Here is a 115,343-nt window from a genome sequence, read left to right as displayed (position 1 = left end):
GCTCGTTCTACTTCTATTTCATTCATATTATATCTATCTGCAAAAGATTGTTGTATTGGTGGGCCGATAAATGAATCTAACTCACTTATATTTACTTCTTCAATCCCCATTTTTTCTAACACGTATAGAACAGCATTGATTATCCCTTCTTTCGGATCAGTTAATGTTCCATCTAAATCAAATAGAAATGTTGTATACATATTTAATTCCCCCACTGATTTTATATGTACCCCATTAAGGCCATTCTCCTACTTACCCCTTTACTATACTATCACCATCTAACTTTTCAGAAAATTACTTTTTCTAACCCTTATACTTTCAGTTACAAAATCACAAAAGATATGATAAAGTGAAAAAGTTATACTTAATTTAATAGAAACTGGTGAATCACATGTCAATTACGTTAATTTTTATAATGGCTTTCACAATTGTCATCCACGCAGTCGAAACTAGTTCTTATAGTATTCGATTAGCTGGTGTTCGTTTAAAAAAGATTGTCGTTGCCTTATCTGTCGTAGGAATGGTATTACTTATTTCAAGAACGTCAAATTTACTACAAGCCTTTTTAATTGGCGGGATTGTCGATGACGCAAAACGAGATGCTTCTATTAATTTAGAGCATACTATACGACTTGTACTATTATCTGCTTCCATCGGTACATTACTTGCGATTATTCTTTATCCAACTTTGACAAAACTATTTGGATATGTCATTCAAAACTTTGAAACAGATGGTTCTTTCATTCGAATGATGAAAACAAATAACATTCAAAAATTAAAGTACACAAAAAAATATGTGCGCTTTCCAAGATTTGAAATGATTCATAGATTGCGTATCGGTGGTATCCCAAAGCGTATTATGCTTATTAACATGTTTGCTACTGCAATTTATACAGCAGGTGTTCTTTCTGCCCTTTATGCTTCTTTTCTAAATCCAGATTACGCAACAAATGCAAGTACAGCTTCTGGCCTTGTGAATGGTTTTGCTACAATTTTATTAACAGTGTTACTCGATCCACGTATAGCACTTTTGACAGAACGTGCTTTACAATCAGAAAATGGCGCTGAATCTATGAGTAAAATGTATGGTTGGCTAATGATTTCTAGACTTCTCGGCACCTTATTAGCACAACTTTTATTTGTACCAGGTGCTCACTGGATTTTATGGATTATTGAGCTGATGCATTAATCTACTAGGAAGGTGTATTTATCGATGAATATAAAAACAGAGCAAGATTTAATTCACTTAATAGAAAACGACGAATGGATGATGAATGTATTACAATTGGCAAAATCACTAGAGCTACCTGATTGGTGGATTTGCGCTGGGTTTGTCCGTTCTAAAATTTGGGATACTTTACATAACTACGAAGTAAGAACGGCTACGCCAGATGTCGATGTCATTTATTATGATCCATTACATAAAGATGAGGTGTACGAACAATCATTAGAACAGAAACTAATGAATATGGATGCTACTATCCCTTGGTCAGTAAAAAATCAAACTCGCATGCATGTAGTGAATGGAATGCCGCCATACTCTTCTTCTGTTGATGCTATTTCTAAATTTCCTGAAACAGCAACCGCTCTTGGTGTTTCTTTGGACGAACAAAACAAAGTCATATTAACATCCCCATGCGGAATAGAAGATGTACTTTCATTACAAGTGAAACCTACACCTCATTTTCTTGAAACGAAAGAACGAATACATATGTACAACAAAAGAGTTAATCAAAAGAAATGGCAAAGCAAATGGCCTAATATTACAATTACTTATCCAGAAATTTAAAATAGAGCGCTTCGCATTATACGAAGCGCTCTTTCTTTTTTAGTTCAAAAAATGAATGACTGTTTCAGCAAATCGATCAGCTTCCTCATAATGTGGTGTATGGCCACTTTCTTCGAATATGATATACTTTCCATTTAGAGCATCTCGATTGAATATTTCAATTTGCTTTTCACACGTTACTACATCATGTTTTCCTACAATTAATAACATTGGATTTTGTATATCTTTTATTTTAGATAATAATGACGTATGACATGCTCCCTCTGATTTTAATCTATCAAAATGGATTTTGGAACGATTTGAAAATACTTCCCACACTTCATCACTATATAAACTATCGTCTGTCTCATCTTCCTTATAATTGTAAATCTCCATTCTTTTTTCTTCTAATTCAGCGCTTACTCTTATATAAGCTTCTAACAACTCTTCTGAACTAGCATTATTAGATAAATAAGCAAAGCAGTCTTCTGCCACTAATTCTTTTCCATACTTTTTTAATAAAGTTCCTGTCTTTTGTAGTAAGACCCTACTTGTTAATGCAAAATCGAAAGTCGGACCTTCAAATATTATTTTCTCTATTGAATTTGGATACATCGACGCATATAACAACGCTAAATATCCACCGAAAGAATGTCCAATTACAGACCATTTCTCAATTTGTAATACTTTTCTTAGTTCTTCACAGTCTTCAATTAAATCACATAGTCCAAAAGTTTCTTCTTCGGTAATTACTTCTGACCGACAAACCCCTCTTTGATCTATCATAATTACATATAAGGAATCTTTTAATCGTTCCGCTTGATGAAATGAAAAATCATAACAGCTTTCACCTGGACCACCGTGTAAAAATAATACTGGTTTATTTTTAGGACTTCCATGTGTTTCAACGTATAGCTTTTTCCCTCTAATGTTCATATATTTCCCAACTTCAATCAAATTTGTTTTTATTATCATCACCTTCTTTTTTTACTGAATATTATAACATTTAAACTTAAATAATCCCTATTACATTTAAAAATACGATAACTATCGCAAGTGGTGCTACAAATCGAAGTAAAAATGCCCAGATAGTAAATACTATCTTTCCGTAATTTCCACCTACAAAAAATTCAGCTTCTAACACTTTCTTTTCCATCTTGAATGATACGAAAATACTAATAAATAATGCTCCCAGCGGCATTAATATATTACTAGATAAGAAGTCTACTGCATCAAAAATATTCTTCCCCAAAATCGTAATATCACTCCATACTCCAAATGATAAGGCAGATGGTATACCTGCTAGGAAAATGCAGAACCCGATGATCCATGATAGTTTAGCTCTTCTTTCTTGTTCACCATTTGCTAATGCTGAAACTACCGTCTCTAGTAGAGAAAATGCCGATGTTAATGTCGCAAATGTAAATAGCGCAAGAAATACCGTTAAGAACAATCCTCCTAATGGAATTTGACTAAATACAGATGGTAATACGATAAATAGTAAGCCTGGCCCTTCTGTCGGCTCCATGCCTAACGAAAATACTGCTGGAAAAATGGCAAGACCTGCAAATAAAGAGACGAATAAATTCAATCCAACAATTGTTATTGCTGATTTTGGTAAACTTTCTTTTTTATTTAAATACGAGCTATACGTAACCATAATCGAAATCCCTATACTAATCGCAAAGAATGATTGGCCCATTGCGAATAAAATACTTTCTGAAGTAATCTTCGAGAAATCTGGTTGTAAGAAAAACTTCACGCCTTGCATCGCATTATCCAGTGTTAATGAACGAATAATAAGAGCGACAAATAAAACGAACAATGCTGGTAGCATATATTTACTTGCTTTTTCAATTCCGTTTTGTACACCTTTTGATACAACCCATATCGTAATGAACATAAAAGCGAAATGTCCAGTGATAGCCCAAACCGGATTTCCAATTGTTTCAGTAAATAACGAACCGTAATTTTGTCCCGGAGTAATAAGTTGTCCAGTTACTCCTCTGAATAAATAAATTAGTACCCATCCACCTACAACGCTATAAAACGAAAGTAATATAAAGCAAGTTCCAACACCAAGGCGTCCAATCCAGTGCCATCCTGTATTTGGTGCGATACTTTTAAATGCCCCAACTGCTTGTTTTTGTGTACTACGTCCAATCATAAATTCAGCTATAAGTAGCGGTAATCCAATTAATACAGTAAATAATATAAAGATTAAAAAGAATGCTCCTCCCCCGCTCTTTCCAGCAATATAAGGAAATTTCCATATTGCGCCAAGTCCAATTGCTGATCCTGCTGCTGCCATTATAAAACCTAATTTCGAAGTCCATTGCTCCGTCTGTCTCATCTTATTTTCCTCCTAATTAAATCCTTTTATATAAATAAAAAAATTTTATTTACCTATCCGAATAAACCCTCCATTTCTTTTTCTATAAAATAAAAAATGGCCCAACGTCTCTATATAAAGAGACGCTAAGCCATTCACTTAACGCGGTACCACCCTTATTGATTCCATTATGAATCCACCTTAGTAGTAATCGTTTGATTACAAACCTAATATCGAAGGTTAACCGTTAAGATTTACTAAGAATGTAATTCCGTTCCACCTTACTGCTCCTAGGCGAGTTCAGGATGTCATTTGACTATGTCGCACCAACCCATAGCTCTCTGTACAAATACATGACCTTACTACTCCTATTCAACACATTTTAATATTTAGAATATATTTTCTTTTGAAATTAATATGAAGTATATCGGTTATATTTATAACTGTCAAGGGATATATTAAAATTTGATGAGAAACCTTTTTATTATCCTTCGTCAGACAAAGCATCATCGTAATCCTGTAATTCTTCCATAATTTCTTTTAACCGGTCAATATTATTTATAAATTCGCCGTAAGAAATTTCTTGGTAATCGAAAATTCCCTCACCGTATTCATCGCTATCAAACATTTTCACTTCCGCACCTAACTTCAACAAGTTATCAACTAATTCCTTTAAATTTTCCATATCATCAATATCATTTGCATCTGTTTCGGCAAAAAAATCTTTGTTTTCAATTTTATTTTTTATCTCTGTAATTCCTAAACCGGTGTACTTTCTTAATGGTACTACACATTTACTAAATAAACCATTAGAGCTTATTTTAATTGCCATTTTACTCATCTATTATTCTCCTTTCCATTAAAATTCTTCTAAATAGTTTGGATTAACAGGTTTACCAGGTGCATTTTTACTATACCTTCCGCCATGCCACCAATTTTCAAATGATTTCCACCAGATACTTGATCAGGATTATGAAGAGCTGCTTGTGTCTTCATCCATTTTTTAGCATTTATTTCAGCTTCTTCTCTAGATAGCCCTTCTCTTCTAAGTTCTTTTGTTTTTTGCTTAATTGTTTTCCCTTTCAGCTTGTTGAGATGCATTTCCTTCTATTGCTCTACCTTTATCAATAAAATGCTCTCGATTTTTCTGGTACTCATATACAGTTAATTCATTCATACCTTTTTCTTAATCCTTTAACTGTCTTGCAAATTTCTCTGAATCGAATTTAGTTTTATAATTAAAGTTCATTTCAATTTCATCAATTCGCGCAACGTTATCTAGCTTCCTCACTTCACCCGTACGCTTATAGTTGTTATCTCACGCTAATTTTTAATTAGGGATTTTTTCAATACACTCAACAAAAGAGATCTCAAATATGAGGTCTCTTTTGTTGAGTCTTCTTCATCTATAACTTCCTCTTTACTTATTCAACATCAGACAATCTTCCTTATTGAAATATAATAAAATCCTAATAAAAACGCGTTCTTCAAAAAGTTATTTTTCTTCCCTTCAAATCTAGTAAAACGGCTATAAGATATTACAAATTTAAGCTACGCTTAACTTGTACTAATAAATCCATTAATCCATTTCTTTCTGGATTTTTTTCCACTTCTTTTTTCACATGTTCTTCCAAATAATTATAAAAATTTTCAAAGTCCAAATACACTTGTTGTTCAGACTCCACAGCTGGAGAATCTAATTCAACTAACACATGCTTATCATCTAAAGGTGTAGGTAGCTGTGACATATCAAATTCATCTAAATCAGACTGAAAATGAACAAATACTATTTCTTGTCCAAACCCCTCTTTTTTTACAAAAAAACTCAAAGCTCTTTCCAAGTACTTACCGTTTATAAAGTTAAAATATATTGACATCAATTCATCGTTTTTCTCTTTATCTTCAATAAATTCAAAATTACTATTCATTTTATCCTCCTATAAATATTGTATCTTATAATATCAGTCTAGAATTGGGAAAAGTTAGTTATCTCCCCAGTATCATTTAAATAACCTCTGAACTTCAATCCATTTGAAGCAGTACCTTCAACAAGCCTACCATTTATTGTTCCCTTTTGCATTGCTTCTTTTCCCCACTGATATATCTTATCATCACTAATCATTGCTGGATCGTATATCGTTTTAGGCTCCTTAATATTTTTATACGAAACAGGTTCTGCAATATTTCCAGCCATATCTTTTCTAGGTATTTTGATTCTATCTCATAAATCCATTTAATTTAATAGTATCAGTTTCATCATCATATTCCCAATACGTAGCTGTTCTTAAAAATATCTTACTGTCACTCATAACTTCAAAATCATAATTTAAATACTTACGAATCAAGTCATCATAAAATCCCACCGAAACCCATTCATTTGTAACATTTACAATATACTTAAGGTTTTCATCTTCAGTTAATACCGCCGTATATGGTTCATGTTTTTGATGGTATGTGTATGCATCACGGTCATCTAGAATATTCCAAGGCTTCTTTTTAATGTCCGACCATTCGTCACAATAATAAATTTTCATAGTCAATTATACACCTTCCCTTTAATATCCCTAATAATAATCCTATTTTTTGTTGCTTCATCAAGAATCGTTTGCGGAATTGGTTTATTTTGAACTGGTACTTCTAATATTAACTCACCTTTAAGTCGCCCCCCTTTGAGAGCGTTAGGATTAAAAGGACCATTTGATATTTTAGAACCTGAAGGATATTTTTTTGTAATTTCATTTAAATAAGTCTTAACTGTTTTTTCTTGCACTTCAATAAGTTGAGTGAATTTTCTCGATACTATTTCCTTATTGTGTGCATATGAGTCAACTACGTATTTTTTACCCCCTACTTCTTTTGCTTCCAACGTAAGCTTAACATCATTCCTTTTAAACATTGGGAATCCTAAAATATCAAGCGGACAAACTATAATATCAATGGTATTACCGATGATATTAATATTATTGAGGAATTGCGAACGAATGTCGGTTTTTGTTGAGAAAATAGGGATGGAAAAGGCGAGATTTTTTATTTAGATTGATTGATTCGAGTACATGTTGGAAACGAGAATGAATGCTTTAGAGCATTTACAGAACTTCTTTACAAGCAACAAATCGAACGAGACATGAGAAAAGCTATCCTTGAAATTCGTAAAAACAAATTAAATAATCTACGAATTGTTGGTAAAAACAATAAAACCATTAACTTAAACAAAGATGATAAATAACTCTTGTCATGAAATAACACTATAAAAAAAGTCAACAGACCACTACGTTCTCCTAACGTCGCTGTTGACTTTTCTTATTTGAAGTGTATTTTTGTCAGTGCCCAAGGAACTCACAAAATAGCATCAATTTCCTTTTACAATTTGACCAATATCTTTCTCATCTTCACTTATTAAATCATAAAATCCTACATGAACCCCTTCTTTATACAACCAACATAGGTCTGTTCCATAGGGAGCATCAAAAATTTCTAACATAACTGGAGCTATTTCTAATATAGAGCTTGCTCCTAATACTTGAAAATTACTAGAATCATTTACATATTCATCATCATCTTCCGAAGAATAAATAGTCCACCCATTTAATTGAGGAATTTCTGATTTTTCCCTAAATGTATAACGTATTGATTTTCCAGCTACAACATTTTTAGAAACAATAAAGCCCCCGTAATCAGAATTATTTACTTTCATATTAACACTCCTCAATAATAGTTAATAAATCATTTCTCCAAGAATACTCTTTAGCATAATCTACACATGATTTTCCAGATTGATCTTTCAAATTATAGTTTGAGCCATTTTTAATAAGTAATTTATACATGTCTTTATTGTCTTCTGTAGACAATTTATTTATCGTAATAGCATACTTCAAGGGGATAGCATTATATTTATCTAAAGCATTGATATTAATCTCATTATCAATAAGTAACCTTGTTATCTCTAATTCATATTCTATTGTTGGACGTAAAACACAAAAATAAAACATATGCAATGCATTCCTTTTATTTTTAGCTGTAGTGTAATTAATATCAATATCCTCTTCTAGCAAAAATTTTATAATCTTAAGTTTTTCACTAGAATTTTTATCATTAATCATTGCCATACACAATAAATTGATATCTAAATCACTATCAATTTGATTAATATCACCATCATAAAATCGTTTAAAATCTTCATAAGTTCCTTCTCTAACCGCATCAAAAATATTTAATATTTTCATTACATCATCTTCCTAACTACTCATATTTATGACTCCTATTTGCAGAAGGCGTTTCTAATCTGAAATTATCTGGGTTAAACTGAAATTCCTTTAATTCTTCAAGAGTAATCTCACCATGTTTATACTTCTCAAACATTTTCTTATAAGAATTTCCTTCTGTATGACCAAAATCTACTTTACCTTTTCGTGGTCGTCCAAGTTTCCAGTCAATTGTCTCACTAGTGTTAGGGTCTCGTAAAATTCCATCTGGGTCTATCTGTTTATTGAGAACATCTTTTTCAAATCCAAGTTTCTTTTCCCCAGATAATTGTGGTCTACCCCTAGGTTTTCCGTTTTTAATATATGGACCATTTTCTAAAGGTCCTGAAAAATCATCTAATTTCTTTACATTAGCTCCACTGGCTATATCACCAACATCACCCGTACCCTATGTTGTAATCTTAAACCCTCACAATAAAAAAACAAACCATGTAAACCTTATTAAACTACTTCTTTTTCTTCCACTACCGGCAATTCATAAGCTGTTTTATATTTCATCATGCCATATACAATGTTTACAAGTCTTCTCATAATACATACCAATGCTTGTCCTTTGGTTTTGCCCTCTTTAAGCTTCTTTTGATAGTATGCATGAAACACTGGGTTTCTAGGTAACTTACTTACTTACTTCCTTTCGCTACTTGCACTTGCTGTACAGCTAAATTATAAAATAAAGCGTGTAACGCCCTGTTTCCTTGTTTGCTTTTATGTGTCTTATCTTTCCCACCAGAACCAAAGTAAACAGGCGCAATCCCCGCAAATCGTGCTAATTTATTGGCATTTAGAAATCGTCTTATATCTCCTATCTCAGCTATTAATGCTGATGCCGTCACAAGTTCTATTCCCGGCATCGTCTCTAATTGATAATCTAGTAGATTTACTAGCTGTTTTAATTCTTTTTCGATGTATTTCATTTCTTTCTTTTTAAACTCAATCTCCCGTACAATACTTCTTACTAAAAAGTCTCGTGTGTCTTGATATTCCTTCATTGTATGTCCATCTTCTTTTACAAGTTTTAATATGTCGCTTGCTTTCTTTACTGAACATGTATTGTTGCTAACATCTAATAAAAAAGCTGTTAATTGCTTTATATTCGCCCCCTCTAAACAAGAGGGTGACGGATATTGCTGCCAAAACGCTAATGCTGTTTTCCCATCTAATTCTGAGAAAAACTTTTTATAACTTGGATAATGATGGTTTAATTGAATATGTAATTGGTTCTTTAATGCACTTTGTGCTTTTACTAATGCATTCCTTCTTGAAACCAGTTGTTGTATTGACCATAATAAATCGTTTGGCTTTGCATCTGGTAATTGATTAAATTTGTTTATCAATATGCGTGCCACACATTCCGCATCCCAACTATCATTTTTGTGTATCATCACTTGGCTTTTTCGTTCTAAAAATGATAAAGCTGGATTTACTTCTTTTACTACCTGTTCGTGATCTACTAAATATTTCGCTAATGCTCTTCCATAACCGCCAACATCTTCTAAACCAAATACAACTGATAAACCATCACTCACATATGTCTCTACTTCTAATAAAAACTTCGAAAATGCAGATGGTTTATTATCAAATTGTATTTCTCCTAATTTTTCTTGCCAACAATTAATCATAACAGCCGTATGATGCTCCTTATGTAAATCTACTCCTACATACAAATAGTTCTGTCTATTATGCATAACTCATCCCTCTATTCAATGATTTAGTCATATATAAAAATGTCGGCAACCTTAGTTCGAGCGTTCATCTTCCGATGCGCATAGGTACGCAAGCCTATCCATTTTTCATCTCTTTAGTAGTATGTATAGTAAAATGAGCTAATTTTTTAAGTGAGTTTATAAAATAATTGCTGCATGTTGTCCTTTTGTTTGTATTTTCCCGTATTTATACATGCCACGATAAAAATTCTCTCTATCTAACATGCGTTTCACTTGTACTTTCGTAAACAACTTTCCTCTCTCAGTACAATACCCTTCCCTATTTAGTCGTTCTGCCAATTGAGTTAGCGACCAATGTTTAAAAAAGTGTCTTAATTCAAATAGTCTACGTACAACTATCGCTTTCTCCGCATCTACCTCTAACACTTTTTGTCCTTTCTTTACTCTATAACCAAACATCACACCGCCCCCCGCATATCCACCTTGTTCTGCTTTCTTCTTTCTACCTCGACTTAGCTTTAATGCAATCTCAAGACGTTGATATTGATCTAATAGCTCTAACATACCATTTACTAAAAAGTCATTTGGGTCATGCGTGTATATACTATAATTTGGTTGTTCAATTGCTTTCACATCTACCTTGTGTTTCTTTAACTCTCGTTGTATTAACACCTTTGCCATATCAGAGCGCCATAACCGAGATGTATTTAGTACAATAACTTTGCGCACTTGATGATATGCCATATCCGACAATAGCTCTTGTGGACCTTCACGTTCAACTGTTAATCCATCTTCATCTACTGTCGCTCCGCTGATTCCTTTATCTTCGTATATGTGAAGCAGTTGTAGTTTATTTTCGATGCAGTACCGTTCAATTTCTTCTACTTGATACGTTAGGCTATACCCTTCACGCACTTGTCCTTCCGTTGAAACTCGTATGTAACCAACTACTCTCTCCCATATTGAGCCCCTTCCCGTTACAGCAATTAAAGTCCCTGTAACGTTTACCCGTTTTTTGCGGATAACGTATGCATAACGTCCATCCGTTAAAACGTACTTTACGATGACTTCAAAAAATAACACAACCCTTTATTTTTCCCTCTACTATCGTCGTACACTGTACATAGCCATTACAATCTATAAAACAACAATAAAAATTTAACACTTAATGCACTTATAAAATTATAATGCTCTTTTAAATTTCTACGCTAAAACGCAAAAAAGCACTTATTGCCTTTAATTGACAATCAAGTGCTTTAAATTCATATGTTTTTAAGTAGCATAAATTTGTAAGTTTTGTAGTACAAGTATGACACCTTTTACATGTCGCAACAAGTGTTACGTTAAAACTTACGAGTTTGTACGAGTTCATTAGTTTAATATACATTCCATATGTCTATATTCATCGCCATGTAAAATGTCATCTCGCCTAAGCTCATACTTCCTTTTCTATTCTATCATTGCACATAGTACTCCATGATGGTACAACCATCATGGAGTACGTATTCTCAAACACCCTATTATTTTTTCTATCCACTTCACATGTACTTTATTTTCCATTCGTATATGTGCTAATGTATATTTAAACTTTAACACCACGAGCTTTTTCATTTTCTTATTTAAAGTATATATCGAGTAGTAAGTGTAGTTGCAATACTTATAAAGTCATTGTAACCAATCCCATGCACTTTTCTTTTTACTATAAGCTTTTAATTTTAACATAAAATTATAAAAACCTTGAGAGGCATATAGCCCATCAAGGTTTCAAATTAATATAAGATTAACGCTCTTCACTATTCAGCAGTTTATTCAAATTTCAATCAAAAAATTACTATTGTAAGTAACTAGTAGAAGTAATATAATCAAAATCCTCAAAAGAGTTAACTAGGTTCTCGTACTCAAAATTGTAAATTAAAATAACAGCGTTATATAACTTATTTACGTTAACATATCCTCTAATTTTAGGTAGTATAATTTCCTCATATGAACACCCCTCTAATAAAGCAGAGATATTATCACTCTTTTCTTCTAATACCGCTTTTTCAATAAAATCCTCATCTGTTTCATCCATATCAATATTGAAATCTACAAAAAATTTAGAAGGTACAGACTCTCCGTCTTCATCGTATGTTAAATTGACGTATTTCTCTAACTGGTTTTGTGTTTTAATATTACCTAACCATATTGAAACCATTCCTTGCTTTTCCATAAATAACACACCCCTATTTTAATCTTAATCCTTCTGGCAATGATGAAATTCCACCCTCTAATCTATAGTAAGCCCAATTATTAAGTCTTCTAATAAATGTGTTATAGTCATTTGATGTATCAATAATTGCCAATAATTCATTATGTGCTTTTGTAGAACCTAATCCTCCATGAACGCCTTTAGGATTTACAAATTTAACATCAGATATTGCTGTTCTTAAATCTTTAATTTTTTCAGCACTTATATCCCAAAACTTGAATTGTGGAGCCCTCGATACTAAATGCCATTCATGTAAACCACCAGGTTCTCTAAGCTGACGTTCAATTTTCTTTCTAATCTTTTTATCTTTCCATAATCCATCCAATTCTGCACTAGAAAGAGAATTAAAGAAATCATTAAATTTGCCACTTTTTGCAGTCGGGATATCTTCTGTAGTTAATTTAGATATATTCTCTATCTTACTACCTTCACCCGTACCCTTAACACCCTTCTCTCCAACACTTTTCATATACTGATAAGCATCTTTCAGAGAATGCTGTCCCATCTCTCGGACCATTCCTACTCCAGGCATGACGTAGGCTTTTCCTAAACCTGGGATCCATTTGTACTCCAGTAATGTTTTTACTGCGTACTGAATCTTTTCATTCCCCTGCAAGAAAGTTGTTTTTACGGTTGTGGCACCTTTGTTCCATAAGCTTCCGATTTTGTCGGCAAAGCCTTTTGCTGTGGAGGCTACGAAGTTTACACCCTCTTTTACTTTGTGGGTGGCTGTTTTTATGCCATCGGCAGCTGCTTTTCCAGCTTTTCCAGCCACCATTGTTATGCCTTCGCCTAGTCCTTTTCCTGCTTTTACAATTGTCTTCCCGAAGCTAGAGGCGACATACTTTATTCCTTTTCCAGCAAGACTCGCGACTTTTCCAACAGGAACAAAGTTTAGGAGTGTCCATCCTGCAGCGATGAGTCTTTCTTTTGTTGATAATTCTTTTCCTGTAATTGGGTCTTTACCGGTAACTGCACGAATTGCATCATTCACTCCGATGAATTCAGCTGCTCCTTCTATTCCTTTTTCTCACCACGATTTTTCATGTTTCTTTTCTTTTTTATGGGTTTCTTTCAATTTTTCAGTTTGTTTCTTTTGATATTCTTCATCTGCTTGACGAAACTTTTGAGCGATACGCCGTAATTCTTTTTCTGTAACCTGTAAGTTACTTATGTAAGATTCCATGAGTCTCATTGATCTCATATATTCCCCATAAAAATGCTGACTCGTCGCTCCTTGCCATTGCATTTGAATACTAAACATGGATTGATTGAGATTTTGTTGTATATTCTGGCTGTGTGTTTGCATCTCTGATATATTTTTGGCAATTTGTTCGAGTTGTTCAGGTTTGACCTTAATTTCCAAACCTTCTCCCACCTTCCTCTATTTTATACCAAAAATGAATAGAACTGCATCAAATTTTACTTATCCCCTTTAGAAAAAACATCAAAAATACTATTATCACAAATCGCTTCAATTTCTTCCTTTACAAATAATTTTTGAAATTTTGTTCCTGGATTTAATATTACATTTGCCTCTAAATCTATCGTCTTTAATAATTCAACTGCATTCATAGAGACGTATGGACATTCTTCTGGAATAACCATTTCTAAATGTTTCAAATCAGAATACAGTGGTAACATTAATCCTTCTTCCATTTCAAAATAATGAATTTGCAATTGTGTATTTTCAGTTGAAATCAAATTCCCTTCTTCATCTACAGTTGTATCTCCCTCTACAGAAGCAACAACGTACAAATTTGATTTCTGTAATATCTCATAAAAACGAACTCTTTTTTCTTCATTCTGTAAAGCTTCCACTAACGCCTCATCTAATGGGCAAATTTCTAGTAAACTCATTAACTTTCACTCCTTATTTGGAATAAATTTCGCCATCTTACCCTAGGTAAGATGGCGAAATTTATTCCTTTATTTTTTAGTAGCATTTTTTATCGCTTGTAGTCCATCATTTGCTTGGCTACGAACATCCTGCGGAACATGTTTATAATCTGCACGGCTTACAAATTCAAAATACTGATATGCAGTATTTAAATCATTTCCCTTTAATTTATTTTGCCCCACTTTAACCATTTCCTCTGCAATTTGTCTTATTTTCGCTTTACTTTGTTCATTTGCATATCCATTTTCAATAGCTGTATTTGCATAAGCTAATGCTGTTGCAATATCTTTCACATTTAAGCTATTACCATATTTCGCGAACGATTGACTTGCTACATTGAAATCATTCAAGTAATCAATAGAATTTCTAATTACGTCTTGGAAGCCAAGTCCTTGCGCACCAGGCGTTGTATACATTAATCGGTATAAATTCATAGCTCTTGCAGGATCAGACACTTCAAATCCACGTGCTTTATTTAATAACTTATTAAAAATGTTACTCATATCTCCTGCGTCAGCTATACCACGTTCATAAGCTTGTCCATAATAATATAATGCATTCAATTGACTAGCTTCATCACTCTTACTATTTTCATAACTTGCTAAATTCAACAACTGAATACCTTCTAATTTCTTCGTTGCTTCCTTTATTTTCTCATTGAATCTTGTATCATCCACTATAGCTGGTGAAATATCTTTTAAATATACAATTAATTCAAGGGATGGTTGAACAGATTTTTTAACTTCACTTTGCCATCCAGAATTACCCTTTAAATTATTCCATTGCTCCATAGTTTGATTCCAAAGGAAGTTTGTATTTGTTTGTAATTTTTCAAATGCATGAGCATGTTTATTTTTATTACGAATAGAGTTCGCCATATATAATACAGCGTTATAATAATCTTTCTCTGCTAATGCCTGATCTGCCTTTACTTCTAACATTACAGGTAAAGATAACGATTTTGCCTCTTCTCTCTGCTCAGCAACTACATTTTTAACATTTAAGATAAAGTGATAATTTTGTAATGCCATTTCTGCAGATGTCTCTTCTGCTTTTGATTGTGTTAATAAGTTCTCAACTGCATTTTTCAATTGATCCTTCAATGTGTTTTGTTCTTCACCTTTTGTCTGATCAATGTATTGATCTGCTAGTACAATTGCTTCTTTCCACTTCACTTCGTTCATATACGCTGTTACCTGTTCAATCGCCCATTGTCCAGGTGTTTTTACTTTATCTTGCTTTTTACCATCTTTATTATCTTTTTGTTCCTCATTCTTTTTATCTTCTTTATTATTTTGTACTTCTTCTTGTTTTGCATTTTCTTTATTCGTTTGGATTTCTTCTTGTTTTACATCTTCTTTATTTGTTTTTGATTCTTCTGGCTTCGAATTTTCTTTATTCTCTTGTTTTTCTTCACCTTTTGAATTTTTAACTTCATTTTCAGTCGTTGGTTTTCCTGCTACATTTTTATCTTTTTCTTTTCCTTGATTTAAAACTGGCACAGTTGGAACTTCAACTTTTCCTTGTACCATTTGTTCCAATTCATTTTCAAGCATTTGATTAAAAATAGCTTGCACTCGATCGTAAGCCTGCTTTTGCAAGTCTTCATCTACGCCTTGTAATACGGAAGTTAATAAATAATATTTACTTAAAGCTGCATTTACATCTCGTTTTTCTTCATTAAGTGCAACTTTAAAAATATCTTTAGACAGCTTTTCTATAACATCTTGCTTATTTTTTTTAAAGTATTCAAATTCTTGGTCATTAAAAGCAGGCTCTTGATATAAAGTTAATTGATTTCGAATATAAAATAGTTGCTCATATTTTGAACTAGCTACTTTTTCAAATTGAGCGGAATCTTGTGCTGCTAACAATAATGCTGCTTTATTTGCTTCTGTTGGTGAAGAACTAACTTGAGAAATAAGCTGTAAATCATTACGATTCTCTATATTTTTCATACCATCAATTAGTTTCAAATGATTTTGTGCCTTATAAAACTCCCCAAAAAATACTGCACTAGATTTCTCTCCATTTGCTGTATACCATTCTACAAGAATATCACCCGTTTTTGGTGATACTGTAATTGTTGGGTATGTTGGTTCTGGATCTGGTTTTGGTTTTTCTGTTCCAGTTCCTTCTGTTCCGGTTCCTCCTGTTCCAGTTCCTCCTGTTCCAGTTCCTTCTGTTCCGGTTCCTCCTGTTCCAGTTCCTCCTGTTCCAGTTCCTCCTGTTCCAGTTCCTCCTGTTCCAGTTCCTTCTGTTCCAGTTCCTCCTGTTCCAGTTCCTTCTGTTCCAGTTCCTCCTGTTCCAGTTCCTCCTGTTCCAGTCCCTTCTGTTCCAGTTCCTTCTGTTCCAGTCCCTTCTGTTCCAGTTTTAGTTTTTGGCGGTTCTACAGTAGGTGTAGGTAATTGAACATTATCATTATTTTTAACTGGCTCCACCACAGGCCCCCCCATATTCGTTGGCAACTCTGGCTTTTGTGGCATTGGTGCGTCTGACAATTTAATCTGCGGATCTTTCTTTTCCACCAACACATCATCTGGCTTATACGTCATTGGTGTAATTGGTGATTTATTATTTCCGATTAGGTCTGCTAAATTAACAGTTGGTTTTTCGCCAGGTTTTTCATCTTTTTTTGCAGGATCACCAACTAAATTTGGGAACATAGACTGTAAGTTGCTTCCTGTAATACGATCATCTTTTTTCTCTTCTGTATTACTTGCTAGTTTTACAGTTTCTCTTCCCGCTGTGCTAAAGCCTTTGTCATACACAAGATATCCTGACGTTCCAAATAAAGCTACCGACATTACTGATATAGCAACTTTTTTACCTAAATTATTATTGTTCTCTTCCATGCGTGTTCCCCTTTTCCCATCTTTATTGAATCCAGCCGTTTGTTTTCATTTCTGCTAGTTTTTCTTGTGCTGCTCTTACTTCAGCTTCATTTTCATTTGCTTGTACTGTTTTTCTTAAGAAGCGGCTCGCTTCTTCATATTTTTTCTGTTTAATTTTGAACATTCCAAATGCAAAGTTCACATGTGGATCTTCATCATTTTGTGAGTATGCTTCTGTAAAAAATTTCTCTGCTTCATTTCCTTGTCCCACTTTATCGTATAAAATCCCTATATTTACAAGCGTATTTATGTCGCGAGTCCCACTGTTGACAACTCTATTGTAAGCATCCAATGCTTGTTGATACGCAGCATTACTCTTTGCACCATCTCGCGTTTCGTAAAATTGACCAGCTTCATAATACACAATTCCAAGTTGATTTAATAATTCTATATTGTTCATATCTTTTTGAATCGCAGCCTGTAATACTTGAGATGCCTGTTGATAATTCATTTCTTTTTTCGCACTATCAATTAGGTTTGTTTTATTCCAAAGCACATATAAATTTGAAAGTTCAATTGTATATATGGCATTCTTTGAATCTTGTATAATAGCTTCTTTAAAGAAAGACTCCGCTTTGTCTAACTGCACAGTTGCTGTTGATAGTTGCCCTTTTAAATACGAAACAATTGCCTTATCCTCATTGGTTTTCGTACTCATTTTGACAATAACATCTTCTGCTTTTTCAAATTCTTTCATCTTCATATGACTTACAGCTAAATCTCGCATAGCATCTTTTTTATACGGTTCGATTCCTTTTGCATTATTCGCTAATGCTTGTTCAAAATTCAACACTGCTTCTTGATATTTTCCGATGCGGAAATTTGCTGAAGCTAATAAATAGGCAGCTTCATTATTTTCTTTATCAATTTCTCTATCCTTTATTAATTTGGTAATATAATCGATTGCAATTTTATTCTTTCCTTCAGCAACGTAAATTGTTGCTAATTGAAGATGCGCTTCGTCTCTTCCTTTCACTGTAATTGCATGACCAACAGCCTCTTCTGCTTTTGTATATTTTTTATCATGATAAGCTTGTCGTGCTTGTTCCATATATTTTTGATATTTAGCGTTTGTTGTATAGAAATAAAATAACGTTGAACCACCTATAACAACTACTACTATTGAGCCAATAATCAAAATCCGTTTTTTATTCTTTTTCCACCATTTAGAAAAAGCAGACGGTTCACTTTGTTCATGCGCTACTGTAAGTGGTTGATTCGATGCTTTTGCATTTAAAATTTCATCATCTATATCATATTCAACTTGTTTTTTTGTTTGTTTCCGACTCTGTAGAATGCTATTAGGAACTGTAATTGTGGCTGCTATTTCTTGCTGCGGCTGTGTTCCTTGTTCTTCTTTTATCTCTTCAATAATGCTTTCAATTTCCTTTTTTAACGCATGATCAATGTTTGGAAATTGTACGATTCGTGAATAGACGAAACAAGCAAATTCTGCATTGTTTTCTCGTTCCAATTCAGTAGCTAGTTCCAAATAACTTTGTAGTACCTTTTTTGATTTATTTCAGGCTCTTGACTCTCCATAGTTTGAATGATATATGCGAGTTCTTGTTTTAGAGCTGTTGATGGATTAAGTGAATTGAAAATTATTTTATATTCATATAATGCCGCTTGTTTAAGTCCTCTCTCTTCAAATAATCTTGCAATTTCCAAACATTTCGATACAAAAAGAGAATGTTCTTGCGCTGACTGCCTTTCCGCATCAATTTTTATTATTTCTCTTGCGCTATTAAATGCATCGTACCATTGTTCAAAGCTTGGACATTCTGCAAAAGTTTTACTATTCCATGCCTGCTTAAATAACTGTGCAATTTCCCCATTCCATTGATTCTGCAATACTTGCTGAAGTAACGTATATCTTTCGCATTCGGTCTGCATTTCTTCCGTTTTAAAGTAACTTGCATCCGTCCATTTTGTATTTCGTACTTCTTCACTACACCAGCTTAATATTTCTCCTAATAAAATAGCACCAGCAAATCGATCGGCTTCTTTTTGCCATACCCCGCTTTTTAAATACATTGGCGCATAACCCGCTGAACCTGCTGGCAATAACGAAGGTCTTTTACTTTTTGGCCCATACATTTGCTCAACATCAACAAGCTCAATACGGTGTTGACCTTCAATAGGATTTTCACTTAAAAAAGGTATTAGTATGTTACTAGATGACAAGTCATTATGAGCAATCTCATTTTCTTCCATTGTTTTAAGTGTTGTTAGAAATGCTTCTGCAATAAAAAAACATTGCTGTTTTGATAGCATTCGTTGCTCTTGTAAAATATCAGCCCAAGTTGGCCCTTCAATCCAAGGCATCACAATACTATTCGCAAGATCTTCTGACTTTTCAATTACAGATGTATGTTCTTCTTTTGTAACAATGTAACGTGAACATACTTTAAGACCCGCTATAGAAGAAAGTGGTTTTAAAAATACTAATTGATGTTTTTCATCACGATAGCGTTCCTTAAAAACTTTTAATGCGATTCGCTCTACACTATTTTCATGTTGTAGCTGATATACCGTTCCTTGTCTACCTTCTTGCCCATATGGCATATCAATCCCAATAACTGCTGGATGCTTTGCAAAATGATAAGCATCTTTATTAAAAACAATTTTTTCTCCCACTTCTGGTCTGAATCCCATTTTATCCCCTTACTCTCATATGACAATTTTTAAAGAAAAGGCCAGGAACAATAGCTCCTGGCCTTTTGCAATTGCTCTGCTATTAATATGAGTTATCTGCGTTACGGAAGTTAGTAGCAATGTTTTTCAAATCGGCAGAAATGTGTTCTAGAATCGGAATGTATTTTAGCATTTCTTGTCTAGCATCACTAAAGTTCGCTCTGAACTTATCTTGTGTTGCCCCAGACCATTGCCCATTTAAACTTTCAATGTCATTTCCAAGGTTATTGATTTGTTGTTGAGCTTCAGCTGCTGCGTTTGTAAAGCGTCCAGCAATTTGATCAAGTTGTTCAGGTGTAATTTTAATTTGTGTCATCCTGTATTTCCCCTTTCAATCTACTAATATTATAACAATTAGATTATAAACTATATTCATACTATTTTTAAAGGGGTAATTTACAAAAAAATAGTATTTTTTTGTAAATTACCTAATTTTATACTCTTTTTTTAGATTCTAACCATTTCCTAGCAACCTTTTTTGTTAAATCATGTAGTAAATGTAGCGGTGTAAAAGCACATTTTACTTTCATAGGTTGTCTGCGTATAAAATATCCTTCCCCGCTTTGGAATTCTTGATCCATTTCTGTATGCTTAAGCTTTATATTAAAGAAATACACATCATTATTTTGTGTGGTGCCTAATAAATAACTAAAGCTTCGTTTTCTGATTTCCGCAAACCATTTTTCATGTGAATAATTAGTTACACTTGAAGTTGTAGCAGCTGCAACAAAATGGATCCCTTTATTTCTTCCATTTTGAACAATTTGCTCTATTTTATTTTTCGCATCAAAATCAGTAGATAATAACGCCAGCATTTGATCAATATCATCAATAACAATAATAATCCTCGAATATGGAAACTTCATTTTTTCATTTGGATTTAAAGACGGCATGACTACTTCTCTGTTATTTATTACTTCTAGCAACTCATCTAACATTTCTTTTAATTGTATTCCATCTGTAATTCGCTTTTTAACATGAGGTAATTCTCCAAGAGCTAAAATACCCGTTGTTTTTTCGCTTAAATCAATCATGAGTAATTCAATTTCTTCAGGTGCATGTTGATAGGTAAGAGAAAAAATCAGTGTTTGTAATAAAGATGTCTTACCACCTTCAATTCTTCCGCCAATGAAAATATTTGTCATTTCTTCCAATGAAAAGTTTTGCAAGCGAATATCTTCTGTTTCGATACCTACACAAATTTGCGATGATTCTGATTGTTCTAGCATATCTTCAGCAAACAACTGTTTTGGAACCATTGGAATTGATTTCGCTTTCTCTCCAGTCCATGCCCCATTCATTTTTTGAATAATTGTTTTTAATTGCTGAGAATATTCCAATTCATTTTCTCCAATAAAAGGCAATGCTGCTTGAAATAGTTCTGGGGGCTGCCCTTTCGCTAAACCACGTCCAGATGGTACATCAATTAATGGGAAGTTTGGTCTTCCAAGTAAACTATAGTATTCTGTTCTATCTTGCAATTCAAACGAAATCGCCATCGGAATATTGTTACGAACACGGTCAAACATATCATTTGTTTGGTTGAGTGAAAAATGAAAATGAATACCGTACGTACTTGACTCACGTAATAATAGCTCTAAAATTTCATTTTCCTTCTCATACTCACTTCGGAACCTAATATAACCATCTATCATTACAACAATAACTGGAATCTTTCTTTCTACCATTCGGTTATACATCGCGAAAGATTTTGCTCCCACATCAGAAAAACATTCTTTCCGATATGTGACTTCCTTTTTCAAAGAGCTAAACAATCGTTTCATTTTTTCAATTTCGTCTTCTTGTACAATTCCACCCATATGTGGTAAATCTCTAAAGTCTAAAAACATGCGACCAAAATCAACCACATAGAAGTTTACTTCCTCTGGCGTATGAGACAGTGCCAGGGACATAATAATTGTTTGTAAGAAAGTCGTTTTCCCTGTACCTGGCATACCGTAAATATTTAAATGCCCCTCTTGTACATCTAATTTCAAAGGATACTGCGCTTGATTTGCCACATCGTCGATTAATCCTACCGTTAACTGCAATTCATCTTCTCTTTGCTTCCATACATCCGCATTCCAATTCTCTATTTCATAGAATTGATTTAATAATAGTTTCTCTGGTAAAGGTGCTAACCAAGGTCCTGGTAATGCTTTAATATTCTCTTTTTCTGATACGCTCTGTACATATTGAATAAAAGCTTGTAATTGCTTTGGACTATTTGTCATTGGTTTTGGACGCTTCTTCACTTTTATCCTTTCACCCGAAAGCTTAACTTCTGTAAAGTCAACAACATCAAGAACTTTCTCTTCATCTGGATTATAAGGTGCTCCGCTCCATGCAGATTGGAATAATTCCAATACTTCATTGCTACCAACTTGGAGATACCCTCGTCCTGGTACATTGATTTTAGATGCATCTGGAATCTTTAGCATTTCACGACTATCCGCATCATCTTGCACACGTAAACAAATTCGAAAACGTGAGTTACTCCAAATCTTGTCATTTACAACCCCAGAAGGTTTTTGAGTTGCTAATAATAAGTGAACTCCTAATGTCCTTCCTATTGCAGCGACACTAATTAGCTCGTCCATAAATTCAGGTTGTTCCTTTTTCATTTGAGCAAACTCATCAATGACAATAAATAAATGTGGTAAAGGTTCTTTTTCACGCCAACGTGTTTCATAATATTCATCTAGATGTTGGACATTTCCAGCCTGAATGAATAATTTTTGTCTCCGCTCTAATTCTGCCTTTAATGAAATTCTAGCACGCTCAATTAAGTTTGGATCTTCTAAGTTCGTAATAGATGCAATAATATGCGGTAATCCCGCAAATGTGTTTGACATTCCACCACCTTTATAATCAATAAGCATAAATGCCATCTCATGAGGATGATAGGTTGCTGCTAACGCTGCTATTATAGACTGAATAACTTCACTTTTTCCTGATCCTGTTGTACCAGCCATTAGACCATGTGGACCATGCCCTTTTTTCTCTATTTTATCGTGAATATTTAGAAAAACAGGCTTACTTCCTTCTCTTACACCAATTGGAACCGGTAATGAAGTCGGATATCGATTTTCTTTCCATCTCTCTAGCACTTGTAACTCTTCCATTTTCTTAGCTTGAAACAAGTCTAAAAATGTTAATACTTTCGGAATGTTGGCTGCTGTAGAACTTTTCATCCGAATCGGAGCAATGCTTCGCGCTCCTAATTCACATCGTTCGAATGAAAGTCGATCTACTTTAAAACTAACACGTGTTGTCCCACTATTTTCAGCTGAACTTGAAAACGTTTCTACTAACTCACCATTTTCTCCATTTAAGCTTATAACAAGATCACATTCCATCGGCAATCTTTCTCTTTGTTCTGCAAATATAAACGTAGATGCTCCGACACTTTCCCCTTCTCTAAGTAACATTGGGATTAGAGGATCATCTTCTAAAAATTCTCGCGCGGATAAGAAAAAGACATACATTGGGATTAAAGGTATTTTCGCATCTGCCTGTGCAGAGGAATTATAAATTCTACGCATATTAAGTGGTGTGAACAACGCTTCAGCTAATTTCTGAGCGTCTTGTTGATTTGCAGATAGAAAACGCATACTTCTCTGCTCATCCCATACGTGAGGAAGCCATCTCATCCAATCCCACTGTTTTTTCTCCTTCTCATGATAAAAAGCTGCTATTTTCACTTCATTTGGCGCATGATGTGTCATAATTTGCGTCGTTACAATTCGAATAAAGTTCAACCTATCTTCTTTATTTCCAACTACACCAATCACATCATTTTTTTTCAAAGAAATTGAAATATGCCCATTAGGAATTGTAGTAAAATCTCTTTTCACATTTTGTGCTTCTGTAACTAATGGATTTTCTTCGTAACCTTTCTGCTCAGGCACTTTCAACTCTACAAGGAATGGCCTTTCCCCCGTTCCAATACGAATATCTAAAAAATCCGGACTTTCGGGTGTTCGCTCCCATAAGTTACTTTCTTGATTTTCAATTCTTTGCACACTTTTTAAAGGACTTGGATTTTGTGTAATTAAATACTTTGCTTGTTCAACCTTTAACGTATCTAATTCCACTCGGTGCTTTTGAATTTGCTCTAAGTATCTTGTTTGCAATTGTTCAACCAATTGACGGTGTTCTTTCTTTCTACGTAAATGCCCCATCGATGTAAATATATATGACCCTAACATAGGAATACTAGAAACCATCATTAGCGGCATATAGCTTGAATTCATTTTCATAACCTTCATCATCACAAAGTATAATACTAGAGTCAAAATTGTCATCGCCGCTGGCAATATCATCGTTTCAATTGAAAATTTCGGCTCCTCCGGTATATTCGGCGGATCATGAATAATAACATCCCCTGTGGGTATATCTACTTTCACACGCGGAGAGCGTTGAAAATATGGTGATTTTTGCACAAAACATTTCTCCTTCCCCATTCAAAAACTATTACTCAATGATTTTCCATACATAATCTTCTTCACTAGAAGATATATCTGGTTTAACAGGTTCATTATAAACTTCTTCTGCCGATAACATTTCAAAAGAAGGAATAATAGCCCCCTTTTTATATAGCATTACATATTGTCCATCCCAAACATCATTATCTCGCAAAGTTTCATCATTCCGAATAGAATGCCACTCTTCTTTATCTTTTGCCACTTTAATTTCATAGATACTGCTTAATGCTTCATCTATTTTTTCATGATGTAAAATCGCTTCAATAATTTGCACTACTTTTATATCATTAGGAATCGCAATATCTATTTCTTCATTTGATTGTTTTATGTACGTCACAATAATCTCTTCCACGTTTTATTCACCTTTTTCCATCGTGTTGTTACCAAGAAATATCTAAAAATGAAATATCATCGCTTGTCGGCGAGCACTGCGCCCTCTCGATTTCTGCTAAGACTTCCTCAAAATTATACTGCATAAGCGACATAAGTCCGTCTGAATGAATAACCATCCGATTAGCTTCTTCTCTGGATAATGTCTTTGAAAAAACCTCCAATTCGCCACCAATAATGCCACGATGTGTAGACCATCTTTTCTCTATATTTCTCTCAAACTTCATTACATTCAAACAATTCTTCTGCTTTTGAAACAATTGTACAAATGAATCACCATGTACAACTATCGTTATTTGTACTTTGTCTTGATTTGGAATGAGCTCTATTTTCCCACCGATAAACATCGCTTCACTACCTTGTTTTCGCTTTTCTTCTAATACATCGCGAAGTAACCACGGTGTTTCTTCTGGCAATCGAAATGCACTCACTTCCTCTGAAGCTTCTTCTATCCAATTATTTAACTGTTCATCTAATAATGTAGGAATATCCTGTCCACTTTCTTGACACGTTTCAAACAAGTTTAATAACTTCATACCAAGAAACTCTGCAGCAATTTCACCGTGGAAAGACATCCCTACACCATCACATAAAACAAATATGAAACTAGTTCCATTATCTTGAAATACTAAGAAGTCCTGTCCACTCTCATTTAAATCCTGCGTTTCTTTTGCTCTGACATAGCTATATCGATAAGTAAAATGTTTGCTTTTCTTTTCTTGCAATACCGTTTCTTTCTCTTGCGATAGGATATATTTCACCATACTTCTCCCTCCTATCGAACCGGCGTTGCAGCAGACATTTGAAATCCAAGTGATACTAAATCCGCATTTGTACCAGGAAACATCATCACCGCACCATCTGCAATATGGAAACCATATTCAGTCATCATCTCACGATAGCTTTGAGGGATAGGCGATGAAAGTCTTTGCAACTTTGCTCCGTACTCATCCGTAATTTCTGTATTTGGCATAATACCTTGCCACTTCTTTATATTAGTAATTTGGTCTTGCATAATTTCATCTGAAATAAAAATATTTTCAATTAACACATTTCCATCAGGTACAGACATATCCATAATTCTTCGCACAATTAATTCTGGATCTTCACCAGTTGAAGCACCGTCTGTCATATGACAGACCACAGGAGCTGGCCCATCTTGTAAATTTGGTAATTCCATTTGCAATAACTTCTCCACTACAGAGAAAGCTTTTGCTGTATCAGTTAAGCGATGCGTTTGGATTTTTTCTAGTGGGCGCAGTCTTGCTACTTCGTCTATTGTTTTCACCCCACCCAATAGATCAAAAACATGATCGCTATAGGCTAAAATAGATAACTTATACCTTGGAAGCAGGCGACTACCTTTTGTTGAACGAAATACCATTTGGCGAATCGCTAAAGAAAGAGCATCCGTTACAATATCAATTCTTCTTTTTTCTTCTCCGCCTGCATCCATCATTTGATTCATTGATGCGCTTACATCCAGAAGATAGATTATATAAGCTGGTGTTTGTTGTGTTGCTTGAGTTTGATATAACATGTTTCATACCCTTCCATACATTATTATGTGAACTATTTTTATATTCATATTTTATTATAACTTATGAATTTTCTATTTCTCAATTCATTATCAAATTTTCTTGATATAATTTACATATTTTCACACGAAAAAACCATTATCATTCCCTTTAACATATGTTGAAATGCACAAAACCCTTCTATATTATAGAAGGGTTTTAATGTTATGGTATAAGACGTGTACAATCCCTCGGAAAAGCACTCGCTTCTCTTACATTCGATAATTCTAATAGCTTATACACAACTCGTTCTAATCCAATTCCAAAACCACCATGTGGCGGACAACCGTATCGGAATGTATTTAAATAAGATTGAAATTTATCTGGATGTAATCCTTTTTCTTTAAAAGATGCGAGCAACATTTCATGATTATGAATTCGCTGTGCGCCTGACGTTATTTCTAGTCCTTTATATAATAGGTCGAAAGAATCGGTAATCAATGGATTCTCTTTATTCGGCATTGTATACATCGGTCGCGCTTCTTTCGGATAATGTGTAATAAAGACAAATTCACTATTATATGTTTCCTTCACATATTTCCCTAATAACTTTTCACCTTCTGTATCTAAATCCCCAATCGGCGATTCTTTCCGGTATTTATTTTTCAAAATATCTTGTGCTTCTAACAATGTGATTTTAGGAATTTCAGTAATGACAGGTACTTCTATTTGTAATAGTTGTAGTTCTTTCTCGCATGTTTCTCCTACTTGTTGAAACATATATCGTAAAACATCCGTTTCTAATTGCATCACTTCATAAAAATCATTTATAAATCCAAGCTCTACATCTAACGATATATATTCATTTAAATGTCGTGAAGAGTTATGATGTTCCGCCCGGTACACAGGAGCAATTTCAAAAACACGTTCAAGTCCTCCCGCTACCATCATTTGTTTATAAAATTGTGGTGATTGAGCTAAATACGCTTCTTTTTGGAAATATGAAAGCTTAAAAACATTTGCTCCTCCTTCTGCCCCTTGCGAGACAATTTTCGGAGTAAATACACGTGTGAAATCGTTCTCTATTAGAAATTCACTAAAGCTTTGAACGAGTGTAGATTTCACTTTAAATATCGCCGCGATTCGCTCATGTCTTAATGATAATACCCGCTCATTCAATAGTTGATCTAAGCCAACTTGTAACTTCTTCTTATTTATTTCAAATGGAAGTTGTTCTGCACCATTTAATACTTTCACTTCATGAGCAAGTACTTCAACCCCTAATTCTGTTTTCGTTGTCGTTACTATTTCACCAATTACTTGGACGACACTTTCAACATCAACTTTATATCCAGCTAACTCCTTTTCTAATACACATTGAACAACTCCGGTACGATCCCTTAATAATAAAAAACTAACATTGCCTAGATGACGAATCTTTTTTACCCATCCTTGTAGTAATACAACCTTTCCGCTATGCTCCGTACATTCTCGTGTGAGTGAACGCTTCATTATTTGATCCATTATATTTCCCTCCATTAATTTTATTTTTATTTTTATTTACGTTATTGTTATTGTTGTTGTCGTCGTCATCATCCACGTTCACTCACCGCCTTTCAAAGAATACAAAAATCCGCCCCTATAAATAGGGACGGATTTTTCCGCGGTACCACCCAAATTGTCATAATGACCATCTTAGTCCTGATAACGGTAGGTACCGTTTGCTTTTACTAATAATCACGTTCAAAGCAACACTCACAGGTGTCTTTCCATCATGCGGTATCGCAATCTTCCCAGCAACCGATTGCTCTCTGTAGACCCTTACATCATGTACTTTTCCTAATCATCACTTTTTATATTTACAGAGTATTCTATCTCTTTGTTTTATAAAACGCAAGCCCTTTTAGAAAAATATTGCAATTTCTCACTAAAGAGACCCCTTCTAAAGATATGTAATATGAACATTGAACTCTATACAATTATCATTTGACAGCTTAGAAATATTTTATCTTTCTCAAATTCATCCAATTGCGTTTTTTTCATTTTATTACATAAAATCTGTATTTCCCACGCATATTATTATTAAAGTTTTATCGGAGGTGTACATATGAAAAAAACAATTAGTTTCTTTCTCCTATTATTATGCATAGTTGTAGTTAATGAAACATACGCCTATTCACCAAAATCTTTACCAATCTCTCAAAATTCTGATCAATGGCAAGTGAATATTGATGAACCGAAAAAAACAAGTGAAAATATGCTTCAAGCTAAAAAAGATAAATTTCAAACATATCAATTTTCAGTAAAGAATGTTGGAGAAAACGAAGTATATAACGTACAAGTTGAAGTCTTCCGCAATGAACCAAATATGAAAACAAAATACGAACTCTTTTCCCTAAAAGAAGGTCGTCTAGCAAGTGGAAAAACTGGATTTAGACATGCTAACTTCCCTGTTTCTACAAAATCAGATGAGGTTGACGTTATAATCACTTGGCAAGAACACCCTTTCCGCTCGATGCGAAACGGTCAAAAAGTCGAGTCTAGAAAATTTAAAGAGCATTTTGTTTTTAAAGACGCAAAAAAATAAATGGAATGCGTATAAATTCACACTATCATTGATATAGCTTAATTTACTAGTACCAGTTCTTAAGCAAATAAAAAAGTCGTGGCTTATAAATGCCACGACTTTTTATATTAATTCGTACTAATTCCTCTCGCTGTCCAAATTCGATCAATTTCAGCTGCGTGTTGTCCGCCGTATAAAAGAGCATCTGCTTGCTTAATCGCTTTCGCTCCATCACGGAATTTTGCATTTGGCGTTAATGACCAATGTGATTGTAAAATAATTTTTGTTGCTACATCACGTCCAAAAACTTGCGCCATTTCATATTGACCTTGAGCCCATATTTCCCCGTCATTATGCACTTCATTCGTTATATCTTTCGGATATACTTTATTCGTATCTAATCGGCGTAAGCACGTCGGATCTGAACTAGAATACGCAGTCGCATCCCACTCTCCAATACATGCTTTTCCGTAACCTGTTGTGGATACTGCATCTTCATAAGTAGCACCTAAGAAGTCTCCAAATCCTTCTCCCATCGCTCCACCTTCTGGTGAACTTCCGAAGCCTGGTACTTGATTATCTTGAATAGAATGTCCATATTCATGCGCGATAATGCCCGCATCTTCTGCATCATCTACTCCGCCAGTACCGAAAGTTAAAGCTTTCGTTGATGGTGAATAAAATGAGTTATCATCAGTTGTACCATTTACATTCACTTTAATAGAACGATTATTAATATTGTTAATGCCTAATCCTTGAATGTAACGCTGTAATGTATCAATATGATAATATGACATAACATCTTCAAAACTATCATTTGCACGTGTAAAATTAAATTGTAAGTTTGTAGATTTCGTCTTCGCTTTTGAAGAAATTGTTACATACTCACCAATTAAAAATCCTGTACCATCTAAACCTTTTAACGTAACAGTTTTCAATTGATTCGTTAATGCTGTTGAATCTGCGTCATTATTGTCTTTTAATCCTGTTTTACTACCACTAGATACGACAGGATTAGGTAAAAATACTTTCCCTGTTCCTTCTGCTTTTCGGTTTATATCAACCTTTTTAATTAACTTTCCATTTTCCGCGTCAATAAATGTTTCCCATGCTCCGAAAGGTTTATTCGAATGGACTAAAACTTTGTATACTGGGATAGCTACTCCATCCTCAATAATATATCCAAATTCTTTCTCTGTAGGAGCCCATAGATTTTGCTCACTTTCTCCTCCAACATACGCCATTGATTTTTGTTCAGCATCTTTTTCACTAATCTTATTTGCTATTTCTTTCACACTTTGAACTGCCTGGTAATCAGACACAGCAAGTATTCCTTGTCCCTGTCCATTAAGAGTAACTGTAATTTGTTTTGAAAATACAGGAGCACCATTAACTACTTGTTGGAACCTAACATATGAAGCTACTGATGTTTCTGTTGTAGAAATATATTGTAAGTCTGAAAGGTCCGCCTTCAATCCATATTCCGTAGCATGTCCTTTTAAATATTCAATTGCTTTTTTCTGTGGTGAATAAGCTTCTAGCTTTACTTGCTGTTGTTTTTCCAATGCTGAAACTGTGGAAATTGTCCCCATTACTAATGGTACAGTCATTGCCATTGCCACCATTTTTTTGTTTAACATAAAACCACTCCCCCTAATAAATTGAACCCTTTACCCCATTCCTATAAGGCTATTACTGTCCACAAGTAACGAAATAAAGTGAATCTACGAGTAATTCTATACAAACAATTCTATTACCTTTACATTTTGGGTAAGTGAAATTTTCTCAATATTTATGTGTAAAACGAGAAAAATACTGTAGAAATATATTTCTTTTGTAAATTTCTTTACCTTATGCTTTTTAAAGTAATGTGTAAAAAAATAAGTTATTTTTTACCTAACGGTAGGTTGAAAATAATATTAATGAATGATACGATTTATGTAACCTTTTTTATTAGGAGGACTTATCATGAGCAAAAGTGAAGAAACACTCTCTTCCATAGTCGAAGCAAGTTATCGACTATTTGCCGGTCACGGCATTGCCAAAACGACCTATACAATGATTGCTGAAGAAGTTGGTATTGCCAAGCCATCTATTTATTATTACTTTAAATCTAAAGATGCATTAATTGAAAGTATTTTTAATGAATTATGTGCAGCGATGCAGTTCTCCTCATTCTTTCATACAGAAGAATTTACGAAAGAGAATTTCATTGAGAAATGTGTTGAAATTGGCTTTAAAATGATAGACGAACAACAGAAAGATCCTTATTTTAATCGTGTATTACAAGAATATGTATTACTATCTTCAAGAAACGATATGTACAAAGATCGATTACTAACTGTACAAACAGAATATTTAAACGGATTTGAATCACTCCTAACAAAAGCAAATGAACTTCAACTCATTCAAAATAAAAATCTAGTTTCAAAAGCTCATATGTTAGCATTAGTTCTTGATAATATTGGGAATTTTATGATGTTACATTTAGATATGGATTATAAACAAATATGGATTGAAGCTGTAAATAGCATTTTTGAAAGCAGGGATTGAAGTGAATACAAAAAAGCGCATTATCGGCTTAGATTTTGCTAGAGCGTGGGCAATGTTTGGAATGTTACTAGTTAATTTCATGGTGATAACAGGGGCGGAAGGAAATGGACCTCCTCTGTTAAAAACCTTTATAACACTTTTTGAAGGTAGAGCTTCTGCCTTGTTTGTTATACTTGCTGGGATTGGCATAACTTTAATGACTAAATCATCTGTTGCTAGCCAAGAGAAAATAAAAATCAATACCAGCCGAATATTGATTTGGAAACGATCACTATTCTTATTTATTTTAGGATTATTATTGTATGTAATGGAATGGACGGGTGATATTTTACACTACTACGGCGTTTACCTTTTCATCGCTGCATTACTAATTACTGTACGAAGAACTATACTAATATGGCTTTCTATCATTATTTTACTTGCTGCACAATATTTCCAACTTACTTTCAACGCCTTCGAAGGATGGGGAGGCACAATCCCATTTATAAACTATATAGACTTTTGGACCTTAACAGGTTTTCTTCGCAACTTATTTTTTAATGGCTATCACCCTATTTTCCCATGGTTTTCTTTCTTCTTAATTGGTATGATAATTGGCAGGTTAGATCTTCATAATAGGAAAATTAGACATTGGTTGTTCTTACTGGGTTTAACAGTAACCGTAATTATAGAGCTATTATCAAAAGGGTTAACACACCTTTTTATCCCATACATTGGTGAAGCAGCCTCTACATTTTTGTTTAACACAGGACCCATTTTACCCAATATATTATACGTCGCATCCGCTACAGGATCTGCTATTGCTATATTAATAATTTGCCTCTACATTGCTGAAAAATATGAAAATAATTGGTTTGTTACTTCCATTATACAAACAGGACAATTAACATTAACGCATTATGTAAGTCATGTATTTATCGGTATTGGCGCATTGATTGTATTAAATCGTATGGAACATCAAACACTACTTTTCGTTTTATTATTTGCTACTGCATTTTTCATTTTCAGTATTTTATTTAGCGTATTATGGCGAAGGAACTTTTCTAGAGGACCTATCGAATGGATTATGCGGAAAATAACTGATTAATTTATCTTCATACAAAAAAGGAAGTTGGAATGATTCCAACTTCCTTTTTTCTTTAATTAGCCGCGTTTAATTTAATTCGGATCTTTGTCTCACCTAAAGAAAGTTCATCGTCCTCATTCGTTAAGTGACCAAATGTAAATTGCTTGACGAGTAAGTTTTCTTCCAATAAATCTTTATGATTCGTTAACGTTTGCTGTAGTTCTTCTTCTGTATCAAGAATTACATCCACTCGTAAATTAACCGGTAAATTCAACTGCTTACGATATTCTTGAACTGCACGAATAAATTCACGTGCTACTCCTTCTTGTAACAATTCCTTAGTTACATTCGTATCTAACATGACCGTATATTGACCGTTAGTCGTATTTGAGAATCCTGATTTCGCAACTTTCTCTACTAATACATCTTCAGCTGTTACAACTACTTCTTCTCCTGGTGCTACTTCGTAAACTGCTCTTTCTGTAGATACAAAGTGTTGTATTTCTTCTTTTGATAATTGTTTTAGCCAGCCATTTACTGCATTCACACTTTTACCAAACTTCGGCCCAGCCGTTTTAAAATTCAGCTTTAATTGATAGGACGTGTATTTCGTTTCATCGAGTTCAACATGGAACGCTTTTACATTTAGCTCATCCATGATGATATCACGATAAGATTCCCAATCCATATCATTTTCATTATGCGCTAGTAATACAAGTTCTGCTAACGGCTGTTTTACTTTTAATGAATGTTGATTACGATTACTTCTTCCAAGTTCAACAACTTGTAAAACAGCATCCATTTCTGCTTCTAACTCAGGCTGGATAAGTGATTCGTTTACAACCGGATAATCTGCTAAATGAACGCTTCTTCCTTCTAAATTCAGATGAATATCCTCAGCTACAAACGGTGTAAATGGTGCGATTAATTTACTAATTGTTACAAGCACTTCATGAAGCGTTTCATACGCAGCTGCTTTTTCAGGATTCATACCAGATTCCCAGAAACGATTACGTGATCGTCTTACGTACCAGTTACTGACTTCATCTACAAGCGCCGCGATTTCACGAGCTGCATTCGTAAATTGATAATCATCAAGTGCTGTTCTCACTTTTTTCGTTGTGCTATGCAATCTTGATAATACCCATTCATCTAATTTCGTACGTTTAACTTCATACTTTTCTTTCGGATTATACTCATCTAAATTTGCATATAAAACGTAGAAGCTATATACATTGACTAACGTATCTACAAATTTAGATTTTGCTTCCAGTACTGTTCTTTCAGAAAAACGCTTTGCATTCCACGGAGCACTGTCAACAAGTAGAGCCCATCTTAAAGCATCTGCACCAAACTGATTTACTAAATCAACTGGATCTAGTGCATTTCCTTTACTTTTAGACATTTTCTGTCCTTCCTCGTCTAGAACATGCCCTAGTGATAACACTCGTTTATATGGTACTTTCCCTGTATATAGCGCTGATACGGCTAATAAACTATAAAACCATCCGCGTGTTTGATCAATGCCTTCTGCAATAACATCTGCTGGAAACTGTTCTTCAAATAACTCTTTATTTTCAAATGGATAATGATATTGTGCAAACGGCATGGAACCACTATCAAACCAAACATCGATTACTTCTGGTGTGCGATTCATTGTACTTCCGCATTTTTCGCAGCAAACTTGCACTTCATCTACATACGGCTTATGCAATTCTAAATCTTCAGGTGTTTCTTTCGTACTATGCTTTCTTAATTCGGCAATGCTTTTCGGTGCGAATTGATGATCGCAGCTTTCACATTCCCATACGTTTAAAGGTGTTCCCCAATATCTATTCCGGCTAATATTCCAGTCCACCATGTTTTCTAAAAACTTACCAAACCGTCCATGCTTCATATGGTCTGGATACCACTTAACAGAATCATTATTTCGTAAAAATGTTTCTTTAATCTCAGTTGTTCGGATTAACCAGCTTTCTCCTGCATAATAAAGTAATGGTGAATCACAGCGCCAGCAATGCGGATAGCTATGTTCATATTTTTCTTTATGATATAGTAACCCTTCTTTCGCTAAATAACGAACGATATCAACGTCACAATCTTTTACAAACTTACCTTTAAGAAATGGTACTGCATCCGTATACTCACCTTTCTCATCTACAACATGTAAGAACGACAATCCTTCACTTTGAACGACTTTATAATCGTCCTCCCCATATGCTGGAGCGATATGAACGAGTCCTGTACCACTATCTGCAGTTACAAAATCTGCTGCAATTACGTGGTACCCATTTGTAACTTCCTTCATCGGAAACGGTGCTGTATAAGATGTGTTTACTAATTCTTCGCCTTTGTGAACGGATACTACTTCATAGTTTTCTTTTAATACTTCTTGTACACGCTCTTTCGCAACAATGTATACATACCCTTCTTGTTTCGCTTTAACGTATTCCATATTTGGATGTACGGCAAGTGCAACATTCGCTGGAAGTGTCCACGGCGTTGTCGTCCATCCAAGGAAATATTCATTTTCACTATCTTTTACTTTAAACTTAACCGTTGCGCTTAAATCTTTCACTGTTTTATATCCTTGTGCAACTTCATGTGAACTAAGCGATGTTTGACAGCTTGGACAGTATGGAGAAACTCTATGTCCTTTATATAACAAACCTTTTTCATGAATCGTCCCTAAAATATTCCACACACTTTCGATATATGGATTCTCTAGAGTAACGTATGGATCATCCATATCTACCCAATATCCAATGCTCTCCGTAAATTCACGCCACTGCTTCTCATACGTGAATACACTCTCTTTACACTTTTGAATAAATGGCTCAATGCCGTACTCTTCAATCTCATGCTTACCTGAAATACCAAGTTGTTTTTCAACGCCTAATTCTACAGGTAATCCATGTGTATCCCAGCCAGCTTTTCTTAACACTTTATATCCAGCCATCGTTTTATATCTTGCTACTAAATCTTTAATTGCCCGACCAAGTGCATGGCCGACGTGTGGTAAACCGTTCGCCGTTGGTGGTCCTTCATAAAACACAAACGATTGTGCGCCTTCTCTATTCTGAATTGATTGTTCAAAAATACCCTGTTCGTTCCACTGCTTACGAATACGTGTTTCTCTCCCTACAGCTAACTCTTTTACATCTACTTTCTTCATGTACAATCACTCCTTTGAATGTTTTAAAAGCACACAAAAAACCCGCCCCTATGAAGTAGGGACGGGTTTACCCGCGTTACCACCCTAATTCTATTAGCTTTTCACTAATAGCACTTAGCAACGTACTAATATACGCGTTCTTTGTAACGGTAGACATCCGTCCGAGCTTACTTTATTCAGCCACGGCTCCTCGGAGATGATTTTCAAATAACGTCTGCACACCGGCTTTCAGCAATACACCGGCTCTCTGGAGAACAGCTCACTATTTTACTCTTTCTCGTCTTCAGATTTGTATACTTTATTAAAAGTTATTTTATGCCATTAAACAATTAATTGTCAACTAATTCGAAATATATTTTTATTTATACCCTTTTTCTCTATTCTTATACAATTACTTTTCAAATTCTCGCAATCCTGCTAAATCTTCATCTTCCTCTGCAAGTTCAGCGAAAAATCCTGTTTCATCTTCACGAAGCACAATTTCAAGTTCATCTCTTGCCTCTTCATTTTTGTTTAATAATGTTAAATAACAAGCATGATCGTATCTTGCTAGTAAGTCAGTAGCATCAATTGCTAATATTTCACTTGTTATTTTTTCTGCCTTTGTCGTTTGCCCAGCTCTATGATACGAAGATGCTAAAGCAAGAAGAATTGCTGTTTCATTTGGATGATGTACAGAAGCGTCTTCTAATAACTGAATCGAGTCCTCAATTCTCTCTTGACTTTGATATATTTCTGCTAAAGCAAGGAATCCTCTACTTACAAATGGTGTTTTCTCAATTAATTGCAAGTAAATTTTTTCGGCTTTTCTTTCTTCGCCTAGCTTACATAATACATTCGCTTGTAAAAGAAGAGTATCATAATCATCCGGTAGCTCGCGAACCATTTGTTTCGTTAATTCAAAAGCATCTCGTAACATATCTTCTTCTTCACACTCAATGAAAAGATTTACAAGTTGCTTCGCTACATCATAATCCCACTTATTTTCTAACGATGTTTGTAAAACCTCTATAGCTTCTTTATTCATCGCCGCATTCTCATAAAATATTGCGAAACGCTGCGCTGCCATACTATTTTTCGGATTTAACTTTAAGGAGATTTCAAATAACTCGATAACAACTGTAATCATTGAAATTTCCTTCGCACGATTTTTCATGCGATAAAATGCTCTTGTAAATATAGATTTTTTCGGTTGCTCATTTTGCTGTCTTTCTACTAATCTTTCGGCAACCGCAGTAGCTGCATACATAAACGCTGTACTTCTTTCTGCTTTTTTCACCTTTAGCGTATGAAGTACGTCTCGTATTTGGGATAATTTTTTATGTTGTTCCATTGCTTTTACGTACACACCAAAAATACGTTCACTTTCCAAATCTTTATGCATTACTTTCAGCGCAACTTCGATTGCTTCTGCATTCTGCTTTTTAACTAGCAATTTCGCATAATGATATAGTACTTCCACATGCGCTTCATCTATTTTCATTGCGCATTCGATATATTCTTTTTCTTTATCTATGTCATTCATCGCGCCAAACACGTATGCAATCGCATCTAAACGCCATGTTTCAGGAACTTCTTCCTCCAATTTTTCTAGTTCAACTAGCAATTCTTCCTGAAGATTCATTTCTACTGAAAGCTGCGCTAAATATTCCATATTTATATGCATTGGTTCTTCTTTCATCGCCTGGACCATATGCTTTTGTTCTTTGGAACGATTCTCTTCTTTTTCGTATATTCCAGCAAGCTGCAAATGTACACCTAAGAAGTTCTTATCCATTTCTAAACATGTTTCATACGCATACTTCGCTTCTTGAAATTGCCCTAACGCCATGAATGTTTCACCGATACGGAAATACGGCAATGAATCTTGTTTTTTCTTAAGTGCATCATTATACCGTTTTATCGCCTGATCATACTGTCCAATAGATTCATATAAAACACCTGCGTAACAACCGTATTCAATTACATCCTCTTTTTCTTTTTCTAACGTTCTTAAAAATGCTATGCCTCGTTGCACAAAAGCTGTGTCTTTTATTCGATTTACATACTCATCCAACACGCTCGCTATATTAGCGTATACGCTTCGTATACCGTTCTCTAATTTAGAAAGTGCAAGTTTTAACTCTTTTTCATCCTCACCTAATGCCATTTCAGCATCCCATAACACCATACCAGCATTCATAAGGAAATCTTGATTGTCTTCAAATTGCTTATTAATACTGACAATATAGTTTTTTGCATCCTTATATTGTTCCTTTGCCATATAAACTTGAATTAAACCGAAATGAGAATATACATCTTCATTATTTTCTTCTAAAGAACGCTTATATATAGTTTCCGCTTCTTCAAGTTCATCATTTTGAAAATGAAAATCTCCTAAACGAACATATAAAGACGCCTGATCTTCACAATTTTGAATTCCTTGTAATAGAATTTCCTTCGTATTTTTCTCATCATCCAAATCCAATTCATAGATTTCCGAAAGCTTCGTATATAAATAGGCTGCTGTTTTATCTAATTGAATCGCCACTTTAAGTCCTTTTACCGCCAAATACACTTTCCCTAAATACTGAGCACATCTCGCACGTTCATACCATATGTGCGCTTCATATTTATATTCTTTTAATAAATCATTAAAGAATCCATATGCTTCTTCATATCGTTCTAAATCTATTAAAATTAAACCGTGATTTACAAGTGTAAACCTTTCTGGACTACGTTCTATAGCTGTTAGAGAATACTCTAGCCCCTTTTCGGATTGATCCATATACATGTATGATAATGCTAAGAAACTCCACGCAACTGGTTGATCTGCATCCAATTGTAATGATGAACGAAAACTAGCAATCGATTCTGCATAATTATCTTGCTCAAAAGAATAACGTCCATTTATAAAATGATACAACGCTTGATTGCTTTTCTTCTCCACACTTTGAAGCATCTGTCCTGCTTTTTCCATATCCTGCAGACGAATAAAACACTGTGCACTATGCAATTTCACAAAGTCAGAGCTCGGAAACTTTTTCATTAATTTTTCTATACAAAACTGAATAAAATCTTTATCTACTTCAGCATCTAAATGTTTAATCGTATATAACCAAGTGTTTGGATTTTCACTTGTTTCTTTTAAAAATAGTACTAACTTTTCAATTCCCTCTTTATCTTGCTCACCTAAATGATCTGTAAGAGAAAAGATTGTTTTATAATAAGTGTGTTCTTCCTCATTTAAAAATGAAAGTTGTTCCATTCTATCTTTCGGTATAAACGTAATAGCTAAACAATCTGTATAACGATATTTTTCTTGCAACTTATCATATTCCACAAGAATCGGTTCCAAGAAATTCGGATCTTGAATATAAAAAGCTTGCAGTACATCGTCATAACCAGAAAGCACTTGTACATGGGAAGCGTGCTCAATATCTATACTTAATAAAACGGGAATACCTTGATTGAGTAATCTCTTATAATTTTCCTCATTCCCTTGAAAATAACGATATTCGTAACCTTGCTCTTCTATATATGTAACTGTATCTGAAAACTTAGAACCTGTTACATCAAAAATATGTTGTGCAATTTCATCTTGCGTACGTTTTTCTCCCCATACCCCTAACATCATTTCCAAACTTGTCGGAACGCAATAGTTATCCTTTTGTACAACCGGAACTATCGGTAAACGAACCTTTTTTCCATCAGGATTTTTTTCTATATGATGATATAGAGAATTTTTCAAACTCTTTTCACTTTTCAATAGTGCTTGCAAATCGTGAATATTATTCATTTTATAAAATGCTTCTGCACGTAAATGTATAAAATAAGTTGTATATGCATGATGCGGAAGCATATGATTGATTTTATCTATTACCGCTAACATTTCTTCATAGCGCTCTAAATCTAATAAATATTTTACTTTTTCAAAATAGAAATATGGTACTTGAGGGAACTTTGCAATCGCATCATTAATGAGTTGTAACGCTCGCTGCTGTTCACCTTTATATGCATATAATTGCGCCAATAAGTACGTAGCTAACTCTTCACAATCTTTATGCTGCTGACCGGATAAAAGTTGTTCCTCTGCCTTCTCCCACTCACCAGTCTGTATATATAAGTAACCCCATTTATCAAAAACTGCACGCGTACTATGCTTTTCCGCCTTTTGCATATAGGCATAGGCCTCTTCATTTCGCTTCATATCTAGCAAACATCTAACTAACGTAAAGTATGCTTTCGTTAAAACATCCGCATCAGTTTCCTCTTCATTTACCTTTTCCAAAGAATCTTTTAATAATTGTTCAGCATCAAGGATTTTACGCTCATCAATTAATTCATCACAATATAAAGAGAGCGTTCTCATATTTGGGAATTTTTTATAAGTATAACGAATTAAAAAGGAGCTATATTGATGCATCAAACCTTCATCAGCAAGACGAATTAATGTATCAAACTCCTTAGCTGACGAGACGTTAGAAAGCCATTTCTTCACGTATGATAACTTATTCGTTTCTTTTATATGCACAATTTCATTATTTATCTCATGTAATCCATCTAGGAATCTCTTTTCTTTCAAACAAATCTCTAATTGCTTAAAATCTAGCATGCATTCACCTCAAATTATTATTTATACTGCCATTTGCAAGCAGTATTCTAACCTACTTGCTTAGATTTTACACATCATATAGTATGCATTCAACTAAAACCTCATATAATGAACGATATTATTTAATATTATTCAAGTTTATAACTAAATATCTTAAAAACGATACTTTTTCTCGTTATTTTGTTTAATTTGATGAAATAACATATATTATTCGAAGATGGGTTTTATCTTCTTTTTTGAGGCTTCATTCAGTGGATGAAATTATATTAACGATTTGATAAGATATATCGATTTACCGAAAAATCTTGATAATAATGATAACCTTATTAGAAATGTAGCAATTCTCCTTCTCCCTTACTTTTCTAATATGATATTTACTTCTTTATTTCACCAAATGTAATTTTCATATTCGGAGCATATACTAAAGATGCATGTATATGAAACATTTCAAAAAATCGTAGTTCTGCTTCATATTGAGCGAGTGCATCAGCAAATGTTAAGCCCCGACTCATTAAACGGTCTATAAATTGTTGTTTTTCACCTGGATTACTAGCAATCCCCTCTTCTTTTAGAGAATTATATAATCCTTGCTTATCATTTTGATTTAAATTAGAATCTAAATAATTCACTTTATCACTTACTCTACATTCAATATTTTTAACACCTAATTCACTTAAATACATTGGTATTTTCATGCCAATATTGCCATCTCTACCACTTCTGTGTACATCTTCTTCAAATAACTTCTGCAAAACACCTAGCTGGATAATTTCCGATTGAATTAATCCGTCTAGCGTGTATGAGGACATATTAGAAATCCAATGTGGTTCAAAACAAATAACATGTCCGCCCTCCTTAATCGAATTTATCATTTTTTGCAACATTGCTTTGGGTGAATTCATATGTAATAAGAAGGCATGACAGATTGCTATATCATATTTATTTTCCAATTCAATTTCTGTAGCATCTCCTTCAATAAATTCTGATTCATATGGAAGCGAACGAAACAACTCTCTCGCTTCAGCTATTAATGCTTCCCCGCTATCAATACCTATATACTTTGATCCATTTGGAAGTAACGGCAACAAAATTAAACCTAAGTAGCCATACCCACAACCGTAATCAACAATATGTACTGGCTCAGAAATCTTCCAAACTGTATTTACTAAAAAACTTAAATAATCGTCATTGTAATATAAATCTCTCGTATTTTTTAAATATGTTAGTTTACTGTTCCAATCATACTCTTTCAGATCCAACACCTCCTTTTATATACAAAACTAAAGTTCTCCATTCAATAAACGTATTCCTATGTTTCGAATATTTTTAGAGATGTTTAGTTCTAATTATTGCGTTAAATCGTACATGTTATTTACTCTCCACCTATTTGACAAACTAATTTTTTTAAAAAAATAAAAAGGATTACATACCTGAAACGATATATAATCCTTTTCATAAAAAAGAAATACATAGAAGTTTAGATAGTACAATCACAATCTGAGCAATCGGTACAATCTATTACGTCACAATCTAAATTTCTATTTTTTTTGCTTCTTTTTAAATAAAAATATAGTAGCACCATAAATAATACGCAAATAACAAAAGCTATTGTTGCTTCTATATATTTTTCATGAATGATAAAACCAATTCCACTTCCACCTGCTATAAAAATTAGAATTATGTAAATCCAAAACATGTAAGTAGCTACCTCCGTTGATATGTGGTTTAAGATGTAATCCATATAATACTAGATGCAATAAATAGTCCCATACCATTACCGCTTAATAAGCCAGTAGTTACTCTTAGCAAATTTGTGCTGCTTCGCCATTTCCACTTTTGGGTGAATCCATCAATTAATAATGGAATTTGAGCAAAAAAGGATAGCATTAATGAGAGACTAAACGAAGGTGTTATTAAAAAGTAAATTGGAAACATACATAAACCAATAAACATACCTGTGCATCGCGCACATAAAGGCATGTATTTTTGTAGTTTAAGAAAACTCCTTTCCGGTAGTCTATGACAAGGAATATTTAAAATAAAACTTCGAATCAATACGAACCATCCTCTCTACAAATATTTTAATTGATTTCGTAACAAAATTATAGAATTCTTACACTTCGTAGCGTATAACACTTTATAAATAAGAATTTATTTAAGAAAATACAAAAAGACAAATCAGGTTAATGACCGTCTGATTTGCCTTTTTGTTACAAAATTTTTATTTTACATCTCCTCAGGTGCCCCTACCCCAAGTAAACGTAATCCCTCTTTTAATACAACCGTCACAGCGTCAGCTAATGCGAGTCTACTCTCTTTCTCTTCGTTCTCTTCTAATATACGAACATTTCCATAATATTTATTGAACGCTTGTGCTACATCTAATACGTATTTTGAAATAGTAGATGGCTCATTTTTGTTGAAGGCCGCTTCAATTACTTGCGGGAATTTATTAAGTAATTTTACGACACTCCAGCTATAATCATCTTTTAATGCAAACGTACAAGTTTCAAATTCTACACTTTCTTTTCTTAAAATTGAACAAGCACGCGCATGTGTGTACTGTACATATGGTCCTGTTTCTCCTTCAAATTTCAACATATTTTCTAATGAGAATTCGATATTATGCATACGCTCATTTTTTAAATCGTGGAAGATAACCGCTCCAACACCGACTTGTTTTGCCACGTCTTCTTTTTGTTTTAAATTCGGATTTTTCTCTTCAATATTTTGTTCCGCAAGCGCAACAGCTTCTTCTAACACTTCTTCTAATAAAATAATTCTGCCCTTACGTGTCGACATTTTCTTACCATCTTTTAATATGAACCCGAACGGTACATGTTCCATTCCATCAACCCAAGTATAGCCTAGCTTTTTTAATACAGTGAAAAATTGATTAAAATGTAAACTTTGTTCTGGTCCAACTACATAAAGTGCTTTATCAAATCCATATGTGTTTTGGCGATATAAAGCCGCCGTTAAATCACGTGTTGCGTAAATAGTTGCACCATCTGATTTTCTAATTAAGCATGGCGGCATACCTTCTTCTTCTAAATTAACGACTAATGCCCCTTCTGATTCTTCCAGTAAGTCGTACTCTTCTAAAATCCCAATAAAGTCTTCCATTTTATCGTTATAGAAAGCTTCTCCTTGAAAGTTTGTAAATTCCACACCGAGAAGTTCATAAATACGCGAAAATTCTTTTAAAGACTCATGACGGAACCAATTCCAAAGTTCGACTGCTTCTTCATTTCCTTCTTCTAGTTTTTTAAACCATGAGCGTCCTTCTTCTTCTAGTTCTTTGTTCTCTTTTGCTTCTTCATGAAACTGAACATATAACTTAAATAACTCACGAATTGGATCCTCTTTAACAACTTCTTCATCTCCCCATTTTTTATATGCAGTAATTAACTTTCCAAACTGCGTGCCCCAATCGCCAATATAATTGATTCCGACAACTTCATACCCACATTTTTCGGCGATATGTTTCAGCGAATTACCAATCATTGTAGAACGTAAATGCCCCATTGAAAAAGGTTTCGCGATATTAGGAGAGGAATAATCGATAACTACCGTTTTTTCACATCCAAAGTGATTTTGACCGTACTCTTCTTTCTCCGCTAAAATCGTTTTTAATACTTTATCACTTACTGTTTCACGATTAAAAAATACATTTACATAAGGACCAACAGCCTCTACTTTCGTAAAGAACGGATCATTTAATTTCTCCGCCAATTCCTTCGCTATAATAGCTGGTGATTTTTTATATTGCTTCGCTAGTGAAAAGCATGGGAACGCTGCATCTCCGAATTCATCTTGTTTTGGTGTTTCGATTAAATCTAAAATTTGATTTTTTGTTAATTCATTCGTAAAAATATTCGATAAACTTTTCGCAAACTGCGTTTTATAATTCATACTATAACCTCCTTATTTTTTAAAACACAAAAAACTCGTCTCTAAAAAAGAGACGAGTTTTAACCCGTGGTACCACCCTTGTTGTTCATTTCGAACCACTTTCCCGTTTATAACGAGGACAGGGGGCCTCGGCTTACTCTACTATTCGTTCAAGAAGCGTCTCCGAAGTGCGCTTCATCTTTTTCTTCTGCACTAGGCTCACACCATCCCTAGCTCGCTTTCCTTCTGAAAAAGATTACTCTCTTCATCACAGACAGTATATTTAATTATTGCTTATTATACATCTTTTCGAACAATTAGCAAGGGTCAATTACACCAAAGTGAAACTTAGCACTTTTTCTTTTGTATACGTGAAAATTATGTTTTTCAAATCTAGAACTACGAAAATGATCTTTCAGAACGACACGCTTTCTCGCCACACGCTTCGCTTCCGCAATTGTTTCGTCAGTAATATCATGATACAAAGCGAAGTGTTTTAATCCTTTAATTCCATCTGATTCTATGACAGTTTCTTCAAACATTGGATCAAGGTAAACAACGTCATAACTATTATCTTCACATTGTTTTAAAAATGCAAAATGCTCTGTTTGCTTTACATCGATTCTTTGCATTGCTTCATCGATTTCAGAAACGGATGAAGACCATGTTTGCAAGCCTTTTCCCATGATGTAAGACATATATTCGTTTCCTTCAAGCCCTGTTACTTTTCCACTTTCACCAACAACATAACTAGCTATAATACTATCTGATGCCATACCGAGCGTACAATCTAATACTGTCATTCCGCTCTCTAATTTAGCAGCTTGTATAAATGGATCATGTTCTCCGCGCATTAACCTTTTCACACGAAACATCGCTGAGTTTGGATGAAAGAAAAACGACTCTTCCGTACCTTTTGGATAAATGGCTAATCGATTTTTCCCTACGACAAGTACATCTTGTTCATACTGCTCATGCAGTTTATGTACTGGTATGTCATTACGTTTAACGAAAGAAAGATTTAATTCTGCTGCTACCTTGTTTGCATAATCTTTCATTTCTTTATTTGTTCTTCCTGCTGTTGTTACTATCATTTTTTCACCTCTATATAAAGAAAAGAGGGAGATTCACTCTCCCCCTACTTTAGCAATTCTTTTCGAAAGCTTGTTCTAAGTTTGTAATAATTTCGTCCATTGTTGCGCCTTCAATTTCATGACGGTGAATGAAGTGAACAACTTCTTTTCCTTTTAGTAATGCCATAGATGGTGAAGATGGAGGAATTTCTCCGAAGTATTCACGCATTTTTACAGTAGCATCTTTATCTTGACCTGCAAATACAGTTACAAGATGATCAGGTTGTTTTTCAGCACGTACAACCGCTTGACCTGCTGATGGGCGTGCTAAACCAGCTGCACAACCACAAACAGAGTTTACAACTACTAAAGTTGTACCTGATGCATTCTCCATAAATTCTGTTACAGCTTCTTCTGTAGTTAACTCTTCAAATCCAGAACGCACTAACTCTTGGCGCATTGGAATTACCATTTGACGCATGTATTCTTCATATGCATTTGACATCTTGTATCTCTCCTTCAACTTTCATTCCAAATTTATCATATCACGCTCTATTAATAGGTGCAAAAGAAAGATAACGATGATTTCATTTTTTTGTAGGGATTTCACAAACCCCTTCACGACAGTGTCCAACTGGGACAAGTTTTCTATTGTTGGCAATATAATCGTATACTTTACTTCCAAATCCAAGTACGATAGATAGTTTTATAAAAGGTACTGCAAACCAATAAGATGGAACGGCCTTTGCTAATACGTTAATGCTATGAATTCCGTCATACCACTTATTATTTTTTAAAATATACAATCTTTGTTCCATCTTACTTTGTAATTCTTGAGAAAGTTCATACTTCTCAACTACATCTTCATCTCGAAATGAAACAAATTTGATCTTACCCTTTTTATCTAATCTTTTCGTACGTTCTGCAACCGCCGTACACATCGGGCACCAACTATCATAGAAAACAATCATAAACTATTCCCCTTTACGAGACTCCGTCATTTGCTTCCATACTGATCCTTTTGCTTCTTCGCCGCCTTCAATACGTTCTAAAGCTAAACGTGCTTGCATCGCCACTTCAAACTCCGGATCATCTTCTGCTGCTTTTAGTGCCGGAATTGCACTTTCATCACCAAGTTCAAATAAGAACATTGCTGCACGCCAGCGTACTAATTTACTTGAATCTTTCAAAGATTTAATCATAACGAACATCGCTGCTGGATCACCTACGTCTGATAAGCAATCTCCTGCTGTACGACGAACGCTTACTGAACGATCTAATAACGCCTTATATAATAACGGCAATACTCCTTCACCTTTTACCATACCTAAATAAGCTGTTGCTAAACGGCGGATAGATACTTTCTCATCATCTAATGCCATTTTCAATACCATCATATCTTCTTCCGTTGGATCCATTTGTTCTAAAGCTGCAAAACGGTTTTTCCAGTCAGAATCTTTCATCATCTCTTCTGTTACTTTATATGGCTCACGCTTTTGAATCGTTACTTCAACAGCACCTGCTTGATCTAATAATTCTTTAACCGTTTCATTTACCCGTTCTTCTGAATAAGCAGCAATAATTTCTTCTACTACTTCTTTCCCGATTTCTTCAAAATTACCGTAACGTGTACTTTGCTCTACCCACTTACGCTCTTTCACAACGTTAGGTGCAGACATTTGCACTTTCATAATTGATTCTTTAAAACGATCAGGTAAACCAACACGCTCTTCTGAGGTTCCATCTGTTAACTTCACTTGCATCGGAATTGTAAAGAACATTTGAACAAACACTTTCACTTCTCCAAAATGAGAAAGTTGTTGTTCTTCGCTTTCTTCCACTATTTCTTCACCGAAAACAGCACGAACTTGTTGTAATAAAACTTTCCAGTCATACTTCGCATTTCGCTCCACTGCTAAAAAGTCTGCAACATGATACACACCTTTAATGCCTTCAATCTTCAAAATTTCTTGCACTTGCACTGGTGCTTGTTCTTTATTTTCATTTGTATAATTATTACGCGCTCCTGATGGTAATACTTCATTCAAAATAACTTTCATTGTATTTGGACTTGGCGTCGGTTCAATTGCTTTAATCTTCACGTAAAAAACTCTCCTTTATTGCGTGTTCTTAGCTGTATTGTAACATGTTACCCCTTTATACTCCTACTCGGATGCTTAATTTTATTGATTTCTTCCCATCATCATACTTTCTCTTTCCACCTAATTAATCCGAAACTATCATTAAAATTCTAATATTATTGCGATGCACTCTCCCGCCTTCTCTCTAAAAATGTAATATTCTCAATCAGAACTTCAGTTCTATATACTCTCTTTCCTTGTTCATCATCGTAATTACTCGTATGAATACGCCCTGTAATCCCAACAAGTGAGCCTTTCGTACAATATTCTGTTACATTTTCAGCCGACCTTCTCCATACAACACAATTAATAAAATCTACTTGTTGCTCACCTAAACTATTTCGAAAACCTCTATTCACCGCAACACATATTCGTGCATAAGCGACACCTTGTTTTGTGTAGTATAATTCTGGCTCCTTTGTCAATCTACCGATTAATACAACTCGATTCATCATAAGTTATACCACCTCACATATTTTTCTTCATTGTAAAGAAAAATGTTGGAAGGGTAAAAAGCGCAAAATGATATGTTTGTAAGCAAAAATTATTACTTTATATCTTACAAATCAAAAAAAGAAACCCTACATAGTATAAACATGTAAGGTTTCCAAAAATATTATACTTCACTGCAAGATATGTAATATCCTCCCCGGGCCATCTTTATTTCAGCGCGGTACATTACATTTTCTAAGTAGAAAGTAATCGGTTTAACTTTACTCTCAATTTTTAATTGTTCATTACATTTAGCCGCATAGCTTTCAATAGCTGAACGAATAACTTCTGCTGATGGATATGTTAAAGCGTCATCTAGTTCTATGAAAAAACTTTTAGAAAATAGTTTTTTCATAATCCCTTTTTTCTCTTTCATCATATTCCATCCCCCTTCAATTTAAGTCGCCAACATCCATATTTTCAATTTATCTTTAAAAATAAAAAAACCTGCACATTTCATGCAGGATTTTTTATTAGTCATTTTTCGTAAAGTAAGAAACGAAACGAAGAATTTCTAAGTATAACCATACTAGCGTCATCATTAGACCCATTGCACTGTACCACTCCATATATTTTGGAGCTTGGCTACGTGCACCATTTTCGATTAAATCGAAATCTAGTAATAAATTTAATGCAGCAACTACAATAATAACTGCACTAATGATCATACCAATTGTTCCACCTTGGTGAATATATGGAACAGAAACACCGAACATGTTTAATAAGAATACGATTAAATACATAACCATAATTCCCATTGTTGCTGCCATAACACCTGTGCGGAATTTATCAGTTACCTTCACTACGCGTGTTGCATATAAAACTAACATCGCAAATAGAATTGAGATTGTTAGTAATACAGCGTTTAAAACGATAGAATCCTGAAATTTCATTGCATAAACTGCTGAAATACTTCCTAACACTACCCCTTCTACTGCCGCATAAATCGGTGCACCAATTGGTGATATGCGCGGGAAGAAGATAGATGCAAATGCAACGATTGCCGCAATAACTAAAGCACCAATTAATACTGGCATTTTCATCGTACCTTGCGTCATCTGTATGTATGAATAGACAGACGTTGCAAGCAGCAAGATAAGCATGATAAACGTTTTGCCTACTGTTCCGCCAATAGTCATCGCAGAAGTATTTGCTCCCTCTTTACGGAATGCCTCTTTTTTCAACATTGGATTAGATGTTCTCATTTTTTCCCTCCTAAAATAGGTTCTACCAATAGTGTAAAGTTTTTCTCTTTACTTTTCAATATATGCAGCTTGTTTTTATTTTAATCCTTCAACGATGTCGGATAGTTCACTCCATCGTTCCATCGTTTTTTCTAGCTCTTCTTCTATCTTCTGCCCTGCTTCAGATAATTCTTGGGCCTTTGTGAAGTCAGATCCAACATTCGTAAGTTCTTCTCCAATTGATTCAAGTTTCTCTTCTAGTTGTGCAATTGTATCTTCAATTGTTTCCCATTCACGCTGCTCATTGTAAGAAAGTTTACGTTTACGTTGTTGTTTCGGAGCCTCTTCTACTACTTTTTTCTCCTTTTGAACTTCTGCTTTCTCAATGAGTTCTCTCGTTTTTTCCATTTCTAAATACTCTGTATAACTACCTAGGAATTCACGCACTTCGCCTTCGCCAGTAAAGATGAACAATTCATCTACTACTTTATCTAAGAAGTAACGGTCATGCGATACAGTTAAAACGACACCTGGGAAATCTTCTAAATAATCTTCTAGCACTGTTAATGTTTGTGTATCTAAATCATTCGTAGGCTCATCAAGTAATAGTACGTTTGGTTCTCCCATTAAAATACGCAATAAATATAACCGTCTTCTTTCGCCACCAGATAGTTTACCAAGCGTTGTTCCATGTGAATGCGGTAGGAATAAGAAACGTTCTAACATTTGAGATGCGCCAATTACTTTTCCGTCTGTCGTATGAATAACTTCCGCAATTTCTTTAATGTATTCAATCATACGCTGGTTTAAATTCATCTCTTCATTTTCTTGTGTATAATAGGCAACTTTTACAGTTTGTCCTACTTCAATTTCACCACTATCAGGAGAGAATTTTCCTGCAAGCATATTTAATAGTGATGATTTTCCGCTGCCATTTGCTCCGATGATTCCGATACGATCACCAGGCTTCACAATATGATTAAAGTTATGTAATACTGTTTTATCACCAAATTTTTTCGTTACATCTTTTAATTCAAGTACTTTCTTTCCTAAACGACTTCCACTTAGTGCAATATCAACTGATTGCTTCGCTGCCGGTCCTTCTTGTCCCTTAAGCTCATCAAAACGCTGAATACGCGCCTTTTGTTTCGTAGAACGGGCTTTTGCACCACGGCGAATCCAAGCAAGTTCACGACGATATAAATTTTGGCGTTTTGATTCTTGTGCCGATTCTTGCTCTTCACGAAGTGCTTTCGCTTCTAAAAATGTACTGTAGTTTCCTTCGTAGCTATACAGTTTACCGTTATCTAATTCAAAAATACGGTTTGTCACACGATCTAAGAAATAACGATCATGGGTTACAAGTAATACCGCACCTGTATATCTTGCTAAATATTCTTCTAACCATTCAACTGTCTCATGGTCAAGGTGGTTCGTAGGCTCATCCAAAATTAATAAATCAGGTGTTTCAATAAAACATTGCGCCATTGCAATACGCTTTTTTTGTCCACCAGATAGGTTTCCAACAGTTGCTGTAAAATCAGTAATTCCTAATTTCGTTAATAACGATTTTGCATTCGCATTTGCTTCCCATGCACTCATCGCATCCATACGTTGCTGCACTGCAAATAATTGTTCCTGTACTTTTTCATTACTTGGATCTTTTTCGATATTTAATAACGATTGTTCATAATCACGAAGAAGACGAATTAAAGGTGTATCACCATGGAACACTTGCTCTAATACTGTTAGTTTTTCATCAAACTCTGGTTGCTGTGATAAATAACTAATTGTATATCCGCGTGAATGCGTCATATCACCTGTATCAGGAGTTTCTAATCCTGCAATAATTTTTAATAACGTTGATTTACCAGTACCGTTTACACCGATAATTCCGACACGTTGTCCTTCTGTAATACTACATGATAATCCATCAAATAACGGTTTTTCTCCGTATGATTTCGATAAGTTCTCCACAGTTAACATTTTCATATTTGTGCATTCCACTCTTTCATAAATTGTTCAATAAACTGTTCCATATAACGATGACGAACTTCAGCCTCTTGTTTTGCTGCGTTCGTGTTCATTAAATCTTTTAGTTTTAAAAGTTTTTCATAAAAATGATTTAAAGATGGATCATTATTTTTTCTGTATTCATCTTTCGTCATCACTTCTCGAGGCGGAACATTGGGATCATACATTAATCTCCGATACGATAAACTTAACTAAATCTATACAATTCAATCAAATTTATACAAATTAGTGCTTCAAAGTGTTCTCGCAACCCCGAAGGGACGAGGGGTATAACACTCCACACGAGGCAGTATCGTTACCTCCTATTATCAAGCATTTATTTTACCCATCTTGATAAATTTATCGAAGCATTCAAATCTCTATCGTGATGGCTATTGCACCCAACACAGTTCCATTCACGAATCTTTAAACTCCACTGTCCTTCTGATTGAACTGAATGGTCGTATTTAACTCCGCAACTTGAGCAAATCTTGCTTGAAGCGAACCATTTATCAGCTTTTACATATGCAATGCCGTACTTCTCGCACTTGTATGACAAACATTGAAAGAAGAAGTTTAATTTTTGAAATGAAAATGCTTTCGATAGTTTTTTGTTTTTTAACAGGTTTGAGATATGTAAGTCTTCCACAACAATCCTCATTGGTTTGGTTTTCACCAATTTAGCTGTCGCTTGATGGATATGGTTATTTCGGATATTCGTAATTTTCCTAGACAACCGAAGGTGTTCGGTTTTTGCTTTTTCATATCCGGCAGATTGACATTTCACACCTTTTTTAAATCTCCTAGACATATCTCTTTGCGCTGACTTTTTCCTTTTCAAAAGTTTTTTAACCTTAGCATCTTTGTTTATATTTCGTTCTTTCGTACCATTAGAAGCTACAAACAACTCTTTTAAACCAACGTCCACACCAATCGACTCATTGGTTAGTTCTGGTGGTTCGAATTCTTCTTTGAACCCTACACTAATCCACCAGTGACGACCATCAAATGTAACTCTTGGATTTGATGGTTTTTTGTTTCTTGGTAGTTGTTGGCTTGTTTTCACTTCTCCAATAGACTGAATATCAACTACTTTCTTTCCTATAATCAGTCTTTCATAATTGGCATAAAATCCTTGGATTAAATCTTTTTTGGTTTTATAAGAAGTGTGATAGCCATTTTTGTAATTTTTGAACGAATTTTTTCGCGCCTTGTCAAAATCTTTTGAAGCCTGTTTTGGAACTTGTGCGTTGATGTCATTTAACAACTCATATCGCTTTCGCTTCTTGATCTTTGTAAATCGTTTCTGTAAAGCTAACTGTGAAACAGATTTTCCAAATAGCTTATAGTATCTATCACTCATTCTTTTACAATAGTTATAAGCGAATCTTGAAGCTCCAGCATGGTTTCTAAGCACTTTTATCTTGTTCAGGCGTTGGAATCAGTCTGACTTTCTTCGCCAATATCATCAGAAGTCAACTCCTTGATTATCTGTTTGGTCTTTTTAGAGCGCTTGCCTTGAAGTTTACAACTAAATACTGTAATGATCTGAACAAGGTCTTCTACGACCTCCTGTTCTTCTGTCTTAGTAGTATTGTCAATTACTTCAATCGCTGTTCCGTGTAGTTGACAGATCTTTTCAACCAACTCATAACTGAACCTCACAAGTCTATCTTTGTGCATGACAACAACTTTTTCAACCTCATTATTCTCAATGCGTTCAATTAACTTGTTAAAGCCTTTTTTCTTATAGTTGATTCCAGAACCAATATCTTCGATAATTTCAAATTGATAACCTCGCGCGATAAGATATTGCTTCATTCTATCGACTTGTCTTCCTAGGTCGTTTTTTTGACTCGAAGAACTGACTCTACAATAGCCAATTACTGTGCGATTATTTGGGCGCTCCCCTTTTAGATAATGAAAGATTTGTTCTTCTGAATAGTAGCGTGTCCCACCAGCAGTCACCTTTTCAGGTACTAATTCACCGCTTTTGTGCATTCTCCTAAGACTACTAGGATGCAAACCTGTTAATTCCGATACTTGACTAACTCGTAAAAATTTCATTATTATTCTCACCTCATTGAATCCACAATAGTACATACATTCGATAGATTCAATGAAGTTCGATAGATTTAATTAGATTTATCTTGTTCAACTAAGGGCGCAATTCCTTAGCCAGTTCTCTTATGAACTTCTCATGTTTTCACATGAGCGCAGACTATATGTTTATCTATTTAGAGATAGAGGATTTTTCCACCACCATAGGCTTGTGATGTACTCTCGTCAGTTATACGAGATAGTCGTTGAACGTTCATCTTATCAATTTTGACTTAGATGATTCGAGGCGGAAGACCCATTGTTCTAGTGTTTAGGATTTAACCTTGCACGATCTGATTGATTTTTTCTGCTTTCGCGACATTCGCGCTCGCTATTTCTAGCCACGCTGTAGTTCAATCAGCTTTAGGGATTGCCCGCAGTTAACCCTCACTACTAGCCAATCACTTGACTAGCAGGGCTTACTGATATATTTAAATTAACTTTAGTTATAATTGTTAAATAAATCGTAACAGTTAATTACCCTTTCGCTCCTCCGTATGCAAACGTTCGAGCTATTCCAATTGCGCCAAGAGCATCTAAACGATCCGCATCTTGAACAATTCTCCCTTCAAGTGACTCAACTATGCCACCATGACCGCCCTTATAAGACATATTGGCGATGATATGAAGAACATGCTTACTTTCATCTTCTTCAACACGTAACTCTTCTAACCAATCAGAAACTTTTTTCATTCCTGCTTCTTCACTCTCATTTAACTTCTCATCTGCTACATCGTGAAGTAATGCTGCCATTTCAATTATAAAACGATTTCCCCCTTCTTGCTCGGATAAAGAAATCGCCAATTTATGTACGCGTTCAATATGATACCAATCATGCCCACTCGCATCTTTTTCTAAAATATGCTTTACGAAAGTTATTGTTTTTTGTATTTTTTCTTGTTTTATCATTTTATCTTCACCCAGTTACTTATTGTAACACGCCCGCATTTTTTCATCACATATTTTCTTGTCCGCCCATACACTAGGTGGTAGGCATCATTATGAAGGAGGAATAAAAATGTTCTATAATAACCAACCACCTTACCCACAACAACCTCTTTATCCTCAACATCAGGAACAAAGATATGCTGAACAATATGAGGAGCAAGAGACACAACATCAAGAGCCACAATACGAACAAAATCCATACGCTACACCACAAAATCAAGAACAACAAAATCCATATGACACACGTCCAAATTATGAATATCCTCAAAATCCATATGCATCACCACAAAATCAAGAACAACAATATCAGCAAAATCCATATACAGCACCGCAAAATCAAGAACAACAATATCAACAAAATCCATATACAGCACCGCAAAATCAAGAACAACAATATCAGCGAAATCCATATACAGCACCGCAAAATCAAGAACAACAATATCCATATCCAACTCAGCCACAACAACCGCAATACCAACAACAAATGTATCAACCACACCATGACGCACGTGTTTCACCACCTGCACCACCAACAATTGATCCGACACAACCACAAATCTTACCTCCTGGACCAACACTCGATATTACACAGCCTCAAATTTTACCACCTGGACCTATTACAGAACCTACGCAACAACAAATCCAACAAGTTGTCGGCACACAGTTTTTACCTTTAAAGAAACCTGTACTTGATTTCGTAAAACCTTGGGTAGATTACGGTTTAAATGAAGCGAAACATACATCACACAAACATGCTTTAACAGAAGTTGCTGCGATTATGTTCTTAGTTGGTAAAGGATTTAATCCGACGATTGCACATTATATTGTGGAATCTTGGGAGAAGAATGAGCAGTTTTAATCTTATTCATTTTGTGTTAAATAAACCTATAAAAGTGTCACAAATGCCTGTTATACAAGCATTTGTGACACTTTTTCATTTGTTATATTATATTGGGAATTTCATACTTTTTCACGTGGTTTTATATTATTTGTGAGCAAAATGTGAGCAAATAATAGCCTTTTAATTAAACTGTATTAGATCGATTTTTATTTTAAAAACAATTCATTTAACATACATTTCTACAATAAATCTTGTATTACAATCACCTTGATAAATAGTTATTACCGTTCCCATTGTTGAACTTGTGTGCGGAAAATATACCTCCGTTTTATATAGTTTCATTCCGTTTCACACGTCATTTTAAATGTACGTTTATTTGATAACGTTGTTCTGTGATATCACTACTTGTTATTAATTCCTGGCTGTTTTTATTAAAGCTAAAATTCGAGTAAAACGTGTGATTTTGTCTAACCATATTTTAGACAAAATGGACGGTACAGGTTGACACCAACAAGGTAACAACAATGGAGATACATTTTTCATTCTCTTCTATTATATAAAAAGTATGACGAAAAATTTATTATCAATAAAAATAAAAAAGATTCCTATAACTAGGTCTCTTTTTTATTCTACAAAGAATTCTTTTACTTCATAATCCCTATGAGTAGATAACTTAACAGAAAAACCCTTATTTTTATCATTAGAGATGTATCCATCAACAAAAACCTTTAAACCTCCCATTTCACCTGAAAATTCAGCATTTGTTATAGTAACATCAACATTTTTTTCTTTCTTAAAATATTCAATTGTAGCCTTTTTAGCTTTATCTTTAATTTCTTGTTGTTCTTGAGACGACATCGCCCATACGGGATTCACTGCATCTATGAATTTTATAACTGTACAAGAGACCATACCAATAAGAATAATTCCAATAATTGTTATAAATTCCAGTTATTTTTATCATATTCCCTCTTCCTTTATTATTTACTTACATTAACAAATAAATAAAATTAAGGAAAGAAGACATGGATTTACTTCGTCATGAAATTTTCGAATCAAGATTTGAAGGTATTTTTAAAACAGATTACAAAACAGCACATAATGCAACCGTAAAATCAGATCGCCCTTGGGAAATACCTGAAATTGATAGAGAACAAAACAATAAAGGAGATAAATTATGGAAATTCATATTACGATGAATAAAGAATTTGAAGACGAGGAAATAGTTGTATATCAATTTTATCCCTCAGAATATCCAGATAAAGTTGGAAAAATGTATTTTCATAAAAAAGATCAAATGTTTCATGAAATAGATCAAGTTCCGGTAAAATCAACTGCAACAAGTGAACATTACTTTTATTGTGCATGTAGCAGAATAATGCAATGTATCAAGAGTGGTGGAGAATTTTTGGAAGAAATGACATACGGAGTATAGCAAAACAAACGAGTATATAAAAAAGCCAGCTCAAATAAAGAACCCGTTTCTTTTTCATACTGTTACTAGGTTAATAGACGTAAACATAAACTTCATTTACAGTAACATCTATACCCTGCCAAAAAGGGGTATAATTGAACGTTACAAATCAGCTGTAACAGTTTTAGAAACTAAAGAACTTTCTTCACTATCTAGATTAGAGTTCAAGATTTTTGGTGGAGTTAGAGCATATCTCGACTCTTGCAGTGATTATAATAATCCTATATTAGGTGAAATGTATAAGGTAGAACAATCTCTTCAGAATATATTAAACAATAATAAATAATATTAGAACGTCCTCGAAAAAGGTTCAAAATATGTAGGAGGACAAACTGATAGAACCTTAAAGGTGTGAAAAATTTTGAGTAATATGAATAAGAGCCGAATCGAAATTCTAAAAATAAAAGTAAAAAGAAACGCTAGTAGAAAAGAACTTTTAGACGAACTTTCTAATATTGTTACGATTTCTATGGACTCATTTATGGGTGCAGAATCTAATGATTTATTTTGTAAAGAATTATTTAATACGCTAGAACAAAATTCAAACATTAAAATTTTTGGTAGCACTGATTATGAAGAAAATGGAGGACTATCAATAGCACTGTTAAAAGAAACAGCTAAAACTATTAAATTTCCAGTTAATCAAGGGAGACTCTTTTTCTCTAAGGGTGGTAAATTTGAAGCAGTTAAGCTGAACATTGCTGAAGTATTTGATAATTTAGAGGAGTTATCAACCATATCAAGATTTCTAACTGGGTATGCGGATTTTGTATTAGTTGGTGATGATTTAGAATTTGGCGTATGTATTGAGAGAACGGAATATCATTATGAATTCAGTATGTGGGGATTAACGAAAATCTAAATTATGAAAACAATCAAAACCACCTTTTTGATAGGTGTTTTTGTCTACTATTTCACATATACATAGGCTACATTTATCTCTACATTAGAATTAGATATTTACATTTTTTTCTTTTTATCTCATAATTTTAATTGGGAAAAGGGAGGAAAGAAATGGTTCAAATCAAAGTGACACCTGAAATGCTAGAAGAAGTTGCTAATCGTGCAAGTAATACCAGAATCGCATTAGAATCTATACATAATAATTTATGTAATGAAATTGATCATTTGTGTTTTCAATGGATTGGTGCCTCTAATCAACAATTCATTCACATGTTCAATGATGCGAGACCAAAAGCTTTTACATCTATCAATTCACTTATACAAGTGGAAGAAGATTTGAAACGAATTGCCGAAAAATTCCGCAATACAGATAATCAAGATGTTACAATGGAAAAAGGTGCAATGTGTGGACCACTATCATCAGAAAAAGAGGGTTTTGATGGTAAAAAACTAGCTAGGGATATAGCGGGTGAAATAAGTGGTGAATATGATGTTCGTCGCGTTTTGGATGGTATTGATCCATCTACTGGCGAAAAACTTTCGGGGTGGGAACGTGCTGGGTCAGGTGTCATGGCTGTAGCCGGCCTTACACCCTTTGGAAAGATAGCTAAAGTAGGAAAAGGAGTTAAAATGACTGCTAAGGCTACTGAGGCTGCAAATACAGCTAAAAAAGTACCTGTTGGGAAAGCCAGCGGGACTAAGTCAATTATTTCATCCGAAATGGAAGAGAAAATTCTTTTGGGACAGAGAAAAAATCCTAATAAAAATGAAATTATTGGAGGACATTCATCAAATATTAAAAATAGTCATCCTAATTATGCTACAGAGACGATTAAGGTCAATCCAAATGGTACGAAAGATATCAAATATACGACTCAATTCCCTGATGGGAAATTGGCTAAAATAAAAAATAGTACAATATTTCCAAATAGTTGGAGTGATACAAAGATTTTAGATAGTATAACTGATATAGGTAACTCTTCCCCGTTAGGTATTAGAGGAAGAGATGGAGCAACTTTTCATAGGGAAATTATTGACGGCGTAGAAATTGATGTAATAAAAATAGGTGACAATGTGGTTAGTGGATATCCAACAGGTCAAATTAATGCACCATTACCAGGTGGATTTACCAAATAGAGGAGGAACATAAATGTATGAAAAAGTAGATGCAGTATTATCTGAAAATAGCTCAGATAACTACTTCTATGATGATGAATTTATGTATGTACAAGAGTTGATAAGTGAATTTACTGAAAATGATTGGGATAAATTGCTTCAAAATCTAAAGGACAGAGATGATAAATATAAAATTAGATTAGTATATTGTATAGATGAAGATACTGGGATGAATGGATTCAATTTATTACTAGATTTACTCAATGCGAATGATGAATTAGCTGAATATGTAATAGACTCTTTGCGTTCTTTTAACAATGAAGAATATAAAAAAATAATCGCTTCCAACAAGCAAATAATGGATAAAGCAGAGAGTCTACTGAAAAAATCGAGTCTGCCAGTTAAGAGAATTTTAGAAGCATTTTTACAACAAAATACACAGTCTTAGTATTTATATCTTTAGAAACAGAATTGTTTAAACTAAATAAAAACGAACTCTATTATTCGATTGGCGTCAAATAATAGAGGATTGACTAGTAAGTGTATCACCTGAGATTCCAGGAAGAGTATGGCGTGAAGCTGAAGCGTCTGAAATAGAGCCTTCACATGAATTGGTTTACTTCTTATGTAATAATGCTTTAGAAGTATTTAATTCTCGTTCTATAGAAAGTGCGAAGTGTGAATGTGGTGAATGTATGGATGCATATAAAATGGTTGATACAATGCCGTTTGATAAGTTTGAAGAGTTGGTTGAGGACAGTATTGTTGTTATTGAATTATATTTATGTCCTTCTTGTAAAAAGTGGAAGCTTAATTTTGTTGGTAGAAAAATTCTATATGGGTGAAATCATGTTAAAAAAGCTGAATTAGGAAATTACCTAGTTCAGTTTTTTATTTTAAGGACCATTACAAAAAAGCTGATGTTCCTCGAATTCGTATTCATGACTTACGGCATACACATGCAACTCTCATGCTTCAAGCCGGAGAGCACCCAAAAATCGTTCAGGATCGCTTAGGGCACTCTTCTATTCAAATGACTTTAGATAAATATAGCCATATCACACAAAACATGCAGCAACAAGCCGCAGAAAATTTTGAGAATGTAATAAAACCCTATGAAAATATCAAATAAAAACCAAAAAATTCGAATGTGAGCAAAATGTGAGCATTAATAAAAAACAGAGCCTATAAACCTTGATATGATAAGGTTTATAGGCCTACATCGTTGAATCTTGGGAGAAGAATGAGCAGTTTTAGAATTGTTTATTTATTAATATATTAAAACTAAGAAAGTGCCACAAACGCCTGTTTCACAAGCATTTTCGGCACTTTCATTTGTTATATTATATTCTATCTCAAAAGGAAATTTCATATTTTTTCACGTGTTTTTATATTATTTGTGAGCAAATAATATCCTTAAGTAAATTTTAAATACTATAATTTAAAAAGTCTGACTCAAAATGAACTACTCCCAAACTACTAAACTAGCCCTAACAATTAGAGAGTAGCTCAATAAAGAAGCGGCATTTTCAATTACTCCATAATATACATAGATAGGCTTCCCTTTTATAGTATGATGTACTTCATTTTTCTCTGCTTTATATATTTACATTTTTTTCTTCTTGCCTCATAATTTTAATCGGGAGATTGAGGAAGAAAATGGTTCAAATAAAAATTACGCCTGAAGAACTAGAACAAGTTGCAAAGCGGGCTAATGATACAAAGCATGCGCTAGAATCCATACATAATAATTTATGCAATCAAATTAACTACATGTGTTTCCAATGGACTGGTGCATCGAATCAAAATTTCGTTCAAATGTTTAACAATGCAAGACCATCTGCATTCACAGCTATTAATGCACTTTTGCATGTTGAAGAAGAATTAAAGAGAATTGCTGAGAAATTCCGCGTTACAGATAGTCAAGATGTAACGACTCAAAAAAGTACTACACATAGTAAAGCACCTGAAAAATCTATCCTTGAAAAAGTTTGGGATGGTATAGTAGATGGTGCGGGAGATGCTGTTGGAGATACAATTGACGGTATAAAAGCACTAGGAGACTGGGAAACTTGGAAAGGCATGGGCTATACTGTCACCCATTTAAATGAAGCTTTGCCTGCTATGTGGGATGCATTATCAGATTCTTTTAATAAAGATGTTATAAATGGTGATGCAGAAACCCGCGCAAGATGGGGATCATATGCTTTAACACAAATTGGATTAGGATTCATTGGAGATAAAGGTGTCAGCAAAGCCGCTAAACTAGCTCAAGGTGCTAAATTCTCTCAAGGTATATCAAAAGCTGGACAATTATTTAATAAAGGCGATAACTTGGCTTTTGCAGGTGGTAGTAATGGTATCAAATCTGGATTTGACAGTGCTTTATTTAGACAAGCTGAGGCGGAACTATCAAGCTATCAGTTTGCTAAAGGTGAAAATACTACTACTGTGAAACCTGGTGATAGCAGTTCACTTGCCCCTGGAGGAGGCTTAGCTACACATGAGGCTAGAGGTGGACATTTACTAGAAAGACATGTAGGAAAAACGGATGAAGAACTATTGCAAAGATTAGAAAGTGATACTAGAATAACAGGTGCATCCACCTTTACAGATAGAGCGACAGCCGAAAATATAGCTAACAATGTTTTAAATAACCCTAGAAACCAAGAACTTATTCAAAACTGGTTAAATAATTCACGTAATAATCGGCCCTTAGCCTTACCCTATAGTGGTAATGAAATAATTGGTAGAGGAATTCAAAGAGGTTCTACGACAATTGAGGAAATGACCAATGCTAAAATTATTTTAAAGAAAGATGCAAACGGAAAATTTATTTTAACTGGCTATCCAAATTAATAAATAGGAGAATAAATATGTTATTAAAACACAATCCAGAAGATGAAATTTATCAATTCCTAGCAGGAAACTTTCATCAAGATTCTTTCTATGAAGAGGTAATTCAAGAACTAATAGAAGAGGAAAACAAAGAATATATACAAGATGCTATTATTTTCTTAACTAAATTTATTCAAAGTGATTACAGTAACGAAGAAAAAAATAGATATATAAAAGAAGCTGCAGATGGAATATATTTTGAGGGATTAAAAGTAACACCTTTAGAATGGTTAGAACAAACCGTTGATTTATTAAAAAAAAGATAAAAAATGCAATGCTACCCAAAAGCCGTCTCTACTAAAGGAAACGGCTTTTATCTTACTTCACAAACATATAGACTTCATTTACTGTTACGTTGTATATTTTCCTTTCCATATGGGGCTACCGTATAACAAATATACATTCAATAGTTAGTAAGGTGATAATGACAAATTGTTCAAAGTTATTTGTTATTATCACCCATTAATTTTAAACTTTAATCCTTCATCTACTATGTTCTTCTAATACAGAAATAGAATCTAAAAAAGGAAATCGAAATAACTACCTTTTTTATTTTATAAGTTGTAAAGCTTTCATGTAAGGTAAAACCTGGTGATAGCAGTTCACTTACCCCTGGAGGAGGCCTAGCTGCACATGAGGCTAGAGGTGGACATTTACTAGAAAGACATGTAGGAAAAACGGATGAAGAACTATTGCAAAGATTAGAAAGTAATTCTACAATAACAGGTGCGTCCACCTTTTCCGATAGAGCTACGGCTGAAAAAATAGCAAATGAAGTTTTAAGCAACCCGCAAAATACGGAAAAAATAAACAGATGGTTAAATAACCCTAACAGCAGGCCAACCTTACCGTTAAGGTACCAAAGTACAGATATTACTGGTAGGCATGTTGCTAGAGGATCAGAAATTATCTCAGAAGTAACAAATGCAAAAATTGTTTTAAAAAAAGACAGAGATGGTAGTTTTATTATTACAGGATATCCAGAAAGATAGATGAGAGTTTACATGAAAGATAAATACACACAATATGAAGAATTAGGTGATTTTTTAGCAGGAACTTTCCATCAAGATATTGAATCACTCGAATTCGCCATAAACGAATTTATCACTGAAGTTACTAATATATGTTTAGAGAATACGATTGAAGACATTACATCATTCCTACAAAGTGGTTTAACTGTTCATGAAAAAGAAGAGTTCATTAAATATAATGCCGAAATTTATTTTCCTGCTTTAAACCTTACCCCTATAGAATGGCTAGAGCAAATAGTTGACCTCTTAAAAAGAGCATTAAAAAATAAATAGTAAGAACGATTTTCGACCGCCCTTTACAGGTGGTCTTTTACTTTTTTCTACTTCATATATACAAAAGCTTCATTTGTCGTAACATAGTATATTTCCCCCTTTTCTATTGTGTACTTTATATTGTAGCGGATCGTTTACATTTACTTTTTATCCCTTATGGCGATAATTTTAATGACCAATAAATAACCTAGCGACTACTTACAATATCCTCAAACAGGAAATGGATTTGTAATGTCCGAAAACGGACGGATTATTCCAGAATATGAATCTTAGAACCAAAAGACGGAGCGAAAATCTACACGATAATTAATGGTGAAGAAAAATTAGTAGGAGTATATCGCGAAAAATACCAGCATTTTATTCCAGCAATAACAAAATAATTTTGTTTTTAAATGTTTATTTTCTAATCGTAGCTGTTCCAATTCATTTAGCTATTTTGGCCCTTTTCCATAAGAATATTGTTTTCCTAAAGGTTGTTGAAAACGATAAGTTTGACCTGTACGATACCATTTCATCCATGTCTTAATTTGGGAAACATTTTTAATTTCGAGTATCTCCATAATGGTACGATTTGAATAACCATCCTTTTTCATCTCAATCACTTTCCACTTTATTTCTTCTGGATAATGAACTCTTGTCTTCAAACGAAAAACACCTCCATTGAATTTGCATACTTAGTATGCGAATTCAGGAGGTGTTTTTCTCATGTACCACTATTCGGGTTCACTTCAAAAGTGAAAGTGGTCTTTTTATTGCTTTATCTAGCGACCTTTTCAAATCCCCTTATATTAATGCTCGCTATTAAGACCTTCTCCTTCTAGGACCTACAATTAATTTGATTGCTGTTCTTTCTTGATTATCGATAGTAACCTCTTGAAATGCTGGAACAAGAACCAAGTCAATGCCACTTGGAGCTACAAAACCTCTTGCAATCGCAATTGCTTTAATCGCTTGATTTAAAGAACCAGCTCCAATCACTTGGATTTCTACTTTGCCACTTGCTCTTAGTACGCCCGCTATTGCACCTGCCACTGAATTCGGACTTGATTTTGAGGATACCTTTAATATATTTTCCATGTAAGTTGCTCCCTCTATTATTTAATCTCTCTTTTCTTACTGTTTGAAATATAACTAACGTATCTTTAACTACTATTCGAAATAAATACAAACAATTCTGTATAATTACATTCATTCGATATTTTTTGCCTTCTTCCTGCACAACTACATAAATAAAAAGCGACGACTAAGTTAAAAACTTAATCATCGCTTTATCCATTTCTCTGTTTCACTAAAATGCTGTCCTTTAAATACTTCTCTTCTTTACTTTGGCGATATACTATCTTAAAGTTTAAATACTTCAACATTTTAAAACCTTGGATAGAGTTATCTGCTAAATATTCATCCTTTTTCTTCTCCAAAATTCATTACATAGAATATTCTAACTCCATTTTTTTGAAAACTATATCTCCTCATTAGAGCACTTTATATTATGCCAGCTTTTTATCCCAAATCTATTACCTTATATATGGACAAGTATACACGCCAATTGCTTTTCGATTGCATAAACTACTATGTGTTATACATTTATTAATAATAGGAGGTAATATATTGGGTTCATACTATCATTCTTCAAGTTCATATAAAAGATCTTCATGCCACTCTTCTTCTAGTTCATATAAAAAATGTTCGTGCCATCAATCTTCCAGTTCGTATAAAAAATGTTCATGCGACCATTCACATAAATCATCTAAGCCTGCTTACGGCACTTTTTGGCAAACTGAGTTTATAACTGTTCCTTTTGGCGGTTCTTTTCCGTTTAATCACGTTGGCCCTTTGGCAGGGGGAGTTTCCTTATTAAATCCGACTACTATACAATTTAGTAAAGCTGGTGATTATAGAATTTCTTTCATTTCAAGTATTAACACTACGTTAAATCCTGTATTTCCCCATATTCCAGTCATAACTATATTTTTAAATAATAATCCACTTGCTAATAGTCAAGGTGATTTCGCTTTTCAAATGAATACTTCATCAAATAACGAATGCCTTCAACTAGTTGGCGAAACTATTGTTACGGTGCCTGCTAATTCAACTCTTCAACTTAGAAATAATAGTGGTTTTAATCATCAAAGTATTGTAACTTGTGATAATGGTATAAATTCAGTTGAATTAACAGTTACAAAACTAAGTTAATACTATTCCCTCACATTCAGATGCTATTTCAGCATCTTTTTTTATTGAATAATGCTCTTTTGATTCCTATAATCAAACATAAATTCCATTGTACGTTTCGGTTAATCTAATAAACATGAAAAAAGTACCGAACTCTTCTACTACAAAAGTTCGGTACTTTTTATATTAAAAACTTCTCATTCTTTCTTACTTCTCCACATAAACCGACTTAACAATTGTACGATTATACGGTTGTCCTTCTTTATTCGTCCCTTTTATATCCATCGTAACGTTATATACTCCTGGTTGCTTTATGTCCTTCAAAGCACCAGTAAACGTGTTGTTATTACCCTTTTGTAATTCATTGTATTCAGAGACTAGTTTCCCTTCTTTATTAACTACTCTTACTGTTATAGAAAGATCCCCTTTCATTTCAGGTGCCACAGGTGATTTTTTCAGTTTATACTCAGATTTATTCACTTTAATTTTTGTAGGCATTTGGAGAACAAATGGTGCACCACTCTTATAATCGCTTACAATCAAAAATGCATCTTTCGACTGCTTCGCCATCATTTTAACTTTCCATTCTCCTACATCCATTTTATCAAATTTAAATGTTCTAATTGTCGCACCATCAAAGAAAGATTCACCTTCACCAGTAGTAATAACGCTATCCTTATTTGTATACATTTTTCCATTTGGAGACATCATTTGTACTTCTACATCAGAAGACGCTGTTAAGATAGAAACTATTCCTTCAGCTTTTTTATCAACCGTAACAGTTTGCTCTATCCACTGATTTTGTGGCAAATCTCCTCCTAATATGTTTTGATTTGAAGTTGTATTTAATTGTTCTATATTTTCATTTGAACTAGTGCTGGATGCTACTAAAGCTGGTACGGCTACATTTGCTGTACGTAAATATGGTTCAATTCGAGAGAAAACAGCAGATCCTTTTCGTATATTATCATGATCAAATCTGGAATCTGTAAATAAATGCGTTCCATACGGTAACTTAGCACTCCACTCATTTACTAGTCCATCATTTGAACCGTATGATGACAAATAGAACCCGCCCATAGATAGCGCAGAAAATACTGGTCCCCAGCTAGTCCCAGTAGCCGTATAGTAACGGTTTAATTTAGCTGCTGGATTATTATCAATCGTTGAACGAAATTTTGCCATTTCGCCCATTTGTAATGAGTACGTACCATCATCTTTTTGACCTAATATAGAAGCCAGCCATCCTGCCCACCAACTATATGATAAATCCGCTAAGTTTGATCCATGGTGTGGCGTCGCAAGCGTTACAACATTTCCGACAAATCGATTTGCGCCATATCCTACTAATGCAGCCTGTGTATCGATACCGCCTTTACTATGTGCTACAATATTAACTTTTTTACCGAAGTGATTATATATTTCTTCTAATTTTTGTGCTAACAATTTTCCGTTGTCCCACTGACTAGCTGACCCTTTCCCAGCAGCATCATATAATTGGATAAATACTGTTTGATATCCTGCTTTTAAAGCATAGTCATACATATCATTGATATCGTGATACACTGTATTTCCATACCAACTATCAGCATTCCCGTTCCTTCCTTGTACAAAAAGAATTGGAGGCTTATTCTCATCGTAATTAGCAGGTTTTTGACCTAAAAACCATTCTCCAGGTGTAAATACTTCTTTATCTGGAAATCCCGTTTTAATTTCTTTTACTTCCTCCGCCTCTACCTTCGTACTAACAACCATCGGAGTCATAATAAAAAATGCGAGAAGTAATAACATACACCTTTTCAAAATCCTCATTAACATTCCCCCTTTTTTGAAAGGAAGCACTATTTTTACTCTAGTTATTTTTGCAGGTGAAATAAATAGTAACTGTCCTTTCTTATGAAACGTTATTCTCTCAACATGTATTCATTCCTTTTCCTACTAAGCTCATTAAAAATTTCTCAACATATTTCTAGCTAAAAAAGCTGCGTATAAAAGGTCTATTTCATAACCTTTTATACGCAGCTTCTTTCTTATAAATCAATGATATACTCATCATCATATTTATCGTATTGGAGCCCTGATCCTATTTTGGATTCCGTAACTTGATCTCTTAAAAACGGTGCAGCTTCCATTTTGCTAGTTGCAATTTCAATTCCATATTTTTTCGTTAAATGGGCTAATTCTATTAAAAACCACTCTCTTCGCAATGTAACTGGAATATCAAATGTTCTTCTTTTCATATATAATAGCACCTCTTTAATTTCATAACTTAATGAACATCATTACATGCACGTGTGAAAACTACCTTTCATCACTAACATCCAATGAAACATTATAGTATATGCATGTCCATTTTAAACGTGCTATTACAAAACAACATTTCAGTTTACATAATCATATTATGTAAGAGTAGAAGAGAAAGGAATATCCCTTCTCTTCTACTCTAGAAATTTAAATTAAGAACATCTTGGTACACCTAAAGCTAAGAATAAACCTGCTACTCCCGCAGTAATCGGTACTTTTAACGTAATAACATCGTCTACTTTCGTTACTAAAAAGAAAGCATTACCTTCTTGTAATATACAAGTTACCAATAATTGAAATTCCATTTAACCCCCCCTCCTTTCAATCGATATATTATACTTTATGAATTCTCTTTAAAAATGTAATAAGGAATATATCTATTTTTTCCTTATATATAAAATAAATGTTTATAAGTCTATTAAAAATACTAATTTTCTAAATTTATATAAATCGTGTAATATCCAATAAGTTCCTATATAATCAATAGTGAAAATCTTACAAATGGAGGTATGAAAATGGCGATTTTGAGTAATATTGGTGCAGCTTTATTTTTTATTGCTTTTATTCTTTTAATACTATGTATCATTTCATTCTTTAAGAAAAATGGAAAAGCAAAACAATATGGTCGTCCTACTGTTATTCTTTTTATGATTTCAATTCTCTTAATAGGAATGGGCACTACAAAATCTGAACACCCATTCATCGATTTTTTTGCTACTTTAAGTTTAATTTTATTTATTTTTTTCCTTGTTCTAGCAATCTTATCCGTAATTAAAAAGACAGGTGTAGCAAAAAAACAATTTATTATCACTGCTATTTTATTTGTCATTTTTGTTGCATTATCAAGTATTTCAGCTCCTTCTTCTGAAAAGACGACAGCAACAAATAAACAAGTCGCTTCTAATAATGCAGAGAAAAAAGATGATAAAAAGAAAGAAGCGGACGAGAAAACTCAAAAGCAAGAAGATGAGAAGCGTCTAGCCGATGAACAAGCTCGTAAGCAAGAGGATGAAAAACACCAAGCCGAAGAGCAAGCTCGTAAGCAAGAGGATGAAAAACGTCTAGCTGATGAACAAGCTCGCAAACAACAAGAAGAGCAAAAACGTCTAGCTGATGAACAAGCTCGTAAACAACAAGAAGAGCAAAAACGCCAAGCTGATGAACAAGCTCGTAAACAACAAGAAGAGCAAAAACGCCAAGCTGATGAACAAACTCGTAAGCAACAAGAAGAGCAAAAACGCCAAGCTGATGAACAAGCTCGTAAACAACAAGAGGAACAGAAAAAGGCACAGCAACCTCAAACACAACCTGCTTCCGGAAATACTAGTAATGCATATTACAAAAACTGTGATGCAGTTAGAGCTGCTGGGAAAGCTCCGTTATATAAAGATCAACCAGGGTATAGCCGTAAACTAGACAAAGATGGCGATGGAGTCGCATGTGAAAAATAGCAATGAAAAAGAAGCTTCTAGTAAGCTTCTTTTTACTATTACGTATAGAATCTTATTACTCTTCCATTCTTGTAAGCCCTATATCAATTCAAATTGGCATCTTATTTTTTTATACTTGTAACAATTAATCATTAACTGGGTCAATACTCCAATTAATGATTTTAATATGTTTCACCTCCACTTTCCCTTTGACAAGAACATGTGAAATTAGGTGAAACATCCCAAATCTTCTACCCTTTTCGTATTCATCTCTGTAATATTCTTTTGTGCAGGTATTTAATTGCTTTAATTCTCTATATTCATTAAAGTTGATGAGTTCTATTTCACATTCTTTTAATTCTCTATTTGGTCCATCCCAAAATTATGCTTTGAGTACTTGTATATTGCCATACACTGACCATTCAGTGCGCTAATAGGAATTTTATAAAACAGTTTATTTGTATTAATGTTTATTCCTATTTCCAACAATACTTTATAAATCTCATAAGGGTGCAGTGGTAAAAAATGCACAACATCATTCCATAAACATTCTAGTTTTGGTATTTTACGTGTTAATAAGTTCTCCCTTTGAGTATGATCTTTATATTTTTGTATATACTCACCATATAAAATTGGATATACCCTTTTCAATTCATTTAATGGGATTAAATATTCTCCTTTTAGTTCTTCTGGTACCATATGATAAACATATTCCATAAAAACCTCCTATAAAGTGAAACTTTAATCCGTGGGGGTTTTGTTCATCCTCCACGGATTATTAGTTGAACCAATCGGACGTTTACGGACAGTTGATCTCTCACCTAACTCCTTTGCTCCAACTGAATTTTGAGGTGGGAGTTTTACTGTCCGTTAACGCGGGATAAAAGATATACTTCCTACCCAAAAGCATCTTAGATTGATAGAAAATAAATTTGTAACTTATCTATACCTTAATAATGCCCTATGGATAATTTCCTGCTCAAAAAATTCTTCGTCATCAATTCTATTATTTCCTCTATTAAATATCACTCCTATTATTCTCAAATCAGACACATAATAAGTGATTTCAATCACCACATTGTTTTTCATTTATCGCTATTCTTAATTTAGATATTACATTTAAACTTTATGGAGGCATTCATATGAAACATACATTTACTGAAACTTCAATTGTTGGTGAGATTGTTACACAATTTCCGAAAGCTAGTGATCTTTTTAAATCGTATAGAATAGATTTTTGTTGTGGTGGTAATAAGCCACTTATTGATGCAATTCATGAAAGAAATTTATCAGCTTCTGAAGTAATTACAGAGTTAAATACGCTTTATCATAATACGAAACGATTAAATGAATCTGAAATTGATTGGAAAAATGCTTCTTATCGCGAATTGATTGATTATGTAATTAATAAGCATCATCGTTATTTAAATGAAGAGTTACCGCAGTTAAGTCCATATGTGACGAAAGTATTACGCGTTCATGGAGCAAATCAGCCTCATTTAGCTCAAATTCATAAGCTGTTTCATGAACTTAAAATGGAATTAGAACAGCATTTAATTAAAGAAGAAACAGAAGATTTTCCATTAATTTTAGAATTTGAACACAATCCAACTGATGAAAACTATGCTAAGTTACGTAAAGTAGTAGATGAACTAGAAAATGAGCACAATCATGCCGGAAATATTATAAAAGAACTTCGTAAAGTGACAAATGACTTTACTCCTCCAGAAGGAGCTTGCGGCACTTATCGACTTGTTTATCAACGTCTTGAAGCGCTAGAGTCTGATTTATTTGAGCATATTCATTTAGAAAATAATATTTTATTTCCACGTGCCATTACGAGAGCATAAATCAAGTGCAGGACATGAGTGTAAATACTTATGTCCTGCTTTTTCATTTTGCGAAAAATATCCACGCCCCCCTCACACAAATCCGAATTTTAACAATTTGTGAATCATTATATAAGTGTGATAAATATCACATCTCCCGCTTTTTTGATTTTCTATAATAGAAATATAATCCTTTGTTCAATATTTCACATAAAAAGGGGAAACGAAAATGAAAAAACGTTTAGTTATGATCGGAAATGGTATGGCTGGCATACGTTGTATGGAAGAAATATTAAAACATGATAGTAATTTATATGAGATTACTATTTTCGGAGATGAACCACATCCGAACTACAACCGTATTATGCTCTCTCATGTATTACAAGGAAAAACAAATATGCAAGATATCATTATGAATCAATACAGTTGGTATGAAGAAAATGAAATAACTTTGTATACAAATGAAAGAGTTCAAAGTATTAACCGAAAAGAAAAAATTATTATTACAGAAAAGAATCGTACTATTACATACGACAAACTCATTATCGCAACAGGTTCTAGTGCTTTTATTTTACCAGTTGAAGGTTCCACCCTTCCTGGTGTAACAGGATTTCGAACAATTGAAGATACACAATTTATGATGGATACCGCTAAAGAAAAGAAAAAGGCCGTTGTCATTGGTGGTGGATTACTCGGTTTAGAAGCCGCAAGAGGTCTTATTGACTTAGGAATGGACGTACATGTTGTTCATTTAATGCCTAGCTTAATGGAGCAACAACTAGATACGAAAGCATCTTCCCTATTGCGTGAAGATTTAGAAGCGCAAGGCATGAAGTTTCTAATGGAAAAGAAAACTGTAAAGATTCTTGGTACAGACCATGTTGAGGGCATTCAATTTGAAGATGGTGAAGTTGTAGATTGTAATTTAATCGTAATGGCTGTCGGAATACGCCCAAATACTCAAATAGCAAAAGATGCTAGTTTACTTGTAAATCGCGGCATTGTAGTCAATGACTATATGCTAACGAATGATGAATCCATTTATGCAGTTGGAGAATGTGCAGAACATGACGGTATCGCATATGGACTTGTTGCCCCTCTTTATGAACAAGGCGCAATATTAGCAAAACATATAACGAATTTACAAACTAATGGATATACGGGCAGCATCGTCGGTACACAGTTAAAAGTTGCAGGTTGTGATTTATTCTCTGCTGGTCAAATTTATGAAGATGATCAAACGAAAGCAATTTCAATCTTTGATGAATGTAAACGTTCCTATAAAAAAGTATTAATTCGTGACAATAAAGTCGTCGGTATCGTTTTATATGGTGATGCAACTGATGGTACACGCCTCTTTAGCATGTTAAAGAAAGAAGAAGATATACAAGAATATACAGCCGCTTCCCTTCTTCACAAAGCTGGTGAAGAAAGTGAACTTGACGTTGCTACAATGAGTGCGGATGACACAATTTGTGGATGTAATGGCGTTACGAAAGGTACAATCGTTCATGCCATTTTAGAACAAGAGTTAACTACTTTTGAAGAAGTTAAAGGATGCACGAAAGCCGCAGGGTCTTGTGGTAAATGTCGTCCGCTTGTGGAACAAGTTCTAGCTCATACACTCGGAGATGCTTTTGATGCTTCTGCGCAGTCTGCTGGTATGTGCGGATGTACAACTTTATCACGTGACGAAGTCGTAGCCGCCATTCACGAGAAAGGTTTAAAATCGCCAAAAGAAGTACGAAATGTACTCGGTTTTGCACATGAAGACGGCTGTTCGAAATGTCGTCCTGCTTTAAATTACTATTTACGTATGGCGATTCCGGAAGAATATGTAGATGATAAATCATCCCGTTACGTTAATGAAAGAATGAATGGTAACATCCAGCACGATGGTACATTCTCTGTTATTCCACGTATGTACGGAGGCGTTACAACCGCAGATGATTTAATGAAAATTGCTGAAGTCGCAAAAAAATATGACGTTCCTCTTGTGAAAATTACAGGTGCGAGCCGAATCGGCTTATATGGTGTTAAGAAACAAGATTTACCTAACGTATGGGCTGACTTAAATATGACTTCTGGATATGCGTACTCAAAATCGCTTCGTAGTGTAAAATCATGTGTTGGTTCTCGCTTCTGTCGTTTCGGTACGAAAGATTCATTAGGACTTGGTATGCTCCTTGAACAGTCATTAGAAATGGTAGATACACCTCATAAAATGAAAATGGGTGTAACAGGTTGTCCACGTAACTGTGCGGAAGTACTTACGAAAGATTTCGGCGTTGTGTGTGTTGAAAATGGATTCCAACTGTATATCGGTGGAAATGGTGGTACGGAAGTACGCGAGGCTGATTTTGTAATGATCGTCCCTACTGAAGACGATGTCCTTCGCATCGCTACAGCTTACATGCAATATTATCGTGAAACTGGTATTTACGGGGAGCGTACTGCCTATTGGACAGAACGATTAGGCTTCGATCACATAAAAGAAATACTACAAGATACAAGTATGGTCACGATGTTAAATGATCGTTTCCAAACAGCTCGTAGCACATATACAGAAGCTTGGGGACAAGCACTAGAAACGAAGTCTTTAAAAGCGATGTATGAAGTAGAAACTGTGAAATAAGGAGCTGTGATCTATATGATACAAACGAAAGAAAAAATAAAAGTTATGCGTGCAGAAGATCTTCCTATTCAAATCGGTAAAGAGGTACAAATGAAAGGTATGTCTATCGCCCTATTCCGCCTTTCAAATGGCGATATTCGAGCTGTAGAAAATCGTTGTCCTCATAAAAACGGACCATTAGCCGAAGGAATTGTATCTGGTGAATTCGTTTTTTGTCCACTACATGATTGGAAAATTTCATTACTAACAGGTGAAGTTCAAAAACCTGATGACGGCTGTATCCAAACGTACGAAGTAGAAGTTATTGATGGTGACATTTATATAAACATGTAATTTACGAAAGGAAGCCTCCTCTGGCTTCCTTTTAAATAAAAAATGATGAGGTGCGATTATGAACGGATATGTATATTTAGTTGGTGCAGGACCAGGGGATGAAGGGCTTATTACAAAAAAAGCGATAGATTGCTTAAAGCGTGCAGATATTGTCTTATATGACCGCTTATTGAACCCTAACTTTCTTAGCTATACAAAGCCAACTTGTGAACTTATTTATTGCGGTAAAATGCCAAAGAATCATACTATGCGTCAAGAAATGATTAACGCCCACCTCCTTCAATTTGCACAAGAAGGAAAAATCGTTGTCCGCTTAAAGGGCGGAGATCCATCTATTTTTGGCCGTGTTGGTGAAGAAGCAGAAACTTTAGCAGCAGCGGACATTCCATATGAAATTGTACCAGGTATTACATCTAGCATCGCCGCTAGTAGCTATGCAGGTATCCCCCTCACCCACCGTGACTATAGTAATAGCGTTACTTTACTAACTGGGCATGCAAAAGGTCCTTTAACCGATCATGGAAAATATAATTCATCCCACAATAGCGATACAATTGCCTACTACATGGGTATAAAAAACTTACCTACAATTTGTGAAAATTTACTACAAGCAGGAAAACAAGAAAATACACCCGTAGCAGTCATTGAGTGGGGTACAACTGGAAAGCAACGCGTTGTCACAGGAACACTTTCAACCATTGTTCCTATCGTCAAAAACGAAAATTTTTCTAACCCTTCTATGACAATTGTTGGTGATGTCGTTTCCTTACGGGATCAAATCGCTTGGAAAGAACGTAAACCATTGCATGGTAAAAAAGTTTTATTTGCATCCGCAACAAATAAAACCAGTTTCATGAAGCAAAAGTTACAAGAATGCGGTGCAGAAACATATCAAATTCCAACTTTCAAAAGGGAAGAATACACATTAACATCTGAACAAATCAATGAAATTTTTAACGTTGATCGCCTTGTATTTTGTTCAGATGAAAGTGTAGAAATCTTGATGCGATCATGTAGTAAACACCAGAAAGATATTCGTTCCTTACAGGCGAAACTGCAGTATATGAACGTTGCCACTCAAGAAAAACTTATGCAATATGGGCTACTAAGTAAACAAGCAGAGTTCTCTTCCGATACAACTGTTTATTTAGGCAGAAATATTAATCGAATTGGTTTTATTCAAGAAAAAATTGGTGCTGGGTCTTATATGATGACTCATGAGTATACAATTGATCATCGCTTCAATGAAATTCATTCTCGTATGCTTTCTGAATTCTCATGGGATAGCATTGTATTTGAAGGACGTGCTTCAATTGATACATTTTTATCAGAAATAAAACGACTTGGCTTTATCGATATTCTTACTCTTCCCTTCTCGTATACCGACATTCCAACGTTACACTATGCGAATAAAGTTGGTTTTCATAATGTAGATGAACAATTACAAGACATGATTATGAAGAAAGATTTGGTGGTACGATGAAAGGAATTGTATACGTTGGACACGGTAGTCGCCTGCGAGAAGGTAATGAACAATTCATTCACTTTATTCAATCTGTTATGAAAGAACGTAACGAAAGGAGTCAAAAAATAGCTTTTCTAGAACTAACGACACCTACCATTTCGGATGCAGTTACAGAAGCAATACTAGAGGGTGCAACTGAAATAATGATTGTACCTGTTTTATTATTTGCAGCAGCTCACTATAAACGTGATATTCCTTTTGAAATAGAGCAACTACAAAAGAAATATCCTCAAATAACATTTTCAGTTGTACCACCTTTTAGTACGCATCCACATATGGTTGAACTTGTAGTGAAAAGAATACGTGAAACTATGCCAAAGCAAGATAGTAGCGTTTTACTCGTAGGACGAGGCAGTAGTGATCCACAGCCGATACATGAGTTACAACAAATCGGAGCAGCGGTCGAACGAAAACTCGGTATGCCAGTATCGTCCTCCTTTTTAACGAAAGGAACGCCCTCTTTTACTGCTGAGCTCAAGGCTATAACATCGACTGCGTCCCATGTATATGTCATGCCGTACCTTCTCTTTACCGGATTGTTGCTTCAAAAAATTAAGTTGCATACAAAAAAATATGATCACGTTACGACTTGTAATTGTCTTCAATTTGATACATATATGAAGTCGGCATTATTAGAACGAATGGAGGAATGTGTGTATGTATAATATGTATCCTCTTATGTTTAATTTAGATAAAAAAATTGTTGTTATAGTTGGTGGTGGTAAAATCGCATATCGGAAAGCGTCTGGATTAAAAAATACAGGCGCTTTTGTCACCGTTATCAGCCCAGAGATTTGCGAGGAAATGAAGGAACTTCCTTATATTACTTGGAAGCAAAAAACTTTTAGTAATGATGATATTAAAGATGCTCATCTTATTTATGCATCTACAAATCAACATGATGTCAATATGATGGTCAAACAGGCCTCCCATGATTTCCAATGGGTTAACGTTGTAAGTGATGGCACAGAATCATCCTTTCACACACCTGGTGTCATCCGAAATGATGAATATATTGTAACTATTTCAACTTCCGGTAAGGATCCATCGTTTACAAAGCGTTTGAAGCAGGAACTAGCATCTATATTTCCTAAACTTATAAAAAAGCTTTCTCGTACTCACAAATAATAATCTATTTCTTAGCTAAAATAGTAATTACCTTTGGACAAACGTTTTTTAGAAGCGTTTGTTCTTTTTGTTTTGGTTCCTTTTTTGAATTAAGCCGCTTGATTATCAGACATGGTACAATTGTAAACGACACCCAATATATCAAAGACTGTTTTCTTCTCATATCGATGGGATTTCCGTCCATCATTTACCGCCTCAATTCTATCCGTTTTTGCACGTATATTCAAAACAAAATATATGACAAATAAATAACGACAGTTACTGTAATAATGCTGAAAAGTGTTGAAAATAAAACGATTTGTGCATGTAGTTCAGGCTCTATTTGATACTCCATAGCAATAGTTGCTGTATTTCTTGAAGTAGGAAAAGAACCTGCAATAAATAATGATTGTGCAACAATACCATCAATGTTTAGTAGGTATATCATGGCAAGTGCTAATAATGGTCCCATCAATAATCTTCCAATTAAAGCCCATGTTATGACTCGATGGAAAAAATTAAGCTTAATGTTGGATAATTGCGCTCCTAGCAATATGAGTGCTATTGCAACAAAACTATTCGCAAGCTGATTAAGAGGTAGAAAGATAGAATTAGGTATTTGAATTGTAAAAGATTGAAAGAGAACCCCTAATATGAGTGCATGAAATATAGGCAGTCTTAGAAATGATTGAATAATACTTCCGATTGTTTTTGTTGCTGATAGTAAGTTATATATCCCATATGAATAAGTTAAAAGATTCTGGAAAATCACAATAAAAATCTGAATGGAAACCCCCACTGGATTGTGACTGAAAATCAATTGACTTACTGGTAATCCATAATTACCGGAATTCATTAACGAAATGCTATTTTTTAGAGCTGCACTTTCTCCTTTTTCTAACTTTAATGTTTTTGAAATGAAATGACTTACTATCATCACACTCAGACTGTAAAGTATTAAATAGTATATTATCTGGAGCAACAAACCTGTTTCTATACTAATATCATATATATTCACAAATACAGCCGCTGGCATCAAGCAATAAGTAATAAGTGTAGATAGCTGCTTTAAGTTAAATTGGAACTTTCTTTGTAAGATTGCACCAATTAGAATCAATATTAATATTGGTAATATCACGTCTAATATAATAAAAACAAACATTTAATACCCCATTCTAAATACATTATAGTTGGATTAAACTCTTTACTAAATATGGATACAGTTAATTCAAATGTAGCCCCTGACGCTACCCAAAATACCATTTGAAAGCATTCGTATACAGGATTTTATCGGTAGCTTGTTCATCAAATAGCTGTTGAATCAATTTGATATCTCCATACTCAAAAGGTCTTTTTGCTCTTGTAGATGGTAAATCTGTTCCAAACATAAGTGCATCTGGGTTAACTTCATAAATCGACTTTAAGGCATTCTCAACATCTAATTCGACACGACCAAAACCAGTAGCTTTCACATGTACCCCTTTATCAACTAGTTTTAATAAATATGGTAAACCTTCTTCTGATAACCCTAAATGGTCAATTGATATAGCTGGTAATTTTTCTATAGTGGATGCAATTCCGGGCAACTCTTTTGCATCCATATAAAGCTCACTATGCCATCCTACTAAATCATGAACCCTTCTAGCAAAGTAATCCAGCTTCGATAAATCTTCTGAACCACCTCTTTTAATATTAAAGCGTAATGCTTTTACCCCATTTTCATTTAAATTTAGTATTTCTTCATCCGTCACTGTAAAAGGTAATTGTGTTACGCCACAAAATGTTGAACCCAACTGTTTTAGTGCCTTTAATAAATATTCTTGATCAAACCATTGGAAAGAACCAGATACGATCGCTCCACCAATTACATTCAAATTAGGAGTTTCATTCTGATAATCTTCTACAACAAAGTTGGGTGGAAAATACCCTTGGTTCTCAATAATCGGAAAATTAAAATCAATAATATGAAAATGTGCATCAAAAATTCTCATTTCATTTCCCTCCCCTCTCTTTTCTTTAACATATCAAATATGACTCATAAAGAAAATTATGGATTATTTATACAAATTCATAATTTTATCTTATCGACCTAAACTTTATTCTTTATTTTAGGTGTACTTTTTCACAATATCCATTAGCCTTACGAAAAAATCTGGCCCTAAAAAATATGAAGTTTTTTCTTGTCATAAATACCTTCATATATTTTTAAAATTTATAAATATTTATATATATTTATAAATAGTTTTTAGAAAATGACGACTATTTATCGATTCGTTAGCGATCAATAGTCATCGTTTAATTCAAAAGTTATTATTTTCGTTCTCGATATATTCCGAATGTTTTATGAGGATTTTTCGTTTGTTCATTTCAGTCTTATAACAATCGTACTGTTGCTTTTACTTTGGAAACTTTCAATAGACAAAAAACGGAGTTCTCGATTGTGGAATTAGATTTAAGTTCATACATTTATCTCTTAATATCTTTATCTGTAGGCAAAACAATTGCAGCTATTATATAAAGTAACACCGTAAATCCACTAGTAAAAACGGCTGATAATGCAGTGACTATGCGAAGGATACTTACATCAATTCCATACTTATCGCTTAAGCCACCTAATACACCTGATACTTGTTTATCTTGAGTGGACTTATATAATTTTTTCATCTAAACACCCCGATCCAATTAAGTATTTGTATGCTAAAAATTAGTTCTATCTTCGGAAGAGATTTAAACTTTCTTTAACTAACCCTTTAATTGAATAACATCTGATATCTATATTTTAACATAAAATTCCATAAAACTTCTGTTTTTCATTTTTAAACCACATTATTTTAGAATACAAGTGTTTGTTAAGTTAGCAATAAAAAACATATCGAAGCCTATTACTAAAAGAACCCTCCTAGATTACTTTAGGAGGGTTCTTTTTCTTTATTAATGATTCTTTAACATCACTAACAGCTTCTCTTGGCTATACATCCATACTGTAATGATTAAACAAGCAAGAGCGACTTCTGATAACGCCATAAATCCAATTGCATAATGACCTGTTAGTTGGAATAGTAACGTTAAAATTAATGGTGGGAAGAACCCTCCTAATCCACCTAAAGCTGACACAACCCCATTTACAATCCCTGCTTGCTCAGAGAAGTACATTGGAACAAGCTTAAAGATTGTACCATTTCCAATACCTGCACAGAATGCGACTAGTAAGCAACCAAACGTATACACGTTCATACTAGGCATGAATGATAAAACAATACCAGATAGTGTTAAGCCGATAAATACGAAGATTAATATTTTAAATGGATTAAATTTATCACCGAGCCAACCACCAATCGGGCGCATCATTGTTGCTAATACGATGAATCCAGCTGTCCGCATGCCTGCATCTACTTTCTCTAATCCGAAGTGAGACACTAAAAAGTTTGGTAAATATACTGTAAATGCAACAAATGATCCAAATGTTAAAAAGTAAAAGATACATAGAAACCAAAGTTTTTCATTTTTATATACACCTTTTATTTGTTCCATTAATGGTGTATTCACCTTTTTTTCCTTACGATCGCCTAATAAAAAGTTCATAAGTGCAAATGCTGCAAGTAAAACTAAATAACACTGTACTGTTGTTCTCCAGCCAACTGATGTCGCAATTACAGGTGCTAAAAATGAAGTAATTGCTGTTCCAGCGTTACCCACACCGTAAATACCATTTACAAAACCGTGACTCTCTTTCGGGAAGTATTTCGGTAGAGAAGTTACTCCTACAGAGAATACAGCACCACCAATCCCTACAAATAATCCACCAATAATTAAATCCATCATAGAATTGGCAATACTAATGTAAAAGACAGGGAATAATAAAAGTATAAAACTAATAAAGAACAATTTTCTTGCTCCGTAACGATTTGTCCAATAACCAATTGGAATGCGAAGAATAGAACCTAAAATAACCGGTACTGCTGTGACCATAGAAATTTGTCCCGCAGTTAATGGAATATCCGCTTTAATATATGGCATTAATGATGATAAGATAACCCATACCATAAAACCGATAACTAGATTAGAAGTTTGTAAACTTAATTGAAAATTAGGACTTTTCATCCTGTTCCCTCCTATGTATGCATAGTTATATTCATTCTCTCCAGCCTAATCACGTCCTAACATGATTAGGCTGAAAAGAATCAACCACCACTTACTGGCGGAATCATTGCTACTACATCGCCAGTTTGAATGATGTCACCTTCATTTGCATACTCTTCATTTATGGCGACCATAACCTCGTTTGAAATTGCTACGTTATATTCCTTAACCAGAAATTCCTTTAGTTCAGTAACCGTAATATTTTCACAATCTATGTGCAAGGCAGGTTTGCTTGCTTCTTCTTGCAAATGTGCAAATAATAGCACTTCAATCATGTTCTCATCTCCTTTTCAGGCTCGCCATTTACATATGCTACTTTCTCTGACTGATCACCTATCCATAACTCACCATCTTCCCAAAACTCTTTCTTCCAAATCGGAACAATTTGTTTTATACGCTCCATAATATATTCGTTCGCCTCATAGGCTGCTTTCCGGTGTGGTGTTGAAACGGCGACAACAACAGCAAAATCAGAAATTTCCAATGTACCAATGCGATGTGTAATTGCTACATATGTCCCAGGCCACTTCTCTTCTACTTCATTACCAATTTTCTCAAGCTGTTTTTCCGCCATTGTTTTATATGCTACATACTCTAAATATAGCGTACGACGTCCTTTCGTAAATTCTCTGACGGTACCAATGAAAGTAGTAACCGCACCACACTCACACCGAATTACTTTGTTTGTAACTTCTTCAATTGAAATAGGTGTATCAATTACTTCATAATACGTATGTGTCATTTTGCACCTCTTACCTTTGTATAAGTTAGCAATCTATTTTTCTATTACTTATATGATCGAAGTGGTTCTTTCCACGGCCACTCACTTCCTATGTTCGATTCCAATAATAATACCGAAACAATTATTCCTGCTTCAAATCCTCTCGTTCCTCCCGGCAGGACGATAAATGCATTCGCCTCTGCAAGTGAAGAAATTGCACTAGATTTATCTAAACCAACTGGTGTAGCTTGCAATTTTCCATCTACACTTTCCACTTTCCCTCGTACAAAACGAGTAAATGGGTTTGCTTTCGGAAAATCTTTCTGTAAAATAGCTTCTGCACGATATGCGTGCGGATCTTTCCTATGCAAATACGTTCCAATGACTGGCCGAACATATAATTCACATCCGACATAACAAGCTGAAGGATTACCAGATAGACCGAATAATAGTTTTCCTTCTAGCTCAGCTACAGTAGTCACGCTTCCTGGTCGCATCGCTATTTTATTGAAAAGTACATTAGCTTGTAATCTCTCATAAATAGCAGGTAAATAATCGTAGTCTCCTACTGAAACGCCACCAGTTGTAATTAAAATATCGACTTCTTTCATCGCTTTTTTTACAGTGTTATAACACGTCTCTAAATCATCAACGAACTGTCCATAATACCGTACAATTCCGCCCGCTCGCTCAATTTGAGCAGCAATCATATAGGAATTACTATTTCGAATCTTCCCCGGTTTAAGCTGTTCATGTACTTCTAAAAGTTCACTTCCTGTCGCTACAATTCCAATAACCGGCTGTTTTACAACATGTACGGAACTATAACCAAACGTAGCAAGAAGCGCCGCTACTCCAGGGTTAATAGAAGTCCCTTTTTTCACAAGTATGGCATTCTGTTTTACATCTTCTCCTTTAAAAGAAATGTTATCACCAGCAGCGAAAGAGCGTTTTAATTTCATATAAGTCTTTTCTTTTTCTTCAAATCCTTCCGTTAGCTCTAACATAACAACCGCATTACATCCTGCTGGAATTGCAGCTCCTGTCATAATACGTACAGCTTGAAATGCTTTCGCCTCTTCTCTAAAAACAGAACCTGCCCCGATCTCACCAATCACTTCAAACTGAATCGGGTTACTGCTATTTGCTTCTTTTGTATCTTCCGCGCGAATCGCAAACCCGTCGTACGGAGAGCGATCGAAATGCGGGACATCATGATCTACAATAACATCTTCTCCAAGCATTCTACCGTAGCTGTCTATAAGAGAAACCTTTTCTATTTCACCTTGATGAGCATACTCCATTATGCGTGCAACTGCTTCTGCTACTGGAATTGGTTTACGTTTTTCTAGCATTCTTTTTTCACCTCGTTTTGATAAGGATAAACTCTCTTTCTGTTCATCCTATATATTTTGCGTATAATCGTTTTGCCATTTTCACATCATTTGTCCCATGAATAAATGCCCTACCGTCTGTAAATAAAACAAAACGATATTCATCTACTAGAAACGATAGTAAATATGGAGTTTTTTTGACACTCACGCTTTTTTGTAAGCGATTTCGAACTTCTTCTAAATTAAGAACTCGCTTTATCCCTGGACGGATTTGAACTGTATTCCGCCCGCATAGCACTTCAGTTTTCATCTGTGATCCAAATGTTAAATTTGGGTAAGTGCGTACATTCCCACAAGATGGACATGTACTTTTCTTCTGCCTATTTACTTTTAATGAGAGATATTGATTGTTCCAAATATCAAATGATAACATCGTTCCCCTTAGCGCCTGAAAATCATTCACCAATATTTTCATCGCTTCTGTCACTTGGTGAGCAACGACCATTTGTACAGCCGGCTGAATGATTCCTGCTGTATCACATGTTGCACCGCCCATAGGATGATCCATTAGGCAGCGAAAGCATGGTGTTTCCCCCGGAAGAATTGTATACGTTACACCGTAACTTCCAATGCATCCACCGTATATCCAAGGTATATTTTCTTTTTGCGAAATGTCATTTATAAGTAGGCGCGTATCGAAATTGTCAGTCGCATCTAATATAAGATCCACTTCTTTTGTTAACTCTTCTATTTCTTGCATTGTGACATCCGTTACAATTGGTACAATTTCTACTTCAGAATTAATCTTTCTTAAATGTTCTGCCGCTGCAATTGCTTTTGGTTTACACTGCTGTGCATCTTCTTCTGTATATAACTGTTGCCGCTGTAAATTACTCCATTCGACGTAGTCACGGTCAGCAATTGTCAATTTCCCAATCCCCATCCTAACGAGCGCTTCCGCATTTGCAGCTCCTAGTGCACCCGCACCGATTAGGAGCACATGTTTTTTTCTTATTTTTCTTTGTCCCATTTCACCAATTCCAGAAAACAATACTTGCCTTGAATATCGCTCTTGCATAGGGAATCCTCCTTTCGCTATCCACCAATATAAGACATTTCAACTTTTGGACGTTTATTTGTACTTTCATCCGTTCTTTCATCCGAATACCGATCTGTTCTGCACTCCCATGTATGTTGGAGAATTTTTAATAATGAAGCATCAGAAATATTTTCTCGAAGAAGCGTTCGCAAATCAGTTCCTTTCGTTCCAAATAAGCACGTAAAAAACTTACCGTCTGCCGAAATACGAGCTCTCGTACAAGAGGAACAAAAAGATTCAGAAACAGAAGTAATAAATCCAACTTCTGCATCGCTCCCTACATATCGATACAATTTCGCAACTTCTCCAAAGTAACGAGGTTTAACAGGCTCAATCGGATATACACGATTAATTTTCTCTATTAATTGTTCCTTCGTAATAACTTGTTCAAAGTTCCATCCGTTCGTACTGCCCACATCCATAAATTCGATAAAACGAAGCTGAATTTCTTGTTCTTTAAAATAACGAGCCATTAGAAGAATTTGACTATCATTCATCCCTTTTTTTACGACCATATTTACTTTTACTTCTAATCCAGCTGCTTTTGCTGCTTCAATTCCTTTCAATACAGGTTTTGTACTTACATTTCGTCCATTAATTTTTCGGAAGACATGATCTTCTATCGCATCTAAACTAATGTTTACACGTTTTAATCCCGCTTCTTTTAATGACCTTGCCTGTTTTGCTAAATGAATACCGTTTGTTGTGAGTCCAATATCCTTTAAGCCTTCTAGCTTTGTAAGCCTTGCAATTAACTTCGGTAAATCTTTACGCAATAAAGGTTCACCGCCAGTAAGTCTAATTTTATTAACACCCATACTTATAAATAATCTCGCTAACCTTTCTATTTCATCGAACGTTAATAAAAACTCTTCCTGTAAAAAAGCATAATCAGGTCCGAACACTTCAGCTGGCATACAGTACGTGCACCTAAAATTACAACGGTCAATAACTGAAATACGTAAATCTTGAAGTGGCCGCTCTAAAGAATCTTTCATCTTCTCGTGCATCTATATCCCTTCTTTTCTACTGCAATCATTAGTAAGCTTTCAATTTTTTTTATTTGCCTTCATTATAAAAAAGAAGCTACATATTCAATGTGACTTTTCTCACATTACTTTCCCCATTCAAAAATTCTTCACAAATCCGTTCGAATTTTGTTCACATCTCTAGTCCCATTCTCTTTACATACTAAAATTTCTTAAACTAAAAAACTTATATTCGTATAATATAAACCCTTACTATAAGTAGCTTTTTAGACATTTAAGGTCGCTTTTCCTTACGGTCATTGAAATTTTACTTTATTTTCAAAAATATCTCTTGCAATTTCATCATGATTACATCCAAAATAAGAAATATACTGCTTATAAGAAGAAAGGTGATTGCTGTGGCAAACAGTACGGCATTATCCAAAGATTTAAAGGAGTTACTTTCATCTGTTGAATATAAAATGCAAATTAATAAGGGGAGTTTTATTTTTCAAGAAGGTATGGAAGCAACAGAAATTTATATCATTCACTCTGGAAAAGTGCAAATCAGTAAACTTAGTGCTGACGGACAAGAATTAACACTTCGCATTTGTTCACAAAATGATATTATTGGGGAATTAACATTGTTCACGGAAGATGCAAGGTATTTATTAAATTCAAAATGCCTTGAAGATGTTGAAGTAGGCGTTATAAAGCGTGAAGCCTTAGAAAAAGCATTACTCCAAAAACCCGCTCTTGTATTTGAATTTATGAAATGGATTAGTGAACATTTAAGAAGAATGCAAACGAAGTTCCGAGATCTAGTATTACACGGCAAAAAAGGTGCCCTATATTCTACTCTCATTCGAATGACAAATAGTTATGGTGTGTTAAAAGAAAATGGGATTCTCATCGATTTACCATTAACGAATCAAGAACTTGCAAACTTCTGTGCAACTTCGCGTGAAAGCGTAAATCGAATGTTAAATGATTTGAAAAAAAAAGGTACGATTTCTATTCATAAAGGAAAGATTACAATCCATGATTTACAATTTTTAAAATGTGAAATTGCTTGTGAAGATTGCTCTGCCTCTGTTTGTAGCATAGAGTAGCATCTTATTTAGATGCTACTCTTTTTCTCTTGCATACAGTTATTTCCTAAAAAAGACGAGGCCTTCCATTAGACCTCGTTTCATGTTAGTTGCTAACTTCTATTCGTTTACTGTGGCATTATTTTTTCAATTCATTAGGAATACGTCTTCTGTAAATCACATAACTACGGCTTAAGTATTTAATTGGGGCACTAAATACATGGACAAGTCTAGTAAATGGCCATACTGCGAATAGACCCATACCTGCAATTATATGAATTTTAAACCATACTGGTACTTCCATCATATATTCAACTTTCGGTTGGAAAATAAAGAGACTTCGGAACCACGGACCGATTGTTGTACGATAATCAAACCCTTTTGAGTCGATATTTAAAAAGGTTGAAGAAAGTCCCGCTAGCATTACGATTAGTAATAAAATAAGCGCAATATAATCTCCCCTTGTACTCGTTGCAATGATGCGTTTTACTGTTACACGGCGGTACGTTAATATAATTAAACCGATGATAGAAGCAACACCTGCCGGAAGCCCGAAACTAATTGCCATTATATGATACATATGCTCAGAAATACCTATTGAACGGTATACAGACTCTGGAATTAAAATCCCCATAACATGACCACCAATGACGAACATGATCCCAAAGTGGAATAATAGACTTCCGATTCGGAGCATTTTCTTTTCTAATAGTTCACTAGATTTTGACGTCCATCCAAATTGATCATAGTTGTATCTGAAAATATGTCCACCGATAAAGATTGCAAAAATGATATAGGGAAACAATACCCATAGAAATTGATCCATCATTTTGACAACTCTCCTTTCTAATTTGCCTGTATACCCCATGTATTGATAGCGAGTAGAACAGCGGCGAGAATTGGTTCATACATACAGTTTGCTTCTTTTAATTGCCCGTGCAACGCTTGTATATTTTCCGTGTATTTACTCATAATTGGCTCGCTATCTTTTTCATTCGCGTTTGCAAGAAACTCAAGTAGAAGCGGTAAATAATCCGGTAGTTCTTTATCTGTTACGTTAAAACCAGATTTTTGATAATGCTGTTTTAACTCTAATAATTCAATTCCACGCTCTCTTTGTTCACCTGTTTTCATGTAGGTAAGATACATATTTGTCTTCTTTCCAAAGTCGAATGTATAGACGTAAGAATCAATAAGTTGATTGTCTGTTTTATTTAGCGCTTCTTTTATAAATGTTGTAAGTGATGCTCTGATTTCTTCCTGTTCAATTTCTTGAATCTCTTCCTGTAATTCTAGTAAAGCTTCCCTCCAACCTAGTTCAGGATAGGAGAGAAGAAAAGAAGAACAAGAAAAAGCTGTTTGTAAACTTTGTTTCATAGTTTTCTGCCCCCTTTTTTTTAAGAAATTGTCGTACAAGAGCCTGGCCCACCTGCGAAAGATAAACCACAACTTCCTTGTTCGCTATATAAATCTGCAACTTGTTCGCGGTGAGAGGTCGGGATAACAAAGCGATCTTTATATTTCGCAATAGCAAGAAGACGATACATATCTTCTACATCCTGTTTCGTTAAACCTAGTTCTTTTAATACAGCTTCATTTGGTTCTTTATTAATTTGCAATGCTCTCATATGTGTTCGCATGACAGCCAATTTTTTCAATGTAAGACGAATATGGGATTCATCTCCTGCAGTGAGTAAATTCGCTAAATATTGAATTGGAATACGCATATTATCAATAGCAGGGAAAATCTCTTCTGCTTGCCAGTTACTACCTTTCCCCTCCACCATGTTCATAATTGGGCTAAGCGGCGGGATATACCAAACCATTGGCATTGTACGATACTCTGGATGAAGAGGTAGAGCGATTTTCCAATCGATAATCATTTTATAGATTGGCGACTGTTGTGCCGCTTTAATCCATTCTTCAGGAATCCCTTGTTTTTTCGCTTCAGCTGCTACTTCTGGATCATTTGGATCTAGGAAAACAGTAAGCTGAGATTCATATAAATCTTTTTCATTTTCAACAGAAGCCGCTTCTTTTACTTTGTCAGCGTCATATAGCATTACCCCAATATATCGAATACGTCCTACACATGTTTCAGAACAAATTGTTGGCATACCAGCTTCAATACGAGGGAAACACATTGTACATTTTTCAGCTTTATTTGTTTGCCAGTTAAAATATACTTTTTTATACGGACAAGACGATACACAAAATCTCCATGCACGACATGCATTTTGATCCACAAGAACAATCCCATCTTCTTCACGTTTATACATCGCACCCGATGGACAAGAAGAAACGCAAGATGGATTCATACAATGTTCGCAAATACGTGGTAAATACATCATAAAGACATTTTCAAAATCCGTTTTAATTCCTTCTTCCATTTTCTTGACGTTCGGATCTTGTAACCCTGTTATATGTCCGCCTGCTAAATCATCTTCCCAGTTTGGACCCCATTCAATTTTGTCGATAAATTCACCCGTAATTGCTGATTTCGGACGAGCAACTGGTTGATGCTTACGCTGCGGGCTATTTGTTAACGTTTCATAATCATAGTTCCAAGGTTCAAAGTAATCATCAATTGTTGGCTGATCTGGATTGTGGAAAATATTCATAAGACGCTTCATTTTCGAACCGGATTTCAGCTGAATTTCACCATTTTTCAATTCCCAGCCGCCTTTGTATTTCTCCTGATTTTCCCATTGTTTCGGATAACCAATTCCAGGTTTCGTTTCTACGTTATTGAAGTACATATATTCAGCACCTGGACGATTCGTCCAGGTGTTTTTGCATGTTACGCTACAAGTGTGGCAGCCGATGCATTTATCTAAGTTCATTACCATTCCGACTTGCGCTTTAATCTTCAAGCCAATCTACCTCCTTCAGTTTACGGATTACAACGTTTAAGTCACGCTGGTTCCCAGTCGGACCATAATAGTTAAATCCATAGCTTAATTGGCCATATCCACCAATCATATGTGTTGGTTTAACGTGAATACGAGTTGGACTATTATGTGTTCCCCCGCGGGTGCTTGTTAATTTCGTACCAGGCACGTTAATGTGACGATCTTGCGCATGGTGCATAAATGCCATCCCCCTCGGTATACGGTGCGTTACAACAGCACGTGCTACGACTACGCCGTTACGGTTAAAGCATTCAATCCAATCATTATCAGCAACACCAGCTTCATTCGCATCATCTTTATTCATCCAAACAGTTGGACCACCTCTAAACAGCGTTAACATTGGCAATGAATCGAAGTACATACTATGAATCGACCACTTATTATGCGGTGTTAAATAGTTTAGTGTAATTTCTTTCCCTTCTACTTCAGGGCGTGATTTACGGAATGGTTTATGTTGCAGTATTGGTTTAAATGTTGCCATCGTTTCGCCAAATTCTTTCATCATGTCGTGATCTAAGTAGAAAGATTGTCGACCAGTTATCGTTCTCCAAGGGATGAGACGTTCAACATTTGTTGTAAATGGTGAGTAACGGCGTCCACCTTTTTCAGAACCCGTAAAGGCCGGAGAAGTAATTACTGTTTTAGGCTGCGCTGTAATTTGTTCAAATGTGAAGCATTCTTCTTCACGTTCTTCTGCTAAGTCACGTAGTTTTAAATCGGTTTGTTTTTCAAGCGCTTCCCATGCTTTTACCGCCATATGACCGTTTGTTGTAGAAGAAAGTGTTAATACCGCCTCAGCAGCATTAATTGCTTCTTTTATGTCTGGGCACCCCTTCGCAATAGAATCCGTTCGAACAACTCCTAATCGACTCTTTAATTGCTCATATTCTTTTTCTGCCGACCAAGAAATCCCTTTCGTACCAATCGGTTGTTTTCCGGTATTTGGTCCAAGCGCTGTCATCTTGTCATAAATCGTTTTATAATCCCTTTCGACAACATGAATTTGCGGCATTGTTTTACCTGGGATCGGTTCACACTCACCTTTGCTCCAGTCTTTAATCTTACCAAGTGGTTGTGCTAATTCTTGCGGTGTATCGTGAAGAAGTGGTGTTGCAACAACTTCTTTCATTGGTTCAAGGTCGATTTTCTTCGCTAAATCTGACACAGCTTTAGAAAGAGAGGTGAAAATATCCCAGTCAGAGCGTGCTTCCCACGGTGAACCGATTGCTGGATTAAATGGATGTACAAATGGATGCATATCCGTACTGCTTAAATCATGCTTTTCATACCAAGTTGAAGCAGGTAAGACGATATCAGAATAAAGCGCCGTTCCAGCCATACGGAAATCTAAATTAATGAGTAAATCTAACTTCCCTTCAGGTGCATCTTCATGCCACTTAATTTCTTCTGGTCTTAATGAGTCACTATCGTCATTCATTAATCCGTTTGTTGTACCTAATAAATGTTTTAAGAAATATTCGTGTCCTTTACCGGAACTTGAAATTAAGTTTGCACGCCATACGAATAAGTTACGCGGAAAGTTGTTTTTATTATCTGGGTCTTCAATCGCAAATTTCAGTTCTTTTTCTTTTAGTTTTTGTGCAACGTATTTTCCGATTTCTTCTTGTGTTGTTGCACCAGCAGCAACAGCTTCTTTATATAATTCAATCCCATTCTTCTCGAATGTTGGATAAGAAGGTAACCAGCCAAGTCGTGCTGCTAATACGTTGTAATCACCGTGATGTTGATAACGAGAGTTGCCCTCAACTGGTGATGCTAAATGTCCAACAGGTGTATCTTCATAACGCCATTGATCTGTTACGAAATAGAAGAAAGATGTACCGTTTTGTAATTTCGGTGGCCCTTGCCAATCTTTCGCCATCGCGATTGTTTGCCATCCTTCTGCTGGTCGTAATTTTTCTTGACCAACATAATGTGCCCAACCGCCGCCGTTTACACCTTGTGCCCCAACGAGAAGAACAAGATTTAAAACTGCGCGATAAATCGTATCAGAGTTAAACCAATGGTTAATACCAGCTCCCATAATAATCATCGAGCGGCCATTCGTATCAACTGCATTTTGCGCGAACTCACGAGCAATTTGAATAATAAGCTCTCGCTTTACTCCGGTCATTTTCTCTTGCCATGCAGGTGTAAACGGTACATCATCATTGAAATCTTTCGGTTCTTGCCCACCAAGACCTCGGTTCACACCGTAATTTGCTAACGTTAAGTCATATACAGTTGTAACGCACACTTCGCCTTCTTCTGTCATAACTTTTTTCACTGGAATTGTACGTTCTAATATTGTATTTCCATCATCAGAGAAGTACGGAATTTGCACTGTTTCAACACTATCTTCCATTCCAAGTAAAGAAAGACGCGGATCAATCGTTTCACCTGTCTGTTCATCTTCTAAACGCAAGTTCCATTTCTTCTCGTTATCCCAACGTGATCCCATTGTGCCGTGAGGTGTTGCAAAATCATTCGTATTCTCGTTCCAAATTACAGGTTTCCATTCCCCTAACTTCGTTTCGCGTCCAATATCAGAAGCATTTAAGAAACGATCAGCAACGAATTGATCTCCTTTTTCTTTCAATGTGACAAAGAAAGGAAAATCAGTATATTGCTTCGCATACTTTGTGAAGTATTCCACTTGATTATCTACGTAAAATTCTTGTAAGATCACATGCCCCATTGCCATCGCAAGTGCACCATCTGTACCTTGTTTCACACTAATCCAATCATCTGCAAACTTTGTAGACTCGGCAAAGTCAGGACTTACAGAAACGACTTTCGTTCCTTTATATCGAACTTCGGCTAAAAAGTGTGCATCTGGCGTTCTCGTCATCGGTACGTTTGAACCCCATGTCATAATGTAACCAGAGTTATACCAGTCACTACTTTCTGGTACATCAGTTTGATCACCCCAAATTTGCGGAGAAGCTGGTGGTAAATCTGCGTACCAATCATAGAAACTAAGCATTGGTCCACCCATAAGTTGCATAAAGCGGCTACCAGCTGCATGACTTAACATCGACATTGCTGGAATTGGTGAAAAACCAACATTTCGGTCTGGACCGTATTTAATTACTGTGTATAGTAATGAAGCAGAAACGAGTTGTAATACTTCATCCCAATTCGCACGAATGAATCCCCCTTTACCACGCGCCTGCTTATACGTAAGTGCTTTTTCAGGGTTTTCCACAATGCTTTTCCAAGCGTCTAGTGGTGACTCGTTATTTTGTAGTTCCTCTTGCCACATACTCCATAGAACACCACGTACATACGGATATTTCACACGAAGCGGACTGTAAATGTACCAAGAAAAACTTGCTCCACGTGGGCATCCTCGTGGTTCAAAATCAGGCATATCAGGACCTGTAGTCGGATAGTTAAGCTCCTGCCCTTCCCAAGTTACAATTCCATCCTTCACATATATATTCCAACTACATGAACCAGTACAGTTCACGCCGTGTGTAGAACGAATTACTTTATCATGCTGCCAACGCTTTCTGTACACATTCTCCCATTCGCGATCTTCATATGTTTCTTGTGTATGATTATCGTTATAACGATCTATTGGTGAAAAATATTTTAAACGTCTCATTAGTGCTGATGGTTTCTTCTTCATACTGTTCACTCCTTTAATACGTCTCTCTTACATACCCTTACTATAAGAGAGGTTGTAAAATACAGATGTGACATTTCGCACAGTTCAAGAGATTGTCAAAAATTCCGGAACAAATATAAAAAAGTGAAAATCTAATCATTGTGGAGGGTTCACATCCTTCACTGACTGTTAAATTACTTCCTTGCTTCTAGCAAAGTTTAAGATGAAGTACAGATTATAATGAGCGTGCAAAAAATTTCTTATATAATAGCGGAAGTAATTTGGGAATAGTTAAATTTGATTTGCCTAAATCGTAAGATAAGTTTATAAATGAAAATACAATACTTTCAATCCAACATACTAAGAGTAAATATCCTGAAAATAGTTGAACAAAAAACGTCAGGAAACCCATATGATTTGCCAGCAACTTGGATTGAATGAAGAGAAGAATACACCAGAATGGTAGGATATTAAGATAATAATAAAAGGAGTAGATTATGATATTAGAACCGCTTTATGCAGAAAACATTATAGTAGCCGTCATATATAAAAATGAGTTTAGGTGGTATGTAACAGATAAAGAACTATGGTTTTTAGATTATAATAAATTAGATAATGCATATAAAAATTTAGGTATAAGCATTGAAGATAATGATGAAACGGAAGAAAGAAATGGAATAAAAGTATTAGATCATGAAAATGTAGAAGTATTTTTAGTAAGGATTAATCAATATAAAACAACTAAAGAAGAATTAAATTATTTACTACTTGAAAATATTAAAAGGAAGAATGCAGTAGAAGATCTATTAGATTATAGTCCAGTCTTATTAATTAACTTTGATAATAAAATACTATATTCAATGTTTCCAGAACCGGCATCATACGAAAACTATGTACCAAAAGATTGGATAGGTACATATGAAGATTTCACTGAACTCATACCTACATCAGAGAAATATTGGATAAATAAGTTTAATAACAATCTACTTTTACTATAAATGTAAGTAAGACAAGAGTAATGATGGTATAAGAATTTATTACCTTAATAGAGCTTATGAGATTAATAGAGAAGTAAATAGAGTCACTAAAGCCAGAAATAAAGGAGTAAAATAGTCATGAAATATCCATATAGTTTTGAAGTACTTAACAGTAGTGATTTAGTTATGAGACTTCCTCAAGAAATAAAACTTGTTGAAACTTTTTTAGGAATTGAAGTTTCAGCTTTTGGAGATTGGATTTTAGAAGAAATACATAGTGTTTTAAACGGAGAAAAAAATTATGTAGTAGTAAATGGCAACATTTGCGGTTTAGAAATCCGGAACGACACAACTACTGTGTTAGACAATTTAGCCGAAGATGGGAAAGGAGAATATTGTGAGATTGAAACAATGGAATTGGTAGAATTGATTCATATTTGGTTAAATAAACGAAAAGAATATAAAAAAGATAAAAAATAAAGGAGTGTAATAATTTAAATAGATGGCCTCTTCATGTGAAGCCGACTTTATTTTATTCATATATATTTTAATCACAAGGCGTATTAATATATGTTCCAAACTTTACGCGTAGGGTTTCCTACGCTATTTATTTTGCTCATTGAGGTCAATCTTTCCTGTCCTTCCCCTCTTCTACTTTTACCGACGATACTATTCTATATCAAAACGTATTTCACATAAAACGAGAAATCATTATTTACCATATTGCCCTTAGTTACGGAAACAATTATACTGGATGTAACCAGATAAATAATCTGAATATTCTTAGAATTAAAGATAAAAGTTTCACTACTCGCAAATAGAAAGATAAATTCTATTTTCCACTAAATAGATTAGAAAACGATAATAACATTAGGAGGATTACGATGCACCAGCTTGATTCATTACATCCCATTATAGAAAAAATAATTAACAATATTGAAAAGTTAATGGTCGGAAAACGAAAAGAAACGATCTTAGCTTTGACAGCTCTCTTAGCTGAAGGTCATGTACTATTAGAAGATGTTCCTGGCGTTGGGAAAACAATGCTAGTACGTGCTCTTTCTAAATCCATTGATGCCGATTACAAGCGTATTCAATTCACACCTGATTTACTGCCGTCAGATGTAACAGGTGTTTCTATTTATAATCCAAAAGAACTCCAATTTGAGTTCAAGCCTGGACCGATTATGGGGAATTTTGTACTTGCTGATGAAATTAATCGTACATCTCCAAAGACACAATCTGCCTTACTTGAAAGTATGGAAGAAGGCACTATCACAATAGATGGCATTACAAGATCGTTACCAAAACCTTTCTTTGTAATGGCTACACAAAATCCGGTCGAATATGAGGGAACATATCCTTTACCAGAAGCACAGCTCGATCGTTTCTTATTGAAACTAAAAATGGGATATCCTACACCAGAAGAAGAGTTTGAAATTTTAAACCGGATGGAAAAAACAAATCCACTCTCTCATTTACAAGCTATTACTACAGTAAAAGAATTACTTTATTTACAACAAAGCGTACGGGAAGTAAGCATGGACAAAGCAATCAAGCATTACATTGTAAAACTTGTTACTCAGACGCGTTCTTATAGTTCTATACAGCTAGGTGCAAGTCCACGCGGCTCAATCGCTTTAATGAAAGCTTCACAAGCTTATGCATTCATCCATGGCAGAAATTATGTTATTCCAGACGATGTTAAATTTTTAGCTCCTTACGTTTTAGCTCACAGACTCATTCTAAAAATGGAAGCAAGATTTGAAGGAATAACAGGAGAACAAGTTATCGCCAAAATCGTTGCACGAACTACCGTGCCGACTCAAAGGACGAAAAACCTTTGATGAAACGACTACTACGAGCACTATATCACGTTACGAAGTTATTGCTAATCCCTTTATGCCTAGTCTTAACATTTGTGTACGCTATGCTTCAAGGAGGATTTGTAAGTTGGTTTTTGTTTTACAGTACGATTCCTATTGGTCTTTATTCACTACTACTTCCCTTCTACGCTTTACGAGACGCTGAAGTACAACGAATAACAAACCAAAATGAATATGCAGCAGGAGAACAATTTTTAAGTACCATTACAATAAAAAGAAGATTTCCTTTTCCCTTACTTTATTTAATTATAGAAGATGAACTGCCATCACAATTTACAAATTGTAGACAAACGAAGGTGAATAAGGTAATACTCTTTCCAGGATTGAAACGAAATATTTCATTTCAATATGCAATTGACACAATCCCTAGAGGAGAGCACATTTTTTCAAGCGTACGTGTCAAAACTGGTGATCTATTCGGTATGATGGAGAAAGAAGTAACTTTTTCAGTTCTAGATACATTTTTAGTCTATCCCCAGTACGTAGATATAACGTATCGACAATTGGAAAATCATTTCGAACAAGGAGCGCTTTCAGCAAATATAAATTTAGCAAAAGACTCTACAATCTCTGTCGGTGTCAGAGACTATAAACCTGGTGACCGCTTTTCATGGATTGATTGGAAAGCAACTGCCCGAACAAACAATATTATGACGAAAGAGTTTGAACAACAGCGCAGCCATAATATCATGATATTTATGGACAGAACTGAGTCCCCTCTATTCGAATCAGTCGTAACATTTTCCGCCTCTATTGTAAGGGCTGTCTTGAAGCAAAATTCACCAGCGTCATTCGTGTCTGTCGGAAAAGAACGAACTTTTTTCCCTTTAGACAATGGTGATACGCAGTTACAACAAATCTTTTGTCATCTAGCGAAAGTACAAGCAGACAGTGTATTCCCGCTCTCCCGGAGTGTAGAAATGGAATTAAGAAAAATTTATGAGCCCGTAACGATTATACTCGTGACAAGCGATCTTTCTCCCGATATTCAAAAGGCGGCTGACTATGCCGCTATTAAAAATAGAAAATTAATGGTGTTTGTCGTTAAAGAAAAAGCAAATCAACTCTCACATCGAGAACTAAGTATTCTAGAAACTCTACAAAAACGAAAAATATTTGTAAATGTGGTTTATGGGAACCGGTATACAAACGTGTTTTTTGAGGTGAGCAAATGATAACATTACGAACAAAATACAAATGGGATATGAGCAGATTCTTCATGCATGTATGTGCATTTCTACTTTTACTAGAATGGCTAAGACCCCTTATAGGTATTACAAACGTAGGTAGATTAGATATTTTTGTAATATTTATAGGAATTTGCTTCACTCTCTCTTTTTTTCAAACAAGGTGGCAGATTCCAATAAAGATCGTCACGATCTTATTCATCATTCATTTCCTGTATTATAAAAATGCTTTTATAAATCCATCTTGGCTAACGAAATTTTTTGCTGATATTTCTCGAAATTCCTCTCTGTTTTTCCAGGGGAATTTGCTAGATATTTCTCCAGTTTTTCCAACATTATTATTTTTTCTATCATTTTGGTTTTTGAGTTCTTTCAGCTCTTTTTGGGTTATTCATAAAAAACGTGGGTTGTTATTTCTTGCATTGACTATTATTTATATCACAACTTTTCATAACTTACATTTATACAATGCAAACTACGCTATTATTCGTACTGTTGTCATCGGCTTTTTTATGCTTAGTCTTCTTCAAATAGAACGAATAAAAGAGATTGAACACTTACAAAATTATGCTAGAGCAATCTCAAAATTACTTAGATCTCTTACAATATTTATTGTATTGTCAGCAACCATCGCATACTTTGCTCCAAAATTTGGCCCTCAATGGCCAAACCCAATGGATTTTTTGAAATTCAACACATCTGAAGCAAGTAAAGAACAAGAAGTTTCTAAAATTGGATATGGTCTAGATGACTCACAATTAGGCGGTCCTTTTAAGCCGGATAATACAATTATTTTTACAGCACAAACGCAAAACAAACAATATTGGAGAGTCGAAACGAAAGATTTTTATACAGGAAAAGGTTGGGATGTTTCTGAAAGCCCGAAAAAGGTTTCTTTTAAAAATAAAAACGACGTCGTGAGTTGGTACGAACAAAATACAAAAACGGAGATAACTGAGGCAACAATCACCATGCAAAAAAGTTATCCTCACCTTACCTATCCAGCAGGATTAGTATCAGTTGAGGCTTCTTCTAATGTATCATACAGCGTTGACCCATTTTCAGAAAAAATCTATACGATGCACGGAGACTCTTCTACTACTTTAAATTCGTATAAAGTAACATATGAGGTTCCGGAGTTTTCCATAGAAAATTTGAAATCTGTAAAAACGAATGAAGGTCATGAAACAAGTCCTTATTTCATGACAAAGTACACACAACTTCCCGAATCATTACCGCAGCGAGTAAAAGACTTGGCTGTCAATCTTACAAATGATAAAGACAACCGATATGATAAAGTATTAGCTATTGAAAATTACTTTACAGACAATTCTTTTGTATACGAAACAATGAATGTCTTATACCCTGCCAAAAACCAAGACTATGTAGATCAATTCCTTTTCGATACAAAAAGCGGTTACTGCAATAATTTTTCGACATCTATGATTGTGTTACTTCGTTCTGCTGGGATTCCTGCTCGCTGGGTAAAAGGATTTACAGAAGGAACTCTGGAGAATACACTTGCCTCTGCAGAAGGTGAGAATGTTTATACAATCGCGAACAATAACGCACACTCTTGGGTCGAAGTATATTTCCCAGGATACGGATGGATTCCATTCGAACCAACAAAAGGATTTACCAATCCCTATAATTTTACAAATAATACTCCTGCTTCTACTTCACAAAATAACGAAGTAAATAATTCTAATAACGAGCCAATACACCAACGGAACAATGAAGCAAAGCTCAAAAGTTTAATAGAAAATACAGAAGAAGCCTCTACTAAAAAGATTACAAATTCCAAAAATGATTTTTCTTGGTGGTACGTATTCCTCTCTACGATACCGATTAGTATCATCGGATACATTCTCTTCACCACTAGAATGAAATGGATTACATTTTTTATTATTCTTTTCTATAAATATCGAAAAGATGATGCTGTTTATCAAAAAGCTTACGGTGCACTTTTAAAACAATTTGCGAGAATCGGCATACCACGGGGTGAAAGTCAAACATTCCGAGAATACGCTCTCCACATCGATACACTTTACAATTCGGCCGATATGCAACAACTTACTTTCAGTTATGAGAACGCTATGTATCAAAAGGAACAGGCCGCAGCCGCATGGAAGACATCCGTACACTTATGGGAAGTGCTTATGAAAAAAGCAGCTTCTCTGCCTAAATCAAACGACTACGATAGAGTGATTTAATCTTGATAATGTGAGTTTAAAGAAAACACCTCAAAGAACTACATTGTTCTTTGAGGCGTTTTTTAATAAAGTGAAACTCCTAATTATTCCCCAAGCACCTTCTCAATCTCAACCTCTAAATCCACCGGCTTCGTCTGCGGTGCAAAACGTCCTACTACTTTCCCGTCTTTTCCAATTAGAAACTTAGTAAAGTTCCATTTCACTGCTTTCATACCGAGTAAACCTGGCGCTTGTTCTGTCATGTATGTATAAAGTGGATGAGCCTTGTCACCTTTTACATCAATCTTTGCAAACATTGGGAAGTTCACACCGTAGTTCAATTCACAAAAACTAGTAATATCAGCTTCTGTGCCTGGTTCTTGTCCCCCAAATTGATTACAAGGGAAACCAAGTATTTCTAGTCCTTGGTCTTTATATTTATCATATACTTCCTGTAACCCTTTATATTGTGGTGTAAATCCACATTTACTAGCTACATTTACAATAAGAAGTGCTTTTCCTTCGTAATCTTTTAACGATTTTTCTTCTCCTGTTATTGTTTTAGCTGAAAAATCATAAACTGTCATTGTTCCTACCCCTCTCTTCACTATCATTCTATGTTTATACTATACTACATTCGTGAATATACAGCTCTTATTACGTACTCACATATCGGAATGATAGCGCTTTATTTTCGTTCGAAAATTCGACACAATATACTAGACTTTTATGATGGAAAGTTTTACAATTAATTTGCGAACAAAATGTGACAGTTTATATTTCCATTATAATAGAAAAGGATGGTGTTCATTATGAAAACTGCACAACATGAAACGATTTCAAATCGCGAGTTTTATTTCGTACTATATATGATGTTATTGTATGTTATTGGCTGGGTAATCGATGTAAATGGTTTATTTTTAAGCTCCTACTTTAATTTAGCAGGAGAAATTATGCTTCCGATCGTTGGCGGCATTGTTGGACTGTTCGTTATGTCTATCAATAAAGAACAAACGAAATAACTACATTACAAAAGGGCAGAAGACGAGCTTTCGTTTTCTGTCTTTTTCTATTTTTAGCGTATAATAGATACATACCGTATATAAGGAGTGGTAAGTATGAAAAAAGTAGAACAACTATCTTCTCATCTATATCTTATTGATGATTATGACTTACAACATGATGAACGCACCGGTACATACGTTTTATTAGGTGACGATATTACTTTAATTGAAACTTGTGCGGCCCCTTCTCTTCCCTATATTTTAGACGGCTTACAGCAATTACATATTAATTTAAATGATGTAAAAAACATTATCGTTACACATGTTCATTTAGATCACGCAGGCGCAGCAGGGTTAATGATGGAAAAGTGCCCAAATGCTACTCTATTTGTGCATCCGCGCGGGGCTCGTCATATGATTGATCCAACAAAACTAATTCTTGGTGCAAAAGCTGTGTACAAAGAAGATTTTGATAAACTTTTTGATCCAATTCTTCCAATTGAAGAAGAACGTGTTCATATTGTACAAAATGGTGATACATTAAAAATTGCAGAAGACCGTACACTCACATTTTATGATACACCGGGACATGCGAAGCACCATATTAGCATTCACGATTCATTAACAAACGGCATTTTTACTGGCGATACAATAGGAATTTATTATAGAGAACTCGCAGACCTTGATGTAGAACTATATCTACCATCAACGTCTCCTTCACAATTCCAGCCAGATGCGATGATTGCTTCTAAAAATCATATTCAAAGTATGAATGTAGATACTATTTATTTCGGTCATTACGGCGCATCATCCAATGTTACAGAAGTATATAACCAACTTGAACATTGGTTACCTATTTTCGTTAATACTGGAAATGAAATTTTTCAAAAACATACTGATTTCGATGAGGCTACTAAAGCTTTAAAAACTTTATTAATGGATAAAATCACTTCTCATCTTACAAAATTAAATGTCCCATCAGATCATTCCGTATATAACATTTTACATCTAGATATAGAAATTAGCGCGATGGGTATTATTGATTACTTAACGAAGCAAACAAAATCCACAATTAACTAATAGAAAACGAAGATATATACAACGCCATTATCGTATATATCTTCGCTCCTTGAATATATTTTTTAATAAAGGATGGTGGAATGGAATGCAAAAAGTGATACTATACCTCTGCTTTACATTATTTATCATCTTATTATTAGTTGTAGGTGTTAAAATTCAATTTTATTTAGATACAGACGCGCAAGTGAATTTTAACGTCTATCCAAGATTATTCTACTTTACACTCTTCCCTCTTTTGGTCGGCATTTTATTACGATTCCTACAATCAATTAATCGCGAAACGAGTAAACAAAACTGGAACTTTCAGCCGGATAAGTTTATCGCTATTACGTTGCCAACACTATTCATTGCCTTTTCTCCAGCTCTACTCTTTTCACCAGTTGGTGAATACCTACCTTATTTAACTAATATTATTCTTGTGAATACAACTTTCGTTACCATTATTAGTTTAATAGCTGGTTACTCGCTTTTAGATTGTTTTATACAAAAAGACAAGGAGAATAGTAAGGAATATAACTAAGTGATTTCTCACTTTCACTTTATTAAGCAAGTCAAGGTAATTCTGCCCCTGACTTGTATGCAAAAGAACCTAATGTTCAATTTTTAAGTGCCGTTGGTTATGGTGGGTTATTTATAAGTGCAATACTCCTTGTAAGAGTTGCTATACATGTGGTAAGGAAATTTAATTAATAACAAAACGAGTGTGAAATCGCATAGATTTTATACTCGTTTTTTATTGTTCATATATTTAATCGGTAATAGGAAATTTATGTTAAACTAAAGAAAGTCGCGCACTAAATCAAAATACATTTCAAACAAGGGAGACTTATTATGAAATTAGGGACTTTCTCGTTTCTAACGTTTATCACAAGTATATGTTCTTTCTTTATTTTAAGAGGACCTAATGCAAATTTAACATTAATTATTGTGCTTCTAAGTATTCTTTCATTACTCGGTATTATTTTTGCGATCGCATCAAAGGATTGGCTATTAAAAATAGTTGGTACTGCATTAAATGGAGTCATACTAATATTTGTATATTTCTTATTGCTAGCAAAAGGAATAGGTGGTTAATATATTTACGTTTCAATAAGAAAAGCTCACAGCTTAAGCTATGAGCTTTTTTACTTATCTCACCTTTTCATCTACATACTCCATAAACTGTTCTGCTTTAATAAATCTTTCTTTATACGCTTCAGGTACTTCTTCTACTGTTATCCCACCACTCGATTTCGCTTTTACTAATACAGTTTGATATGACATTAACGCTTCCATATATTGTTCATACTCTTCTGAAGTTAATACTTCTTTACTAGATTTATGGCCATTTAATTTATCAAAATACGGGTGAAGTTCCATTTCTACCTTTTTCATTTCCTCTTTTTTAGCTGGTGATAATTGATCATAATCAATATTACCGTTCGAATCCCCGTACTCAAGCTTTGCATTCGTTAATTTCTTTAGTTCTTTTGTAAACTCTTCATATTCCTTCGCACCCATTTCGTCTTTCGCTTGTGATAACTTTGCATTAAAACGCATGTATCCTTCTAATGTTATAGCTCCGGCATGTTTTTTTAAGTTCTCAAAAGATCCGTATATACCATCCGCCATAATAGATTGGTAAGCAAAACCAGTCGTTGGGATTAAAAATGCGGCTGCAAGCACTCCTGCGATAAGGCGCTTCTTCCTTTTACTTCCCCCGCTCTTCATTTTTATTTGAACAATTACTTTTTCTTTTAACTCCGGCGGGGCAATAATCCCCTTCGCTTCTTCTTGTATAGATTCTCTAACTCTACAATCTAAGCTCATTTCACATTGCCTACCTCTCCTAAAAAGATTTCTTCTACTTGTTCTTTTTGGCGTAGTTTCTTTAATGCCGCATGAATTCTAGACTTCACTGTACCGATTGGAATATGTAATATTTGTGCTACTTCTTCTTGAGAGTAATCGTGTAAGTATCTTAAGATAATAACTTGTTTCAATTTATACGGTAACTTATGAATGAGTTCGATTAATTTTTGATTTGATATTTTACTTACAACATCGCTAGAAAAATCAATTTGTACTGGTTTTCTTTGCTCTTCTGCTTTTTTTATAATTCGTAATCGCATCCACCTCATTCTTCTATAAGAATGAATTTGTTTAATCGCAAGTCCAATTAACCAAGGACGAAATGGCTTCTCGATATCATATTTACGAAGCGATTCATATAGTTGTATGTATATTTCCTGAATGATATCATCTACATCCGTTTTATCTTCTATTAAAAAATGTGCTGTCTTATATACTTCTTGAATCGTTTTATCATACAATTCGCTATATGCTTCTTTATTGCCTGATAAAGTTAATTGGATTAAATCTGTATACACTGTTTCATCTTTCATGTACCTTCCCTCCTTTGTCATACACTATATATTGGCAAGTAATTGATATTTCGTTCGATTTTTTCAAAAAGTTTTTTATATACATTAATATAATGATCCAATGACTTCATAAGCTTCACTTATAACCTTGCATAACAATTATATAATTTTCCAATTCTTAATGAAGATTTAAAATGATTTATATAGTCAAATTTAGGAGGATATTATATGAAAGCTATCGTTGTAACTTCGTTCGGTGGTCCTGAAGTGATGAAATATACAGATGTGGAGATGCCGGCTATTTCAGACAATCAAGTTTTAATTCGTGTTGTCGCTACTAGTGTTAATTTCGCCGATATTAAATCACGTTATGGCAAAAAAGGAAACAAAGCCTTACCTTTTATTCCAGGGATAGATGCAGCTGGTATTGTAGAACACGTAGGTTCTCATGTGAAAAATATTTACCCTGGCCAGCGTGTCATTACTTTTCCTCAAAATGGCTCTTACGCTGAATATGTTGTCGCGAACGAAAATCTTACTTTTGTATTACCTGATGAAGTTGATTTCCAAACTGCAGCTGCCTGCCCTATCGTATCTTTTACAAGCTACAATTTACTTGCAAATGTTGCAGGACTTCAGCAAGGTGAATCTGTTCTAATTCATGCCGCTGCTGGAGGAATTGGTACTACCGCGATTCAACTCGCAAAATTATTAGGGGCTAAAAAAGTAATCGTGACTGTCGGAAGTGAAGTAAAAAGAAAAATTGCTTTAGATGCTGGCGCTGATTATGTTATTTGTCATCAAGATGAAGATTTTGTAGAGAGGGTAGATCAGCTTACAAACGGAGAAGGCGTTAATATTGTTTTAGATTCTATTTCTGGTACTGTGTCCGAAAGAAGTTTAGACTGCCTTGCTTATTACGGTCGTCTCGTCCATTTCGGCAATGCTAGCGGAGAAGTTGGTAGTTTTCAAACGAAAGATTTACACGCAAGTTGCCGTTCTATACTCGGTTTCAGCTTTGGCACTACACGGAAAAAACGTCCTGAATTGCTTCAAGAAACGGCGAATCAAGTTTTCCATTATTTACGCGATGGAAGTTTACAAATTAAAGCTACGAAATCTTTTCCTCTTCAAGATGCAGGGAAAGCACATGAATGGGTCGAAAGTAGACAAAGTACAGGGAAAGTAATACTACACGTTCAGACAGCTCCCTAAAATGAATACATGAAATAGAGGTGTTATTCATGGGATCACGAATTATGCATATCATTATCGCGAGCGGTATTGCTGAGAAACTTTCTATTCAAGATAAAACTTCTTTCTTACTTGGTGGTGTAGCTCCTGATGCTGTTCATTCAAAAAAAGAAAAAGGAACTTCACATTTTTACGCTGGTACAACGAAGAACTATACGAGAAGAATAGATTATGATTCATTTATTCATAAATACGAAGATCATCTGGATTCCCCTTATATTTTAGGTTATTATACCCACCTCATTGCCGATGATAATTGGCTAAGCGGCTTTTTTCTACCTTGGCTTAAAAACAGAATAGAAAACGACGAAACTATCGCACCTATGTACTATAACGATTTTAAATTATTGAACGCACAATTGTTGCATCATTACGATAAAGAACAGCAGCTCTTCGCCCTACTTAATCAAGAGGCTAACATTGTGAATATAGAGGAGATTTCTAGAAAGAATGTTTTAGCTTTTCGGCAATATATTTTTGAAGATATGCTATATCCTGAGCAACACTTGCACGAAAACTTACAAGTGTTTTCATTTGATCAAATCGTTGGTTATATTGAGACTGCAATTGAAAAAGGAACATTTTTTATAGAACAACTCGTTAATAAAAAATTGACTTCAAATATTTAATCCCCCTCATTATTTACGAGGGGGATTTTCACATAACTATATAATTATTTATTTTTTCCCATTACTGCAAAGTAATTCCCTTTACTATCAGCAAAGTTAAACACTTTACCAGAAGGCATAGTTACGTCTTCCCAATTATTTATCTAGGCTTTTTCTTACCAGTAAAAGCTGGTTTCTTTTTCTTTGGTGCTGGTGGTTTCGATTCTACAAATGTTCCTTTGAACATTTCTTGTTTCGTAAACACGATACCTAATTTTTTCGCAAATTGAAGTAATTTACGCTCTTCTTGTTCTGTTACAAGAGAAACAACCGTTCCTTCTTTGCCCATACGTCCAGTACGTCCTGAGCGGTGAATATATTGGTCTACTGTGTCTGGTAACTCTAAGTGGATTACGTGTGTTAAATCATCGATATCTAATCCACGTGCTGCAATATCAGTAGCAAGTAATATTTCTAATTTCCCGCTACGGAACGCGCGCATCGTTACTTCACGCTCTTGTTTGCTTGCCTCTGCATGAAGTGCTGCTGCTTTCATTTTACGGAACTTCAGTTTTTGAGTAATTTCATCTAAACGGAATGGATCATTTAAGAAGGCAACTGCTTTTACATTTCCCATATGCATAACTCTTCTAATATAATCATTTTTTTCACGACGCTCACAAACGATATACGTATGTTCAACTAGGCTCTGTGCCTCTGAACGTGTTACACGTACTAATTGTGGTTCAACTGTCAAATCACGTGCCGCATCTTCTGCAGCTTTTGTTATTGTCGCCGAGCAGAATACTAATTGACGATCGCGCATCGTTGATTTAATTACATCAAGTACAGCACCCATCATCTTTTGTTTTACAATTTGATCAAACTCATCAAATACAATCGTTTTTACTTCATGCATCTTTAATTTTTTCATGCGAATCAACTCTAAAATACGTCCTGGTGAACCGACAATAACTCTCGGATGTTTCTTTAATTTTTCAACTTGGCGCTTAATATCCGCACCACCAATTAAAGACGCACCTGAAATATCCGTTCCTGCTGTAAACTTTTGAACCTCTTCATGAATTTGCATAACAAGTTCACGAGTTGGCGCTAAAATTACAACTTGAGGTTGTTTAACTTCAGGATTAATTTTATGTAAAAGTGGTAATAAGTACGCTAATGTTTTTCCTGTTCCAGTTGGAGATTCAGCAATAACGTCTTGTCCTTCTAAAATAGTTGGAATCGCTTGTTTTTGAATTTCAGTAAATTCTTTAAAACCAGCCTTTTCCCAAGCTTGTTGTAAAAATGGTTGCATATCTTTTATCATTTGTTTTTCTCCTTTATCTCTATTTTTGAAGAAAATGTTGTATTGTTCGCACCGTTTCTATCATGTGTGAAATAACAGCTATTAAATCATCAACATGGTCTTCTGTAATCGATTTTTGAAATAGAACCTCTACCTTATTATGATATGAAATCGCTTGCTTATTATATTCGTATGAAATTTTTTGCGTAATCATTCGCTCTTTTCCCCATATAGAATGCAATAAAGTTTCAATTTCTTCGCATCCTATCTCTGGTTGCTCCATTTCGAACGAGAATTCCAGCTTCATTTCACAACCTGGTATAAACTGAGGTACTTCTAATATTTCACCTGATAAATTCTTTGCATCAACAGATAGTGAAAATGTCGCCTCTACCATCGTTTTAAATGTTTCTGTTAGTTGAAATGAAATACTATACATACGACTTAATGAAGCAAGGTCCATCACATCTTTTCGATCCGTTACGAGAATATCACCGTGTAAATCGAAATCATAGACAGCTCCTTCCACAATTACCTTTAAATTTTCAAAAGCAGTTGGATCAAACATAATTTCCTCCAAAAAACAGGCGCCTTTCGATGGAAAGGCGCCACTTGATGTATATATAGTTTACAGATAAACGAGATGAATTACAACCTTTTAGAATAAACCTACTGCTTTTCCATCTTCATTTACATCCATTTGTAGCGCAGCTGGCTGTTTTGGAAGGCCTGGCATTGTTAACATTGTTCCTGTTAACGCAACGATAAACCCTGCACCGATAGATGGTTTTAATTCACGAATTGTAACGATAAAGTCAGATGGGCGACCTAATTTTGTTGCATCATCTGAAAGAGAGTATTGTGTTTTCGCCATACAAATCGGTAGGTTACTCCAACCTTCTCCCTCATATTGAGCTAATTGCTTACGTGCTTTCGGAGCAAATTCAATATCTTTTGCGCCGTACACTTTTTGAGCAATTGTACGAATTTTTTCTTCTAATGGTAATTCCAATTCATAAAGTGGTGCGTAGTTGTTTTCACCTTTTTCAATTTCTTTTAACACTTTCTCAGCAAGGTCAACTCCGCCTTGGCCACCTTTCTCCCAAACTTCTGTTAAGGATACTGCATAGCCACGCTCATTGCACCATTCTTGTAAGTATGCAACTTCTGCATCTGTATCAGTAATGAATTTGTTAATGGCAATTACGAAAGGAACACCGAAGCTTTGAATTGTTTCAACATGCTTCTGTAAGTTCTCCATACCTTTTGCTAACGCATCTACATTTTCTTCTTTTAATTGATCTCTCGCAACACCACCGTGCATTTTAAGCGCACGAATAGTCGCAACAATAACTACCGCTTCTGGTTTAATACCAGCTGCACGTGCTTTAATATCTAAAAACTTCTCGGCACCTAAATCTGCACCGAATCCAGCTTCTGTAATAACATAATCACCTAATTTTGCTGCCATTGTCGTAGCGATAACACTGTTACAACCGTGAGCGATATTCGCAAATGGTCCGCCATGAATGATAGCTGGTGTATTTTCTAATGTTTGTACTAAGTTCGGTTTTAATGCATCTTTTAATAGAAGTGTTAACGCTCCTTCTACTCCTAAATCTTTAACTGTTACAGGTTGATTTGAAAAATTATAAGCGACAACAATGCGAGATAGACGTGATTTTAAATCTTGAATATCTGTTGCAAGGCAGAATACGGCCATAATTTCAGATGCTACTGTAATATCAAAGCCATCTTCACGTGGTACACCTTGAACCGGTCCACCAAGGCCAATTACTACGTTACGAAGGGCACGATCATTTAAGTCAACACAGCGTTTCCAAACGATTTTACGCGTATCAATTCCAAGTGTGTTTCCTTGTTGGATATGATTATCAATGAACGCCGCTAATGCGTTATTGGCAGTTGTAATCGCATGAATATCTCCAGTAAAGTGAAGGTTAATATCTTCCATTGGTACTACTTGAGAATAACCACCACCTGCTGCTCCGCCTTTTAATCCCATTGTTGGTCCAAGAGATGGTTCGCGAAGTGCAATTACTGTTTTCTTACCAATTTTATTAAAAGCTTGACCTAAACCAACTGTTACTGTTGATTTACCTTCTCCTGCTGGAGTTGGGTTAATCGCTGTTACTAAAACAACTTTACCGTCTTTCTCATCTTGTAAACGCTTAAAAATATCAAGAGATAACTTGCCTTTATAATGTCCGTATGGCTCTAGTTCTTCTTCTAAAATATTTAAATTAGCTGCAATTTCTTGAATCTTCTTCATACTTGCTTCTTGTGCGATTTCAATATCAGATTTAACTGTTGTAGTAGTTGTCATATACCCTAGTCCCCCTTTAATTGATTCTGATGATATTGTATCAGTTTTTTGTATTTTCTGCACTTATTTACCTCCTAAAACCCTACAATTTTGTTATACGTTTTTTAACATAAATACCCATAAAAATGTTAACGCTTGTTGTAACTCTGTAGGTAGCTGACCTAATATCTTCTCATTTACTCCGCGCTTATATACGCCGGTACCATCTACAACTTCAAATCCTTGTTCTTTTGCTAACTGTTCAAATTCCCAAGGCATCATCGTATTGCAAACAACGTCTTTGCCATATAGGCGCGGATAACTGTTCTCTCTCGGTTTTGCTGTCGGTCCTAAAATTGCAATACATGCGTATCCATCTTTCTTTAAAACACGCTTTATTTCATTTAATGCTCGCAACGGCTCCTCGGTCCATTCTAAAGAATTAATTGCCATAATTGCTTCAAATTTCTCATTTTCAAATGGTAATGAAGAAAGATCACCTTTTATAAAAGATAAGTTTGGGTCTTCTCCGCGCTCCTTACCCTTTTGAATCATAACTTCCGATAAGTCCACCCCAACCGCTTTGTAGCCAGTAAGACTTAATTTATATGTACCATACCCATCACCACAGCCAACATCTAACACTTGTACTTCCTTTTCCACGTACTGCTCAAAAAATGGAATGATTGTACTCCTGCTCCCGCTATCCCACATTTCTTGACTATTTTGATTCCAAAACTCTGCATTGTTATCCCATTTTTTCTCTGCCGATTCATGCCAATTAAACTTCGCCATACATTCCCCTACCTTCACGTATTATCATTCATTTCATTCTACATCATGTTCCAAAATCCCTGTTTATCTTCATAAGGAGATAAAGTGAAACTTTAATCAGTGGGAGTGTTTGTTCGTCCCCCACTGATTATTATTTGAGCAATCGGGCTTTCACTGGCAGCCCGACTCCCATCTAACTTCTTTGCTCCAGCCGAATTTTGAGGCGGGGGTCTTACTGCACGGCAAATAGCGGGATAAACAGGATAACAACGGAATCTATTTTCTCCAATTTTTGCTTTACTTGGGTTTAACTCATACTCATGTTCTGCTCCTTATGAAAGATACTATAGATACACCCAATTGAAAGAGAGGGATGTACATGCGAAGAAAGAGAAATCATCATTTTAAAAGTGGTGAAAAAAACGAAGAGTATGCAGCTGAAATATCTCCGGCTGGTATTCCGATTAGACATGAGCGCAAAGAAATTGCAAATGAAATAGAAGGTACAAATACCGGTGCAATCATCGGCTATGTCGCATTATTTCTTTCGTTATTCTCCATTGCTTTTTATCCTGTTACACTCGGCTCCCTTGCTATTTTAGTTGGCTTATTAGCTGTCAATTTTGGAGCGAGAACACTTGGATATACCGCAATTGGTTTTGGTAGTTTTTCTGTTTTATTTACTTTACTCTATCCGCTTGCTTTGTCAGCGTTTTAAAAAAAACACACCAAGTTATACTTGGTGTGTTCATTCATGATACAACATAATATGACCGCATCCACAACAATGCTTCGCTGTAATTTCTTGAAAAACTGGATAATTTTCTTCATCTCTATGCTCAATAAACACCTTTTCAAATCGGTACATGTTTGGCGCATATGCCCAATCTTGTTTCGTACGTGCATATAATGTTGAAGAAAAAAACTCCTCACCACCACAAACGATACATCCCTTCTTCATCAATACCCCTCCTATGCTTGTCTTACTTCATCTATATGAACATAAACATAAAAAAAAGACCTTCTATTACTAGAAAGTCTTCTCTGAAACAAAAAGAAATGTACCGAATATACCTACTCCGCTATATTCTTTCGTAACACCAGCTTCTGTTTTATACGTTTGCTTTACAGTCATAAAGAAAACACCATTTCGTGCATCAATACTTTCAAACTGTAATTTCTCTTTTTTTTCATCTACATTTTGCGTGCATTCAAAGCTACTCTCGTCACATTTCAATGCATACTTATCCTCTAAATACAATTTAAAATCTGATTCTTTCGGACAAGTTATAAGTAATATTGCCACGAGAATAATACTTACAATACCCACAATTGTATAATATTTCTTCATTTGTTCTCCTTTCAAAAGACAAGAAAACTTGACTTCATGCGCCAAGTTTTCTTAGTCTACAACCCATTGCCACTCTTGTTCTTTCTTATCAAAAATGAGCCAACCCGTTTCTGTTGCTTCCGCTTTCAATTCATCGATATTATCTAGTACCTCATCCGTACTTTCGAATGATCCTACTACATATACCGGAATTTCAAGACCTCTTCTCGACTCAATTTTCCCCGCTAAATCAATGTATAACCCATCTTCCATTAACGGCATAAGCCCAAGGATAACTTCCTTTGAAATTGCTGGGAAAATTTTTGATTTTTGGAAGAAAGTAAAACGTTTCTTTCCAAACGAACCGAGTTTATATGGAATCACTTTACTTAGCATTCCTACAAAATCACCGATTCTACGGTAATACACTTTGTTGTACCAACCGTCATCATGTGAAAAATAAACGAATCTATTCTTCAACAATGGGAAGAACGTTCTTCCAAGTGGTTCTTTTTTGTGAGCCAAATATAATAATTCTGCAATTTCTTTTGGCTCTAACTCATCTAAATCGCTTGCATCATCGAAATCTACCCAACAAAATTCATCAAATTCATCAATCTCTGCTTGAATGAGTTTATGTATGTTTTCTTCCTCAACATATTCAAATAAAGTATGATAATGAAAATCTGTCCACTCAAAATTATGCTTTAAAAGCAATACTTGATGGAGCGGTGAAGGGATGTTACTTGCAAACTCTTTAAACGTAATTCCAGATGTAATAAAACAATGACCCCGACGATTACCATTAATATATATCATATTGTTTACTTGGTCAGATCCTCCAGACAAAGCACCTAGCCACCTTCGTTTTATATGTTTCAATTCTATAGCATATTTTAACATGAAAAATTTTAGAAACATAGAAAAAACTTCAAAAACTATTTACAATTTCATGTGTTTTATTACATACTGATTACAAGAAAAAACGCCTGCTTATGAGCAGGCGTTTTTAAAGGATTTCATCTGGGTTTTGAGGGTGATGATTTCCCTCTTTCTTTTCATCTGTTTGGAACATCGATTGAATTTTATCAATTGTTTGTGGAGCTAATTCAATTATTTTTTCTGCTAAATGTGTCGCATTTTGTAAATGAAGAATATTTACCCCGTCTTTATTCACGACTAGAAATGCTACTGGTGTAATAGAAACACCACCCGCGCTACCGCCACCAAATGCAGGGTTACCGTTCGCTCTTTGTCCATCATTCGTTTGGAAATCAGAACCTCCTGCTCCAAAACCGAACGCTACTTTAGAAACCGTTAACACTACACCACCGTCAGCCGTTTGAACAGGCTCTCCAACAATCGTATTTACATCGACCATTTCTTTTAAATTTTCCATTGCCGCTTTCATTAACCCTTGAATTGGATGATCCACCGTTCATAACCTCCTTTGTCATATCTTTCCTAGTTTTTCCGAAAGTTGGTGAACTAAACATAAAATTTTATATTGATTTCAAAAAACTTAAGTTGTAATATTTAGAAAAATAAAAAAGAGGTCGATTTTTTATGATGAGAAAATTAACAAAGAAAGATCATGAACAAGTATTCGCTTACCTAAAAGAAGAAGCAGCCCTTAACTTGTTTATTATTGGGGATTTAGAAGCTTTCGGTTATGAAACAGACTTTCAAGAATTATGGGGCGTATATAAAGAGAATGGAACATTAAAATCGATTTTACTTCGCTTTCACGATACATTTATACCGTATAGTAAAGAAGAGTTTGTGGTTACTGACTATGAGGCACTTCTTTCCGCATATAAGCCGCTTAAACTCTCTGGCAAGTCAACTATTGTAGAAAGATTTGAAACTGCTCCAAGTGTACAACTAGGCGCCAAAAATGAAATGTATTTTTGCGAATGTCTAAATGACAGCAACTTACCTAACACACCAATTCATGAAACAATTAAACTTGCCTCACTCGATGATATAGAACGAATTATGAAATTACGAAGTGACATCGCTGAATTCCCAACTGCTAATGAATCAGAGAAAATGTTAAGGCAAGCTATCGAAACTAAAACAGGACGTACATACTATATTGAAAAAGACGGTGTAATCATCGCATCCGCCTCTACATCCGCTGAAAATTCATTATCTGCTATGGTTGTTGGAGTCTGTACACATCCGAATCATCGCGGGAATGGATATGCTTCGCTCATATTACAGAAAATGATTCAAGACTTCACAAATGAAGGCCGAACGCTTTGCTTATTTTATAACAATCCAGCTGCAGGACGAATTTATAAGCGATTAGGGTTTAAAGATATTGGAATGTGGACGATGTATCGATAATAATGCATAATACACGCAGAATAGGCTGCCTATTATAAGTAGCCTATTCTGCGTATAACTAATATCTATTCACATGTACTCCGCTTGTCGTTACTATATGATATACTATGAATTTACTTGTTAACTCTTGTTAATTTCTATAACATAAAAAAACAATTTAAATCTTTTATCTTTACAACTGAACCAATTAGGAACGCTTTATCGTTATTCTCTGTTCTTATTTAGATATATTTTTCGACTTGCTACTGAAATTTTCTAATAAATAGGAAATTCCAATACCTACTCCACCAATAATTAGAGCAACAATAGCTGTTAAAACCCTTTTTCCCATTGGCTGCGGAAAGAAGAAGGAAGAAAAAAATAACACTGCGGTAAAGATACACATTAAAATACGCCCTTGTTTAAAACATGCTTGATTGCTCCTTTTTCAATAATCATAATGATTGGTTTCACCTCTTCTAGTTTAACTACTGTTCCAATTGGAGATAGTTTCATAGGTATTTATTCTCCTCTATTTGTAAATTTTTTAGCTAAACGGTCAAATAATACTGAACTTCCATATGCCAACATCCCAATGCCAATCATAGCAATACTGAAAAATAATTTCTGCCATAAATTAAATGGGAAAAACCACCCTGCAATAACAAGTACCATTGTACCAATAATAATAATAATCATAAATCTGCCTTGTTTAAGCATAACTTCGCTCCTCTTTTTCAAAGAAAAAATGAACCCTCCATTACCATGAGGGTAACGTTAAAAGAGGCAACCAGTAGGCCACCTCCCAAGTAAAACTATTAGTCATACATGTTACATATTTTCAGCTGTTATTCCATACAATCTATCTCTATTTTGCCCTCTTCTTTTTTCGATTTCTAAATATAATCTCTAACACTACTACTGTGGTGAATCCTACAGTTAGTTGTAAACCTGTAAACAGCAGTTTATCATTTAAAGGAATATCAGGTGCACTCCACAGTAATACCGGAGGGATAAGTATACCTATGATTACAAGAGTTCTCATTATCTTTCCCATTTTGTTTCCCCTATCATGTTTTTAAAATCTATATGTATTTTTCATTCTTTTTACAATTCTACTAATTTCTCACGTAGAATCAATTCACTCTCAGTCATATACCCTCTATGCATTTCCTCTATAATCTTGCCATGATTAAATCCCAACACTTTTTCATCACCTAAATATCCAACAGGATAAGGAACACCTACATAGTCAAAATCACGTTTATCTGCCGAGACAGCCATTCTTCCAATTATCATAATTAGGTGTTCTATACCCTCTAGTTTAACAACTGTTCCAATTGGAAAAAGTTTCATAGTTATTTATTCTCCTTCTTCTTATTGAATTTTTCTATGATATTTACAACAACAGAGTTCCACACCAAGGAAATTACAGTAAATAAAATTGCAACCAAAGCAACTACAATTCTATCTTTCCATGTGTCATGTACGACCATTGACAGTATCATCATTATTAGTCCACCAGTACATATAATTATTTTTGTACCTTTACGCATATTCAAGTTATCATCACTCTTCTTTCTGAAATTTAAAAGAAAATCCTCCACCATAACCGTTAGGAGCTACTGCGGACAAAGCAAATTCTTGACCTGCACGGATTTTATAACCAAATCCACCAAGTATTAATTCTCCTTTAACGGTGATATCATAGTCACCAATTCCAGGGATAAAATCAGGGATCTTAATTCTACTAACTTCAGCTTCGTACGTTTGTACAGCGACCATCACTTCACTCTTAGCAGTAAAACCCTCAAGTCCCTCCCTGTACATAAGAAGCTGTCCCTTGTTTACTAGTGAAAGTAACACTCTCACCAAGACCTTTGGGTGAATTATAATTATAGACAATAGACTCTTCCGCAACTGCACCTTCCAATTTTATTCCTATCATATTTTTTTGCAAAACGTCTTCTTTAATAGAATTTAAAGTGTAAGGTAGATTCATCTCACCCGAGCCAGTAAGCGCTTTGAATGTAAAGTTTGTTTTATCAGACAGTGTATGCTTGGAAGTCATTACAGTTCCGTTAAGCTTTGCACCAAATCTGCCATCCTTTAGCGCTTCTGCACTACCTTGGAAATACTCGACATCATTTTGAGATTTTGCCTTCGCTATCATATAATTCATTTGATCCACTTCATAGAAACAATTTTTATCAATACTAATAAATGCACCGATAGCTGATAAAGAGTATAAGGGAAATTCTGGTGTTAACCCTAGATTATTTGTACAAAAAAAGAGAAACCGGTGTGGGTTACTCCTCTTGAAATCACTCTTAATAGGTACTATTATCATGATGATTTTCCCCTATTGTATTAGCCTTATTTATGTTTAAATTTACTATACGTTCGTTCGTGAAGTTTATTAGAACCAAGGGCACATGCTCCTAAAATAAGAACACCTATAATAAATCCAATCTTTTTAGGTAATTCATAAGGAGACATAATAGCGACTACAAGAAATATAGCAATTGCGACATATGTAATATATTTTCCAGTCTTAAATGGTTGCATATTAATATGCTCCTCTCTTAATCTTCAAACTTAATGGTACCACCTAGTCCATAACCATCTCCAACATATAATACCGTTTCTTATCCTAATTATTATTGGATTATCCCTATCCTTTTTCAAACTTTATTATTGTTTAAATTTGTTATGTATTCGTCCTACCACTTTATTGGCCCCCAACGAAATAGCTCCTAAAATAAAAACAAAAATAATAAGAGCAATCTTTTTAGATAGGCTATATGGCAATAACATAGAAAATATAAGAAGTATCGCGACTGCAACATATGTAATATATTTCCCCATTTTAATTGGATCCATCTCAACTTCCCTCCTTTGTTTTTTCAACTTTAATAAATCCTCCAAGTCCAAATGCTTCTCCAAAGTAACCGTCTGTCTCAGCATCTAATTGCACCCTAGAGCCAGATGAACCTAGTTCAACTTCTCCTATTG

The 115,343-nt window shown here is 34.7% G+C and carries 111 protein-coding genes, 13 pseudogenes and 4 other annotated features (2 of these 128 only partly in view); of the genes and pseudogenes, 39 read left to right on the top strand and 85 right to left on the bottom strand.

Features of this window, described 5'->3' with window-relative positions:
• Positions 1-200, bottom strand: the 5' portion of a protein-coding gene (locus tag MKY90_RS11050) for an HAD family hydrolase (protein ID WP_098167777.1). The gene continues 478 nt to the left of window position 1, outside the view; only the first 200 of its 678 coding nucleotides appear in the window; the start codon lies at positions 198-200; the stop codon falls past the left edge of the window.
• Positions 201-391: 191 nt separating this feature from the next.
• On the opposite strand from MKY90_RS11050, the gene MKY90_RS11045 reads away from it, so the two are divergent.
• Together MKY90_RS11045 and MKY90_RS11040 are read left to right on the top strand one after the other, a co-directional pair.
• A complete protein-coding gene (locus tag MKY90_RS11045; RefSeq protein ID WP_002141610.1) occupies positions 392-1,189 on the top strand; it encodes a lipid II flippase family protein in 798 nt (265 codons plus the stop codon).
• Positions 1,190-1,213: 24 nt separating this feature from the next.
• Complete coding sequence (locus tag MKY90_RS11040; protein WP_002141609.1) at positions 1,214-1,789, top strand: nucleotidyltransferase family protein; 576 nt, start codon at positions 1,214-1,216, stop codon at positions 1,787-1,789.
• Positions 1,790-1,828: 39 nt separating this feature from the next.
• Here MKY90_RS11040 and MKY90_RS11035 read toward each other — a convergent pair whose 3' ends face one another.
• The 24 genes and pseudogenes from MKY90_RS11035 to aspS all read right to left on the bottom strand — a co-directional run bounded on the left by MKY90_RS11035 (position 1,829) and on the right by aspS (position 27,683).
• Positions 1,829-2,743: an alpha/beta fold hydrolase gene (locus MKY90_RS11035; protein ID WP_098167778.1), complete on the bottom strand. Its 915-nt coding sequence runs from the start codon at positions 2,741-2,743 to the stop codon at positions 1,829-1,831.
• A 37-nt stretch (positions 2,744-2,780) separates the two neighbouring features.
• Positions 2,781-4,121: a sodium-dependent transporter gene (locus MKY90_RS11030; RefSeq protein ID WP_341091344.1), complete on the bottom strand. Its 1,341-nt coding sequence runs from the start codon at positions 4,119-4,121 to the stop codon at positions 2,781-2,783.
• Positions 4,122-4,236: 115 nt separating this feature from the next.
• Positions 4,237-4,485: a binding site (T-box leader), on the bottom strand.
• A gap of 99 nt (positions 4,486-4,584) precedes the next feature.
• Positions 4,585-4,941, bottom strand: a complete 357-nt coding sequence (locus tag MKY90_RS11025) for a hypothetical protein (protein ID WP_029438100.1) — start codon at positions 4,939-4,941, stop codon at positions 4,585-4,587.
• A gap of 29 nt (positions 4,942-4,970) precedes the next feature.
• Positions 4,971-5,277 (bottom strand): annotated as a pseudogene (locus MKY90_RS11020) (polymorphic toxin type 15 domain-containing protein).
• Positions 5,278-5,638: 361 nt separating this feature from the next.
• Entirely contained in the window at positions 5,639-6,028 is a 390-nt protein-coding gene (locus MKY90_RS11015; RefSeq protein ID WP_098167781.1) for a hypothetical protein, read from the bottom strand.
• A gap of 38 nt (positions 6,029-6,066) precedes the next feature.
• Entirely contained in the window at positions 6,067-6,294 is a 228-nt protein-coding gene (locus MKY90_RS11010) for a CdiA family toxin C-terminal domain-containing protein (protein WP_071734040.1), read from the bottom strand.
• A 49-nt stretch (positions 6,295-6,343) separates the two neighbouring features.
• A pseudogene (locus MKY90_RS11005) lies at positions 6,344-6,634 on the bottom strand (hypothetical protein); the annotation flags it as partial.
• 2 nt (positions 6,635-6,636) lie between these two features.
• A complete protein-coding gene (locus MKY90_RS11000) occupies positions 6,637-6,966 on the bottom strand; it encodes a hypothetical protein (protein ID WP_328068413.1) in 330 nt (109 codons plus the stop codon).
• 483 nt (positions 6,967-7,449) lie between these two features.
• Positions 7,450-7,794, bottom strand: a complete 345-nt coding sequence (locus MKY90_RS10995) for a DUF2185 domain-containing protein (protein WP_341091340.1) — start codon at positions 7,792-7,794, stop codon at positions 7,450-7,452.
• Between the two features lies 1 nt (position 7,795).
• Entirely contained in the window at positions 7,796-8,323 is a 528-nt protein-coding gene (locus tag MKY90_RS10990) for an ankyrin repeat domain-containing protein (RefSeq protein ID WP_341091338.1), read from the bottom strand.
• Positions 8,324-8,339: 16 nt separating this feature from the next.
• Positions 8,340-8,534, bottom strand: coding sequence for a GH-E family nuclease (locus MKY90_RS10985; RefSeq protein ID WP_255256110.1), 195 nt, complete (start codon positions 8,532-8,534; stop codon positions 8,340-8,342).
• 269 nt (positions 8,535-8,803) lie between these two features.
• Positions 8,804-10,047 (bottom strand): annotated as a pseudogene (locus MKY90_RS10980) (IS110 family transposase).
• A 156-nt stretch (positions 10,048-10,203) separates the two neighbouring features.
• Entirely contained in the window at positions 10,204-10,989 is a 786-nt protein-coding gene (locus MKY90_RS10975) for a recombinase family protein (protein WP_341093241.1), read from the bottom strand.
• A gap of 868 nt (positions 10,990-11,857) precedes the next feature.
• Positions 11,858-12,235: an immunity 22 family protein gene (locus MKY90_RS10970; protein ID WP_000414798.1), complete on the bottom strand. Its 378-nt coding sequence runs from the start codon at positions 12,233-12,235 to the stop codon at positions 11,858-11,860.
• 13 nt (positions 12,236-12,248) lie between these two features.
• Positions 12,249-13,640 (bottom strand): annotated as a pseudogene (locus MKY90_RS10965) (WXG100 family type VII secretion target).
• A gap of 56 nt (positions 13,641-13,696) precedes the next feature.
• Positions 13,697-14,134, bottom strand: a complete 438-nt coding sequence (locus tag MKY90_RS10960) for an SseB family protein (RefSeq protein WP_000054422.1) — start codon at positions 14,132-14,134, stop codon at positions 13,697-13,699.
• A 69-nt stretch (positions 14,135-14,203) separates the two neighbouring features.
• Positions 14,204-17,029 (bottom strand): hypothetical protein, encoded by a 2,826-nt coding sequence (locus MKY90_RS10955; protein ID WP_341091335.1) that lies wholly within the window; start codon positions 17,027-17,029, stop codon positions 14,204-14,206.
• A gap of 22 nt (positions 17,030-17,051) precedes the next feature.
• A pseudogene (locus MKY90_RS10950) lies at positions 17,052-19,726 on the bottom strand (tetratricopeptide repeat protein).
• A gap of 82 nt (positions 19,727-19,808) precedes the next feature.
• On the bottom strand, positions 19,809-20,081 hold the full coding sequence (locus tag MKY90_RS10945; protein ID WP_002158043.1) for a WXG100 family type VII secretion target: 273 nt from the start codon (positions 20,079-20,081) through the stop codon (positions 19,809-19,811).
• Between the two features lie 118 nt (positions 20,082-20,199).
• A complete protein-coding gene (gene essC, locus MKY90_RS10940; RefSeq protein WP_341091333.1) occupies positions 20,200-24,210 on the bottom strand; it encodes a type VII secretion protein EssC in 4,011 nt (1,336 codons plus the stop codon).
• A gap of 31 nt (positions 24,211-24,241) precedes the next feature.
• Positions 24,242-24,604: a hypothetical protein gene (locus tag MKY90_RS10935; RefSeq protein ID WP_063219638.1), complete on the bottom strand. Its 363-nt coding sequence runs from the start codon at positions 24,602-24,604 to the stop codon at positions 24,242-24,244.
• A gap of 28 nt (positions 24,605-24,632) precedes the next feature.
• Entirely contained in the window at positions 24,633-25,406 is a 774-nt protein-coding gene (locus MKY90_RS10930; RefSeq protein ID WP_215598792.1) for a hypothetical protein, read from the bottom strand.
• Positions 25,407-25,417: 11 nt separating this feature from the next.
• On the bottom strand, positions 25,418-26,182 hold the full coding sequence (locus MKY90_RS10925) for a vWA domain-containing protein (protein ID WP_012260832.1): 765 nt from the start codon (positions 26,180-26,182) through the stop codon (positions 25,418-25,420).
• Between the two features lie 202 nt (positions 26,183-26,384).
• Positions 26,385-27,683 (bottom strand): aspartate--tRNA(Asn) ligase, encoded by a 1,299-nt coding sequence (gene aspS, locus MKY90_RS10920; protein WP_341091330.1) that lies wholly within the window; start codon positions 27,681-27,683, stop codon positions 26,385-26,387.
• A gap of 120 nt (positions 27,684-27,803) precedes the next feature.
• Positions 27,804-28,015: a binding site (T-box leader), on the bottom strand.
• 251 nt (positions 28,016-28,266) lie between these two features.
• Between aspS and MKY90_RS10915 the strand changes: the two genes are divergently transcribed.
• Positions 28,267-28,746 carry a hypothetical protein gene (locus tag MKY90_RS10915; protein ID WP_078205522.1) on the top strand — a complete coding sequence of 160 codons (480 nt, stop codon included), beginning with the start codon at positions 28,267-28,269 and terminating at the stop codon, positions 28,744-28,746.
• A 107-nt stretch (positions 28,747-28,853) separates the two neighbouring features.
• On the opposite strand, the gene MKY90_RS10910 is transcribed toward MKY90_RS10915, so the two are convergent.
• Positions 28,854-30,365 (bottom strand): M36 family metallopeptidase, encoded by a 1,512-nt coding sequence (locus MKY90_RS10910; protein WP_063219642.1) that lies wholly within the window; start codon positions 30,363-30,365, stop codon positions 28,854-28,856.
• 328 nt (positions 30,366-30,693) lie between these two features.
• Here MKY90_RS10910 and MKY90_RS10905 point away from each other — a divergent pair, with 328 nt between their 5' ends.
• Together MKY90_RS10905 and MKY90_RS10900 are read left to right on the top strand one after the other, a co-directional pair.
• On the top strand, positions 30,694-31,278 hold the full coding sequence (locus tag MKY90_RS10905) for a TetR/AcrR family transcriptional regulator (RefSeq protein WP_002136053.1): 585 nt from the start codon (positions 30,694-30,696) through the stop codon (positions 31,276-31,278).
• 1 nt (position 31,279) lies between these two features.
• Positions 31,280-32,365 carry a DUF418 domain-containing protein gene (locus tag MKY90_RS10900; protein ID WP_141506911.1) on the top strand — a complete coding sequence of 362 codons (1,086 nt, stop codon included), beginning with the start codon at positions 31,280-31,282 and terminating at the stop codon, positions 32,363-32,365.
• A gap of 52 nt (positions 32,366-32,417) precedes the next feature.
• On the opposite strand, the gene ileS is transcribed toward MKY90_RS10900, so the two are convergent.
• The 18 genes and pseudogenes from ileS to MKY90_RS10810 all read right to left on the bottom strand — a co-directional run.
• The gene (gene ileS / locus MKY90_RS10895; RefSeq protein WP_341091328.1) at positions 32,418-35,519 is read right to left on the bottom strand and encodes an isoleucine--tRNA ligase; all 3,102 of its coding nucleotides are present in this window, start codon (positions 35,517-35,519) and stop codon (positions 32,418-32,420) included.
• A gap of 54 nt (positions 35,520-35,573) precedes the next feature.
• Positions 35,574-35,812 (bottom strand) — a binding site (T-box leader).
• Positions 35,813-35,910: 98 nt separating this feature from the next.
• Positions 35,911-40,113, bottom strand: a complete 4,203-nt coding sequence (locus tag MKY90_RS10890; protein ID WP_341091326.1) for a tetratricopeptide repeat protein — start codon at positions 40,111-40,113, stop codon at positions 35,911-35,913.
• A gap of 374 nt (positions 40,114-40,487) precedes the next feature.
• On the bottom strand, positions 40,488-41,366 hold the full coding sequence (locus MKY90_RS10885; RefSeq protein WP_078205525.1) for a class I SAM-dependent methyltransferase: 879 nt from the start codon (positions 41,364-41,366) through the stop codon (positions 40,488-40,490).
• Positions 41,367-41,590: 224 nt separating this feature from the next.
• The gene (locus MKY90_RS10880) at positions 41,591-41,809 is read right to left on the bottom strand and encodes a hypothetical protein (RefSeq protein ID WP_078205518.1); all 219 of its coding nucleotides are present in this window, start codon (positions 41,807-41,809) and stop codon (positions 41,591-41,593) included.
• A 29-nt stretch (positions 41,810-41,838) separates the two neighbouring features.
• The gene (locus MKY90_RS10875) at positions 41,839-42,168 is read right to left on the bottom strand and encodes a DUF2085 domain-containing protein (RefSeq protein ID WP_078205517.1); all 330 of its coding nucleotides are present in this window, start codon (positions 42,166-42,168) and stop codon (positions 41,839-41,841) included.
• A 171-nt stretch (positions 42,169-42,339) separates the two neighbouring features.
• The gene (gene argS, locus MKY90_RS10870) at positions 42,340-44,028 is read right to left on the bottom strand and encodes an arginine--tRNA ligase (protein WP_341091324.1); all 1,689 of its coding nucleotides are present in this window, start codon (positions 44,026-44,028) and stop codon (positions 42,340-42,342) included.
• A gap of 45 nt (positions 44,029-44,073) precedes the next feature.
• Positions 44,074-44,288 (bottom strand) — a binding site (T-box leader).
• A gap of 36 nt (positions 44,289-44,324) precedes the next feature.
• Complete coding sequence (locus MKY90_RS10865) at positions 44,325-45,101, bottom strand: class I SAM-dependent methyltransferase (protein WP_341091322.1); 777 nt, start codon at positions 45,099-45,101, stop codon at positions 44,325-44,327.
• A 49-nt stretch (positions 45,102-45,150) separates the two neighbouring features.
• Positions 45,151-45,585: a BrxA/BrxB family bacilliredoxin gene (locus tag MKY90_RS10860; RefSeq protein ID WP_002012568.1), complete on the bottom strand. Its 435-nt coding sequence runs from the start codon at positions 45,583-45,585 to the stop codon at positions 45,151-45,153.
• Positions 45,586-45,667: 82 nt separating this feature from the next.
• A complete protein-coding gene (locus MKY90_RS10855) occupies positions 45,668-46,051 on the bottom strand; it encodes a thiol-disulfide oxidoreductase DCC family protein (RefSeq protein WP_215598797.1) in 384 nt (127 codons plus the stop codon).
• Between the two features lie 3 nt (positions 46,052-46,054).
• A complete protein-coding gene (locus MKY90_RS10850; protein WP_002012566.1) occupies positions 46,055-47,182 on the bottom strand; it encodes a conserved virulence factor C family protein in 1,128 nt (375 codons plus the stop codon).
• A gap of 155 nt (positions 47,183-47,337) precedes the next feature.
• The gene (locus MKY90_RS10845; protein ID WP_002012564.1) at positions 47,338-47,676 is read right to left on the bottom strand and encodes a single-stranded DNA-binding protein; all 339 of its coding nucleotides are present in this window, start codon (positions 47,674-47,676) and stop codon (positions 47,338-47,340) included.
• Between the two features lie 161 nt (positions 47,677-47,837).
• Entirely contained in the window at positions 47,838-48,092 is a 255-nt protein-coding gene (locus MKY90_RS10840; RefSeq protein ID WP_002012563.1) for a DUF4318 domain-containing protein, read from the bottom strand.
• Between the two features lie 94 nt (positions 48,093-48,186).
• Positions 48,187-48,918 carry a Bax inhibitor-1/YccA family protein gene (locus MKY90_RS10835; protein ID WP_002127140.1) on the bottom strand — a complete coding sequence of 244 codons (732 nt, stop codon included), beginning with the start codon at positions 48,916-48,918 and terminating at the stop codon, positions 48,187-48,189.
• A 75-nt stretch (positions 48,919-48,993) separates the two neighbouring features.
• A complete protein-coding gene (locus MKY90_RS10830; RefSeq protein WP_002127139.1) occupies positions 48,994-50,889 on the bottom strand; it encodes an ABC-F family ATP-binding cassette domain-containing protein in 1,896 nt (631 codons plus the stop codon).
• Positions 50,886-51,104: pseudogene (locus MKY90_RS10825) on the bottom strand (HD domain-containing protein); the annotation flags it as partial. The pseudogene MKY90_RS10825 and the gene MKY90_RS10830, both read right to left, overlap by 4 nt.
• Before the next feature lie 143 nt (positions 51,105-51,247).
• Positions 51,248-52,379 (bottom strand): annotated as a pseudogene (locus tag MKY90_RS10820) (RNA-guided endonuclease InsQ/TnpB family protein).
• Positions 52,339-52,977 carry an IS607 family transposase gene (locus tag MKY90_RS10815; protein WP_341091318.1) on the bottom strand — a complete coding sequence of 213 codons (639 nt, stop codon included), beginning with the start codon at positions 52,975-52,977 and terminating at the stop codon, positions 52,339-52,341. The pseudogene MKY90_RS10820 and the gene MKY90_RS10815 overlap by 41 nt, the downstream one beginning before the upstream one ends.
• Positions 52,978-53,490: 513 nt before the next feature.
• Positions 53,491-53,919 (bottom strand): annotated as a pseudogene (locus MKY90_RS10810) (HD domain-containing protein); the annotation flags it as partial.
• Positions 53,920-54,028: 109 nt separating this feature from the next.
• Here MKY90_RS10810 and MKY90_RS10805 point away from each other — a divergent pair.
• Positions 54,029-54,817, top strand: a complete 789-nt coding sequence (locus MKY90_RS10805) for a hypothetical protein (protein ID WP_341091316.1) — start codon at positions 54,029-54,031, stop codon at positions 54,815-54,817.
• A gap of 606 nt (positions 54,818-55,423) precedes the next feature.
• Here the strand turns inward: MKY90_RS10805 and MKY90_RS10800 are convergent.
• Entirely contained in the window at positions 55,424-55,657 is a 234-nt protein-coding gene (locus tag MKY90_RS10800) for a hypothetical protein (RefSeq protein WP_235711967.1), read from the bottom strand.
• Positions 55,658-55,824: 167 nt separating this feature from the next.
• On the opposite strand from MKY90_RS10800, the gene MKY90_RS10795 reads away from it, so the two are divergent.
• The 11 genes and pseudogenes from MKY90_RS10795 (at position 55,825) to MKY90_RS10745 (ending at position 62,494) form a co-directional block, all read left to right on the top strand.
• A complete protein-coding gene (locus MKY90_RS10795; protein WP_235711968.1) occupies positions 55,825-55,998 on the top strand; it encodes a hypothetical protein in 174 nt (57 codons plus the stop codon).
• The gene (locus MKY90_RS10790; RefSeq protein WP_098168001.1) at positions 55,977-56,234 is read left to right on the top strand and encodes a hypothetical protein; all 258 of its coding nucleotides are present in this window, start codon (positions 55,977-55,979) and stop codon (positions 56,232-56,234) included. Before MKY90_RS10795 ends, MKY90_RS10790 begins: the two co-directional genes overlap by 22 nt.
• Positions 56,235-56,634: 400 nt before the next feature.
• Positions 56,635-57,135, top strand: coding sequence for a YxiF family protein (locus MKY90_RS10785; RefSeq protein WP_061673867.1), 501 nt, complete (start codon positions 56,635-56,637; stop codon positions 57,133-57,135).
• Between the two features lie 152 nt (positions 57,136-57,287).
• Positions 57,288-58,313, top strand: a complete 1,026-nt coding sequence (locus tag MKY90_RS10780) for a WXG100 family type VII secretion target (protein WP_098168002.1) — start codon at positions 57,288-57,290, stop codon at positions 58,311-58,313.
• 13 nt (positions 58,314-58,326) lie between these two features.
• Complete coding sequence (locus tag MKY90_RS10775; RefSeq protein WP_000273070.1) at positions 58,327-58,740, top strand: hypothetical protein; 414 nt, start codon at positions 58,327-58,329, stop codon at positions 58,738-58,740.
• 247 nt (positions 58,741-58,987) lie between these two features.
• Positions 58,988-59,137: a hypothetical protein gene (locus tag MKY90_RS10770; protein ID WP_172798756.1), complete on the top strand. Its 150-nt coding sequence runs from the start codon at positions 58,988-58,990 to the stop codon at positions 59,135-59,137.
• 47 nt (positions 59,138-59,184) lie between these two features.
• Positions 59,185-59,424: pseudogene (locus MKY90_RS10765) on the top strand (tyrosine-type recombinase/integrase); the annotation flags it as partial.
• A 527-nt stretch (positions 59,425-59,951) separates the two neighbouring features.
• The gene (locus MKY90_RS10760) at positions 59,952-61,151 is read left to right on the top strand and encodes a WXG100 family type VII secretion target (RefSeq protein ID WP_341091307.1); all 1,200 of its coding nucleotides are present in this window, start codon (positions 59,952-59,954) and stop codon (positions 61,149-61,151) included.
• Between the two features lie 17 nt (positions 61,152-61,168).
• A complete protein-coding gene (locus MKY90_RS10755) occupies positions 61,169-61,456 on the top strand; it encodes a contact-dependent growth inhibition system immunity protein (RefSeq protein ID WP_002141482.1) in 288 nt (95 codons plus the stop codon).
• A 315-nt stretch (positions 61,457-61,771) separates the two neighbouring features.
• Positions 61,772-62,182, top strand: a pseudogene (locus MKY90_RS10750) (RNase A-like domain-containing protein); the annotation flags it as partial.
• Between the two features lie 12 nt (positions 62,183-62,194).
• Positions 62,195-62,494, top strand: a complete 300-nt coding sequence (locus MKY90_RS10745) for a contact-dependent growth inhibition system immunity protein (protein WP_098168005.1) — start codon at positions 62,195-62,197, stop codon at positions 62,492-62,494.
• Between the two features lie 371 nt (positions 62,495-62,865).
• On the opposite strand, the pseudogene MKY90_RS10740 reads toward MKY90_RS10745, so the two are convergent.
• Both MKY90_RS10740 and MKY90_RS10735 read right to left on the bottom strand, forming a co-directional pair.
• Positions 62,866-63,138: pseudogene (locus MKY90_RS10740) on the bottom strand (IS3-like element ISBt2 family transposase); the annotation flags it as partial.
• A gap of 157 nt (positions 63,139-63,295) precedes the next feature.
• Positions 63,296-63,571: a stage V sporulation protein S gene (locus MKY90_RS10735; protein WP_002035358.1), complete on the bottom strand. Its 276-nt coding sequence runs from the start codon at positions 63,569-63,571 to the stop codon at positions 63,296-63,298.
• Between the two features lie 531 nt (positions 63,572-64,102).
• Here MKY90_RS10735 and MKY90_RS10730 point away from each other — a divergent pair.
• Positions 64,103-64,687, top strand: a complete 585-nt coding sequence (locus MKY90_RS10730; RefSeq protein ID WP_002127124.1) for a hypothetical protein — start codon at positions 64,103-64,105, stop codon at positions 64,685-64,687.
• A 186-nt stretch (positions 64,688-64,873) separates the two neighbouring features.
• Here the strand turns inward: MKY90_RS10730 and MKY90_RS10725 are convergent, their stop codons facing one another.
• The 3 genes from MKY90_RS10725 to exsG form a co-directional block, all read right to left on the bottom strand.
• The gene (locus tag MKY90_RS10725) at positions 64,874-66,457 is read right to left on the bottom strand and encodes a lipase family alpha/beta hydrolase (RefSeq protein WP_445661555.1); all 1,584 of its coding nucleotides are present in this window, start codon (positions 66,455-66,457) and stop codon (positions 64,874-64,876) included.
• Between the two features lie 239 nt (positions 66,458-66,696).
• Positions 66,697-66,906: a hypothetical protein gene (locus MKY90_RS10720; RefSeq protein ID WP_046959276.1), complete on the bottom strand. Its 210-nt coding sequence runs from the start codon at positions 66,904-66,906 to the stop codon at positions 66,697-66,699.
• 216 nt (positions 66,907-67,122) lie between these two features.
• Positions 67,123-67,275 (bottom strand): exosporium protein ExsG, encoded by a 153-nt coding sequence (gene exsG / locus MKY90_RS10715; RefSeq protein ID WP_000395678.1) that lies wholly within the window; start codon positions 67,273-67,275, stop codon positions 67,123-67,125.
• A gap of 174 nt (positions 67,276-67,449) precedes the next feature.
• Here exsG and MKY90_RS10710 point away from each other — a divergent pair, with 174 nt between their 5' ends.
• Complete coding sequence (locus tag MKY90_RS10710) at positions 67,450-68,421, top strand: excalibur calcium-binding domain-containing protein (RefSeq protein ID WP_341093237.1); 972 nt, start codon at positions 67,450-67,452, stop codon at positions 68,419-68,421.
• A 124-nt stretch (positions 68,422-68,545) separates the two neighbouring features.
• Here MKY90_RS10710 and MKY90_RS10705 read toward each other — a convergent pair.
• Positions 68,546-69,117 (bottom strand): annotated as a pseudogene (locus tag MKY90_RS10705) (group-specific protein).
• Positions 69,118-69,542: 425 nt separating this feature from the next.
• Here MKY90_RS10705 and ric point away from each other — a divergent pair.
• The 6 genes from ric to MKY90_RS10675 all read left to right on the top strand — a co-directional run bounded on the left by ric (position 69,543) and on the right by MKY90_RS10675 (position 75,850).
• Complete coding sequence (ric, locus tag MKY90_RS10700; protein WP_098168008.1) at positions 69,543-70,250, top strand: iron-sulfur cluster repair di-iron protein; 708 nt, start codon at positions 69,543-69,545, stop codon at positions 70,248-70,250.
• Positions 70,251-70,458: 208 nt separating this feature from the next.
• Positions 70,459-72,864, top strand: coding sequence for an NADPH-nitrite reductase large subunit (gene nirB, locus MKY90_RS10695; protein ID WP_341091302.1), 2,406 nt, complete (start codon positions 70,459-70,461; stop codon positions 72,862-72,864).
• Positions 72,865-72,879: 15 nt separating this feature from the next.
• The gene (gene nirD / locus MKY90_RS10690) at positions 72,880-73,197 is read left to right on the top strand and encodes a nitrite reductase small subunit NirD (RefSeq protein WP_061689857.1); all 318 of its coding nucleotides are present in this window, start codon (positions 72,880-72,882) and stop codon (positions 73,195-73,197) included.
• A 58-nt stretch (positions 73,198-73,255) separates the two neighbouring features.
• The gene (locus MKY90_RS10685) at positions 73,256-74,680 is read left to right on the top strand and encodes a uroporphyrin-III C-methyltransferase (protein ID WP_061689856.1); all 1,425 of its coding nucleotides are present in this window, start codon (positions 73,256-73,258) and stop codon (positions 74,678-74,680) included.
• A complete protein-coding gene (locus MKY90_RS10680) occupies positions 74,677-75,387 on the top strand; it encodes a sirohydrochlorin chelatase (RefSeq protein WP_061675511.1) in 711 nt (236 codons plus the stop codon). The genes MKY90_RS10685 and MKY90_RS10680 overlap by 4 nt, the downstream gene beginning before the upstream one ends.
• A complete protein-coding gene (locus tag MKY90_RS10675; protein WP_016102122.1) occupies positions 75,380-75,850 on the top strand; it encodes a precorrin-2 dehydrogenase in 471 nt (156 codons plus the stop codon). Before MKY90_RS10680 ends, MKY90_RS10675 begins: the two co-directional genes overlap by 8 nt.
• A gap of 223 nt (positions 75,851-76,073) precedes the next feature.
• On the opposite strand, the gene MKY90_RS10670 is transcribed toward MKY90_RS10675, so the two are convergent.
• From MKY90_RS10670 to moaA, 9 genes are all read right to left on the bottom strand, one after another.
• Positions 76,074-76,991, bottom strand: coding sequence for an AEC family transporter (locus MKY90_RS10670; RefSeq protein ID WP_215598803.1), 918 nt, complete (start codon positions 76,989-76,991; stop codon positions 76,074-76,076).
• Positions 76,992-77,076: 85 nt separating this feature from the next.
• Complete coding sequence (locus MKY90_RS10665; RefSeq protein WP_215598804.1) at positions 77,077-77,820, bottom strand: amidohydrolase family protein; 744 nt, start codon at positions 77,818-77,820, stop codon at positions 77,077-77,079.
• Positions 77,821-78,295: 475 nt separating this feature from the next.
• Positions 78,296-78,493 carry a PspC domain-containing protein gene (locus MKY90_RS10660; protein ID WP_002193043.1) on the bottom strand — a complete coding sequence of 66 codons (198 nt, stop codon included), beginning with the start codon at positions 78,491-78,493 and terminating at the stop codon, positions 78,296-78,298.
• Between the two features lie 267 nt (positions 78,494-78,760).
• The gene (narK, locus tag MKY90_RS10655; RefSeq protein WP_016126838.1) at positions 78,761-79,930 is read right to left on the bottom strand and encodes a nitrate transporter NarK; all 1,170 of its coding nucleotides are present in this window, start codon (positions 79,928-79,930) and stop codon (positions 78,761-78,763) included.
• 80 nt (positions 79,931-80,010) lie between these two features.
• Positions 80,011-80,244 carry a molybdopterin converting factor subunit 1 gene (gene moaD, locus MKY90_RS10650; protein ID WP_016126837.1) on the bottom strand — a complete coding sequence of 78 codons (234 nt, stop codon included), beginning with the start codon at positions 80,242-80,244 and terminating at the stop codon, positions 80,011-80,013.
• Positions 80,241-80,711, bottom strand: a complete 471-nt coding sequence (locus tag MKY90_RS10645) for a molybdenum cofactor biosynthesis protein MoaE (RefSeq protein ID WP_012260808.1) — start codon at positions 80,709-80,711, stop codon at positions 80,241-80,243. Before MKY90_RS10645 ends, moaD begins: the two co-directional genes overlap by 4 nt.
• 44 nt (positions 80,712-80,755) lie before the next feature.
• Positions 80,756-82,045 (bottom strand): molybdopterin molybdotransferase MoeA, encoded by a 1,290-nt coding sequence (locus MKY90_RS10640; RefSeq protein ID WP_016126835.1) that lies wholly within the window; start codon positions 82,043-82,045, stop codon positions 80,756-80,758.
• A gap of 43 nt (positions 82,046-82,088) precedes the next feature.
• Positions 82,089-83,102, bottom strand: a complete 1,014-nt coding sequence (locus MKY90_RS10635; protein WP_002031598.1) for a molybdopterin-synthase adenylyltransferase MoeB — start codon at positions 83,100-83,102, stop codon at positions 82,089-82,091.
• Positions 83,103-83,119: 17 nt separating this feature from the next.
• Positions 83,120-84,133, bottom strand: a complete 1,014-nt coding sequence (moaA, locus tag MKY90_RS10630; RefSeq protein WP_016126834.1) for a GTP 3',8-cyclase MoaA — start codon at positions 84,131-84,133, stop codon at positions 83,120-83,122.
• A gap of 377 nt (positions 84,134-84,510) precedes the next feature.
• Between moaA and MKY90_RS10625 the strand changes: the two genes are divergently transcribed.
• A complete protein-coding gene (locus MKY90_RS10625; RefSeq protein ID WP_002189419.1) occupies positions 84,511-85,203 on the top strand; it encodes a Crp/Fnr family transcriptional regulator in 693 nt (230 codons plus the stop codon).
• A gap of 118 nt (positions 85,204-85,321) precedes the next feature.
• On the opposite strand, the gene narI is transcribed toward MKY90_RS10625, so the two are convergent.
• Genes narI through MKY90_RS10605 form a run of 4 tightly spaced genes read right to left on the bottom strand, consistent with a single transcriptional unit; the run spans position 85,322 to position 91,728 of the window.
• Positions 85,322-86,011, bottom strand: coding sequence for a respiratory nitrate reductase subunit gamma (gene narI, locus MKY90_RS10620; protein WP_002031592.1), 690 nt, complete (start codon positions 86,009-86,011; stop codon positions 85,322-85,324).
• Positions 86,012-86,028: 17 nt separating this feature from the next.
• Complete coding sequence (narJ, locus tag MKY90_RS10615; RefSeq protein WP_016126833.1) at positions 86,029-86,559, bottom strand: nitrate reductase molybdenum cofactor assembly chaperone; 531 nt, start codon at positions 86,557-86,559, stop codon at positions 86,029-86,031.
• A gap of 20 nt (positions 86,560-86,579) precedes the next feature.
• Positions 86,580-88,055, bottom strand: coding sequence for a nitrate reductase subunit beta (gene narH / locus MKY90_RS10610; RefSeq protein WP_061675506.1), 1,476 nt, complete (start codon positions 88,053-88,055; stop codon positions 86,580-86,582).
• Complete coding sequence (locus MKY90_RS10605) at positions 88,045-91,728, bottom strand: nitrate reductase subunit alpha (protein ID WP_341091292.1); 3,684 nt, start codon at positions 91,726-91,728, stop codon at positions 88,045-88,047. Before MKY90_RS10605 ends, narH begins: the two co-directional genes overlap by 11 nt.
• Positions 91,729-92,204: 476 nt before the next feature.
• On the opposite strand from MKY90_RS10605, the gene MKY90_RS10600 reads away from it, so the two are divergent.
• The 5 genes from MKY90_RS10600 (at position 92,205) to MKY90_RS10580 (ending at position 97,970) form a co-directional block, all read left to right on the top strand.
• Positions 92,205-92,705, top strand: coding sequence for a hypothetical protein (locus MKY90_RS10600; protein ID WP_002031586.1), 501 nt, complete (start codon positions 92,205-92,207; stop codon positions 92,703-92,705).
• Positions 92,706-92,822: 117 nt separating this feature from the next.
• Positions 92,823-93,164, top strand: coding sequence for a hypothetical protein (locus MKY90_RS10595; protein ID WP_002031584.1), 342 nt, complete (start codon positions 92,823-92,825; stop codon positions 93,162-93,164).
• 404 nt (positions 93,165-93,568) lie between these two features.
• The gene (locus tag MKY90_RS10590) at positions 93,569-94,531 is read left to right on the top strand and encodes an AAA family ATPase (protein ID WP_341091289.1); all 963 of its coding nucleotides are present in this window, start codon (positions 93,569-93,571) and stop codon (positions 94,529-94,531) included.
• Entirely contained in the window at positions 94,531-95,745 is a 1,215-nt protein-coding gene (locus MKY90_RS10585; protein ID WP_341093235.1) for a DUF58 domain-containing protein, read from the top strand. Before MKY90_RS10590 ends, MKY90_RS10585 begins: the two co-directional genes overlap by 1 nt.
• Entirely contained in the window at positions 95,742-97,970 is a 2,229-nt protein-coding gene (locus MKY90_RS10580) for a transglutaminase TgpA family protein (protein WP_341091287.1), read from the top strand. The genes MKY90_RS10585 and MKY90_RS10580 overlap by 4 nt, the downstream gene beginning before the upstream one ends.
• 83 nt (positions 97,971-98,053) lie before the next feature.
• On the opposite strand, the gene bsaA is transcribed toward MKY90_RS10580, so the two are convergent.
• Positions 98,054-98,536 (bottom strand): glutathione peroxidase, encoded by a 483-nt coding sequence (bsaA, locus tag MKY90_RS10575; protein WP_016102133.1) that lies wholly within the window; start codon positions 98,534-98,536, stop codon positions 98,054-98,056.
• Between the two features lie 225 nt (positions 98,537-98,761).
• Between bsaA and MKY90_RS10570 the strand changes: the two genes are divergently transcribed.
• From MKY90_RS10570 to MKY90_RS10555, 4 genes are all read left to right on the top strand, one after another.
• Positions 98,762-98,971, top strand: coding sequence for a DUF3925 family protein (locus MKY90_RS10570; RefSeq protein WP_002127081.1), 210 nt, complete (start codon positions 98,762-98,764; stop codon positions 98,969-98,971).
• Positions 98,972-99,067: 96 nt separating this feature from the next.
• Complete coding sequence (locus MKY90_RS10565) at positions 99,068-100,033, top strand: MBL fold metallo-hydrolase (protein WP_215598813.1); 966 nt, start codon at positions 99,068-99,070, stop codon at positions 100,031-100,033.
• A gap of 85 nt (positions 100,034-100,118) precedes the next feature.
• Positions 100,119-100,553 carry a hypothetical protein gene (locus MKY90_RS10560; protein ID WP_016126826.1) on the top strand — a complete coding sequence of 145 codons (435 nt, stop codon included), beginning with the start codon at positions 100,119-100,121 and terminating at the stop codon, positions 100,551-100,553.
• A gap of 311 nt (positions 100,554-100,864) precedes the next feature.
• Positions 100,865-101,107 (top strand): hypothetical protein, encoded by a 243-nt coding sequence (locus MKY90_RS10555; RefSeq protein ID WP_098168019.1) that lies wholly within the window; start codon positions 100,865-100,867, stop codon positions 101,105-101,107.
• Positions 101,108-101,161: 54 nt separating this feature from the next.
• On the opposite strand, the gene MKY90_RS10550 is transcribed toward MKY90_RS10555, so the two are convergent.
• Positions 101,162-101,842, bottom strand: coding sequence for a DUF3600 domain-containing protein (locus MKY90_RS10550; protein WP_215598815.1), 681 nt, complete (start codon positions 101,840-101,842; stop codon positions 101,162-101,164).
• Positions 101,839-102,417 carry a sigma-70 family RNA polymerase sigma factor gene (locus MKY90_RS10545; RefSeq protein WP_215598816.1) on the bottom strand — a complete coding sequence of 193 codons (579 nt, stop codon included), beginning with the start codon at positions 102,415-102,417 and terminating at the stop codon, positions 101,839-101,841. The genes MKY90_RS10550 and MKY90_RS10545 overlap by 4 nt, the downstream gene beginning before the upstream one ends.
• A 207-nt stretch (positions 102,418-102,624) precedes the next feature.
• Between MKY90_RS10545 and MKY90_RS10540 the strand changes: the two genes are divergently transcribed.
• Together MKY90_RS10540 and MKY90_RS10535 are read left to right on the top strand one after the other, a co-directional pair.
• Positions 102,625-103,611, top strand: a complete 987-nt coding sequence (locus MKY90_RS10540; protein WP_341091281.1) for a quinone oxidoreductase family protein — start codon at positions 102,625-102,627, stop codon at positions 103,609-103,611.
• Positions 103,612-103,640: 29 nt separating this feature from the next.
• Positions 103,641-104,279 (top strand): zinc dependent phospholipase C family protein, encoded by a 639-nt coding sequence (locus MKY90_RS10535; RefSeq protein ID WP_002135913.1) that lies wholly within the window; start codon positions 103,641-103,643, stop codon positions 104,277-104,279.
• Between the two features lie 44 nt (positions 104,280-104,323).
• Here the strand turns inward: MKY90_RS10535 and MKY90_RS10530 are convergent.
• The 5 genes and pseudogenes from MKY90_RS10530 to MKY90_RS10510 form a co-directional block, all read right to left on the bottom strand.
• Positions 104,324-104,410, bottom strand: a pseudogene (locus tag MKY90_RS10530) (VOC family protein); the annotation flags it as partial.
• Positions 104,411-104,418: 8 nt separating this feature from the next.
• Entirely contained in the window at positions 104,419-105,588 is a 1,170-nt protein-coding gene (locus MKY90_RS10525; RefSeq protein ID WP_002012513.1) for a DEAD/DEAH box helicase, read from the bottom strand.
• A gap of 19 nt (positions 105,589-105,607) precedes the next feature.
• Positions 105,608-106,135, bottom strand: coding sequence for a hypothetical protein (locus MKY90_RS10520; protein ID WP_002065080.1), 528 nt, complete (start codon positions 106,133-106,135; stop codon positions 105,608-105,610).
• 90 nt (positions 106,136-106,225) lie between these two features.
• Positions 106,226-107,914, bottom strand: a complete 1,689-nt coding sequence (locus tag MKY90_RS10515; RefSeq protein ID WP_002031556.1) for a formate--tetrahydrofolate ligase — start codon at positions 107,912-107,914, stop codon at positions 106,226-106,228.
• Positions 107,915-108,007: 93 nt separating this feature from the next.
• On the bottom strand, positions 108,008-108,688 hold the full coding sequence (locus MKY90_RS10510) for a class I SAM-dependent methyltransferase (RefSeq protein WP_016126822.1): 681 nt from the start codon (positions 108,686-108,688) through the stop codon (positions 108,008-108,010).
• A 358-nt stretch (positions 108,689-109,046) separates the two neighbouring features.
• Here MKY90_RS10510 and MKY90_RS10505 point away from each other — a divergent pair, with 358 nt between their 5' ends.
• Positions 109,047-109,385: a permease gene (locus tag MKY90_RS10505; protein WP_098168022.1), complete on the top strand. Its 339-nt coding sequence runs from the start codon at positions 109,047-109,049 to the stop codon at positions 109,383-109,385.
• Between the two features lie 30 nt (positions 109,386-109,415).
• Here MKY90_RS10505 and MKY90_RS10500 read toward each other — a convergent pair whose 3' ends face one another.
• The 4 genes from MKY90_RS10500 to ytfJ all read right to left on the bottom strand — a co-directional run bounded on the left by MKY90_RS10500 (position 109,416) and on the right by ytfJ (position 111,432).
• Complete coding sequence (locus MKY90_RS10500; protein ID WP_002012518.1) at positions 109,416-109,628, bottom strand: hypothetical protein; 213 nt, start codon at positions 109,626-109,628, stop codon at positions 109,416-109,418.
• A gap of 69 nt (positions 109,629-109,697) precedes the next feature.
• Positions 109,698-110,018, bottom strand: a complete 321-nt coding sequence (locus MKY90_RS10495) for a hypothetical protein (protein WP_002118741.1) — start codon at positions 110,016-110,018, stop codon at positions 109,698-109,700.
• Between the two features lie 51 nt (positions 110,019-110,069).
• A complete protein-coding gene (locus MKY90_RS10490) occupies positions 110,070-110,846 on the bottom strand; it encodes a hypothetical protein (RefSeq protein WP_002085994.1) in 777 nt (258 codons plus the stop codon).
• Between the two features lie 160 nt (positions 110,847-111,006).
• Positions 111,007-111,432 carry a GerW family sporulation protein gene (gene ytfJ, locus MKY90_RS10485; protein WP_002127061.1) on the bottom strand — a complete coding sequence of 142 codons (426 nt, stop codon included), beginning with the start codon at positions 111,430-111,432 and terminating at the stop codon, positions 111,007-111,009.
• A 131-nt stretch (positions 111,433-111,563) separates the two neighbouring features.
• On the opposite strand from ytfJ, the gene MKY90_RS10480 reads away from it, so the two are divergent.
• Positions 111,564-112,349 carry a GNAT family N-acetyltransferase gene (locus MKY90_RS10480; RefSeq protein ID WP_098168023.1) on the top strand — a complete coding sequence of 262 codons (786 nt, stop codon included), beginning with the start codon at positions 111,564-111,566 and terminating at the stop codon, positions 112,347-112,349.
• Between the two features lie 501 nt (positions 112,350-112,850).
• On the opposite strand, the gene MKY90_RS10475 is transcribed toward MKY90_RS10480, so the two are convergent.
• From MKY90_RS10475 to MKY90_RS10435, 9 genes are all read right to left on the bottom strand, one after another.
• Entirely contained in the window at positions 112,851-113,048 is a 198-nt protein-coding gene (locus MKY90_RS10475) for a hypothetical protein (RefSeq protein WP_341091278.1), read from the bottom strand.
• A 148-nt stretch (positions 113,049-113,196) separates the two neighbouring features.
• Positions 113,197-113,385 carry a hypothetical protein gene (locus MKY90_RS10470; RefSeq protein ID WP_098168025.1) on the bottom strand — a complete coding sequence of 63 codons (189 nt, stop codon included), beginning with the start codon at positions 113,383-113,385 and terminating at the stop codon, positions 113,197-113,199.
• A gap of 50 nt (positions 113,386-113,435) precedes the next feature.
• A complete protein-coding gene (locus tag MKY90_RS10465; RefSeq protein WP_061675492.1) occupies positions 113,436-113,684 on the bottom strand; it encodes a DUF4176 domain-containing protein in 249 nt (82 codons plus the stop codon).
• Positions 113,685-113,686: 2 nt separating this feature from the next.
• Positions 113,687-113,839 (bottom strand): hypothetical protein, encoded by a 153-nt coding sequence (locus MKY90_RS10460; RefSeq protein ID WP_235707023.1) that lies wholly within the window; start codon positions 113,837-113,839, stop codon positions 113,687-113,689.
• A gap of 58 nt (positions 113,840-113,897) precedes the next feature.
• Positions 113,898-114,158: a hypothetical protein gene (locus MKY90_RS10455; protein ID WP_341091275.1), complete on the bottom strand. Its 261-nt coding sequence runs from the start codon at positions 114,156-114,158 to the stop codon at positions 113,898-113,900.
• Positions 114,139-114,678: a hypothetical protein gene (locus tag MKY90_RS10450; RefSeq protein ID WP_341091273.1), complete on the bottom strand. Its 540-nt coding sequence runs from the start codon at positions 114,676-114,678 to the stop codon at positions 114,139-114,141. Before MKY90_RS10450 ends, MKY90_RS10455 begins: the two co-directional genes overlap by 20 nt.
• 26 nt (positions 114,679-114,704) lie before the next feature.
• Positions 114,705-114,896: a hypothetical protein gene (locus MKY90_RS10445; RefSeq protein ID WP_061675491.1), complete on the bottom strand. Its 192-nt coding sequence runs from the start codon at positions 114,894-114,896 to the stop codon at positions 114,705-114,707.
• A 126-nt stretch (positions 114,897-115,022) separates the two neighbouring features.
• Entirely contained in the window at positions 115,023-115,211 is a 189-nt protein-coding gene (locus MKY90_RS10440) for a hypothetical protein (protein WP_061675490.1), read from the bottom strand.
• Between the two features lies 1 nt (position 115,212).
• Positions 115,213-115,343 carry the 3' portion of a hypothetical protein gene (locus MKY90_RS10435; RefSeq protein ID WP_061675489.1) on the bottom strand. Its footprint extends 58 nt past the window's final position, so only the last 131 of its 189 coding nucleotides appear in the window; the start codon falls outside the window, past its right edge; the stop codon is at positions 115,213-115,215.

The organism is Bacillus sp. FSL P2-0099 (assembly GCF_038007445.1).
GTDB classification, from domain to species: domain Bacteria; phylum Bacillota; class Bacilli; order Bacillales; family Bacillaceae_G; genus Bacillus_A; species Bacillus_A mycoides.
This window is presented reverse-complemented; position numbering and strand designations above follow the sequence as displayed.

Excerpts from the sequence above, each read along its gene's own strand:
- MKY90_RS10565 (WP_215598813.1), top strand. The coding sequence starts at position 99,068 with ATGAAAAAAGTAGAACAACTATCTTCTCATCTATATCTTATTGATGAT.
- MKY90_RS10815 (WP_341091318.1), bottom strand. The coding sequence starts at position 52,977 with ATGAAATTTTTACGAGTTAGTCAAGTATCGGAATTAACAGGTTTGCAT.
- MKY90_RS10555 (WP_098168019.1), top strand. The coding sequence starts at position 100,865 with ATGAAATTAGGGACTTTCTCGTTTCTAACGTTTATCACAAGTATATGT.
- MKY90_RS10795 (WP_235711968.1), top strand. The coding sequence starts at position 55,825 with ATGGATTTACTTCGTCATGAAATTTTCGAATCAAGATTTGAAGGTATT.
- MKY90_RS11040 (WP_002141609.1), top strand. The coding sequence starts at position 1,214 with ATGAATATAAAAACAGAGCAAGATTTAATTCACTTAATAGAAAACGAC.
- MKY90_RS10590 (WP_341091289.1), top strand. The coding sequence starts at position 93,569 with ATGCACCAGCTTGATTCATTACATCCCATTATAGAAAAAATAATTAAC.
- aspS (WP_341091330.1), bottom strand. The coding sequence starts at position 27,683 with ATGGATCAAATAATGAAGCGTTCACTCACACGAGAATGTACGGAGCAT.
- MKY90_RS10505 (WP_098168022.1), top strand. The coding sequence starts at position 109,047 with ATGCGAAGAAAGAGAAATCATCATTTTAAAAGTGGTGAAAAAAACGAA.
- MKY90_RS11045 (WP_002141610.1), top strand. The coding sequence starts at position 392 with ATGTCAATTACGTTAATTTTTATAATGGCTTTCACAATTGTCATCCAC.
- MKY90_RS10470 (WP_098168025.1), bottom strand. The coding sequence starts at position 113,385 with ATGGGAAAGATAATGAGAACTCTTGTAATCATAGGTATACTTATCCCT.
- MKY90_RS10510 (WP_016126822.1), bottom strand. The coding sequence starts at position 108,688 with ATGGCGAAGTTTAATTGGCATGAATCGGCAGAGAAAAAATGGGATAAC.
- bsaA (WP_016102133.1), bottom strand. The coding sequence starts at position 98,536 with ATGACAGTTTATGATTTTTCAGCTAAAACAATAACAGGAGAAGAAAAA.
- MKY90_RS10460 (WP_235707023.1), bottom strand. The coding sequence starts at position 113,839 with ATGATGATACTGTCAATGGTCGTACATGACACATGGAAAGATAGAATT.
- MKY90_RS11015 (WP_098167781.1), bottom strand. The coding sequence starts at position 6,028 with ATGAATAGTAATTTTGAATTTATTGAAGATAAAGAGAAAAACGATGAA.
- narI (WP_002031592.1), bottom strand. The coding sequence starts at position 86,011 with ATGATGGATCAATTTCTATGGGTATTGTTTCCCTATATCATTTTTGCA.
- MKY90_RS11030 (WP_341091344.1), bottom strand. The coding sequence starts at position 4,121 with ATGAGACAGACGGAGCAATGGACTTCGAAATTAGGTTTTATAATGGCA.
- MKY90_RS10760 (WP_341091307.1), top strand. The coding sequence starts at position 59,952 with ATGGTTCAAATAAAAATTACGCCTGAAGAACTAGAACAAGTTGCAAAG.
- exsG (WP_000395678.1), bottom strand. The coding sequence starts at position 67,275 with ATGGAATTTCAATTATTGGTAACTTGTATATTACAAGAAGGTAATGCT.
- MKY90_RS10890 (WP_341091326.1), bottom strand. The coding sequence starts at position 40,113 with ATGCTAGATTTTAAGCAATTAGAGATTTGTTTGAAAGAAAAGAGATTC.
- MKY90_RS10580 (WP_341091287.1), top strand. The coding sequence starts at position 95,742 with ATGATAACATTACGAACAAAATACAAATGGGATATGAGCAGATTCTTC.
- MKY90_RS10635 (WP_002031598.1), bottom strand. The coding sequence starts at position 83,102 with ATGCAAGAGCGATATTCAAGGCAAGTATTGTTTTCTGGAATTGGTGAA.
- MKY90_RS10725 (WP_445661555.1), bottom strand. The coding sequence starts at position 66,457 with ATGTTATTACTTCTCGCATTTTTTATTATGACTCCGATGGTTGTTAGT.
- MKY90_RS10550 (WP_215598815.1), bottom strand. The coding sequence starts at position 101,842 with ATGAGCTTAGATTGTAGAGTTAGAGAATCTATACAAGAAGAAGCGAAG.
- MKY90_RS10600 (WP_002031586.1), top strand. The coding sequence starts at position 92,205 with ATGATATTAGAACCGCTTTATGCAGAAAACATTATAGTAGCCGTCATA.
- MKY90_RS10945 (WP_002158043.1), bottom strand. The coding sequence starts at position 20,081 with ATGACACAAATTAAAATTACACCTGAACAACTTGATCAAATTGCTGGA.
- MKY90_RS10905 (WP_002136053.1), top strand. The coding sequence starts at position 30,694 with ATGAGCAAAAGTGAAGAAACACTCTCTTCCATAGTCGAAGCAAGTTAT.
- MKY90_RS10445 (WP_061675491.1), bottom strand. The coding sequence starts at position 114,896 with ATGCAACCATTTAAGACTGGAAAATATATTACATATGTCGCAATTGCT.
- MKY90_RS10790 (WP_098168001.1), top strand. The coding sequence starts at position 55,977 with ATGGAAATTCATATTACGATGAATAAAGAATTTGAAGACGAGGAAATA.
- MKY90_RS10925 (WP_012260832.1), bottom strand. The coding sequence starts at position 26,182 with ATGTTATATCAAACTCAAGCAACACAACAAACACCAGCTTATATAATC.
- MKY90_RS10685 (WP_061689856.1), top strand. The coding sequence starts at position 73,256 with ATGAACGGATATGTATATTTAGTTGGTGCAGGACCAGGGGATGAAGGG.
- MKY90_RS10455 (WP_341091275.1), bottom strand. The coding sequence starts at position 114,158 with ATGTACAGGGAGGGACTTGAGGGTTTTACTGCTAAGAGTGAAGTGATG.
- MKY90_RS10970 (WP_000414798.1), bottom strand. The coding sequence starts at position 12,235 with ATGGAAAAGCAAGGAATGGTTTCAATATGGTTAGGTAATATTAAAACA.
- MKY90_RS10805 (WP_341091316.1), top strand. The coding sequence starts at position 54,029 with ATGTTCTATAATAACCAACCACCTTACCCACAACAACCTCTTTATCCT.
- MKY90_RS10605 (WP_341091292.1), bottom strand. The coding sequence starts at position 91,728 with ATGAAGAAGAAACCATCAGCACTAATGAGACGTTTAAAATATTTTTCA.
- nirB (WP_341091302.1), top strand. The coding sequence starts at position 70,459 with ATGAAAAAACGTTTAGTTATGATCGGAAATGGTATGGCTGGCATACGT.
- MKY90_RS10775 (WP_000273070.1), top strand. The coding sequence starts at position 58,327 with ATGTATGAAAAAGTAGATGCAGTATTATCTGAAAATAGCTCAGATAAC.
- MKY90_RS10660 (WP_002193043.1), bottom strand. The coding sequence starts at position 78,493 with ATGAAAAAATTATATAAGTCCACTCAAGATAAACAAGTATCAGGTGTA.
- MKY90_RS10780 (WP_098168002.1), top strand. The coding sequence starts at position 57,288 with ATGGTTCAAATCAAAGTGACACCTGAAATGCTAGAAGAAGTTGCTAAT.
- MKY90_RS10560 (WP_016126826.1), top strand. The coding sequence starts at position 100,119 with ATGCAAAAAGTGATACTATACCTCTGCTTTACATTATTTATCATCTTA.
- MKY90_RS10535 (WP_002135913.1), top strand. The coding sequence starts at position 103,641 with ATGGGATCACGAATTATGCATATCATTATCGCGAGCGGTATTGCTGAG.
- MKY90_RS10595 (WP_002031584.1), top strand. The coding sequence starts at position 92,823 with ATGAAATATCCATATAGTTTTGAAGTACTTAACAGTAGTGATTTAGTT.
- MKY90_RS10930 (WP_215598792.1), bottom strand. The coding sequence starts at position 25,406 with ATGGTGAAATATATCCTATCGCAAGAGAAAGAAACGGTATTGCAAGAA.
- MKY90_RS10835 (WP_002127140.1), bottom strand. The coding sequence starts at position 48,918 with ATGAGAACATCTAATCCAATGTTGAAAAAAGAGGCATTCCGTAAAGAG.
- MKY90_RS10440 (WP_061675490.1), bottom strand. The coding sequence starts at position 115,211 with ATGGATCCAATTAAAATGGGGAAATATATTACATATGTTGCAGTCGCG.
- MKY90_RS10500 (WP_002012518.1), bottom strand. The coding sequence starts at position 109,628 with ATGAAGAAGGGATGTATCGTTTGTGGTGGTGAGGAGTTTTTTTCTTCA.
- MKY90_RS10450 (WP_341091273.1), bottom strand. The coding sequence starts at position 114,678 with ATGATAATAGTACCTATTAAGAGTGATTTCAAGAGGAGTAACCCACAC.
- MKY90_RS10880 (WP_078205518.1), bottom strand. The coding sequence starts at position 41,809 with ATGTTTTGGATTTACATAATTCTAATTTTTATAGCAGGTGGAAGTGGA.
- MKY90_RS11035 (WP_098167778.1), bottom strand. The coding sequence starts at position 2,743 with ATGATAATAAAAACAAATTTGATTGAAGTTGGGAAATATATGAACATT.
- MKY90_RS10770 (WP_172798756.1), top strand. The coding sequence starts at position 58,988 with ATGGATGCATATAAAATGGTTGATACAATGCCGTTTGATAAGTTTGAA.
- MKY90_RS10570 (WP_002127081.1), top strand. The coding sequence starts at position 98,762 with ATGAAAACTGCACAACATGAAACGATTTCAAATCGCGAGTTTTATTTC.
- MKY90_RS10855 (WP_215598797.1), bottom strand. The coding sequence starts at position 46,051 with ATGATTGTTTTCTATGATAGTTGGTGCCCGATGTGTACGGCGGTTGCA.
- MKY90_RS10585 (WP_341093235.1), top strand. The coding sequence starts at position 94,531 with ATGAAACGACTACTACGAGCACTATATCACGTTACGAAGTTATTGCTA.
- ric (WP_098168008.1), top strand. The coding sequence starts at position 69,543 with ATGAAACATACATTTACTGAAACTTCAATTGTTGGTGAGATTGTTACA.
- narK (WP_016126838.1), bottom strand. The coding sequence starts at position 79,930 with ATGAAAAGTCCTAATTTTCAATTAAGTTTACAAACTTCTAATCTAGTT.
- MKY90_RS10860 (WP_002012568.1), bottom strand. The coding sequence starts at position 45,585 with ATGTCAAATGCATATGAAGAATACATGCGTCAAATGGTAATTCCAATG.
- MKY90_RS10830 (WP_002127139.1), bottom strand. The coding sequence starts at position 50,889 with ATGAAAATGTTAACTGTGGAGAACTTATCGAAATCATACGGAGAAAAA.
- MKY90_RS10960 (WP_000054422.1), bottom strand. The coding sequence starts at position 14,134 with ATGAGTTTACTAGAAATTTGCCCATTAGATGAGGCGTTAGTGGAAGCT.
- MKY90_RS11025 (WP_029438100.1), bottom strand. The coding sequence starts at position 4,941 with ATGAGTAAAATGGCAATTAAAATAAGCTCTAATGGTTTATTTAGTAAA.
- ileS (WP_341091328.1), bottom strand. The coding sequence starts at position 35,519 with ATGAAGAAAGTAGATGTAAAAGAGTTAGCTGTAGGGAGAGAAACACGT.
- MKY90_RS10545 (WP_215598816.1), bottom strand. The coding sequence starts at position 102,417 with ATGAAAGATGAAACAGTGTATACAGATTTAATCCAATTAACTTTATCA.
- MKY90_RS10995 (WP_341091340.1), bottom strand. The coding sequence starts at position 7,794 with ATGAAAGTAAATAATTCTGATTACGGGGGCTTTATTGTTTCTAAAAAT.
- MKY90_RS10495 (WP_002118741.1), bottom strand. The coding sequence starts at position 110,018 with ATGAAGAAATATTATACAATTGTGGGTATTGTAAGTATTATTCTCGTG.
- MKY90_RS10990 (WP_341091338.1), bottom strand. The coding sequence starts at position 8,323 with ATGAAAATATTAAATATTTTTGATGCGGTTAGAGAAGGAACTTATGAA.
- MKY90_RS10915 (WP_078205522.1), top strand. The coding sequence starts at position 28,267 with ATGAAAAAAACAATTAGTTTCTTTCTCCTATTATTATGCATAGTTGTA.
- MKY90_RS10640 (WP_016126835.1), bottom strand. The coding sequence starts at position 82,045 with ATGCTAGAAAAACGTAAACCAATTCCAGTAGCAGAAGCAGTTGCACGC.
- MKY90_RS10910 (WP_063219642.1), bottom strand. The coding sequence starts at position 30,365 with ATGTTAAACAAAAAAATGGTGGCAATGGCAATGACTGTACCATTAGTA.
- MKY90_RS10735 (WP_002035358.1), bottom strand. The coding sequence starts at position 63,571 with ATGGAAAATATATTAAAGGTATCCTCAAAATCAAGTCCGAATTCAGTG.
- MKY90_RS10845 (WP_002012564.1), bottom strand. The coding sequence starts at position 47,676 with ATGATGAATCGAGTTGTATTAATCGGTAGATTGACAAAGGAGCCAGAA.
- MKY90_RS10540 (WP_341091281.1), top strand. The coding sequence starts at position 102,625 with ATGAAAGCTATCGTTGTAACTTCGTTCGGTGGTCCTGAAGTGATGAAA.
- MKY90_RS10515 (WP_002031556.1), bottom strand. The coding sequence starts at position 107,914 with ATGACAACTACTACAACAGTTAAATCTGATATTGAAATCGCACAAGAA.
- MKY90_RS10475 (WP_341091278.1), bottom strand. The coding sequence starts at position 113,048 with ATGCTTAAACAAGGCAGATTTATGATTATTATTATTATTGGTACAATG.
- MKY90_RS10670 (WP_215598803.1), bottom strand. The coding sequence starts at position 76,991 with ATGTTTGTTTTTATTATATTAGACGTGATATTACCAATATTAATATTG.
- MKY90_RS10675 (WP_016102122.1), top strand. The coding sequence starts at position 75,380 with ATGTATAATATGTATCCTCTTATGTTTAATTTAGATAAAAAAATTGTT.
- nirD (WP_061689857.1), top strand. The coding sequence starts at position 72,880 with ATGATACAAACGAAAGAAAAAATAAAAGTTATGCGTGCAGAAGATCTT.
- moaA (WP_016126834.1), bottom strand. The coding sequence starts at position 84,133 with ATGCACGAGAAGATGAAAGATTCTTTAGAGCGGCCACTTCAAGATTTA.
- MKY90_RS10465 (WP_061675492.1), bottom strand. The coding sequence starts at position 113,684 with ATGAAACTTTTTCCAATTGGAACAGTTGTTAAACTAGAGGGTATAGAA.
- MKY90_RS10840 (WP_002012563.1), bottom strand. The coding sequence starts at position 48,092 with ATGATGAAAGAGAAAAAAGGGATTATGAAAAAACTATTTTCTAAAAGT.
- MKY90_RS10720 (WP_046959276.1), bottom strand. The coding sequence starts at position 66,906 with ATGAAAAGAAGAACATTTGATATTCCAGTTACATTGCGAAGAGAGTGG.
- MKY90_RS10645 (WP_012260808.1), bottom strand. The coding sequence starts at position 80,711 with ATGACACATACGTATTATGAAGTAATTGATACACCTATTTCAATTGAA.
- MKY90_RS10755 (WP_002141482.1), top strand. The coding sequence starts at position 61,169 with ATGTTATTAAAACACAATCCAGAAGATGAAATTTATCAATTCCTAGCA.
- MKY90_RS10800 (WP_235711967.1), bottom strand. The coding sequence starts at position 55,657 with ATGTCGTCTCAAGAACAACAAGAAATTAAAGATAAAGCTAAAAAGGCT.
- MKY90_RS10680 (WP_061675511.1), top strand. The coding sequence starts at position 74,677 with ATGAAAGGAATTGTATACGTTGGACACGGTAGTCGCCTGCGAGAAGGT.
- MKY90_RS10745 (WP_098168005.1), top strand. The coding sequence starts at position 62,195 with ATGAAAGATAAATACACACAATATGAAGAATTAGGTGATTTTTTAGCA.
- MKY90_RS10665 (WP_215598804.1), bottom strand. The coding sequence starts at position 77,820 with ATGAGAATTTTTGATGCACATTTTCATATTATTGATTTTAATTTTCCG.
- argS (WP_341091324.1), bottom strand. The coding sequence starts at position 44,028 with ATGAATTATAAAACGCAGTTTGCGAAAAGTTTATCGAATATTTTTACG.
- MKY90_RS10525 (WP_002012513.1), bottom strand. The coding sequence starts at position 105,588 with ATGATAAAAGATATGCAACCATTTTTACAACAAGCTTGGGAAAAGGCT.
- narJ (WP_016126833.1), bottom strand. The coding sequence starts at position 86,559 with ATGAAACAAAGTTTACAAACAGCTTTTTCTTGTTCTTCTTTTCTTCTC.
- MKY90_RS10520 (WP_002065080.1), bottom strand. The coding sequence starts at position 106,135 with ATGTTTGATCCAACTGCTTTTGAAAATTTAAAGGTAATTGTGGAAGGA.
- MKY90_RS10955 (WP_341091335.1), bottom strand. The coding sequence starts at position 17,029 with ATGGAAGAGAACAATAATAATTTAGGTAAAAAAGTTGCTATATCAGTA.
- MKY90_RS11010 (WP_071734040.1), bottom strand. The coding sequence starts at position 6,294 with ATGGCTGGAAATATTGCAGAACCTGTTTCGTATAAAAATATTAAGGAG.
- MKY90_RS10480 (WP_098168023.1), top strand. The coding sequence starts at position 111,564 with ATGATGAGAAAATTAACAAAGAAAGATCATGAACAAGTATTCGCTTAC.
- moaD (WP_016126837.1), bottom strand. The coding sequence starts at position 80,244 with ATGATTGAAGTGCTATTATTTGCACATTTGCAAGAAGAAGCAAGCAAA.
- MKY90_RS10865 (WP_341091322.1), bottom strand. The coding sequence starts at position 45,101 with ATGATAGTAACAACAGCAGGAAGAACAAATAAAGAAATGAAAGATTAT.